Annotated in this window: 110 protein-coding genes, 2 tRNA genes, 1 pseudogene and 1 riboswitch (2 of these 114 running past the window's edge); of the genes and pseudogenes, 60 read left to right on the top strand and 53 right to left on the bottom strand. The window is 67.9% G+C overall.

The annotated features are described in order from the left end of the window. A protein-coding gene (locus JOF40_RS05845) for a carboxypeptidase-like regulatory domain-containing protein (RefSeq protein ID WP_188111694.1) crosses the window boundary here: on the bottom strand, positions 1–528 show its 5' portion. The gene continues 483 nt to the left of window position 1, outside the view; 528 of the gene's 1,011 nt are visible here — the first part of the coding sequence; the start codon lies at positions 526–528; its stop codon lies off the left edge, out of view. A 153-nt stretch (positions 529–681) separates the two neighbouring features. On the opposite strand from JOF40_RS05845, the gene JOF40_RS05850 reads away from it, so the two are divergent. Continuing rightward, positions 682–768: transfer RNA gene (locus JOF40_RS05850), tRNA-Ser, on the top strand. A gap of 558 nt (positions 769–1,326) precedes the next feature. Here the strand turns inward: JOF40_RS05850 and JOF40_RS05855 are convergent. The 3 genes from JOF40_RS05855 to JOF40_RS05865 form a co-directional block, all read right to left on the bottom strand. Next, entirely contained in the window at positions 1,327–2,217 is an 891-nt protein-coding gene (locus JOF40_RS05855; protein ID WP_129180948.1) for an RES family NAD+ phosphorylase, read from the bottom strand. A 143-nt stretch (positions 2,218–2,360) separates the two neighbouring features. Beyond that, positions 2,361–3,305 carry a sce7725 family protein gene (locus JOF40_RS05860; RefSeq protein ID WP_129180950.1) on the bottom strand — a complete coding sequence of 315 codons (945 nt, stop codon included), beginning with the start codon at positions 3,303–3,305 and terminating at the stop codon, positions 2,361–2,363. 2 nt (positions 3,306–3,307) lie between these two features. Next, positions 3,308–4,177, bottom strand: a complete 870-nt coding sequence (locus JOF40_RS05865; protein ID WP_129180952.1) for a sce7726 family protein — start codon at positions 4,175–4,177, stop codon at positions 3,308–3,310. Between the two features lie 280 nt (positions 4,178–4,457). On the opposite strand from JOF40_RS05865, the gene JOF40_RS05870 reads away from it, so the two are divergent. Continuing rightward, positions 4,458–5,450, top strand: coding sequence for a sensor domain-containing diguanylate cyclase (locus JOF40_RS05870; RefSeq protein WP_129180954.1), 993 nt, complete (start codon positions 4,458–4,460; stop codon positions 5,448–5,450). On the opposite strand, the gene JOF40_RS05875 is transcribed toward JOF40_RS05870, so the two are convergent. Beyond that, complete coding sequence (locus tag JOF40_RS05875; protein WP_129180956.1) at positions 5,412–5,861, bottom strand: VanZ family protein; 450 nt, start codon at positions 5,859–5,861, stop codon at positions 5,412–5,414. The genes JOF40_RS05870 and JOF40_RS05875 overlap by 39 nt on opposite strands. Before the next feature lie 101 nt (positions 5,862–5,962). Here JOF40_RS05875 and JOF40_RS05880 point away from each other — a divergent pair, with 101 nt between their 5' ends. Next, complete coding sequence (locus JOF40_RS05880; RefSeq protein ID WP_129180958.1) at positions 5,963–6,880, top strand: WD40/YVTN/BNR-like repeat-containing protein; 918 nt, start codon at positions 5,963–5,965, stop codon at positions 6,878–6,880. Positions 6,881–6,932: 52 nt separating this feature from the next. Here the strand turns inward: JOF40_RS05880 and JOF40_RS05885 are convergent, their stop codons facing one another. The 7 genes from JOF40_RS05885 to JOF40_RS20335 form a co-directional block, all read right to left on the bottom strand. Then, positions 6,933–7,109 carry a hypothetical protein gene (locus JOF40_RS05885; RefSeq protein WP_188111695.1) on the bottom strand — a complete coding sequence of 59 codons (177 nt, stop codon included), beginning with the start codon at positions 7,107–7,109 and terminating at the stop codon, positions 6,933–6,935. Positions 7,110–7,217: 108 nt separating this feature from the next. Further along, positions 7,218–8,999, bottom strand: coding sequence for a DUF4012 domain-containing protein (locus JOF40_RS20185; RefSeq protein ID WP_129180960.1), 1,782 nt, complete (start codon positions 8,997–8,999; stop codon positions 7,218–7,220). A gap of 96 nt (positions 9,000–9,095) precedes the next feature. Further along, the gene (locus JOF40_RS05895; RefSeq protein ID WP_129180962.1) at positions 9,096–9,542 is read right to left on the bottom strand and encodes a hypothetical protein; all 447 of its coding nucleotides are present in this window, start codon (positions 9,540–9,542) and stop codon (positions 9,096–9,098) included. A gap of 199 nt (positions 9,543–9,741) precedes the next feature. Continuing rightward, positions 9,742–11,142: a tyrosine-protein kinase domain-containing protein gene (locus JOF40_RS05900; RefSeq protein WP_129181947.1), complete on the bottom strand. Its 1,401-nt coding sequence runs from the start codon at positions 11,140–11,142 to the stop codon at positions 9,742–9,744. A 502-nt stretch (positions 11,143–11,644) separates the two neighbouring features. Further along, positions 11,645–12,925: a lipopolysaccharide biosynthesis protein gene (locus JOF40_RS20330; protein ID WP_129180964.1), complete on the bottom strand. Its 1,281-nt coding sequence runs from the start codon at positions 12,923–12,925 to the stop codon at positions 11,645–11,647. Beyond that, the gene (locus tag JOF40_RS19930; protein ID WP_209674399.1) at positions 12,922–13,443 is read right to left on the bottom strand and encodes an LbetaH domain-containing protein; all 522 of its coding nucleotides are present in this window, start codon (positions 13,441–13,443) and stop codon (positions 12,922–12,924) included. Before JOF40_RS19930 ends, JOF40_RS20330 begins: the two co-directional genes overlap by 4 nt. A gap of 355 nt (positions 13,444–13,798) precedes the next feature. After that, on the bottom strand, positions 13,799–15,304 hold the full coding sequence (locus tag JOF40_RS20335) for an O-antigen ligase family protein (protein ID WP_129185968.1): 1,506 nt from the start codon (positions 15,302–15,304) through the stop codon (positions 13,799–13,801). A gap of 343 nt (positions 15,305–15,647) precedes the next feature. Here JOF40_RS20335 and JOF40_RS05920 point away from each other — a divergent pair, with 343 nt between their 5' ends. After that, positions 15,648–16,754, top strand: coding sequence for an acyltransferase family protein (locus JOF40_RS05920; RefSeq protein ID WP_129180968.1), 1,107 nt, complete (start codon positions 15,648–15,650; stop codon positions 16,752–16,754). 64 nt (positions 16,755–16,818) lie between these two features. On the opposite strand, the gene JOF40_RS05925 is transcribed toward JOF40_RS05920, so the two are convergent. The 6 genes from JOF40_RS05925 to JOF40_RS05950 form a co-directional block, all read right to left on the bottom strand. Further along, positions 16,819–17,829, bottom strand: coding sequence for a Coenzyme F420 hydrogenase/dehydrogenase, beta subunit C-terminal domain (locus JOF40_RS05925; RefSeq protein WP_209674401.1), 1,011 nt, complete (start codon positions 17,827–17,829; stop codon positions 16,819–16,821). A 227-nt stretch (positions 17,830–18,056) separates the two neighbouring features. Continuing rightward, positions 18,057–20,099, bottom strand: a complete 2,043-nt coding sequence (locus tag JOF40_RS05930; protein ID WP_129180973.1) for a polysaccharide pyruvyl transferase family protein — start codon at positions 20,097–20,099, stop codon at positions 18,057–18,059. Further along, a complete protein-coding gene (locus JOF40_RS05935; RefSeq protein WP_188111697.1) occupies positions 20,096–20,692 on the bottom strand; it encodes a glycosyltransferase in 597 nt (198 codons plus the stop codon). The genes JOF40_RS05930 and JOF40_RS05935 overlap by 4 nt, the downstream gene beginning before the upstream one ends. 388 nt (positions 20,693–21,080) lie before the next feature. Beyond that, positions 21,081–22,307, bottom strand: coding sequence for a glycosyltransferase family 4 protein (locus JOF40_RS05940; RefSeq protein WP_129180977.1), 1,227 nt, complete (start codon positions 22,305–22,307; stop codon positions 21,081–21,083). Further along, positions 22,304–23,566 (bottom strand): nucleotide sugar dehydrogenase, encoded by a 1,263-nt coding sequence (locus JOF40_RS05945; RefSeq protein WP_129180979.1) that lies wholly within the window; start codon positions 23,564–23,566, stop codon positions 22,304–22,306. Before JOF40_RS05945 ends, JOF40_RS05940 begins: the two co-directional genes overlap by 4 nt. Positions 23,567–23,649: 83 nt before the next feature. Next, positions 23,650–25,233, bottom strand: coding sequence for a sugar transferase (locus JOF40_RS05950; RefSeq protein ID WP_129180981.1), 1,584 nt, complete (start codon positions 25,231–25,233; stop codon positions 23,650–23,652). Positions 25,234–25,398: 165 nt separating this feature from the next. On the opposite strand from JOF40_RS05950, the gene JOF40_RS05955 reads away from it, so the two are divergent. Then, entirely contained in the window at positions 25,399–26,571 is a 1,173-nt protein-coding gene (locus JOF40_RS05955) for a nucleotide sugar dehydrogenase (RefSeq protein WP_129180983.1), read from the top strand. Between the two features lie 529 nt (positions 26,572–27,100). Here JOF40_RS05955 and JOF40_RS05960 read toward each other — a convergent pair. After that, positions 27,101–27,262 (bottom strand): hypothetical protein, encoded by a 162-nt coding sequence (locus JOF40_RS05960; protein ID WP_188111698.1) that lies wholly within the window; start codon positions 27,260–27,262, stop codon positions 27,101–27,103. Between the two features lie 319 nt (positions 27,263–27,581). On the opposite strand from JOF40_RS05960, the gene JOF40_RS19935 reads away from it, so the two are divergent. From JOF40_RS19935 to JOF40_RS05985, 6 genes are all read left to right on the top strand, one after another. Next, a complete protein-coding gene (locus JOF40_RS19935; RefSeq protein ID WP_281064697.1) occupies positions 27,582–27,716 on the top strand; it encodes a hypothetical protein in 135 nt (44 codons plus the stop codon). Beyond that, the gene (locus tag JOF40_RS05965) at positions 27,703–28,173 is read left to right on the top strand and encodes a hypothetical protein (protein ID WP_129180986.1); all 471 of its coding nucleotides are present in this window, start codon (positions 27,703–27,705) and stop codon (positions 28,171–28,173) included. Before JOF40_RS19935 ends, JOF40_RS05965 begins: the two co-directional genes overlap by 14 nt. Next, positions 28,160–30,607 carry a LuxR C-terminal-related transcriptional regulator gene (locus JOF40_RS19625; RefSeq protein ID WP_129180988.1) on the top strand — a complete coding sequence of 816 codons (2,448 nt, stop codon included), beginning with the start codon at positions 28,160–28,162 and terminating at the stop codon, positions 30,605–30,607. Before JOF40_RS05965 ends, JOF40_RS19625 begins: the two co-directional genes overlap by 14 nt. Positions 30,608–30,799: 192 nt before the next feature. Beyond that, a complete protein-coding gene (locus JOF40_RS05975; protein ID WP_129180990.1) occupies positions 30,800–35,206 on the top strand; it encodes an SdrD B-like domain-containing protein in 4,407 nt (1,468 codons plus the stop codon). 70 nt (positions 35,207–35,276) lie between these two features. Continuing rightward, positions 35,277–36,803 (top strand): sigma-70 family RNA polymerase sigma factor, encoded by a 1,527-nt coding sequence (locus JOF40_RS05980; protein ID WP_129180992.1) that lies wholly within the window; start codon positions 35,277–35,279, stop codon positions 36,801–36,803. A 50-nt stretch (positions 36,804–36,853) separates the two neighbouring features. Beyond that, positions 36,854–37,660, top strand: coding sequence for an MBL fold metallo-hydrolase (locus JOF40_RS05985; RefSeq protein ID WP_129180994.1), 807 nt, complete (start codon positions 36,854–36,856; stop codon positions 37,658–37,660). Positions 37,661–37,932: 272 nt separating this feature from the next. On the opposite strand, the pseudogene JOF40_RS20340 reads toward JOF40_RS05985, so the two are convergent. The 5 genes and pseudogenes from JOF40_RS20340 to JOF40_RS06005 form a co-directional block, all read right to left on the bottom strand. Next, positions 37,933–38,238 (bottom strand): annotated as a pseudogene (locus tag JOF40_RS20340) (DUF3800 domain-containing protein); the annotation flags it as partial. Beyond that, positions 38,201–38,584 (bottom strand): DUF3800 domain-containing protein, encoded by a 384-nt coding sequence (locus JOF40_RS05990; RefSeq protein ID WP_129180998.1) that lies wholly within the window; start codon positions 38,582–38,584, stop codon positions 38,201–38,203. The gene JOF40_RS05990 and the pseudogene JOF40_RS20340, both read right to left, overlap by 38 nt. Positions 38,585–38,789: 205 nt before the next feature. Then, a complete protein-coding gene (locus JOF40_RS05995) occupies positions 38,790–38,942 on the bottom strand; it encodes a hypothetical protein (protein WP_188111699.1) in 153 nt (50 codons plus the stop codon). A gap of 78 nt (positions 38,943–39,020) precedes the next feature. Then, positions 39,021–39,446: a type II toxin-antitoxin system VapC family toxin gene (locus tag JOF40_RS06000; RefSeq protein WP_129181000.1), complete on the bottom strand. Its 426-nt coding sequence runs from the start codon at positions 39,444–39,446 to the stop codon at positions 39,021–39,023. Next, positions 39,443–39,697 (bottom strand): type II toxin-antitoxin system Phd/YefM family antitoxin, encoded by a 255-nt coding sequence (locus tag JOF40_RS06005; protein ID WP_129181002.1) that lies wholly within the window; start codon positions 39,695–39,697, stop codon positions 39,443–39,445. The genes JOF40_RS06000 and JOF40_RS06005 overlap by 4 nt, the downstream gene beginning before the upstream one ends. A 187-nt stretch (positions 39,698–39,884) precedes the next feature. Here JOF40_RS06005 and JOF40_RS06010 point away from each other — a divergent pair, with 187 nt between their 5' ends. From JOF40_RS06010 to JOF40_RS06045, 8 genes are all read left to right on the top strand, one after another. Further along, positions 39,885–41,819, top strand: coding sequence for a CASTOR/POLLUX-related putative ion channel (locus JOF40_RS06010; protein WP_209674405.1), 1,935 nt, complete (start codon positions 39,885–39,887; stop codon positions 41,817–41,819). Positions 41,820–42,233: 414 nt separating this feature from the next. After that, positions 42,234–43,469: a sensor histidine kinase gene (locus JOF40_RS06015; protein WP_129181003.1), complete on the top strand. Its 1,236-nt coding sequence runs from the start codon at positions 42,234–42,236 to the stop codon at positions 43,467–43,469. A gap of 23 nt (positions 43,470–43,492) precedes the next feature. After that, positions 43,493–44,125, top strand: coding sequence for a LuxR C-terminal-related transcriptional regulator (locus JOF40_RS06020; protein WP_209674407.1), 633 nt, complete (start codon positions 43,493–43,495; stop codon positions 44,123–44,125). A gap of 134 nt (positions 44,126–44,259) precedes the next feature. Then, positions 44,260–44,451 (top strand): hypothetical protein, encoded by a 192-nt coding sequence (locus tag JOF40_RS06025; protein ID WP_129181007.1) that lies wholly within the window; start codon positions 44,260–44,262, stop codon positions 44,449–44,451. Positions 44,452–44,455: 4 nt separating this feature from the next. Further along, positions 44,456–44,854: a hypothetical protein gene (locus tag JOF40_RS06030; protein WP_129181009.1), complete on the top strand. Its 399-nt coding sequence runs from the start codon at positions 44,456–44,458 to the stop codon at positions 44,852–44,854. Between the two features lie 38 nt (positions 44,855–44,892). Then, the gene (locus JOF40_RS06035) at positions 44,893–45,240 is read left to right on the top strand and encodes a hypothetical protein (RefSeq protein WP_129181011.1); all 348 of its coding nucleotides are present in this window, start codon (positions 44,893–44,895) and stop codon (positions 45,238–45,240) included. A 220-nt stretch (positions 45,241–45,460) separates the two neighbouring features. Beyond that, a complete protein-coding gene (locus JOF40_RS06040; RefSeq protein ID WP_246152790.1) occupies positions 45,461–46,906 on the top strand; it encodes an MFS transporter in 1,446 nt (481 codons plus the stop codon). A gap of 19 nt (positions 46,907–46,925) precedes the next feature. Then, positions 46,926–48,341: an MFS transporter gene (locus JOF40_RS06045; protein ID WP_188111700.1), complete on the top strand. Its 1,416-nt coding sequence runs from the start codon at positions 46,926–46,928 to the stop codon at positions 48,339–48,341. A gap of 139 nt (positions 48,342–48,480) precedes the next feature. On the opposite strand, the gene JOF40_RS06050 is transcribed toward JOF40_RS06045, so the two are convergent. Then, positions 48,481–49,839 carry a CDP-glycerol glycerophosphotransferase family protein gene (locus tag JOF40_RS06050; RefSeq protein WP_129181018.1) on the bottom strand — a complete coding sequence of 453 codons (1,359 nt, stop codon included), beginning with the start codon at positions 49,837–49,839 and terminating at the stop codon, positions 48,481–48,483. Between the two features lie 105 nt (positions 49,840–49,944). On the opposite strand from JOF40_RS06050, the gene JOF40_RS06055 reads away from it, so the two are divergent. The 6 genes from JOF40_RS06055 (at position 49,945) to JOF40_RS06080 (ending at position 57,149) form a co-directional block, all read left to right on the top strand. After that, on the top strand, positions 49,945–50,964 hold the full coding sequence (locus JOF40_RS06055; protein WP_129181020.1) for an LLM class flavin-dependent oxidoreductase: 1,020 nt from the start codon (positions 49,945–49,947) through the stop codon (positions 50,962–50,964). Between the two features lie 157 nt (positions 50,965–51,121). Next, positions 51,122–53,959 (top strand): phosphoenolpyruvate carboxylase, encoded by a 2,838-nt coding sequence (gene ppc, locus JOF40_RS06060; protein WP_209674409.1) that lies wholly within the window; start codon positions 51,122–51,124, stop codon positions 53,957–53,959. Between the two features lie 83 nt (positions 53,960–54,042). Continuing rightward, positions 54,043–54,336 (top strand): hypothetical protein, encoded by a 294-nt coding sequence (locus JOF40_RS06065; protein ID WP_129181021.1) that lies wholly within the window; start codon positions 54,043–54,045, stop codon positions 54,334–54,336. Next, positions 54,333–56,012: a hypothetical protein gene (locus JOF40_RS06070; protein WP_129181023.1), complete on the top strand. Its 1,680-nt coding sequence runs from the start codon at positions 54,333–54,335 to the stop codon at positions 56,010–56,012. The genes JOF40_RS06065 and JOF40_RS06070 overlap by 4 nt, the downstream gene beginning before the upstream one ends. Before the next feature lie 62 nt (positions 56,013–56,074). Further along, positions 56,075–56,590, top strand: a complete 516-nt coding sequence (locus JOF40_RS06075) for a hypothetical protein (protein ID WP_129181025.1) — start codon at positions 56,075–56,077, stop codon at positions 56,588–56,590. 88 nt (positions 56,591–56,678) lie between these two features. Continuing rightward, positions 56,679–57,149 (top strand): hypothetical protein, encoded by a 471-nt coding sequence (locus tag JOF40_RS06080; RefSeq protein ID WP_129181027.1) that lies wholly within the window; start codon positions 56,679–56,681, stop codon positions 57,147–57,149. Between the two features lie 54 nt (positions 57,150–57,203). Here JOF40_RS06080 and JOF40_RS06085 read toward each other — a convergent pair whose 3' ends face one another. Next, a complete protein-coding gene (locus JOF40_RS06085; protein WP_129181029.1) occupies positions 57,204–58,487 on the bottom strand; it encodes a hypothetical protein in 1,284 nt (427 codons plus the stop codon). 137 nt (positions 58,488–58,624) lie between these two features. Between JOF40_RS06085 and JOF40_RS06090 the strand changes: the two genes are divergently transcribed. The 5 genes from JOF40_RS06090 (at position 58,625) to JOF40_RS06110 (ending at position 62,681) form a co-directional block, all read left to right on the top strand. Beyond that, on the top strand, positions 58,625–58,921 hold the full coding sequence (locus JOF40_RS06090; RefSeq protein WP_129181031.1) for a hypothetical protein: 297 nt from the start codon (positions 58,625–58,627) through the stop codon (positions 58,919–58,921). Then, positions 58,918–60,279: a putative T7SS-secreted protein gene (locus JOF40_RS06095; RefSeq protein WP_129181033.1), complete on the top strand. Its 1,362-nt coding sequence runs from the start codon at positions 58,918–58,920 to the stop codon at positions 60,277–60,279. The genes JOF40_RS06090 and JOF40_RS06095 overlap by 4 nt, the downstream gene beginning before the upstream one ends. A 140-nt stretch (positions 60,280–60,419) precedes the next feature. Next, complete coding sequence (locus JOF40_RS06100; RefSeq protein ID WP_129181035.1) at positions 60,420–61,499, top strand: hypothetical protein; 1,080 nt, start codon at positions 60,420–60,422, stop codon at positions 61,497–61,499. Position 61,500: 1 nt separating this feature from the next. After that, positions 61,501–62,082: a hypothetical protein gene (locus JOF40_RS06105; protein WP_129181037.1), complete on the top strand. Its 582-nt coding sequence runs from the start codon at positions 61,501–61,503 to the stop codon at positions 62,080–62,082. Continuing rightward, positions 62,079–62,681, top strand: coding sequence for a hypothetical protein (locus JOF40_RS06110; protein ID WP_129181039.1), 603 nt, complete (start codon positions 62,079–62,081; stop codon positions 62,679–62,681). Before JOF40_RS06105 ends, JOF40_RS06110 begins: the two co-directional genes overlap by 4 nt. A gap of 279 nt (positions 62,682–62,960) precedes the next feature. On the opposite strand, the gene JOF40_RS06115 is transcribed toward JOF40_RS06110, so the two are convergent. Further along, complete coding sequence (locus JOF40_RS06115; RefSeq protein ID WP_129181041.1) at positions 62,961–64,784, bottom strand: phosphoenolpyruvate carboxykinase (GTP); 1,824 nt, start codon at positions 64,782–64,784, stop codon at positions 62,961–62,963. A gap of 264 nt (positions 64,785–65,048) precedes the next feature. Here JOF40_RS06115 and JOF40_RS06120 point away from each other — a divergent pair. Further along, positions 65,049–65,121 (top strand) — tRNA-Arg (locus tag JOF40_RS06120). On the opposite strand, the gene JOF40_RS06125 is transcribed toward JOF40_RS06120, so the two are convergent. Next, positions 65,087–65,383 carry a helix-turn-helix transcriptional regulator gene (locus JOF40_RS06125; RefSeq protein WP_209674411.1) on the bottom strand — a complete coding sequence of 99 codons (297 nt, stop codon included), beginning with the start codon at positions 65,381–65,383 and terminating at the stop codon, positions 65,087–65,089. The genes JOF40_RS06120 and JOF40_RS06125 overlap by 35 nt on opposite strands. 88 nt (positions 65,384–65,471) lie before the next feature. On the opposite strand from JOF40_RS06125, the gene JOF40_RS06130 reads away from it, so the two are divergent. The 20 genes from JOF40_RS06130 to JOF40_RS06225 all read left to right on the top strand — a co-directional run bounded on the left by JOF40_RS06130 (position 65,472) and on the right by JOF40_RS06225 (position 80,293). Next, positions 65,472–65,678: a helix-turn-helix domain-containing protein gene (locus JOF40_RS06130; RefSeq protein ID WP_129181043.1), complete on the top strand. Its 207-nt coding sequence runs from the start codon at positions 65,472–65,474 to the stop codon at positions 65,676–65,678. Further along, positions 65,675–66,010, top strand: a complete 336-nt coding sequence (locus JOF40_RS06135; RefSeq protein WP_129181045.1) for a hypothetical protein — start codon at positions 65,675–65,677, stop codon at positions 66,008–66,010. Before JOF40_RS06130 ends, JOF40_RS06135 begins: the two co-directional genes overlap by 4 nt. Before the next feature lie 2 nt (positions 66,011–66,012). Further along, on the top strand, positions 66,013–66,234 hold the full coding sequence (locus JOF40_RS06140) for a hypothetical protein (RefSeq protein ID WP_129181047.1): 222 nt from the start codon (positions 66,013–66,015) through the stop codon (positions 66,232–66,234). Beyond that, positions 66,231–66,392, top strand: coding sequence for a hypothetical protein (locus JOF40_RS06145; RefSeq protein ID WP_188111701.1), 162 nt, complete (start codon positions 66,231–66,233; stop codon positions 66,390–66,392). Before JOF40_RS06140 ends, JOF40_RS06145 begins: the two co-directional genes overlap by 4 nt. A 559-nt stretch (positions 66,393–66,951) precedes the next feature. Next, positions 66,952–67,287, top strand: coding sequence for a hypothetical protein (locus JOF40_RS06150; RefSeq protein WP_129181050.1), 336 nt, complete (start codon positions 66,952–66,954; stop codon positions 67,285–67,287). Between the two features lie 417 nt (positions 67,288–67,704). Then, positions 67,705–68,061 carry a hypothetical protein gene (locus tag JOF40_RS06155; RefSeq protein ID WP_129181054.1) on the top strand — a complete coding sequence of 119 codons (357 nt, stop codon included), beginning with the start codon at positions 67,705–67,707 and terminating at the stop codon, positions 68,059–68,061. Then, positions 68,058–69,539 (top strand): hypothetical protein, encoded by a 1,482-nt coding sequence (locus tag JOF40_RS06160; RefSeq protein WP_129181056.1) that lies wholly within the window; start codon positions 68,058–68,060, stop codon positions 69,537–69,539. Before JOF40_RS06155 ends, JOF40_RS06160 begins: the two co-directional genes overlap by 4 nt. A gap of 60 nt (positions 69,540–69,599) precedes the next feature. Continuing rightward, positions 69,600–70,676, top strand: a complete 1,077-nt coding sequence (locus JOF40_RS06165; protein WP_188111702.1) for a phage portal protein — start codon at positions 69,600–69,602, stop codon at positions 70,674–70,676. A 1-nt stretch (position 70,677) separates the two neighbouring features. After that, on the top strand, positions 70,678–72,336 hold the full coding sequence (locus JOF40_RS06170) for a hypothetical protein (protein ID WP_129181060.1): 1,659 nt from the start codon (positions 70,678–70,680) through the stop codon (positions 72,334–72,336). Between the two features lies 1 nt (position 72,337). After that, the gene (locus JOF40_RS06175; protein ID WP_129181062.1) at positions 72,338–72,730 is read left to right on the top strand and encodes a hypothetical protein; all 393 of its coding nucleotides are present in this window, start codon (positions 72,338–72,340) and stop codon (positions 72,728–72,730) included. After that, positions 72,727–73,080, top strand: coding sequence for a hypothetical protein (locus JOF40_RS06180; RefSeq protein ID WP_129181063.1), 354 nt, complete (start codon positions 72,727–72,729; stop codon positions 73,078–73,080). Before JOF40_RS06175 ends, JOF40_RS06180 begins: the two co-directional genes overlap by 4 nt. 8 nt (positions 73,081–73,088) lie before the next feature. Continuing rightward, positions 73,089–73,505: a hypothetical protein gene (locus JOF40_RS06185; protein ID WP_129181065.1), complete on the top strand. Its 417-nt coding sequence runs from the start codon at positions 73,089–73,091 to the stop codon at positions 73,503–73,505. Between the two features lie 2 nt (positions 73,506–73,507). After that, entirely contained in the window at positions 73,508–73,894 is a 387-nt protein-coding gene (locus JOF40_RS06190) for an HK97 gp10 family phage protein (protein ID WP_129181067.1), read from the top strand. Next, positions 73,891–74,220, top strand: a complete 330-nt coding sequence (locus JOF40_RS06195; RefSeq protein ID WP_129181069.1) for a hypothetical protein — start codon at positions 73,891–73,893, stop codon at positions 74,218–74,220. The genes JOF40_RS06190 and JOF40_RS06195 overlap by 4 nt, the downstream gene beginning before the upstream one ends. Positions 74,221–74,325: 105 nt before the next feature. Beyond that, entirely contained in the window at positions 74,326–75,786 is a 1,461-nt protein-coding gene (locus tag JOF40_RS06200; RefSeq protein WP_129181071.1) for a phage tail tape measure protein, read from the top strand. Then, positions 75,783–77,348 carry a hypothetical protein gene (locus JOF40_RS06205; protein ID WP_129181073.1) on the top strand — a complete coding sequence of 522 codons (1,566 nt, stop codon included), beginning with the start codon at positions 75,783–75,785 and terminating at the stop codon, positions 77,346–77,348. The genes JOF40_RS06200 and JOF40_RS06205 overlap by 4 nt, the downstream gene beginning before the upstream one ends. Further along, positions 77,252–79,060 carry an SGNH/GDSL hydrolase family protein gene (locus JOF40_RS06210; RefSeq protein ID WP_129181075.1) on the top strand — a complete coding sequence of 603 codons (1,809 nt, stop codon included), beginning with the start codon at positions 77,252–77,254 and terminating at the stop codon, positions 79,058–79,060. The genes JOF40_RS06205 and JOF40_RS06210 overlap by 97 nt, the downstream gene beginning before the upstream one ends. A gap of 23 nt (positions 79,061–79,083) precedes the next feature. Then, positions 79,084–79,779 (top strand): hypothetical protein, encoded by a 696-nt coding sequence (locus JOF40_RS06215; RefSeq protein ID WP_129181077.1) that lies wholly within the window; start codon positions 79,084–79,086, stop codon positions 79,777–79,779. Continuing rightward, complete coding sequence (locus tag JOF40_RS06220; RefSeq protein ID WP_129181079.1) at positions 79,776–80,111, top strand: hypothetical protein; 336 nt, start codon at positions 79,776–79,778, stop codon at positions 80,109–80,111. Before JOF40_RS06215 ends, JOF40_RS06220 begins: the two co-directional genes overlap by 4 nt. Further along, positions 80,108–80,293 carry a hypothetical protein gene (locus JOF40_RS06225; RefSeq protein WP_129181081.1) on the top strand — a complete coding sequence of 62 codons (186 nt, stop codon included), beginning with the start codon at positions 80,108–80,110 and terminating at the stop codon, positions 80,291–80,293. Before JOF40_RS06220 ends, JOF40_RS06225 begins: the two co-directional genes overlap by 4 nt. Here JOF40_RS06225 and JOF40_RS06230 read toward each other — a convergent pair. The 14 genes from JOF40_RS06230 to JOF40_RS06295 form a co-directional block, all read right to left on the bottom strand. Beyond that, on the bottom strand, positions 80,290–80,541 hold the full coding sequence (locus JOF40_RS06230; protein WP_129181083.1) for a hypothetical protein: 252 nt from the start codon (positions 80,539–80,541) through the stop codon (positions 80,290–80,292). The two genes, JOF40_RS06225 and JOF40_RS06230, sit on opposite strands and share 4 nt — an antisense overlap. 30 nt (positions 80,542–80,571) lie before the next feature. Beyond that, complete coding sequence (locus JOF40_RS06235) at positions 80,572–81,243, bottom strand: tyrosine-type recombinase/integrase (protein WP_188111703.1); 672 nt, start codon at positions 81,241–81,243, stop codon at positions 80,572–80,574. A gap of 643 nt (positions 81,244–81,886) precedes the next feature. Continuing rightward, positions 81,887–82,657, bottom strand: a complete 771-nt coding sequence (locus JOF40_RS06240) for an ABC transporter ATP-binding protein (protein WP_129181087.1) — start codon at positions 82,655–82,657, stop codon at positions 81,887–81,889. Beyond that, positions 82,654–83,709 carry a FecCD family ABC transporter permease gene (locus JOF40_RS06245; RefSeq protein ID WP_129181089.1) on the bottom strand — a complete coding sequence of 352 codons (1,056 nt, stop codon included), beginning with the start codon at positions 83,707–83,709 and terminating at the stop codon, positions 82,654–82,656. The genes JOF40_RS06240 and JOF40_RS06245 overlap by 4 nt, the downstream gene beginning before the upstream one ends. Beyond that, on the bottom strand, positions 83,706–84,767 hold the full coding sequence (locus tag JOF40_RS06250) for an ABC transporter substrate-binding protein (RefSeq protein ID WP_129181091.1): 1,062 nt from the start codon (positions 84,765–84,767) through the stop codon (positions 83,706–83,708). Before JOF40_RS06250 ends, JOF40_RS06245 begins: the two co-directional genes overlap by 4 nt. A gap of 60 nt (positions 84,768–84,827) precedes the next feature. Continuing rightward, positions 84,828–85,010, bottom strand: a riboswitch (cobalamin riboswitch). A 127-nt stretch (positions 85,011–85,137) separates the two neighbouring features. Further along, positions 85,138–85,965 (bottom strand): ABC-2 transporter permease, encoded by an 828-nt coding sequence (locus JOF40_RS06255; RefSeq protein WP_129181093.1) that lies wholly within the window; start codon positions 85,963–85,965, stop codon positions 85,138–85,140. Beyond that, complete coding sequence (locus JOF40_RS06260; RefSeq protein ID WP_129181095.1) at positions 85,962–86,888, bottom strand: ABC transporter ATP-binding protein; 927 nt, start codon at positions 86,886–86,888, stop codon at positions 85,962–85,964. Before JOF40_RS06260 ends, JOF40_RS06255 begins: the two co-directional genes overlap by 4 nt. Positions 86,889–86,981: 93 nt before the next feature. Next, the gene (locus JOF40_RS06265; RefSeq protein ID WP_129181097.1) at positions 86,982–87,494 is read right to left on the bottom strand and encodes a hypothetical protein; all 513 of its coding nucleotides are present in this window, start codon (positions 87,492–87,494) and stop codon (positions 86,982–86,984) included. Between the two features lie 4 nt (positions 87,495–87,498). Next, positions 87,499–88,008, bottom strand: a complete 510-nt coding sequence (locus JOF40_RS06270; protein WP_129181099.1) for a hypothetical protein — start codon at positions 88,006–88,008, stop codon at positions 87,499–87,501. Further along, the gene (locus JOF40_RS06275) at positions 88,005–88,496 is read right to left on the bottom strand and encodes a hypothetical protein (protein ID WP_129181101.1); all 492 of its coding nucleotides are present in this window, start codon (positions 88,494–88,496) and stop codon (positions 88,005–88,007) included. The genes JOF40_RS06270 and JOF40_RS06275 overlap by 4 nt, the downstream gene beginning before the upstream one ends. After that, the gene (locus JOF40_RS06280; protein WP_129181103.1) at positions 88,493–90,178 is read right to left on the bottom strand and encodes a Tle-like phospholipase domain-containing protein; all 1,686 of its coding nucleotides are present in this window, start codon (positions 90,176–90,178) and stop codon (positions 88,493–88,495) included. The genes JOF40_RS06275 and JOF40_RS06280 overlap by 4 nt, the downstream gene beginning before the upstream one ends. Beyond that, entirely contained in the window at positions 90,175–90,471 is a 297-nt protein-coding gene (locus JOF40_RS06285) for a type VII secretion target (RefSeq protein ID WP_129181105.1), read from the bottom strand. The genes JOF40_RS06280 and JOF40_RS06285 overlap by 4 nt, the downstream gene beginning before the upstream one ends. A gap of 126 nt (positions 90,472–90,597) precedes the next feature. Beyond that, on the bottom strand, positions 90,598–92,433 hold the full coding sequence (locus JOF40_RS06290; RefSeq protein WP_129181107.1) for a phosphoenolpyruvate carboxykinase (GTP): 1,836 nt from the start codon (positions 92,431–92,433) through the stop codon (positions 90,598–90,600). Positions 92,434–92,591: 158 nt separating this feature from the next. After that, positions 92,592–92,996, bottom strand: a complete 405-nt coding sequence (locus JOF40_RS06295) for a cyclic nucleotide-binding domain-containing protein (RefSeq protein WP_129181109.1) — start codon at positions 92,994–92,996, stop codon at positions 92,592–92,594. 138 nt (positions 92,997–93,134) lie between these two features. On the opposite strand from JOF40_RS06295, the gene JOF40_RS06300 reads away from it, so the two are divergent. Continuing rightward, on the top strand, positions 93,135–94,667 hold the full coding sequence (locus JOF40_RS06300; RefSeq protein ID WP_246152791.1) for an adenylate/guanylate cyclase domain-containing protein: 1,533 nt from the start codon (positions 93,135–93,137) through the stop codon (positions 94,665–94,667). A gap of 67 nt (positions 94,668–94,734) precedes the next feature. Here the strand turns inward: JOF40_RS06300 and JOF40_RS06305 are convergent, their stop codons facing one another. Continuing rightward, entirely contained in the window at positions 94,735–95,331 is a 597-nt protein-coding gene (locus tag JOF40_RS06305) for a TetR family transcriptional regulator (RefSeq protein WP_129181114.1), read from the bottom strand. 106 nt (positions 95,332–95,437) lie between these two features. Between JOF40_RS06305 and JOF40_RS06310 the strand changes: the two genes are divergently transcribed. Then, positions 95,438–96,859: an MFS transporter gene (locus tag JOF40_RS06310; protein WP_245343099.1), complete on the top strand. Its 1,422-nt coding sequence runs from the start codon at positions 95,438–95,440 to the stop codon at positions 96,857–96,859. A 48-nt stretch (positions 96,860–96,907) separates the two neighbouring features. On the opposite strand, the gene JOF40_RS06315 is transcribed toward JOF40_RS06310, so the two are convergent. After that, complete coding sequence (locus tag JOF40_RS06315; RefSeq protein WP_129181117.1) at positions 96,908–97,561, bottom strand: NUDIX domain-containing protein; 654 nt, start codon at positions 97,559–97,561, stop codon at positions 96,908–96,910. An 85-nt stretch (positions 97,562–97,646) separates the two neighbouring features. On the opposite strand from JOF40_RS06315, the gene JOF40_RS06320 reads away from it, so the two are divergent. Next, complete coding sequence (locus JOF40_RS06320; RefSeq protein ID WP_129181119.1) at positions 97,647–98,444, top strand: cyclase family protein; 798 nt, start codon at positions 97,647–97,649, stop codon at positions 98,442–98,444. Between the two features lie 55 nt (positions 98,445–98,499). On the opposite strand, the gene JOF40_RS06325 is transcribed toward JOF40_RS06320, so the two are convergent. From JOF40_RS06325 to ligD, 4 genes are all read right to left on the bottom strand, one after another. Next, on the bottom strand, positions 98,500–98,832 hold the full coding sequence (locus tag JOF40_RS06325; RefSeq protein WP_129181121.1) for an STAS domain-containing protein: 333 nt from the start codon (positions 98,830–98,832) through the stop codon (positions 98,500–98,502). Further along, positions 98,829–101,117, bottom strand: coding sequence for a SpoIIE family protein phosphatase (locus JOF40_RS06330; protein ID WP_129181123.1), 2,289 nt, complete (start codon positions 101,115–101,117; stop codon positions 98,829–98,831). The genes JOF40_RS06325 and JOF40_RS06330 overlap by 4 nt, the downstream gene beginning before the upstream one ends. 188 nt (positions 101,118–101,305) lie before the next feature. Next, positions 101,306–101,824: a hypothetical protein gene (locus JOF40_RS06335; protein WP_129181125.1), complete on the bottom strand. Its 519-nt coding sequence runs from the start codon at positions 101,822–101,824 to the stop codon at positions 101,306–101,308. A gap of 52 nt (positions 101,825–101,876) precedes the next feature. Then, on the bottom strand, positions 101,877–102,833 hold the full coding sequence (gene ligD, locus JOF40_RS06340; RefSeq protein ID WP_129181127.1) for a non-homologous end-joining DNA ligase: 957 nt from the start codon (positions 102,831–102,833) through the stop codon (positions 101,877–101,879). A 233-nt stretch (positions 102,834–103,066) separates the two neighbouring features. Here ligD and JOF40_RS06345 point away from each other — a divergent pair, with 233 nt between their 5' ends. Both JOF40_RS06345 and JOF40_RS06350 read left to right on the top strand, forming a co-directional pair. Next, positions 103,067–103,846: a sigma-70 family RNA polymerase sigma factor gene (locus tag JOF40_RS06345; RefSeq protein ID WP_129181129.1), complete on the top strand. Its 780-nt coding sequence runs from the start codon at positions 103,067–103,069 to the stop codon at positions 103,844–103,846. A gap of 110 nt (positions 103,847–103,956) precedes the next feature. Beyond that, positions 103,957–104,181, top strand: coding sequence for a hypothetical protein (locus JOF40_RS06350; RefSeq protein WP_129181131.1), 225 nt, complete (start codon positions 103,957–103,959; stop codon positions 104,179–104,181). On the opposite strand, the gene JOF40_RS06355 is transcribed toward JOF40_RS06350, so the two are convergent. Then, positions 104,172–104,675: a hypothetical protein gene (locus JOF40_RS06355; RefSeq protein ID WP_129181133.1), complete on the bottom strand. Its 504-nt coding sequence runs from the start codon at positions 104,673–104,675 to the stop codon at positions 104,172–104,174. The two genes, JOF40_RS06350 and JOF40_RS06355, sit on opposite strands and share 10 nt — an antisense overlap. A gap of 161 nt (positions 104,676–104,836) precedes the next feature. Here JOF40_RS06355 and JOF40_RS06360 point away from each other — a divergent pair, with 161 nt between their 5' ends. After that, on the top strand, positions 104,837–105,586 hold the full coding sequence (locus tag JOF40_RS06360) for a GAF and ANTAR domain-containing protein (protein ID WP_209674413.1): 750 nt from the start codon (positions 104,837–104,839) through the stop codon (positions 105,584–105,586). Here JOF40_RS06360 and ku read toward each other — a convergent pair. Both ku and JOF40_RS06370 read right to left on the bottom strand, forming a co-directional pair. Continuing rightward, on the bottom strand, positions 105,579–106,505 hold the full coding sequence (ku, locus tag JOF40_RS06365; protein WP_129181137.1) for a non-homologous end joining protein Ku: 927 nt from the start codon (positions 106,503–106,505) through the stop codon (positions 105,579–105,581). The genes JOF40_RS06360 and ku overlap by 8 nt on opposite strands. Before the next feature lie 70 nt (positions 106,506–106,575). Further along, positions 106,576–107,301, bottom strand: a complete 726-nt coding sequence (locus tag JOF40_RS06370; RefSeq protein ID WP_129181139.1) for a CatB-related O-acetyltransferase — start codon at positions 107,299–107,301, stop codon at positions 106,576–106,578. 23 nt (positions 107,302–107,324) lie between these two features. On the opposite strand from JOF40_RS06370, the gene JOF40_RS06375 reads away from it, so the two are divergent. Further along, positions 107,325–107,951: a Pr6Pr family membrane protein gene (locus tag JOF40_RS06375; protein WP_129181141.1), complete on the top strand. Its 627-nt coding sequence runs from the start codon at positions 107,325–107,327 to the stop codon at positions 107,949–107,951. Positions 107,952–108,139: 188 nt separating this feature from the next. Further along, positions 108,140–109,492 (top strand): NAD-dependent succinate-semialdehyde dehydrogenase, encoded by a 1,353-nt coding sequence (locus tag JOF40_RS06380; RefSeq protein WP_129181143.1) that lies wholly within the window; start codon positions 108,140–108,142, stop codon positions 109,490–109,492. A gap of 153 nt (positions 109,493–109,645) precedes the next feature. Here JOF40_RS06380 and JOF40_RS06385 read toward each other — a convergent pair whose 3' ends face one another. Both JOF40_RS06385 and gabT read right to left on the bottom strand, forming a co-directional pair. Further along, positions 109,646–111,082, bottom strand: a complete 1,437-nt coding sequence (locus tag JOF40_RS06385) for an NAD-dependent succinate-semialdehyde dehydrogenase (protein ID WP_129181145.1) — start codon at positions 111,080–111,082, stop codon at positions 109,646–109,648. Further along, positions 111,079–112,410 (bottom strand): 4-aminobutyrate--2-oxoglutarate transaminase, encoded by a 1,332-nt coding sequence (gabT, locus tag JOF40_RS06390; protein WP_129181149.1) that lies wholly within the window; start codon positions 112,408–112,410, stop codon positions 111,079–111,081. Before gabT ends, JOF40_RS06385 begins: the two co-directional genes overlap by 4 nt. A gap of 71 nt (positions 112,411–112,481) precedes the next feature. Here gabT and JOF40_RS06395 point away from each other — a divergent pair, with 71 nt between their 5' ends. Continuing rightward, positions 112,482–113,250, top strand: partial view of a LysR family transcriptional regulator gene (locus JOF40_RS06395; protein WP_129181151.1) — the 5' portion only. Its footprint extends 119 nt past the window's final position; only the first 769 of its 888 coding nucleotides appear in the window; it begins with the start codon at positions 112,482–112,484; its stop codon lies off the right edge, out of view.

Raw genomic sequence — 113,250 nt, forward strand, 5'->3', positions numbered from 1 at the left:
CCACTGATAGACGAACGTCATGCGGTTGGGGGAGATCCACCGACCGGTGCTGTCGACCCACTCACCAGCTCCGCCTTGCGCGACCTGACCCAGCCGGTCGAACTGCCCGCCCATACCGGCACCCGGGGCGAGGCTGCGCGGCGTCTGACCGGTCAGTGCCGCGTCGGCTCCTGAGACGGTCGCGCCAGCCGTCACGGTGATCACGCGGGCGCTCGCGGCATCGCGGCCACCGAGGTAGAGGTCGTCGAAGCTCTCACGCTTCGCGAGCAACAAGACGTCGTCCGGCTGGACGTCCATCGTGTAGCGCCCCGACTCGTCGGTGTGGCTCGAGCCGCGAATGCTCTCGTCCTCGGTGGACTCGGCCAAGACCAGGACGTTCGAGACGGGATAGCCCGAACGATCGGTGATGACGCCGCTGATGGTGCCGGTCTGCGGTCCGTCGTCAGCAGTCGCAGCCGATGACATGCCGGCCATCAGCACCGCGGACGTGACACCGGCGACCATCAAGCGCATGGCACGGACGAGCATGGTTCTCCTTCGGGCGACAGCCTGTAGTGGCTGCCGAAACGGTATCGGCGCACAGGTGCGCGCCGTGGTGGATTGCCAGAAAGACCTACCGATTCGCTGCATCGTGTGCGCGGTCGCTATCCTGTTCCGGTTGCACGTTTCGGCGTGCAGCGGGGAGGTGTCGCATAGTGGCCTAGTGCGCCCGCCTGCTAAGCGGGTTGAGGTTTAAACCTCTCGCGAGTTCAAATCTCGCCACCTCCGCAGGCAGATCGATATGGGAACCCTCGACAGGTGCAATCCTGTCGAGGGTTTCTTTGTCGGCACCCTCGTCGTCGCGGTGGCGGGCGGCCTAGATTCGGCGGTTCCATCCGAGGTCAACGACGTCCAAGGCATCTGGGGATCGTGTACTCGCGCGACAGACGAAGCGGACGCGACGACACAGGCTCCGTGCGAGGTCGTCGGGCAGGATCTGGTCGAGGTGCTCGGTTGGATCCTGTAGACGAGACCGAGAGATGACAAGTTGCACTCCGGCCTGGCACAGGATGTCCAGAGTTCGGGAGCGTCTCGCGACGAGCAGCGCGCCGCTCCTCAATGCCATCCAGATCTCAGCGGACGTCGGAAACGCGGCGCTGAGGGCCTGAGCGATGGGTTCACTGCTCGCTTCGACGGGTGGGAGCGCGTGCAGCGGTGACGTCGGGGTGCCGACCGACGGCCATGTGAGGAGGTAGGGCATGTAGAGGCCGGCACGGAACCGAGCCCACTCACTCTCTGGGGTCGAGCACGATCTGGTGGGCTGATCCGCGCTGGGTCATCGTTTCGTCACGTCGTTGCCGTCCACTCCGCGGTGAGCGATGTGATCTGGTACGTGGTGGGATCGCCCATGCACTGCGCGGTGCCGGTGTCGAACAGGACGACGTTGCGTCCACCGGGATCCAGAGAGCTCGAGTACAGGACCCCGTCGAGGTCGAGCGATTTTGCCATCTCGCACAGGTACTGGGTCGGAATGTAATCGGTGGGCTGGTCGGAGCTTCGGACGGGCTTGCTCAGTTCTCCACTGAGCGCACACAGATAGCGGTAGAGCTCGACCTGGCTGATCTGATCGTCGACGGACTCCACCTCCGGGATGGAGAAGAAGTCCGGTACTGCGATGTCGGCAAGATTGAGGACCGCCACTCGCCGGGTCGGTCTGAATCTCGCCACCGCGACCCGGGAGTGGTTGGAGACGCGCGTCTCGTAGATGCACGTCTGCTCTGAGTAGCCGAGGTACAGGTAGGGGATGCCGATCGGGTTCGCACGGCCGCCAGTCGCCAGCTCGGGCGGAGGCGCACTCATGTCGTCCGATGTGAGCAGGTTCGTGCCACACGGGCGCGCCCGGTAGAGATCGATGTCCGGGTCGATGTGGAGCACCGAGTTGAGAAGAACTCGACTGAGGAGCTCCCCGTCCGGAACAGCCCGTGGAAAGTACCGGTTGTTCGAACGGATCTCGTCTGAGAACGCGGCCCAGGACTTCGCGTGATCAGCGATGACTCCGTCGGCGCGCGAGCGCAGGCGGACACGCACATCGTCGCCAAGCAGCTGATCGCCCTCGGGGAACATCGATGCCAGGAAGGCGTCGACCTGCTCAGAGCTGAGGGTGAAGATGGCCCAGTCCTCCTGGATGCGAACGGACAGCCGCTCGCCGCCCGGGTCGACCTCGTAGATGGCGAGCAACCTGGAGAACCCGTCCAGCCAGGCCGCTGTCGGCCATGTGGCCGTCGCCCACTGGTGTCCGAAGTCGCAGGCCCCCGGCGATGACTCGGGCGGCGAGGCGTTGGATACCCAGGTCGGAGCCGCGAAGCAGCTGGCGCAGGCCCTCACGGGCGCTCCAGGATCTCCGCCACCAGCTCGAGGTGGTTGAGGATGGAGAGCTTCTTGACGATGCCCAGGCCCGGATACGTGTCGGCCGCTAGGTGGCCGCGCATGATCTCAGCTGCGTTGGTGTGAATGTCCTCTGCATCGAGGAACGCCACCAGCTTGCCTGCGGCCTCGAGGAACTTGCCGCCCACGTTGGCCATGTCTCCGTTGGTCTCTGACGTGAAGTGCCGGATGCGGATGGGGCTTGCTGGATCGGGCTGATACGTCCAGTGGATGGCGACGGCACGCGGCGTGAATCCGCCAGAGGTCCACGCCTTGCCGATGGTCAGGTAGTCGCCGAAGCCGATGTGGTCGTCGTCGCCGTAGTAGAGAACGTCCTCGGTGAAGGTGCTCTCGGGCCGCTCGAGGTAGTCCGCGTTGCGCAGTTGTGGCACGAACCCGTCGTGCATGATGACCGAACCGTTCTGCGCCCGGAACGTTCGGTAGTGCCGGTCGCGCAGCTCGTCAGAGATGAGATCGAGCTGCCGGCCGAGCGCGTGGGTGCGGTCACGAAGCAGATCGAGATCGGCGGGGGTGCCGTCGTGAATCAGGGACAGCAGATTCTTTCCGTCGAACTGTGCCTCGAACGCGGCGAGGAGCGCAGCGACGTCTGTGTCCTCGCTGATGATGAGGCCCAGGTGCCATCGATGCGGCTCTGCGGCGACGAGCGATGCGATCTCGGTCGAGACCAGCGGGCCGGTGAGGTCGCCGACGGCCGGGTTCACCACGAGGATGGGGTTCACCCCGTTCGACCACAGTGCCTGGAGCGACCGTTCGAGCCCGCCCTCCGGCACCTTGACCGGCTCGATGACGGGCGTGATCTTGCCGCTCGTACCCAGTTGGGGGGCGGCCTCCTTCAGTGCGAGCAGCTCGAACTGTTTGCCTCGCAGGTACGGAAAGTACACGGTCACCCCTTGATCGAGAGCCAGGCTCTGAGGTTAGCCCCTTCCACCGACGTCGGATCGAGCTGCGCGAGCAACGCTCGCAGGGGGAACAGCGTGGGATCGCGGTGAAAGGAGACATCTCCGCGGAGCTGACGGGCCTTGATGGCTGCCCGCCATGCTGCGTGGAAGTCGGACGGCTCGAACTGCATGGCGATCTGGAGGTAGGCGTCGTACCGGCGGCCGTTCGGTACGTCGGGGACATCGGCTCCCAGACGCACAAGGGCGGCCTGGGCTTCGGCGACTCGCAGCGTGTTGAGCATCGTGCGGATGCAGAGGGCCTCGCTAGTGGCGACTGCTGTCTTGACGCCCGACAGGTGCCAGCGCTGCCCGACAGAGATGAGGCCTGCGGGGGTGCCCTCGAGCTGCTTCGCATAGCGGTCGACGGCAGTCTCGTGCACGACTACGTTGACCAGCGGGACGGCTCGGTAGTAGTCCGCCAGCTGACCGATCAACTTCTCCGGGTTGTCGAGCTCGGTCTTGATCTCGTAGACCGTCGCCTCGCCGTTGACGAACACGGCGTCGGCCACGGAGCCGCCGATCGCGAATTCGTTGAGCAGCACCGAGTTGGCGGCTCGGTGGCGGCCGACGAAGATCTTGCTGGCGATGAGGTTCTTGTAGACGTACTCGTTGCGGTACGACTGCGCCAGCACCTTGTATGCAGCATCGACGACCTCGGCGTTGCTGCAGTCTTGGGGGAGATCGAGGTCAGATCGCAGGCGGACGATGATCGTGTCGAGGGCGGGGCTAGCGCCGTGGGCGAGCAACGGCCGGAACGACCTCGTCGTGAAGACCTGTGCCGCAGATCGGGCGACGGTCGGGGCGGTCGACGCCACAGCACCCTCCGTTCATCGCGAACTGGTCGAAGTCTAGCCTCTCAGTCCGGTGCCGGGACGTGGCCACGATCGGCCGCGAGACCATGTTCCTCGCGAGGTGACGTCGGTCATCTGTGTGCGCCGATGGTCGGGCTCTGTGATTCACTCTGGTGGCAGCGGCACGTTCCGCACGCCCAGCTCAGCCGCCCCCGTGCCCACCCGGTGGATACGCTGACCGCGGGGCCACTCCAGGGAGAGCGACGTGAGTACGGTGACGAGCGGCTTGCGGAGCTTGGCCACGATGGCCCATCTGCTGACGCAGAAGCACGTGCTCAACGACCTCCTCGAGACAGCCGCTGAGCACGCCTGCGAGGCGTTGGGTGCCGCCACGGTGTCGATCAGTCGGGTCGTGCCCAGCGGGGACGTCGTGGAGACGCTCATCAACGTCGGCGACCTCGCCGATGGTGAGCAGCGGTGGCCCGATGACGAGACGTACGAGATCTGGGGCGACCGTGGCCTGATGTCGGCCGTCATCGACCGCACCACGATGGTCGAGAGCGTCGACGACGTCCAGGCGGACGATCGTGAGCGGGCCCTCCTGCGCCGGCTCGGCAAGGGCTGCTCGTTGACGTCGCCGATCGTCGTCGACGGCAACACGTGGGGCGAGGTCTACGCGACACGTCACGTGGGAGTGCCGGTGTTCGACCGTGACGCCGTGGGGTACGCGGAGGTGCTCGTCGCGATCCTGGCCGCAGCCATCGCACGGACGATCCGCGAGACCGATCTGCAGGAGCTGGCGTTCCACGACCCCCTCACGGGTCTGTTCAACCGGCGGGCGCTCGACGAGCACGCCGCAGCGCTGTTCGATCTCGGCGACGAGCCGTCACGGGCGGTCGTGGTGGTGGCGCTCGACGTCAACCGGCTCAAGCAGGTCAACGACACCGAGGGGCACGCGACGGGCGACCGGGTGCTCCGTTCGCTGGCCGCGGCACTGGCCTTCACGTTCGAGCAGATCGCGTCGAGCATCGTCGCGCGGGTCGGCGGCGACGAGTTCACGGTCGTGGCCTCGGGCGATGACGTCGTCCTGGTCGAGGACGCGGTGCGCACGCTCTGCCGCGACGTGACGGACAAGAGCGATCGCATCGGTCTGTCCGCCGGCATCGCGTCGGTCGTGCTGACTCCCGACTCCGAGATCACGATGCCCGATCTGTTCGCGGCTGCCGATCGGGCGCTCTACGTCGCCAAGCGGACGGGCTCAGTCGGCCCGGTGATCGCTGACGACCTCGTCGCCTGACCGTCGACCCATCGCGCGGGCCCCGACGACGAGCAGCCCGCCGATCAGGCCGCCCAGCGTGTTGGCCATGACGTCGTTGAGGCTCGCGAAGCGCTCGGGCCGCAGCGCCTGCTGCAGCAGCTCGATCGTGACGGTGGTCGCGAACGCCACGCCGACCGCCGCCAGCCAGCTCCAGTGACGGAACCACAGCAGCACGAGGACGCCGAGGGGCACGAACAGCACGACATTGGCCGAGGTCTCGACGAGGTCATAGGCCTGCCAGGGCTGCAGGTCGAGCAGATCTGTCATCCACCGCACCGGTGCGAAGTCGGTGACGGGCACTCCGCGGTCGACCGGCGTCTTCCACAACCCGATCAACGCCAGCGCGACGGCGTAGAGGCCCGTGGCGAGGACGAGCCGGCGGGAGCGCATCTCTCGATCGTAGTGAGCCCGTGGTTGAGCGGCATGGCCCAACGATGTCGGGTCAGACACGTCCGTCGGGCGGACGTGCCCGCACCACCTAGAATCACCAGGTGAGCAAGTCCCTGCAACGTGCCCTTCTGGCCCTGTTCGTCGTGGTCGACATCGTCCTCGTCATCGGAGCCGTCCGACACGTCAATGGCACTCCCGAGCAGAGCGATCTGCCGGCGACGTCGTCGGCATCTGCCGCCCCGTCCCCGTCGGCTGATGCGGCGGCTGATGCCTCGGCGACGCCGGCAGCCTCCGAGCAGCTCCCGTTCGACTTCACCGCTGCCGATGCGGTCTCGTTGTCGGCCGCCAACGACGGCACGGTCGTCTACGGCACCCGCGGACGGTGCAGCGACCCTGAGGCCTCGGTGCGGGTCTCGACCGATGGCGGTGCCGACTTCGGTGCCTCACCGACCGGACTGACCTCGGTGCTCGCGGTCAAGGCCGTCGACGCCGGTTCGATCTCGGTGGTCGGCACGACGGCCGACTGCAAGGTTCAGCAGGTCACCTCAGGCGATGGCGGTGCCTCGTGGACGGCCGCCGACGACGTCCCGCTGTGGTACCCCGCTCCGGACGACACCACGAAGGTCGTCACCCCCGACCGCACGTCGACTCCCCGCGAGGGCTGCGTCGTGACCTCGATCAGCCAGGTCACCGACGAGTCCGGACGCGTGACGTGCGCGGACGGCTCGGTGCTCGGCTCCGGCGACAACGGCAAGACGTGGGTCGCCTTGGGCCGGCTCGACAACGTGCGGGTCGCGACGTTCCTGACCCCGAGCGCCGGCTACGCGCTGGCACGCTTCAGCGGATGCGCCGCCAACGCGTTCACCACCACGGACGGCGGTGTCACGTGGACGCCGGGTGGATGCATCTCGGGCGAGCCGGCGCGCGCGATCGCGGCGACGTCCAGCCGCCTGGTGGCCGTCGTCGATGCCGACGTCTACGACAGCGAGAACAACGGCACCACCTGGATGCAGCCGTAACGCCCGTTGAGCCTGTCGAAACGCTAACGCCCGTTGAGCTTGTCGAAACGCCTCAGTCGACCCGCTCACTGAGCGCGTGTCGGTGCATCGGATGCACGTAGAAGACCGTGCGGCCGTCCTCGATGGTCCTGAAGTACGAGTCAGTCCTGATCGCGTCGACGTAGACGATCTGCACCGACGTGTCAGTCGCGAGAGCACTCGCGAGCAGCTGGTCGACTCTGGCAGGCATGTCCGGGCGTTCTTGTAGGAGGTCTGCGCAGTGGCTGAACGCACCGACAATCCTAGAGAACGTCGGCCCATTGCGGAGCATTTTCGCCGGTTGAGCCTGTCGAAACCCTCAGCAAGCGCTGCGAACAACCGAGCTCTCAGACCCCGGCTTGATCGACGGCGTAGCCAGCACCTGCGTCGACCCACGCTGGCCCTTGCCCGACACGACCGTGGCCTTGACGGTCACGGTCTGGCCCGGATCGAGCTGGACGGTCGTCAGGTCGACCCCGCGCCCGTCCTGCGTCAGCGGGTAGGCAGCGTCCTCGCCGTCGATCGTCAGCGCCGTGACCTTGCCGCCGTTGGGCGCGTAGAGGTAGTAGTTGAGCAGCATCGACCCGGGCTCGGCGCCGAAGCCCGGCCCGCGGATCGACTCCGGCAGCTGAGCCGAATCGGCAGGAGCGGACGACGTCAACGTCGTGGTCGTCTCATACGTCTGCACGCCGGCAGCGCTGCACTTGGTCGCCTTCGCGGCGATGTCGTAGTCGAGGTAGTACTGCATCTTCGCGCCGGTGGCGTCGTTCAGGTAGATGCCAAGCGCGGAGTCGGCGGCCTTGCCGGTGGGCAGCTTGCCGGCCACAGCGGAGTTGCCGAGCTCGTCGGTGATGCTCGTGTCCTTGGTCCACACCTGCACGCGCCGCTCGTTGGCCGCGCGGGTGAGCGCCTTCAGTAGGGCGGTCGGGTCGCCCTGACCGGCCAGCACTTTGTCGAAGATCTTCTGCGTCGCTGATGCGAAGAATGCGTCCTGCGCGCCAGGCTCCGGGTAGTTGACGTAGACGCCGTTGAGCAGCACGTCCACAGCGTTGGACGACGTCAGCGTCGACCCGTCCTCCAGCTCGATGGGTCCGATCCCCTTGAGGACGTAGGAGAGCGTCACCGGGTCGACCGACAGCACGCCGTCGACGTCGATGCCCTTCTCGCGGGCCAGTATGGCCGTGCCGATCTCGGCCGCGCGAGGAAAGTCGGGCGTGAAGTTGACGTCGCGGAAGTCGCTGACCAGCTTCGTGTCGAAGAGGTCGCTCTCTTCGGCCGAGATGGGCGTCGCCTTGTAGGGCAGGTCGCCCATGGACGCTCCCGAGCCCTGCTGGCCGAGCGAGATCTTGCCGTCGTCCACGTCGAGCACGGCATAGGCGCCGGGCAGGCCGCCAGTGGCACGGATTTCCGCGTTGTTCTGAAAGATCAACAGGTACGTGTGCTTGCCGGTCAGCATCTGGGGGACGACATCGGACGCGGTCGTCGCCCGCCGCGCGATCGTGGCGGCACGGGTCAGCTTGTCCTGCACGTCCTCGACCGGGCCGCGCAGCGAGCCAGCCAGGGTTGATGAGTCGATCGCATTGACGTCGGCGGAGGCCGTGTCGATCACCCGCGACGAGGCAGTGACGTTAGGGCCGATGGCGGCGATGGCCGCCACGTTGATCGAGCCGCCGGTGGGGTTGAAGGTCTTGCCGTTGAACTGGTCGGCGATGTCGACCAGCGGCGGCAGACCGTCGTCGGCCACGGTGCGGAGCGAGGAGGTGACGGTGCGGACGGCGTTGACATTCTTGCCGGCGACCGGCAGCTTCGCCGCCACGGAGAACAGCGCACCAGACAGGGTGGAGTCGGCGTCGCCGATGCTCTGCTGCAGTTCATCGAGCGATTTCTTGGCGGCGGCCTGGTCACCGGACTCGAGTGCTGACTGCAGGTCGGAGGCACTGGCGGTGGCGACGTCGATGTCATCGCGCGCCGATGACAGCTGCGAGTAGCCGTAGACGGCGACACTTGCGGCGACGACGAGCAGTAGGCCAAGAACGCCGAGGATGATCGTCCGCCGGCGGGGACTCTTGTTCGTCGTCGCTGCACTACGTGAGCTGCTCACGGTGACCTTCCCCTGCTGATTGGTGCCTCAAACACACAGAAGTGGGGCTGCCGAGGGCAGCCCCACTTCTGAGGTGAACGCTGGAGCGCTCGCGGTCTACTTGTTGCGAATCTTGATCTTCGACTTGCCCTTGCTCGTCTTGAAGACCGAGCCGGTGCTGGGCTTGAACGTGAACTTGATCGTCCTGGTCTGCGTGGTGCTGACCTTCGGCATCTTGAGCTTGACGTTCGCCTTGCCGTTGCGGACCTTGAACTTGTACGTCTTGCCGTTGAACTTGACGATCAGGGTGCCGCTCTTGACCTTGACGTTGCCCGCCTTGATCTTGATCGTGATCTTGACGTTCGATCCCTCGGTCACCACCTTGGTCTTCGCCGGCGGCACGGGCGTCGTGCCCGGGATGGGGGCCGGCGCGGGAGTCGGGACCGGGATCGGAACGGTGGGAACGGTGCCGGGGTAGTCAGCCGCAGAGGCACCGCTGGTGAAAGCGCCCATGCCGAGAACCAGAGCGACCGATGCGATGAACGCAATCAGAATCTTCTTCATGGTTGTCCTTGTCTTTGGCACAGGTGCCATCTGGGTGAATCTGGGGGTGAAGTCTCGTCCTAGCGTAAAGGACGTTCGCCCTGCTTGCGACGGTCCGGCGATATTTTCACGCGGTCGAAACATGGCAGCGTCGTCGCATTTGCGGGTTTGTTGATCGCCTCAGCGTGAACGGTGCATCTGAGGCGTAGAAGCAAGTGACCTAAATCACTGTGTCGGCGTTCGGGTCGTTCCGGCTGGTGGACGGTTCCGGGGCGTACCCGTAGCCGTACCCGTAGCCATAACCATCCCGACTCTTGGCCGGCGTCATGTTGAAGATGACCCCCACCGGCGCAGCCCCGACCGCTTCCAACCGCTCAACGGCGAGGGTGACCTGGTCGGTGGTCGTCTTGCCGTGCCGGACGACAAGTAGAGCACCGTCGGCCTGCGCAGCGAGCAACGCTCCGTCAGTGACGGGCAACAGCGGGGGAGCATCGATCAGCACGATGTCGTAGGCCTCTCGCAACGAGGCGATGACGGCCGCCATCGAGCTCGACTTCAGCAACTCAGCGGGGTTGGGCGGCGTGGACCCACTGGTCAGCACGGCGAGACCTTCGCTGGCGGTCGACTGGATCGCATCTTCGAGCACCAGCTTGCCGATCAGAACCGTGGTGAGACCGACCGACGACTCGAGACGCAGATATTCAGCGACCTTCGGCCGACGAAGGTCACCCTCGACCAGAACGACCTTCTCGCCGCCCTCGGCGAGCGCCAGCGCGAGGTTCGCGGCTGTCGTGGTCTTGCCTTCGCCCGGTAGGGAGCTGGTCACGACGAACACCTTGTGGTGGGCGTCAGGGTCGATGAACTGAAGGTTCGTCCTCAGGACGCGGAACGACTCAGCACGAGGGGCGTAGGTGTCGAGGCTCGTGATGAGCGGTGTGTCAACAGCTGCGGAGTCGTAGCTGATGGCACCGAGAATGGGTGCCGGCACGAGTTCCTCGAGCTGACGCGACGACTTGATCGTCGTGTCCAGCGTCTCGCGCAACACGGCCGCCCCCGCCCCCAACAGGAGTCCGAGGATGAGACCCAGCCCGATGTTGCGGACCGGCTGCGGAGAGATTGGCGAGGAGGCCTTCGACGCCGGGTCAACGACCGTTGCCTTGATGGTGGCTTCGTCCTTGCCTGGCGGTGTCTCGAGCTCGGCGACGTAGGCAACGAAGACCTTGGCGACTCCGTCGGCGAGCATCCGCGCGCGAGCCGGATCCGGGTCAGTAACGGTGATAGTCAGGATGACGGTGTCGAGCTTCGAGCTGGCCGAGATCTGGCTGGCCAAGGCGCTGGGGGACTCATCCAGTTTCAAGTCCTCGACGACTCGCCGCGCGATCTCTTGCCCAGTCAGAAGATCGGCGTACGACTTCACGCGCTGCAGCGAGAACTGACCGCCCTGGTTGGCCTGTGCGTCGTCGGTCGACCCCTGAGTCGAGACGAACATGCGGGCAGAGGACGCATACTGAGGTGTTGCTCGGACGGTGATTAAAGCTGCGATCGCAATCGTGACCAAGGCGCAAGCTGCGATCAATACCCATCGCGTGCGAAGGACTCTCAGATAGTCACGCAGGTCCACAGTCACTCCGTTCGAGGGTGGGCTCGTCGGCCACGAGCACCGAGTCTAACGGCCGCGATTTCCGCAGGGGACCGACTCGACTTCGACAGGATCGATGTCACATGTCGTTCGCACCATGTGAGACCTGGTGCACACTCCACGGAGTGGGTTTCATTCCTGCCGTCCTAAGTGGTGACATCGAGGTCCCGATCGTCTGCGTCGAACGTGAACGCGGGCTGGACGTCCAAACATCAAGCTGTGCCTCGCGCAGCACCCTCCAAGGCGACATGCGCCGAGCCATCGGCTGCCACCGGTATCAGGTGACGCGCTCTGCTCCGGCCCCCAGGGCCGAACTTCTCGAGGTGCACCGACACCAACGGTTCTGCTTCGACTCGGACCTCGCACATCCGCCTACGTAGGTCTTGTCGGTACTGATCACGGTGGACGTGGCGTGATCAAAATGTATGGGGCCAGCGATGAAGCGACCCGCCAGCGTAAAAGCCCCGCGGGCAGTGTCCCGTGTCTATCGTTCCCCGCGAACGAGTTGTCGGATTGCCTCCTTGAAGTCTCTTGGACGGGGAGCAATAGCGAGGGGTGACATTCTCAGGCTTAGTAGGAGCATCGACATGAGCACGAAGTAGCCAATCGACGACGCGGTGGCGGCCCCCTTGGCGCCCCACGCGGGACCGAGCACGAGCAGCGCACCTATCGCCACGGCAAGTGCGGTCACCTGTGACACTGTCATTCGGACGCCTTGGCCGCTGGCTGCGAGAGCCATAGAGCAAACGAAGTTGGTTACCAGCGCGACCGACCCGGCGAGGCAGATCCCAGCGACTGGAACGGCTGAAGTGAACTCTTTACCGAATACCACTGGGATTCCGACCCAGGCAATGAGTCCGAGAGGCGGGCAGGTCATCAAGCCCATCGCGATGCCAGCCCGTACGGACCTAGTCTGAAGTTCTCGCCGCTCCGTGCCTGATGCGCGCGCGATCGGGGTGAAATATGAGGCGCCCAGGGCTTGGCCGAAAGCGAGCGGGACTGAGGCGACGGTTACAGCGACAGCGTAGAGGCCTGCTCCGACAGAGCCGATCAATGGAAGCACTAGAACTTGGTCCAGCTTGTTCGACGCAATCTCCGAAACCGAGCTGCCGGCGAACTTTACGCCGCCCCGAAGTAATGAGCCGTAACTGCTCCTTTCGCCGCGAAATTTCACTCGTGTCATGAAAAGACCCGCGATACACGTCGCCGCAGTCCCAACCAGGTTGCTGGCGAGAACCGTAGCTGTGCTTGCGGTATGGGTCACCCACAACACAACTATTGCCAAGAGGTAGATCGAAGGCTGAGTTAACTGCAGAACCAGCACATTTCGGAAGCGTCCGCGAGCGACCAACACACTTAGGTCGAGAGTCCAGCTCAGCATCAAAGGGCACAGGGCGACGTTCAAGGAGGCGACCAATCGGGCGGCCTGCCCAAAGTCACTGAATAGGGACGCGTACAGCGCGACAGCCACAGCTGTCGCCGGCAAAATGGTGAGCAAGCCGAGCCTGCGCGCCGCCCGGAGCGCTGCTGTGACGTCCGTTGTGGCCGCTAGTCGGCGAAGTTCCAGAGGGACGCCCATGCCGAGGAGAACAGGGACTATGTAGGCGAGCGCAATCGTGGCCGCGGTCTCACCTCGTCCGGAAGGGCCAATCGCCCTTGCCACGATCGGAGCGCTCAGGAGTCCGAGCGCTGAAACCCCGAGGCGTCCGATGGCGATGTGTGATGGCGAATCGGCGCGAACGATCGCTCTCAGCTGCGCAATCACCTGCCTGCGCCAGCGATCTTGTCTCTAACCACCTGCGACTGCGTCGGCCCTAGGTCCCACGGCCTGAATCTGATTAGAGCCGCTGCCTCATCATCGCTGAGTCGTTGGCCTATAACTCGTGCCGGGTTGCCAACGACAATGGCGAAATCAGGCACGTCGCGAGTCACGACTGACCCAGCACCGACAACAGCGCCGACGCCGACCAACTTGCATTGGGGGAGGATAGTGACGTTCGCGCCGATCCAGGCTTCATGCCCGATTTCACAGGGTGTCCGCACCACGTCCTCCTCGCTTCCTACGAGGCCGAACTTGGGGTTGTACCAATATGGATGCATCGTCAGCGAGTCGAGGGGATGGGATGCGCCGATCCGCCTCACATTGGGGCCCACGGAAACGTATGAGCCTATTGTGGTCTGAGTGTCCGCCATACCTGGCTGAAGAAGCGAGCCGTACGAGTAGTTGCCGACATGGACGCCGTGATGTTTGGCCAGCACTTGACGAAGCGTCAGTGAGGTCATCTGACCTCCTTCGCGGCGAACGATCCGATCTAAGACTTGGCGCCGCGAAGGAACGCGAGGGTAGGCCTTGGCGAATATTTGGCCGATCGACGACTGCCGCATACGTGGCTCGAAACTCATCAGAGCCACATTCTTGCGCGGGACTCAGTTGGCTGGTTTTGCCAATTGATCAAACCGTTCCTGGCGGCGGCCCCGACTGGGGAGTCAAGCCCTCCGCTCTTCTGGCACGGCCAAACATCCGCTGGCGTGATCATGCCGACGTCCATCCAAACTCCGTATGAATTGATAGGCCGAATGCAGTCGGATCCCAATCTTAGTTCAGTGCACGGCGGGACCGGGTCATCTCTGCTCGACGTCATCTTGGTTCTGATCTCGACGAGTTCCTGGACAGAACCGATGGTTCTGCAGGAGCGCGGCCCAATTTCGTTTGCGTCCCTACTCGTGAACCTCCGAACTTTGTGGCGTGAGAACGGGATTCAACCCGCTGTCGTCCGAGAGCGGGTCGGGCTGGCCGAAGCGGATGCTCAGGTGTCTCGCCGTCCACGTGGGTTTTGGCGCTGTGGCTCAACAAGGCAAGTCCCGCGCCGCAAAGGGCCCCTACGAGTGCGCTGGTCGGTGACCCATTCGGCATCGGGGCCACAACCGAGGCAGCCATCAGTCCTGCGAGCGGAGCTGTGGCCCCAACTGTGCTTACTGCGCGCCGGCGAACCGCACCTATGGCCGGTGAGAGCAGCGTCAGGAGCAGAACACTCCCGCCCAAGAGGCCGCACTTTGTCCAAATCCACAAGTAATAGTTGTGTGCGTAGTAGACGAGATCGACCGTCGCATCTGTCTCGGTGCGCCCAGCAACTGCGGCTGGTCGGTATGGGTACCCAAATCCGTGCCCGGTCACCGGTGACTGGGCAATCGCCTCTTTCAAGTAGGGATTCTCGCCTTGAAATCGAAACTGTGCAGATCGGTCTGCCTGGATTGCGCCGGGTCGGATGCCGTCTAGTACGCGACTGTTGAACGACGAGATCTGCTGCTCAAACCAGACCGTAGCGCTCGATGCGGGGAGGAGGAAAAGTAGGAGCGTGAGAGCTGCCGCGCTTAGCGACGCTGTCGAAACGAGGCGTATTGATCGCACCACCGACTGAATCCTCGGGCTAACAAGAATCGCGAACAGTACGGCGACGCCAATTGCGAGAATGGCGTTCCTGCTGAACCCGAGAACCACGATCATGATGGATGGCAGTCCGAACCGTGTCACGCCCCCGTGGACGCTGCGGTCAACGACGAATAGGGCAACCAGCCCGCATAAGACTGCAACGGCCAAGTACAGAGGAGGGATCTGGAGCCGAACCGCCGCTGACGTGTCATTGAAGTCCAGGCTAGCCGCTCTAATTCGCCCCGCGAGATCGACTATGCCCAAGGACCCGGCAATTGCAGTGGCACAGGATATCCACAGGAATGGTGGAAGAGTGCGCGTCAGCATTGCGCCAACAGTCGGGTGGATCCACGTCCCGCCGATAAGTAGTGCTGCAACAAGAACGAAACTGCGCCTGGTATCCAAGATGACCGCGTTGATCCCATGCCCCTGGGCCACTCCCAGGATGGCCCATAGGAGAATGCCTATCGCGAAAACTGCGGCCGCAACCAGCACCTTGCGTGGCACTCGCAGCCGGGCGGCCACAATCAGAGCAGGCACTAGTGCCAACTCGAAAACGTGCAAACTAACTGGGCCAAGGGACAGGTTCGTATCGACGGTCGACGGAAACGGGAAGAAAGCCAGCACAAGTGTGCAACCGATTGGCCATACCGCCCCGCGAACAGCTGCGTACGTGAGCCACAGCATCGACGCCGTTGCCAAGAGCAGTAGCATCGTCACTTCCCGTAGTCGCCACGCGGCCGGAGCCGCTGTACTTGATACCGAGGTACGCCGATGCTACTCGATGGATCGCGAGCACCGGGGCCTGTAGCCGGTGGGTTCGGAGCGGCGGGCCTGCGGCTGTGTCGAATGAGGCGAAGACTCCTTCCAATGAGTCGCAAGTCACTTCGGAGTCCGGAGATGACCCCGAGTGTTGCCGCCATACTAATGTCGGGCAGGGCACCACCGCTTCAGCCTTACTCGATAACGTGGCTCGCTCGGCTGAATGTGACGGCACTCGGTCCTGCAGGCGGTCGTACTTAGCCCATGAACTGCTGACTTGAGGAGCGTCGACCACGTGGCTGCGAAGTTTGGAGCGGCGACCAGTTCCTCGGGGCGCTACGCCCATATTGACGCGATGCGCGCATTGTCAGTGATGATTGTGGTTGTGGCGCACGCGGGTCTGGGGCGCTTCGTACCTGGCGGAAGTGGAGTAACGGTCTTCTTCACAATATCTGGCTTCATCATCACTCATTTGGTACTCAAGGAATGGCGCATCACGGAAGGGTTTAACATCGGAGGCTTCTACCTGAGGCGTCTGCTGAAACTGGGCCCGCCGTTTGTTGTTGTCGTTGTGATTCCCACGCTTGTATACATGTTCTTTGAGAAGATTGATGTTTCTCACTTCGTGGCTCAGATATTTTTCGTTTTCAATTGGGTGAAGGTTGGCACCTCTCCAAGTCAGCTAGACGTGCTTCCTGGGAGCGGTGTGGTTTGGAGCCTCTCGATTGAAGAACAGTTCTATGTGGTCTTTGCCCTTGCAATGGTCGCCCTAGTCCGCTCAACGCATCTGATCGCGATTTTGACTGCAGCGGGGGTTGTGGCTGCGGTTGCTCCACTCATTGTGCGGTTACTTCTCGTTACTTCGGGTTCCACACACGCTCGTACCTATTACGGAAGTGACACCAGGCTCGACGCGATTGCGATCGGTGTGCTTCTCGCCGTATGGTTTTTTGTACTCGACGAGAAGCCATCAGGGGTTGTTCGACCAATCTCGGATCGTGTGTCTAGCTTCCTGGCATCACCGGCAGCACTTGCGTTGGCGATTGGGGTCTTCGCCTTCGCGCTGATCTATCGTGATCCACAGTTCAGGGAAACGTTCCGATACACGTGCCAGGGATTGTCCGCAGCCATGGTTATCGCTTATGGGTTCTTGGCGCAAAATGACTTCGTGGCTCGGGTCTTTCGAGCGATTTCAGGATGGACGGTTCTCCGAGTCATCGGCCTAGCTTCGTACTCGATCTACCTCGTTCACCTCATCATCATCATTGCCGCCAAGAGTTTCCTCGTGGATCATATCGGCGGTCAATTGGCGACTGCCGTTCTAATACTCGTAGGCGTCGGCGCAGGCGTCCTTATCTGGAAGTTCGTCGAGCAACCTGTACTGCGCCTCCGACAGCGCTGATTATCAGCAGATTCGGCCATTTATTGAACCCGTCAAACTCCGCGTCGTGCTGCAATGAGGATGGTCATGTGCCCCCCGACCTACTGCGCAGCCAAGTACCCACAGAGGCTCGCAGATTCTGGATGGGGTGTCGAAACGCATGCCCCGCGAGCCCGTAGCCGCGATACCTGGGGCCAGGCTTGCCGGACATAAGTCTTCCTGCGAGCCGGCCGCTGAGGAGTCGGCGCCGCTGAACTTGGAGGGGCTGGATGCCGGCGACCGCGTCGAGATGAATTGGATGCATCTCGATCACGCCGGCTGCCTCCGCCTCAAGAACGAGGCGAAGTCCCTTGGCAGTGCGCGCGATCATCACGGACTCGCCGGCACCTTCGCTGAAGTCGGGATAGCCATTCTGGTCGACCTTCCAGTAGTCGCCGACAGAGATGTCCGCGTCGCCGCCTGTTCCGTCGACACAGGTCTTGCATCTCCACTGAAGGCTCCGACCCAAATTGCCGCCCCACGACTCCTTGTAGCTCATCGCCTGGGTGTCGCCATCTTCGGACGAGACAGTGAAATCCCCGGGCCACCCATTCCCCCTGTACCGGAGTGAGGTTACCTCCGCTGGTGCTGCGCCGAGCTTGATGACGAGTTGGTCTGTGGCTAGCTGACTTGGTGTCCCTGCGCAGAAGAAGGAGAGTAGTGGCGGGGCGTCGTCAGCCCCTGGGAGTTGAGATAGTTTTCGAGCCGCCGATATCTCGCATGGCTTTCCGACAAGCGCCGCGTCGCTTCTCGCAGCCCAAGTAGTGACGTTTTCTACAGGTGCGTAGCGCGAGCCAGCCGCGAGTAGTATCTCCTCGACGGTCGTTGCGTCAACTGAGCGTGTCCGCGTCGGTGCCACGGGATCGGCTGTTGAGGCGGCGACTGAGGAGACATTGCTGGATGTGAGCAGCCAGCCGGATATTGCTGTCAGAACTCCTCCACTGCTTCCGCTGTGTCGGACCGTGTCGTCACGAGCCCAAGCCCGCCATGCGGCGTGGTAGCCACCGAACTCGGGATGATTCAGGGGCCGGGCGTCTCGTGGCGCGCTGAGTGACACACCAGGGCATACCTTCGAAAAGTCTCGTTCAGAGTCGAGCCGGGGACCGGCGGGCGAAACGTCCGGCCGGAGGAATCCATCCTCATCTCCGATCCTCATGGTCACGCGGGACGAGAGCAGGGCGCAGCCGCCGCAGCCGCTACAGTTCCCGCGCTGAACGACGCGGTGTACGCGCTTAGCGAATTCGTCCGCCGGACGAGGGCCAGCGCGGAGGCTGCTGAGATACTTCATCCTTGGACCTCCAAGATGACCCCAGCCTCGCGAAGACGGCTGGCGAGAATTGCGGTGTACGAACCGAGAATCGGGTTTGCGATATCTGGGACGGACTCGGCCAAGGACGTGAGGTCAGCGAGCTGGCTATTGATCAGATTGACCGTGTCGTCGCCCGGAGAGGAGGCCGATCTGAGGTCGATCACATGCGGCCAGTTGATCGACGCCATCAGTGGTTCGAACTTCCGTGAGTAGGCCCAAGCGATAGCAGGCACGCCCTGTGAAAGAGCGTTGAGGCAGGCATGCATCCTAGCTCCGACCACAATGGTGGCACTTCGAAGGAGCCGCCTTGCCTCATCTAGAGTCTCAGGCACGACTACCTCGAGGTCCATCGATGATGGCAGCCTTGATCGCAGATCCCGGATCGCATCCACGTCGTCGAACCCGTTTCGACTATGAACCACGTGTGCGAGCAGACTGACGTCTCGCCCCTGGTTGACGAGCTCATGTATGAGATGAATGGTCTCGCGTCGATAGACCTCATGGTTGACATGCGCATCCCCAAACCAGAGAAGGCCGGAGACATTCAGTACAACGTCCCGTTTCTGTCGCCGCGGTGTGGTCGATAGGCCGAAGACGAGGTCGGTTGTGAGTATGTCCACCTCTCGTCCGAATGTGGACTTGCAGTACGCGGCGCTGCTTTCGTCACGTGTGGCAATGAGGATCGCGTTACGAACGATGGGCTTGGCAAGCGCTCTGCCCCACCTCGAGGTAAACGGTCCGATAGTTTGTGGCCCGAGCACTACAGGAATACCAAGCCGCCGAGCGCGCCACTGTGTATACGCCATGAAACTCAGACGCTTCATCCCGTAGATGTCGGTGAAGCTGTCGCCAGCGCCGGAGTCCAGTATGACGTCGTAGCTGGCGAGCTTCGTCTTGATCGGGCCCCGCCTTGAGATGAGGTCGCGCACGATCGCCCTAGTGCCAAACGAGGCCTCTGAGTCTCCCGGCCCAAAATCCTGACAATCGACGTGTGCTTCTTGAGGACTGACCGCTTTCTCGAGCGTTTGAGCGTTCCCCTGTGCCAAGACGCGAACGCCAAGGTTTGCGGCAGAGTTGTCCGCCCAGAGCACGAGCGCTCGAAGTGGCGCGCTTTCCGATGAGCCGCGAGAGTCACCGAGCTCTAGGCGGGGCGGCTCGGCTCGGGCGGCCCATCGCCGTACCAGAGGACCGAGCTTCAAGTTGGCCGCGCTCTGCCGTTTGGCAAACTTGAGAATCGCCAAATCGCCAATCGCAATAGCCGTGCCAATGTGTCCGTACCGGCGACGAGCTATACGCACATATCCGTCGGCCTTGGCCTCAGTAACAAGCGGCCCTGCGGATTTGGCACTAACGCCACCTTCGTGCGTGATTTCAACGTGGGGAAGGTACGTAATTTCGACGCCCATGACGCGTGCGCGATCGGATAAATCTCTGTCCTCGGCGTACAGGAAGAAGTTGTCGTCAAACGGGCTGCCCAGTCTCCGAGCGAGAGCGGTCTCCATGCCGAGAAACGTTCCCGGCGCTTTCGCGAACTTCGGGAGCGGCCCTTCTGGAAGGTCGGCCATGGCGCGCCGACATCTCCAGTGGGACCACTTTCGTCCAGGAGTGAACGTCCAATTCTCGTAGGCCTCGAACGCAAAGGCCCCCTCTGTATCGATGAGCCGAGGGACCAGAATGCCGCATCCAGGCACCAGGCGTTTGAGGATGGCTTCGATCGCCTCCTCACTCGGGTGGCAATCCGGATTCGCCAGTACGCAGAACGCTGCATGGGAGGAGCGAAGTCCGAGCGCGACACCCCGAGCGAAGCCGACGTTTCCGTGCCCGACGTGCGTGCGAACATTCGACCAGCCGGCCAGCGGCGAATCGCCATCATTGGACACGAGCTGGACGGTGCCGCGCACCCCTAGGTTTTTCGCTGCAGCCAGGAATGTCTCGACCAAGTGGGCAATCTCGGAGGGAGGGTTTTGAAAGGTTACGACGACAAGATCGATCGTCGGCTGTGGTTTCAGGTTAGTCACGGCAGAATCCGCCGGCCGGACGCGCGCCCATTGGATCGCTTATTGATTGAATCGACGGCTGACGAGATTTGCTGCTGCTGCTCGGCAATCCGATGGTGCCGAAGGTCCAGCATTCGACGTCGCCATGCATCGCCGTTTCGGATGAGTTCATCAATTTGCGCGACTATTTCGCCGGGCACCGGTGCCGAGTAAGCGGCGGCAGATCCAAAGTAGTTCTTAAGGACTCGTGTCGGCGACGTGAGGAGTGGAGTGCCGGTTGCGAGGGCCTCGAAGCCAGCCGACTGCATCGTCCCCTCTTGCGTCGTCAGTGCGCAAATAACATCCGCGCTGAGTTGGGCCGTTGTGTAGTCGGCGTCGGTCAAGTATCCGGTGAACTCGACATTGTCAGGCGCTGCGGCGCTCAAACCTTCCGGTGCCTTCCCAGTCAGGAGCCAACGCAAATCAGGACGAGCCTCAGCGGCACCCAGTATCTGTTCAACAGGCTCGTCAAACGCATAGGTGAGTGGCACCAAGACAGTCGCTCGACCGGTCGCCGTGCCCCTATTTGGCGAGTCAAGTGCCCTGATGGCGGCCGGAACAACGATGGTGTCCATGTCTCTTATGCGGCATAGGTCGGCGACTTCCTCGTTTGGCACTATCGCTAGGCCCCTTCGTCTGATCACGCAGGCGACGGCTGGTACTGCCCATCTCCAGCGGCGGTCCGTGAAGGTTCCGCTATGCAGATCGCCGACGAGTACCGCATGTCGAGCGTGTACGGCGACGCACAGAAGCGAGAGAACTGGTGGCTGCATGACGACTACGACAGTCGGTCGAGTTGACCGCAAAACGCGCCGCGTCTCCAGCCACTGTCGTAAGTAGCGGAGTAGCAGCGGGCCATCCGAATGAATGAAGTGAGCGTCGGCGCCGAGTGCATGTGCGAGTTCGCGAGACCGCCGATGGGACCGGTACCAGCTGATGTGAATCTGTCGCCCGTCGCCTGACCTAGTCATGTATCTCCAGAACGGTTTGGTAGGCCTCGACGAGCAACGGCACCTGGGCTTCCCAGCACAGCTCACCAGTGAAGCGCCGATGGCCGGCGCGCCCCATCTTTTCAGCTAGACCGGGGTCGCGAAGCACGATGGAGATCTGGTCTGCAAACGAGCGAGAGTCGTTCGCGTCGGCGTAGAGGGATGCGTCACCCGCCGAGAACCGGCCCTCTCGGACATCGAATTGAACTATTGGTCGGCTAAGCGCCATGTACTCAAGAATCTTGTTCATGGTTGACAAGTCGTTGAGTTCGTTGACTTCATCCGGGTTTACGCAAACGTCTGAGTTGGCGAGGATGCTTCTGAGTTCCTCATCGGGGAGTCGTCCATGAAACTCGGTTCGGTCACTCACCCCGAGGCGATCAGCGTTCGATTTTAGGCGCTCCACATCCGGGCCTGATCCTACGAGCGCAAGGTGAACATCGAGGCCTTGTTCGACGAGGTGGCGGACAGATTCAAGTAGATAGTCGATTCCTTCCTGGCGCCCCATGACACCGACGTATGCCACAAGGAACCTTCGGTTACGGTGCCAGTCAAGTGTGGGTGGAACGTCTTGGATCCATGACCGCTGTGGTCCCGACCGCACAATCGTCACTTGATCCGGCCGCTTCTTACCGCGTGAGGTTGCAACCGATTTGTAGGACTGATTAGTCGCAATGACGTGGTCCGCCAAACGGTAGGTGATCATCTCAAGCGCCATGGCGATGGCCACGAAAAGCCAACTCAGCGGCATTCGTTTGGCTCGCACCAGTTCTGGGCCCAGGTCGTGCTGGTCGAAGATGAGTGGCGGTCGCTTTGACTTGCGAACATCGGTAACAGCAAGAAAGAGCATGTCTGGCGGATTGCAAATATGAATTGCATCGAACTCAGCGGAGGACCGCTCCTTGCGTACGACCTTCCGTATCCTGCGAATGGACTGCCAATACTCGCGAACGTACCCGACCGGCGTGTTGGCCTCAGCGACAGCGCGGTATCGAATCACAGTTACCTTGTCGATTACGAACCGCCCCTCTGGGTGCCGATCGTCGGCGGGACAGACGACCGTAACCCCGGCACCCGAGTCTCGAAGCGCCAGCGCCTCTTGCCACACTCGTCGATCGAACGGGACGGGCAGATTTTGGACGACTAGCAAGAGCCTCCGCCCTCGAAGTACTCCGCTCGGAGGCGCTGAGGGAGAAGTCATGGGATTGTGTCCAGCGACACAATGGCTTTACCGCTCAGATTGAGCCCATCACCGGCGGCAGTGCAACGGACAACGAGGTCGTACTCGAGGTCTTCGGCTGTGGACTTGTCCACCAGCAGCGTCGGTATCTCAGGCAGACGGGCGAATGCGTATCCGAAGTTCTGGCCGACGAGCTTTGCTGGGTCGAGTTCGGGGTCATAGATGCTGAGTTGGTACCCCGCTTCCACAAGTCCCATGGCGAGGTCCAGATGCGGACTTTCACGCAAGTCGTCAGTACCGGCTTTGAAGGACAGCCCGAGCATGAGCACGGTGGACCCTTTTCTGAGTTCCGCCTTGACGCGACTCAGCTGGAACTCTTTGTGGCTCTTGTTTGACGGCATGAGGGCGCTGATGAGTGGCACCGAGGTGTCACTCAGAGACGCAATGTGATCCAGAGCTCGTACGTCTTTCGGAAGACACGAACCGCCAAACGGACCGCCCGGGCGAAGGTAGTAGGCGGAGATGTTCAGCTTGGTGTCGGCCACGAAAACTTCGTGGATGGACTTCGCCGACACTTCGTTTTGAGCGCAGATCCGACCGATCTCGTTTGCGAACGCGACCTTGGTTGCGTGCCAAGTGTTGTCGACGAACTTTGTCATCTCTGACTCTCGGAAGGGGAGTTCAAAGATCGGGGCTTCAATCCCCTCGTGGAGATCTACCATGCGCTGCGAACGCTGGTTGTTTAGGGTGCCGATGACCACTTTGGGAGGGTGGTGGAAGTCCCAGATTGCCGTCGACTCGCGCAGGAACTCCGGGTTGTACACCAGCTCGACACGAGATTCCATGTCCTCGCCGAGAACGGACCTGAAGATGCTGGTAACGAGCCCATCCATCGTTCCAGGTCTGAATGTCGAACGAAAGGTGATTGTTAACGGGGACGATCGATCGCCGCGGAGTGCCTGCGCGATCTGACGGGCGGAGTCCGCGACGTACGACATGTTGTGGGAGCCGTCCGCAGTGCTTGGGGTACCCACACACACCATTGCTATGTCGAACTCGCTTAGGTCTGGCATCGTCGTGGCTGCGGTCAGTTGACCGGATTCGACCGCAGTGGTGATGAGTTCTTGAATACCCGGCTCGGAGATAGGGCTGAGGCCTTTCTTGAGGGTCTCAACCTTCTGCTCATTGACGTCAACCCCGCATACAACGTGACCTTGTGAAGCGAGACAGGCTGCGGCTGTCACGCCCACATAGCCCATGCCTACGACGGCAATCTTCATGATTTGGCTTCCCTTATCTGTTGACTTTGTTGAGTTGCGACTAGATTGCTCGGTCTTCGGATGTTGGTCAGATGGTGCATGGGTTAGTAGGCCCCTTCCGTCTTGGCGACAGCTTGGACAGTGCGCCAGATGATCTGGAGATCACGCATCATTGACCAGTTCTCGACGTAGTCGAGATCGAGGCGAACGGTCTCTTCCCAAGTGAGGTCCGAGCGTCCACTCACTTGCCATAGCCCCGTGATGCCCTGCTTCACCAGCAACCGTCGCTGTGCGGGACGTGTGTACTGCTCCACCTCGCGGCGCAGAGGCGGGCGGGGTCCGACGACGCTCATGTCGCCACGGAGTACGTTGATGAATTGCGGGAACTCGTCGAGGGAGTAGCGGCGGAGGAATCGGCCCACACGGGTGACTCGGGGGTCTTCCCTCATCTTGAAGAGTGGGCCGGCACCCTCGTTGCTGCTCGACAGGTGGTCGACGTGGCGATCCGCGCCATCCGTCATCGAGCGGAACTTCAGCATGAAGAATGGCTTGCCGCCGACGCCGATGCGCTCGCTGCGATAGAGGATCGGGCCGCGGCTGTCCAGCTTGACCGCGATCGCGATGGCGAGCAGGAGAGGCAGCATCGACATGAGGAAGAGCAGCGCGAACGCCTTGTCGAAGGCCGACTTGGCGAACTTCGCAGCACCTGCGTAAGTGGGGCGCTCGAGGTGGATGAAGGGCATGTTGGAGACCCCCCGCACGTGAATGCGGGGGCCGGCCACGTCGAACACGTTGGGCGAGACCATGAGGTCGATCGAGGCACCTTCGAGCTGCCACGCCAGATCCTTGAGACCGTCGTGGCCTAGATGTTCGGTGTCGGTGACGATGACGGTGTCGGCTTCGGAGATCGAGAGGGCACCGACGAGCGATCGCTGCGTGCCCATGACAGGGATGAAGGCAGTGGGGATGTCGAGCCATTCGTTGCGGGTGCCTTTGCGGTCGGGCACCCAGACGCCCGTGACGCGATAGCCGCCGGCGCCGCCGGCGATGAAGCCCTCTGCGATGCGTTTGGCCGATCGGACGCCGCCCACGACGAGAACTCGGGAGTGCGCGCGTCCGCGGGTGCGCTCGCGCCCCAGCCAGTTGCGCCACATCTTGCGCGAAACGATCAGGCCGATCAGGCCCATCGGGAAGGCGATGGCGAGGTAGCCGCGAGAAGCGTCCCACTTGAACAGGAGGGAGAAGATCGCGATGGCACCGAACGCCATGACGGTCGTCTTGGCCACCCGCGCGTACTCGTCGGCACCGTGGCCGACGATGCGGTGGTCGCGAGTGCCCGAGACGCTCAGCGCCACCCACCAGAGGGCGGCGATCACCACGCCCAGCACGAGGTATGACGTGGTGTAATGACCGATGTTGACGGTGTTGGATGCGTCGTCGCCGAAGCGCAGCACCCCAGCAGTGGCGGTCGCGACAATCAGGACAGCGGCGTCAGTTAGTCGCAGACGGTGGGCGTAGCCGGTCTGCCACGCACCCCGGCGGGGGTTGAGCTCGCTGGCTGACACAGGCACCTCCGGACCGTCGGGGATCGCCGCAACGGTCAGATAGGTCTCGTTGGGCGTCAGGCTTCGAAGAGTTTTGAGACCGCGTGACAACTCAGCCATACGCTCCCTCGCATCCTGATTCACCCTGGGTTTCACCCACTCCCAAGGGTCACCTTATGCGCACCGCGGGGTTGGGTAGGGCGAGTTCACGAGATGGTTACGCGAGCGACGGGTGACGCGCGTCTCGTTTGAGGTTGCGGATGAGCGTATCCGGCGCTACTGCTCGGGGGCAGGCCATAGGCTTACCGCGTGAGTACCAAGGTTGCAGTTGTCGGGCTCGGCTACGTCGGGCTGTCCATCGCCGTGCTGCTGTCGCAGCACAACGAGGTCATTGGCCTCGAGATCGACGAGGGCAAGCTGAGTCTGCTCGAGCAGCGAAAGAGCCCCATCCACGACGCTGAGATCGAGCAGTTCCTCGCCCGTGACGACCTGCACCTGGCGTTCACGAACGACCCTGCGACGGCTTACGCCGACGCCGAGTACGTCGTCATCGCGACGCCGACTGACTACGACGAACAGACCAACTACTTCAACACCCGCACCGTCGAGAGCGTCATCGCCGACGTCACCAAGCTCGCCCCTGACGCGACGATGGTCATCAAGTCGACCATCCCCGTCGGGTTCGTGCTCGACGCCCGCCAGCGGCTCGGCACAGAGAACGTCCTGTTTTCGCCCGAGTTCCTCCGCGAGGGCAAGGCGCTCTACGACAACCTGCACCCGTCGCGCATCGTGGTCGGCGAGCAGAGCGATCGTGCGCAGCGGTTCGCCGACCTGCTGATGGAGGGTGCGGCCGAGAAGGGCTGCCCCGTGCTGCTCACGGAGCCGACCGAGGCCGAGGCGATCAAGCTGTTCGCCAACACCTACCTGGCGATGCGGGTGGCCTACTTCAACGAGCTCGACTCATTCTCGATCAGCCACGGGTTGTCGTCGCGCCAGATCATCGACGGCGTCGGCCTCGACCCCCGCATCGGCACCCACTACAACAACCCGTCCTTCGGTTACGGCGGCTACTGCCTGCCCAAGGACACCAAGCAGCTGCTGGCCAACTACCAGGACGTCCCGCAGACGCTGATCAGCGCGATCGTCGACGCCAACAGCACCCGCAAGGACTTCATCGCGACCGACATCCTCAGCCGCAACCCGCGGGTCGTCGGCATCCACCGGCTCATCATGAAGTCGGGATCCGACAACTTCCGCGCCAGCAGCGTGCAGGGCATCATGAAGCGGCTCAAGGCCAAGGGCATCGAGGTCGTGCTCTACGAGCCCGAGCTGGATGAGGACGAATTCTTCCATTCCCGGGTCATTCGCGACCTCGACGAGTTCAAGAAGATGTCCGACGTCATCGTCGCGAACCGTCGCGTCGACGAGCTCGAGGACGTCCGCGACCGCGTCTACACGCGCGACCTGTTCGGCTCTGACTGAGACCGATGCAGGTCGGGGTCCGAGCAGTCCGTCAGTCAGTCCGTCCGTACGAGGGACGTCCGCGTCCCGGTCGTGCCTGACGTCGCTGTTGGGCATGTCGCTGTTACCAACATTTGCGTTACTAACATCGCTGTTACTAACAGAGTTGTTGGTAACGATCTCATCGTTGTGCGGAGCCGCCCCGAGCGTCGGGGCATACCGATCTGTTTGGGTCTGACAACCCACGTCACCTTCGCGGCGGCACGTCGTTAGCGCTGCATGGACCTCGTGGCGTGTGTGTCAGCGGTGATCGCGGGAGTGAACGCGGTGCTGCTCGCGGGCCTCGTGGTGCGCTACCGACGCGAGCAGCAGGGTTCGCAGCCATACGGCCAACTCGAGCAGATCGGCCGGCTCTGGGAAGCGCGGGCTGACGGCGTCGGTGCCGACCGACGGGCGTCAGCCGCTTAGGCCCGACGATCACCGGTGCTTGGGGCGGTGCGGGCACGCGGTGCCGTACTTGATCTTGCACCGCAGCCGGCGCTGCAGGCGCCTAAGCGAGTGCGCCATCGACATGTCCGCGAGCCTCCGCACGTGTGTGAGAGGTGGCGTGCTGCGAACGACGGTGGCTGCGCTCGTCGAGCGCGAACAGGATCGCGACGGCGGCACCACTGATGCCCCAGACGGCTGCGATGACGGTGAACACCTGACTCATATCCGAGAACATACCGCGCGTATGTGTCACTCGGGTGAAGTTCTCACATCGAGGGAGGCAACTCCGAGGGGTGGTCCGGCGGAGTGTGGGGCACTGATTCGGACGGGCGTGACTCGGGGCGTCCTGCCTTGAAGCCGTGATCTGACGAGCCCATGCGCAGAGCGGCTAGCAGGACCAGAAAGCAGACGACTGCCGTGACCGAGAGGCACACGACCAGGAGCGTCACTCCCAGAGCCTACCGAGCCCTCGGGTCAGCCCGTCCCCGCTCGAGTCCACCCACCGGCACGCAGCAGGAGAAAAGTTCTCGGGACCGGGCGTCATGGATCCGACACTCGAGCGTCCTGGCCTTGTGTCGATCTGGATCTGCGTCGCCGTCGCCGTGCTGACGGTCAACATCGCCCTCGCTGCCGGCCTGCTGGCCCACTACCTGCAGGAGCAACATGGGTGCAGATGACCTGAGCCGTCACGTCGCCCAGCTGGACGCGCTGGCGCACGACCTGGCCGTCCTCGGGCTTCACGCCGAGGTGGAGATCCAGTCGGGTCGACGGGGCCGCTGGCTGGTCACTCCCGGCGAGGGGGTGCGGACGATCTCGTCGGTGCACCGGTGGTGGCAGCACAACCTCGACAACATGCACATGGTGCGTCTGGGCTGTGACGTGCTGCACCTGACGACGTCCGATCTGCAGTCGGTCGTCGTGGCGGCCGCCGACCTCGCGGTGCACGGACGCTGGGTGCTCGACGTCAGCGGCGGCGTAGCCGGGGAGTTCTGCCTGACGCCCGAGCGTCCGATCCTCATGCGGCACCCGACATTGCCAGGCCTGTGGTGGTTCGCGCCGGACGGTGAGCTGGCCGCACTCGGCCGGCTCGAGTCGGCCACCGGGCGCGCAGGGACGGTCGATGCAAGGCGCTGACCCGGCCGCGAGCGAGGGACACCTGGCCCGGATGGGCGACGTGATCGTCCGGCAGCGCATCACCGAGCTGTTCGCGCTGGACCGTCCGCTCACGGTGGTGCGCGGGCCGAGCGGCTCCGGCAAGACGGTCGCGGTGCTGCAGTGGGCGCACCAGCTCGCCGACGACGGCATCACCGTCCGGCTGTTCGACGGACAGTGCAGCACGGTCGACGACCTGCAGGTGGCACTCGACCGGCTGAAGGGCGATGACGCCGCAGCTCGGGTCGTCATCGTGCTCGACCACGTCGAGTCGTGGGACGACTGGCCAGAGGCCGAGATCGTCAGGGCGCTGCGCCACCACCCCGAGCTGACCATGGTGGTGTGCTCGCGCAAGCACCTGCCGTGGTTCACGGCCGCCGAGCTCGAGCTCGACGTGGCCCGCATCGGGATGGCCGAGCTGCGGCTCACTGTGGACGAGGTCACCGCGATCGCCGACCGGGCCGGACTCGACTTGTCGCGCGGTGCTGCCGCGGCCATCCACACGTCCATCGCCGGGATGCCCGCCCTGGCCCGGATCGGACTCGTCACGGGCAGCGCAGGCGGCACACCCACGTGGTGGTCTGAGGGCCGGGTGCGGCGATTCGTGGCCCGGCACCTGATGTCCGAGGTCGTCGACCCCGCGGAACGGGTCGACCTGCGCCGGGCGGCCTTCATCGAGCACCTCAGTGCCGACTCCCTCGGTGCTGCGGACCCCGGGGGATCGCCCCACAGGATGCTCGCGAGCCTCGAGAGCATCGGCGTGATCGACCAGTGGGTGGACGGCCGTGAGCCGATCTACTGGATGTCGGCCCTCATCCGCGAGACGCTCAAGCACGACCTCGACCGCGTCGACGTCGGTGACCTCGACGTGCTGCACGACGCGGTGATGGCGACGCTCCGCGAGCTGGGGCTGCCCCACCGGGCTCTCGCACAAGCCGTGGCCGGCGAACGCTGGAGCAGTGTGGAGGCGATCCTCGACGCGAGCGGATGGACGCTGCTCACGTCGCACGAGTCGTCGTTGCGCGCAGCCCTGCGTGAGCTGCCCGAACACATGCGATCCGGCTCGGCCATCGCACGCGCTCTGGACGATGCGATTGCCCATCGGCCCCCGCGTGACCGCGACGAGCACACCGGCGCGTGGACCCACCCACCGTCCGACGTCGAGGCCCGACTGCACCTCGAGACGATCGGGGTCGTCGCCGGTCGCCGCGCCGGCATGGCCAGGGAGATCTTCGCCTCCAGCTCGTCGGCCGTCGAGCTGGCGGCGCAGGCCCTGGACGCGTCGGGGCCCGAGCACCTCGCGGCCGCCCAGCTCGAGCTCGAGCTCGGCATCACGGCGTATGCGGCCGGTGACGTCGTCGCGGCCGAGCGGCGCCTGCGCCGGGTCCTGCGGTCGTCCGCCGGCGCGCACGCGGTGGGGGTCAGGCACGAGGCGGCCAGCATCCTCGCCCTGGTCAGCACGGTGGTGGGCGACCTGGGCGCGGCCGATCGCTGGCGCGAGGAGTCCCACGAGCTGCGCACCAGCACGGCCGCGTTCCGCTTCCCGACCGTCACGATGGACCTCGTCGACACCCTGATGTCGTTGGAGTCCGCCGCGCTACCGGTGCGTCAGGCTGGTCGCGACGACTACTCGGAGGCACCTGAGGTGATCCGCACGTGGGCGACATACGCCGAGACCCGCCAAGCCCTCGCCTGGGGCGGACGGCTCCAGGCGTTGCACCGGCTGCGGGCGTCCCGCCTGGTCGACCCGGCCCGTCTGCCGGAGACGGCCGGCCTGCTCAACGTCTTCGAGGCAGACCTCCTGCTGTCGTTGGGTCGCGGCACCGAGGCCAGCCGACTGCTGGAGACGGTGCCGACGGGCAACCTCTTCGGTGCTGTGAGCCGCGCCCGGCTCGCCCACCTGACCGGTCAACACGATCGGACAATCGACATCCTCGCGTCCCTGACCGGTGGCGTGCACCCGTTCGAGCGACTGCGTGTCGAGGCCCAGCTGCTGGCAGCGCTCTCGTACGAGCGCATCGGCGAGGCTGAGGTCAGCGGCGCACTTCTCAGACGTGCGGTGGACGTGTCGGCGTCCCTCGGGCTGGTGTCGCCGTTCTCGACGGTGCCCGAGGAGTTCCTGCGCTCCCACGAAGACCGCGTCCCATCGCTCCGCGAGATGCTCGGCGACCTGCGGGCGCTCGGGATCCGCCATCCGTACCCGGACTCGATTGGTCTCGTGCGGCTCACGCCCCGTGAGCGCGAGGTGCTGGTGGCGCTCGCCCATGGCAGCTCGGTGGACGAGATCGCGTCGCGACTCTTCGTCTCGCGCAACACCGTCAAGACGCAGGCCCGCGGGCTGTACCGCAAGCTCGAGGTCTCCAGCCGTTCGGAGGCGGTGGCCGCAGGTCACGTGCTCGGGCTGCTGCACGACTGACTGCCTCACCCCGCTTCTCACCCCCGAAGCCATCCACGTTTCACCCTCATGTCGGCTCATGGCGGGGTGCTGGCTGCGTCTCATAGGAGTCAACCACTCCTTCCGTCGCGGCTCCTGAGGTCGCGCACTCAGATTCGAGGACGAATCGTGGCATCTGGACTCCACAAGCATCCGCGCAATCACCGCCCGACCATGAGGCTGGGTGTATCGACGCTCCTCGCGTTGATGCTCGCCTCGTCGGGACTGGTGGCCTCCTCGTCGGTCGCAGCCGACGACACCTCCGACTCGCCGGCGGCATCCGCCAGCCCGACCGAGCCCACTCCGACCGACGCTCCGGCGACGGACGAGCCCGAGCTCGACGTCACGAGCCCGACCGAGGCTCCCGCGGGCGGCGGCGCCGACACCACGTCGGACACCAAGTCCGACACCAAGGCAGAGCCCAAGGTCAAGGACGAGCCGAAGGCGGACGTCCCCTCGGAGCCGACGCCGCAGGACAAGCCGAGCGTGGCCGAGCGGGTGCGTGGCATCGTCGCCCAGGCCGTTGGCGACGGAACGCTCTCGGTCGACCTGACGCAGACCACCGGCACGGGGCCGTTCGACGGCGACGACGCCGCCGGCCACGACTCGAGCGCGACCAACAACATCATCCGCACCAACGACACGATCACGTACAAGGTCGGCATTCGCTACGAGGGTGAGGACCAGACCACCCCGAAGATCACGTTCTCGTTGCCGAAGGGCCAGGAGCTCGTCTCGCTCCCGCCGTTCTGCCTGGACGGTTCCTCGGTGACGCCGGCGAGCCTGCCGGCACCCACCGTGCCGCTGACGGCCACGTCCTACCAGTCGCTGCCGACACAGACGGTCGTGTGCGTCGTCGCCAACCAGGCCCAGGGCACCGCCCTCAACTACGACTTCTTGGCCAAGCTGCGCCCCGAGGTGCCCAACGGCACCACGATGGGCCCATTCGCCGCAACCGCCACGAGCGACCAAGTCACCACCCCCGCCTCGTCGTCCAGTGTTAGCCAGACCGTCTCGGCCAAGGCCCGCTTCGACGTCTCGAAACGCGGATCGTCGTCGAACGAGGAGACAGGCCCGCTGTATGCCCGCGGCGCTCCGTGCACCTTCGACTCGACGAGGGCGTGCCAGATTTATCAGTACCCGCTGACGATCACCGCTCCTGCAGGCGGCAAGGGCACCAGCCCGCTCGTCTCGCCCATCACCCTGACCGACGACATCAGCCCCGCCACCTACTATGGCCCGACCGTGTGGGCGGCTGCGGTCGCGGCTGCGGGTTCGGAGGCGGCGGCGATCGAGAAGTACGCCCCCCGCTACAAATGTGGAGCAACCCAGGATCTCTGGGGCAGCATTCCGTGGAGCTTGATCGACGCAGGTAACACGTCGACCAACTCGGTGCGCGACTCCGGGGACATCTCGTGCACGCAGCCCGGTGGAACCGGTACCAAGGTCGACATCACCATCACCAACGCTGACACCTCTGCATACACCGTCCCGACCAAGTCCGGCAATGGTTCGACGCTGCCCGCAGATACCGGCTACGTGATCAGCCGCCAGGTCAATCTCGAGATCCCGATCGATGCGGCCCTGGATCTTGGAACGAAGGGGGCGGACGGGCACTCGTGGACGCTAGCGACTGAAAACACGTACACCGACATCGTCATGACCGACATCAGCGGCAAGGCCAACAGCGGTGAGGTGCTGGCCAACAACAACCGCAAGGCTCAGTTGGCGGTACAGACGGGGGAGGGTTTCAACAAGTACTTCTCCGGCGTCTGGGGTCGACCGGGCAACCTACCGGCCGGTGACTTCTCGCCGGGCAACGGTCTCTACCAGGGCCCTCCCGGTTCGAGCCAGCTCCGTGACGGCAACACCGTCGTCGTGCCGGGGCAGGTTGTGCAGAGCAATATCTACTTCTCCGCGCAAGGAATTCCGAACACAGGAACGGCACAATCACGCAGTTACGTGGGATGCGATCTGTGGGACGAGTCGAAGTTGGCTCTGACCGCCGTCTCATCGTCGGCCAGTGGCGACGGACAGAATTCTTCTCGTGCCTCTGGTGGAAACCCCGTATGGCTGTCGTTCTTCCAGCAGGACGGTTCGAACAATCATCCGACGTCGGACCTCAAGAATTTCAAGATCCAGTACTCGACTGGGCCGGCCGGCCCAGGTGCATCCTCGGACTGCACGACCGGCACGTGGTCGGACACGCCACTCGGCGTGAGCGGTGCCAGCGTCGACGCCAACGGCGTCTTCACCGGAATCAACCGTATCCGCTTCTCATTCACCCCATCGTTCGACAATTCCGCTGACCTCGTTCAGCTGTCTCTGGCCATGGGTATGACGGTCAAGAGCGGCAGCCCAGTGGGCACCAAGCTCCCGAACTGGGGCTCGTTCAAGGCTGTTGACGGGGTCAAGGACATGGACGGTGTCATTGCTGATCCCGGCAGCTACACCCAGTCCAACTACGTTCCTGCCACCCACGTCGGCGCCTGGGGTGACCGTCTGACTCTCGGCGGTGTCACGGCGCGCATCAAGAAGTACGTCAAGAACCCGACCTCGGGTCAGTTCAGTGATTCGGCGGTTCCGCAGTACAGCAGTGGCGCGAAGGTCGACTACCGGTTGAATCCGACGATCACGGCTGATGTGAGTGCGGGGACGAAGGCGCCGGTGATCGTCGAGGACTGCCTGCCGAAGTACCAGCAGTTCGTCTCGTCCAAGCGTGTGGGCTCGGGTGATCCGATCACTCCGGTGCTGGTGCAGACGGGTTCGCCTGCGGGTGCAGAGCTGCAGTGCGCCACGGGTGAGACCTACGTGAAGTGGGATCTCGGCGACAACACGGTCAACGAGACGGTCGATCCGATCGTCTACACCGTCGAGATCCTGGGCACGGTCCGCAACGGGCTCTACACCAACAATGCGCTGGTCAGCTCTGAGCAGGACCCGTCGACCATCGGGGGCCGTCGTGCTCAGGCGCAGATCCAGATCGTGACGCCGACCGGCATCAAGATCGCCAAGTCGACCCCGCAGAGCATCGTCGAGGTCAACCCCGACAGCGTGGCCACGCCGCGCACGCTCAAGTGGACCGTCGACTTCGCGAACGTCGACGCCCCGCAGAACGTGTCGGACGTCGACATCATCGACGTCCTGCCGGCCGACGGCGTCGGTGACACCGACTTCACCGGAAGCCTGGCGTTCACGTCGGCGACGGTCGCGGCCGGAACCGGCATCGACATCCAGTACACCTCCAGCCCCGCCGCGGGTCTGAAGGTCGACCCGAACGACGCGACCAACGGAGCGACGGGCGCCACGGTGTGGTGCTCGGCGATCAGCGGCACCCCGGTGTCCGGCGTCGGCACGGCGGCTGACTGCCCCACGACGGCCTCGGCCGTCACGGGTCTGCGGTTCAAGCGTGCAGGAGCGTTCGCGCCCGGCGACGACATGACGGTCAACATCGTCATGACGCCGTCCAAGAACGCCGGAGGCGATGTGTACGACAACATCACCTCGGGCCGCGCCAACGGCGTCTCGCAGCCGGTCGGTCCGGCATCGCGCGAGATCGCGGTCATCGAGTCGGCCATCGGCGACTTCGTGTGGGAGGACGTCAACAAGAACGGCGTGCAGGACGCTGGTGAGCCCGGTGTCGCCGGCTTCCCGGTGAAGCTGGTCGGCAAGGACCTCGACGGCAACCCCGTGTCGCTGTCGACGACGACGAACGCCAACGGCAAGTACTCGTTCAAGGGTCTGGCGTCGGGCACCTACAAGGTGATCTTCGACCCGAACGCGTTGACGTCGAACACGACGTTCACGACCCGCGACGCGGGCAGTGACGACGCGCTCGACTCCGATGCGGACACCGCGACGGGTGAGACGGCCGAGATCACTCTCGCGCCGGACTCGCAGGATCCGTCGTGGGACGCCGGCCTGGTCATCGACCGCAACGTCAAGATCGTCGTCGACAAGAAGGTCGAATCGCAGAGCGTCCTCGACGCGAAGCGCGACGGAACGGTGACGTACTCGCTCACGGTCGCCAACTCCGGCACGGCCGAGGGCACGTACAGCCTCAACGACCAGCTGACCTTCGGTGGTGACGTCAAGGTGCTGTCGGCCACGGCGACCACGACCGCGAGCGGCGTGACGGTCAACCCGTCCTACGACGGTCTGACGAGCCCCGTGATCGTCACGGACCAGAAGATCGCCGGCGGTGCCACGCACGTCTACACCGTCACGGTGGGCGTCCACGTGGACACCAAGATCGCCAAGACCGAGCAGGACTGCAAGGTCAAGAACACCGAGACCGGCACCGGCTTCCTCAACACGGCCAAGCTCGTCATCGACGACGTGACCTACACCGACAAGGCGTGTGTTCCGGTCACGCCTCCGACGGACAACCCTCCGAAGGACAAGGGCCACGATGGAGACGTCAAGGGTGGCGGCGATTCCAACGAACCGAACGAGAGCGGCCTGCTGCCCTCGACTGGAGGTCCGGCACTCGGGCTGCTCCTCGGTGGCCTGGCCCTGGTCGCCGGTGGCGCACTGCTCGTGCGTCGTCGCCGTGACGAGACCACGCCGGGTGATGCGTGACTGACAGCTCGACCGATCTGGCCCCCGGACGTGTGACCATCACACGTCCGGGGGCCGCGGGCCTGCCGGCATGACGGTCTACGACCTCGGCGAGGTCACCGACGCGGGGCTCATCGAGGCCGTCCGCCGGGGCCAGACCGCCGCCGAGGGCGAGCTGTTCGTCCGGCACCAGGACGCGGCCGTGCGGTACGCGCGGCGACTCGCCGGCACGTCGGACGCCGAGGACCTCGTCGCGGACGCCTTCGTGAAGGTGTTCGAGGTCATCCGGGACGCTCGCGGGCCCGAGGTCGCCTTCCGTCCCTATCTCATGACGGCCGTGCGCAACCGGCACGTCGACCACGTCCGCAAGGACAGCCGGCACGTGTGGATCAGTGACGAGGGCGTGCTGGACGCCGTCTCGGTGCCCGGCGACGAGCGCGACCTGAGGGACGAGTCCGAGGTGCTGGCAGCGGCCTTTCACTCGTTGCCGGAGCGCCACCAGCTGGTGCTCTGGCACGCGCTGGTGGAGAAGGACCCGCACAGCGTCACCGCCCAGCTGCTGGGCATGTCGGCCAACGGCGTCGCAGCCCTGACCTACCGTGCCAAGGAGAGCCTGCGCGAGGCGTATCTCGCACGCCACGTCGTGCCGACGACCGACAAGGGATGTGGTCCGACTCGCGAGCTGCTCTCAGCCCATCGCCGAGGTCGTCTGCCACGCAAGCTGCAGGCCCAAGTCGACCAGCACCTCGAGGGCTGCCCGGCCTGCGCCGACGCCTTCGGCGAGCTCGCGATGCTCGACTCACGACTCGCAGCGATGCTGCCGGCGGCACTGCTGTTCGTGCCGGTGGCAGCTTCGATCGTCGGCGGAGTGACGGTTGCCCCGGACGCTGCGCCCAGGATGCGGCGGCCAGCGGTGCAGGCCGTCCTGGCCGGGACCGCCGCGGTCACCGCGGTCATCGTCGCGATCTGGTGGGCCGGGGCGGGCGAAGACCGTCGGACGGTCGCTGCGACCCCAGCGGTGCCCGCGGTGTCGGTGCCACCCCCGACATCATCCCCGTCGGTGATGCCGAGCGCGACCATCGAGCCCACGGTCGTCGCGGGGCCGTCGGCCGTCGCGCCGGTCGTCCCCGTGCCGACGCCTGCGCCGGTGCCGACCACGACCCGGCCGTCGCCGCGTGTGCCTCCTGAGTCCACCGGCGGCCGCCGGTCCGTCGCGCCGGTCGCACCCGTCCCTGTGACGCCGCAGCGGGTTGATCTGGCGGTCAGGTCGTTGACGGCGTACTCCGCCGGATCTGGGCGCTACGTCGTGGAGGCCGACGTCGTCGCCGCCTCCTCAGCGCCGCGCCTCACCTTCGCGGTGGTCGGCATGACGGCGTTCGAGGTGAAGACCAGCGACACCGGTCGTTCCCCCTCGTGCAGCTCGACGCCGAGTGCGTCCCCCGACCTGATGACGGTGCTGTGCGTGTTCGACGGTCCGGCGGACGGTCGCACGACGCTCGCCGTCGAGCTGGCCGGGCACACCCTGGACGCCCGCGTCGCGCTGGACGATGCGAGCGCGGACGACCCCCGTCCGGGCAACAACACCGCCCGTGTCCTCATCGACGAGCTCGCGGGCTGACCGCCGTCCCGATCACCCGCCTCGGGGGCCGGATGCGGCAGGATGCCAGCATGCGCGTCCATCACCTCAGCTGCGGATCGTTCTGCCCACCACTCGTCGGCGACATGGTCTGCCACGTGCTGCTGTGCGAGTCGGACGACGGGCTCGTGCTCATCGACACCGGCCTCGGCCTGGCCGACTACGCGGACCCGCGGGGCCGGATGGGGCCGACCCGGCACCTGCTCAATCTTGCCTCGACCCCGGCCGACACCGCGGTGCTGCAGCTGCAGGCTCGGGGGTTCGACGCCGCCGACGTGTCGCACATCGTGCTGACGCACCTCGACTTCGACCACATCGGCGGGCTGTCGGACTTCGCGCACGCGACCGTCCACACCACGGCGGACGAGCACGCGGCCGCCGTCACGTCCCCGGACATGCTCGACCGCAAGCGCTACCGGCCGGCCCAGTGGGCACACGGCCCGGCGTGGCAGATCCACGCCGGCCGGGGTGACCAGTGGCGGGACGGCCTCACTGGCCACGAGGTGCTGCCCGGCATCACGCTCGTCCCCATGCCGGGGCACTCGCGCGGCCACGCAGCGGTGGCCGTGGACGCGGGTGAGCGCGGGCTCGTCGTGCACGCGGGCGACGCGGTCTTCGACGCATCCTCGTACGCCGACGCGACGCCGTCAGGTCAGCGGCTCGATCGGGTGCGTGCGCTGCGAGCGTTCGAGCAGGTGGTGGGGCGTGACCGCGCGGCGATCGCCCGCAACCACGTGACGCTGCGGCGGCTCAACGACAGCGAGGGCGTGACGGTCGTCCCGGCCCACGACAAGCGGGTGTTCGACGACGTGGTGGGGCTGGGCGTTTCTACAGGTTGAGGCGTTGACTGCTGGTCGGTCTCGATTGGCTTGCCCGCTCGGGTCCGTCGACGGGTGCGCTTCTCTGAGCCCGAAGGCGGTGCCGGTGCTGCCGACTTCACGGCCTCGGCCTCGAACCGAGCCCCACATGGCTCGCAATCACACGATCCTGCGCCATAGGACGGCGTGAAATGCACACATCCATGCAGGACGCCGTCCACGTGGTGAAACCTGGGGTAGATCGTTGCGAAGCTCGGCTCAGCCTCACCGCCGGGGGCGTAGCGCCTGTACAGCGAGTAGGAAACAAGGTCGGCCAGCTGGAGCAGCCGTGAAGCACGAGAATCCGCAAACAACGGCACATCGGCAAGGTTTCGCAGCTGACCGATGTTCCCGGCCGACTTGCGCCACTGGGTAGTCCAGGTCTGAATGTCCCGCTCGACCACGACGCGGCGATCGTGGATGACGAGGCCTCGATTCGGCAGGCTGTCCTTCACGCGAACAGACTTGAGCAGCATGTCGAACTTGTGGAGCAGCACCTCATAGGCGTGTTGCTCACGTGACTCAGGCGTGGACGCCTGGTGGAAGCGGGAGTCCACCACGACGCCCAAAGATCGTCAGCGGCAGCCGGGGGTCTGAGGGCTTGAAACTGGCGATGAGATCGTAGGCAGCCGCGAGGATCTTGTGGCGGGTAGCGCGATCCACCGAGGCCCACATGCTCGTCTTCTTGGCAGTAGGGCTCGCTGGCTTTTTTGCGTTGCGCATCTCGCTCGCATGCAGCTCGTACTCGTCGAGGTTCGGTGGAATGCGGTCCAAGTGCTGCGAGACGATCTTGTCGAGTGCTGTTTGCAGGATCTGAGCATCATCCTCATGGATGGCCACTCCTCCGAGCACGAACGAATGGCTGCTCCCATGAGTGCCCGATTCATCCACGAACAGCAAATACATCGGGCAACAATAAACGAAGTCCCGGTCGCTATGACCGGGACTTCGAAAAGTTGACGCCGACTCAGTGATGCAAGCACCGCGTTGGCAGTCTCGCCCTACTGAACCGACCGCGTTGGCAGTCGTTATCGGCCTATCTAGGATGAAGCGTACGGGCGTCCGCTGTCAACCAAGGTTGATGTGCGTCTCTGGTCACAGACAACGGGCGTCAGTGGCGGCCGGCGGTGCGGGGCTGCTGCTGCGCTGCGGTCTTGGACTCAAGCGACTTGTCGTTCGTCTTGAGGCCCCAGTCGGCCCGGATGGTCGCCACGACGGTCTCGAACTCCTGGATGAGTCGAGTCTTCTCTGCTTCGTACGACATGGGGTTCCCTCCGATGTGCCTGAGTCCACGGTAGTTCATGGATGGTGCGGCGGCGTACGGGCCAAGGTCCCGAGGGGCTCAGCGCGATACGTCGACGGTCGAGAGGCCGAGATGCTGCCAAGCGTCGACGAGTCGCCGATCGCCTGTCGCGGCCACCATGTCGCGGTCGGCGATCGCGAGCGCACTGGCGCAGTGGACGGCGTCGTACCCGCGGAGAGCCTGCGTGTCAGCCAGGGTCGCGGCGTGGCCGACGAGGTCGTCGTCGACCGGGACGACCGTCATGTCTGACCACAGATCGTCCAACACCTTCAGGCCCGTGCGGTGAGCCGCTGTGCCGATCCGTCCGATCCGGTGTGCTTGGGCCAGGGCCGCGGCCGCCTCGACGTAGGCGAGCTGGCTGGTCACCATGTCTTCGGCGGACTCCCACAGGGCGCGGCACGTCTGGGTCGATCTCTCGCTGACGGTCAGCGGAACGATCGCTGACGTGTCGAAGTAGACCGTCACCGTCGCTGTTCGGCCACGAGATCGGAGACGGTGCCTTCGGCTCGGGCCGGTTCGGGTAGCGGCTGCCGTTGACGGGTGGGTTCGCGGACGAGCCCCGCAGCCCGGAGCTGCTCGAGCTTCGTCGGGCGGCCGACCGGGACAAGCCGTGCGATGGGCTTGCCGTGGGACGTGATCGTGACGGTGTGACCGTCCTGGACGGCTGCGAGCTGCTCACTCAAGGTCCGGCGAAGCTGCCGAATGCCGATGCTCATGCCGTCTCCTTGTGTACACATTTGACGAGTCAAGTGTACCGACATTTGCCCATGCGGGATCGGTCGTTTCCACACGTCCGACCCCCCGCATCCGCGAGGATGGCGTGTCGACCTTTCGACAGGCTCAAGGGGCGGTGAGCTTCAAGTTCAGCTCAAGGGGCATGCAGTGGGACAGACCGGGCGACAGATGCGCGCACGCACCGCCAAGAAGATGCAGCAGGGCAACCAGAAGCAGGGCAAGGCGCGCGTGGAGCCGACCGGCGGCGCGAAGCTGCGCTACTGGTTCGACGGGACGATGGCCCGCGGGACGTCCGCGCTCGTGGCGTGGCTCGCCGTGGTCACGGTCGCGCTGATCCTCGTCTTCGCGGTGTTCGTCTCGCTCACGGGGCTCGAGCCCGGGCAGGGCAACGTCAAGGGCGGGTTCCTTGGCCGCGTGCTCACGACCTTCTTCCACACCCTCGACCCCGGCACGGTCGCCGGCGACTCCGGCACCTGGCGGTACATCGCCACCATGCTGGTGCTGACCGTCGCCGGCCTGTTCATCGTCAGCGCCCTGATCGGCGTCATCGCCACGGGCATCGACGACAAGCTGGCCGAGCTGCGCCGCGGACGTTCGCTCGTCATCGAGAAGGACCACACCGTCATCCTCGGCTGGTCCGACTCGGTGTTCGCGATCGTCCGCGAGCTGTCGATCGCCAACGAGAGCCGCAAGCGTCCGGCCGTCGTGATCCTGGCCGAGCAGGACAAGGTCGAGATGGAGGAGGCGATCCGCGAGAAGGTCGGCGACCTCAAGGGGACGCGCGTCGTGTGCCGCACGGGGTCGGCGCTCGACCTCGGCGACCTGGCCCTCACCAACCACGGCCTCGCCCGCTCGATCATCGTCCTGTCGCCGGGCGGTGACGAGCCCGACAGCGAGGTCATCAAGACCCTGCTCGCCCTGACCCACGACGGGGCAGGGCCGCACATCGTCGCCGAGATCCAGGACCCGCAGAACCTCGAGGCCGCCCGGCTCGTCGGCGGCGACCGCACCGTCATCGTCGACAAGCGCGAGACGATCGCCCGGCTGATCGTGCAGACGTCGCGCCAGTCGGGTGCCGCCGCGGTCTACACCGAGCTGTTCGACTTCGACGGCGACGAGATCTACTTCCACTCCGATGCGTCCCTGGCGGGCAGCACGTTCGCCGAGGCGATCACGGCGTACGAGACGGCATCCGTCATCGGCCTCGTGTCGCCCGACGGCTACGTCGAGCTCAACCCCGCGATGGACACCGTCGTCGGTGGCAGCGAGCTCGTCGTCGTCGCCGAGGACGACTCGGTGCTCGCGAGCGCCGCGCGCAGCACCGCGTCCGTCGACGAGTCGCGCATCAACACCGCTGCCGTCGCGCCCGAGGCCACCTCGAAGGTGCTGATGCTCGGCTGGAACGAGCGGGCCGCAACGGTCGTGCGCGAGCTCGATGAGTACGCGCAGGCCGGGTCGACGCTGGAGATCCTCACCGAGCTCGGCACCCCGGACGTCCCGGACCTCACCAACCTCACGGCGACCGTCACGCGCGGACGCACGTCCGACCGGGCGACCCTCGACCGCTTCGACGTCAAGGAGTACGACCAGATCATCGTGCTCTGCTACTCCGACGAGCTGCCCGTGCAGCGCGCCGACGCCCGCACGCTGGTGACGCTGCTGCACCTGCGCGAGATCGTCGGCGACCGCACCAAGGGCGAACGTCCGTCGGTGGTCAGCGAGATGCTCGACGACCGCAACCGCGCCCTGGCCCAGGTCGCGCACGTCGACGACGTCATCGTCAGCGACGAGATCCTGAGCCTGATCCTGTCGCAGCTGTCGGAGAACGACCGGCTCGAGGCGGTCTTCCAGGACCTGCTCGATGCCGACGGTGCCGAGATCTACCTGCGTCCCGTGCGCGACTACGTGCTCGAGGGCGAGCCCGTCACGTACGCGACCGTCGTCGCCTCGGCCGTGCGCCGCGGCGAGACGGCGCTCGGCTACCGGGTGTCGGCGGAGTCGGACGATGCGGACGCCAACCACGGCGTCTACGTCAACCCGGCCAAGTCGGCGATGTTCGGCGTCCTGCCGGCCGACCGGGTCGTGGTGCTGGCGGAGAGCTGAGCGGCTCCGCCCCTCGCCCCTCGAGCCTGTCGAAAGGGGTTTCGACAAGCTGGCCCCGCGGGTTTTGGCAAGCCCAACCCGTGGGAGGCGCGGAGCGCTAGATTGATCGCTGCGATGGGTGCCGGCTGCTGGGCCCCCCGGCGGCGAGTGTGTTGCCGTCTCCCCGGCGACACGACGGCACCGCCGCAGGCGTACGCAGGGAGGGAGTCCCAACTGCGCCAGCGCTCCCGGAGCCCCTGCTCCGGGAGCGTCCTGCGCCTGGCGGCCGACGTCTTCTCTCGGCGCTCGCGGACAGGCCGAGGGGACGTCCAAGGGGCTGGCGGCTCAGGGGCTCGAGCGAAACCCCCGTGGACGACACGCCCCGTCGATAGTCTGCGTCCACCATCACGTGAAGAACCGGCCCCGAGGACTGTCATGGCGCTCGATCAGCAAGCGGGTGCCTCGCGGCACCCTGTCAGGGCCGCCATCGAGTCGTGGCGGGTGGGTTCGGGAGCCGTGCCGACCACGCGGGCCGGCGCCGAGATCGCCGTGATGATCACGATCGTCGGCTGGCGTGTCGGGACGTTGGCGCAGGTCGTCCCCGCCATCGGCCGGGGCACGGGAGACTCGCCGCGGCCTGCTCTGTACGTGGTGGTCGTGTCCGTCGTCCTCATCGAGTCGGCAGCCCTGTGCTGGTTCGCGATCAGGACCCGGGGGTTCCGCAGCCAGCGGTGGGCGGCGATCGACGTGACGATCGCCGGTGCCGCGTTGCTGCTCGAACCGCTCTACGTCGCACAGGGTGATCTCATCGGGACCTGGAGCGCGTGGGCGCCGGGCCTCGCGATCAATGCTGCCGTGGTGGCGGCTCTCGGCGTGCGTCGGCGACGGGAGGTGGCCTTCGGCGCGCTCGTGCTCGCGGCGTGCTACCTCGCCGTCAGCCTGCCGGCGGTCGAGACGGGGACACAGGGAACGACGGTCCGCAGCAACGCGCTGTCGTACGTCGTGTTCGCAGTGATGGCGCGCGCGATGGGGGGCTTCGTCCGACGATTCGGTGCCGCGGCCGATGACGCCCGGGCAGAGGCTGTCGAGGCCGCTCGGGTCGCGGAGCTGGAACGGCATCGTCGAATGCTGCACGACCAGGCGGGACTGATGCATCTGCTGTCCGACCCGGCCATCGACCCCGCACTGGCCGCGCCGTTGCGTCAACGGGCCCGGGCGGAGTCCAATCGCCTGCGGACCTTTCTCGACGTCGACCCCGGCACGACGACCTCTGAGGTGGCGAGCCCGCGGTTGGTCGACGTCGTCGGCGCGGCGGCGGCCGAGTTCGACGACCTGCCGATCGACCTGATGCTCGACCTGGGCGCGGAGGTGATCCTCCCGGAGCGGGTGGTCGAACCCGTTCGCTCCGCCGTTGCCACGCTGCTGGCCAACGTGCGAATCCACGCCGGTGGGGTCGCCTCGGTCGTCATCCACACCGGCACGACCGCGGCGGGCGACCACTGGGAGGTGTCCGTCCGTGACGACGGGTGCGGCTTCGACCCTCGTGAGACGCCGCCGGGCTACGGCTTGAGTCATGTGGTGGAGCAGGGCCTCAGCGAGGTCGAGGTCGAGTCGACCGTCACGTCAGCGCCCGGCCATGGGACGGTCGCACTCCTCCGGGGCGCGCTCTGATGAGCGGCGGCGGGTCACGTCGGTTGCGTGTCGCGTCCGTCGACGACGACACGGTGGTGCGGGCCGGACTCCCGCTGCTCCTGCCCATGTTCGACTTCGAGGCCCAGCTCGACTCGGTCGAGGCGCTCCTGGCCGAGCGGGTGGACGTCGACGTCGTGCTGCTCGACCTCGAGCTCGACACGTCGACGACCGCGAGGTCTCAAGGCGGTGCTGCCGTGCGCGCCGTCAGCGACGCGGGCTACAACGTGCTGATCTACACCAACGAGAGACGACGTGAGGTTCTCGCGGGCTGCCTGTCGAAGGGCGCGCGCGGAGTGGTCGGCAAGACGGCACCGATCGAGGTGCTCGAGCGTGCGGTCATCGCTGTCGGCGCCGGTGAGGTCGTCATGACCCAGACGATGGTCGGTCTCGTCGAGCTCGCAGACCATCGCGGTCTGATCGGCGGGCTGACGACACGGCAGCGCGAGGTGCTGTCGGCGCGGGCGCGCGGCGAGTCGTTCGCGAGCATCGGCGAGCGCCTCTTCATCAGTGCGCGCACCGCCGAGGACCACTGGGCGAACGTCGCCAACACGTTCGCCGACTACCTGGCGACCCACTCGGCGGCCGATCTGGAGAGGCACCTGGGGCTGGGCCCGGGCGACCTGCTCGACGACTGAGCCTCGCCGCCCCCGTGAACCCGTGGTTTCCCGGTGTCGCCGGGGGACCTTGGGACGCCACGCTGGGGCACGCCGCAGACGAGTCGTACGACTGACGTCCAGGCCCCTGCCCGAGCCAGTGAGAGAGAGCCATGATGAGCAGAGAAAGTGCCGGCATCCTGCTGGCCGTGATCGGCGGGATCGCGTTGGCGGTCGCGGGCGTGAAGTTCTTCGTGATCGGCTTCTACCCCGAAGAGCTCGTCCCGTTCGCCGTCATCGGCGTCGTCGGTGCTGCGCTGTGCTGGACCGGCAGCAAGCTCTACCAGGCCGCGAAGCAGGCGGGATAGGGCCATGGCGAAGATCGACGACAAGTTCGCTGCCACCCTCTTCACCGTCGGGACGAACCTCTCCTTCGAGCAGGTGCTCGCCGCGGCCGATGACGTCGCGGAGCGCTCGGCGGGCCTGATCACGAAGATCCACCGGGACGAGACCGACGCGGAGGAGGGCTTCATCGCCTTCCACGTGAAGAAGGGCGGATTCGCCAAGGTCGGAGCCTTCGCGGTCACCTACGCCCCTCCGGACGACACCACCGACACCGGCACCGTGACGTTCTTGCCCGGCACGTACCTGACGTCTCGTGCGACCGTCCTGCTCATCCCGATCGGCCCGGCCGACAGCGCCGCACTCAAGCCGTTCCAGACGTTCTCGCGGCTGTTGAAGCAGTCGGTGTCGGATGAGGCAGCGGCATGACGGGCCAGCGCACGACCTCATCTCGAGTGGGTCGCCGGGTGGCAGCAGCATCGCTGCTGTGCTCGATCGTCGCGCTGACGTCCGCCGGGTGCGCCGACGCCGCGCCGAGCATCGTGGGCGTGTGGTCGGCCTCGGACGGCAGCGTCACCAAGACCATCACCGAGGACGGCCAGTGCTCCGGCATGTACTACAACGGCACCGAGCCGCTCGACATCGGCGGCGGGATGAGCTGCACCTTGTCCGATGCCGAGACGGATGGCCGCTACACCTTGGTGGTGCGTCAACCGCCCAACCAGGCCAGCTACCAGGTCGCCTTCGACAGTGACGACCAGATGACCGTCTACACGTCCGGGGGCACCGAGATCGTGACGCTGACCAGGCAGTAGCGGCCTGCGCACGCCGCATGAGATGTGGGCAGGTTCTGCTGGTTTCGGCGGCACGGACCGACAGGAAGTGCCCACATCGTGTGGCAGGGACGTCGCGGCGGAGCGTGAGCCCGCGCACGTTCCGTGGGATCGGGAACAAGCGGGCCCTTAACATGGTTGCAGCAAGCAATCGCTTCACGCGATGCCGTCGCCTGCCCCCATGAACTCGAAAGTCTTTTCTGTGCCCACGCAAAACCGTCGCACCCACTACTGGGTGACCTTCGCCGTCCTGTCCGTCTCCGTCGCGTCGTACACGCTGATGCAGTCGCTGACCATCCCCGTCCTGTCCGAGCTCGAGACCGAGTTCAACACCGACCAGAACACCGTCACGTGGCTGCTGACCGGCTACCTGCTGTCGGCATCGGTCTTCACCCCCATCATGGGACGACTCGGCGACGCCTACGGCAAGCAGCGCCTGCTCGTCATCTCGCTCGCGGCCCTCGCGATCGGCTCGCTCGCCGCCGCGCTGGCCCCGACGATCGGCCTGCTGATCGTCGCGCGGGTCATCCAGGGCGTCGGCGGCGGCGTGCTGCCGCTCGCTTTCGGCATCATCCGCGACGAGTTCCCGCGCGAGAAGATCGGCGGCGCGGTCAGCGTCGTCTCGTCGCTGCTGGCCGTCGGCTTCGGTGCCGGCATCGTGCTCGCCGGACCCATCACGTCCAGCCTCGGATTCCGCTGGCTGTTCTGGCTGCCGTTCATCGTGACGGCCACGGCCGCCGTCGTGGCCGCGGTCGTCGTGCCCGAGTCGCCCGTCCGCACTCCCGGACGCATCGCGATCCTGCCCGCCGTCCTGCTGTCGGCGTGGCTCGTGGCCCTCCTCCTCGGCCTGAGCCAGGCACCCAAGTGGGGCTGGGGTGACCCGCGCACGGTCGGCCTGATCGTCGTCGCGATCGTGCTGCTGGTGGCGTGGATCCGCGTCGAGCTGACGGTCGACGTCCCGCTCATCGACATGAAGATGATGCGCCTGCCCGGCGTGTGGACGACCAACCTTGTCGCGCTGCTGCTCGGTGTCGGCATGTACGCCTCGTTCGGCTTCATCCCGCAGTTCAACCAGACGCCCGCCGCCAACGGCTACGGCTTCGGCTCGACGGTCACCGAGTCGGGACTGATCCTGCTGCCGTCGGCGATTATGACCTTCCTGACCGGCCTCGTCGCGGCTCCCATCGCCCGTCGTATCGGCCCCAAGACCGTGGTCGTCGTCGGATCGGTGATCGGCGCGATCGGCATGTTCATGATGGCTGGCTGGCACGACGAGCCCTGGAAGGTCGCCGTCTCGAACGCGGTCATCGGCACCGGCATCGGCCTGGCGTTCGCGTGCCTCGCCGGCCTGATCGTCGCCGCCGTCACCCCCGCCCAGACGGGTGTGGCCAGTGGCATGAACGCCAACATCCGCACGATCGGCGGATCGATCGGCACCGCGGTCATGGCCAGCATCGTCACGGCGCACTTCCTGCCCAGCGGCTTTCCGAAGGAGATCGGCTACACCGCCGGCTTCGTCGTCCTGGGCGGCGCGCTGCTGGCCGCAGCCTTCGCCGGGCTCATGATCCCGTCGATCTCCGAGAAGGGCATCGAGGACAAGCTCGAGCAGGAGCGTCTCGACCGCGAGCTCGCGGTCATGAGCGCCTGACCCGATCGTGCGTCGACCTGTGGGACCCCGCCTGACCGTGGCGGTGCTGGCTCTCGGCACCGCCGCGTTCGGGCTCCTGCAGTCGCTGATCGTCCCCGTCCTCTCCGAGGTGCAGCGCCGGTTCGACACCGACCAGTCGACCGTCACGTGGGTGCTGACCGCCTACCTGCTCTCGGCGGCCGTCGCGACGCCGCTGATCGGGCGCATCGGCGACGCGGTCGGCAAGCAGCGGATGCTCGTCGTCACGCTGGTCATGCTCGCGATCGGCTCGGCCATGGCAGCGGTTGCGCCCTCGATCGAGTGGATGCTCGTCGCCCGCGTCGTGCAGGGCTTCGGCGGTGGTGTGCTGCCGCTCGCGTTCGGCATCGTCCGCGACGAGGTGTCGCCGGAGCGGTCGGGCACCGCCGTCGGCCTGCTCGCCTCGCTCGTGTCGGCGGCCTTCGGCATCGGCATCGTGCTCGCCGGACCCATCGTCGACGGGCTCGGCTACCCGTGGCTGTTCTGGCTGCCGGCGATCGCCACGACCCTGGCCGCGGTCGGTGCGGTCCTGTTCGTCCCGGCGTCGCCCGTCACGGCCAGCGGACGCATCAGCGTCCTGCCCGCGGTGCTGCTGTCGGGGTGGCTCGTCTGTCTGCTGCTCGCGGTCAGCGAGGGCAACGACCGTGGCTGGACATCGTCGACGATCCTCGGCCTGCTCGTGGCGGCCGCCGTGTTGATGGCCGGCTGGATCGCGTCCGAGCGGCGCGCGGCCGTCCCCTTGATCGACCTCGACCTGATGCGCGAGCGCGGTGTGTGGACGTCCAACGCCGTCGCGTTCGTCGCCGGGTTCGGGACGTTCGCGTCGCTGGGCTTCCTGCCCCAGCTGCTGCAGACCCCCGTCGCGTCGGGCTACGGCTTCGGCGACTCGATCTCGCAGTCGGGGTGGGTGCTGCTGCCATCGTCGATGGCGGCGTTCGTGATGGGCTTCGTCGCGCCCCGGCTCGTGCGACGACTGACCGCCCGGCGCGTCATCAGCATCGGAGCCGCCGCCAACGTGCTGGCCTTCTCCGGGGTCGCCCTCCTGCACGACGAGTCGTGGCACATCAGCGCCCTGATGGTGCTGCAGGGCATCGGCATCGGCTGCGTCGTCTCGAGCCTCGCGGGGGTCGTGCTGGCCTCGGTGCCGCGTCACCAGACGGGCGTCGCCAGCGGCATGAACGCCAACATCCGGCTCATCGGCGGATCGATCGGCACCGCGATGATGGGCGGCGTCATCACGGCCCGCACGGGTGCCGGCGGCTTCCCGCTCGAGGCCGGCTACCGCGACGGCTTCCTGGTGCTGGCGGCCGTCGCCGTCGTCGCGGTGGGGGTGGCGCTGCTGATCCCACGGACCCCGGGACGTCTTGACGTCCGCGCCGGGCCAGCTGCGGACGCCGCACTGGCCCGCACCGCCTGACGTCCGCTCCCGGCGGGGACGTCATCCCGTTTGCGGCAACTCAGGTACTGAGGTGATGACGTCCGCGGTCCCGCGGCGGGACGTCATCCCCGTCGCGCTAACGCAGGTACTGAGGTGATGACGTCCGCGCTGCCGCGACCTACCGGCCGAGCTCCTCCAGCAGGTCGATGAACCGCCGGGCGGGCTCGGCGCGGTCGGTGCCGAGGTAGTGGTCGGCGCGCTCCCGGCGTGCCGCGGCGAGCGGGTCCTTGCCGAGCGCCGCGTCGAGCGCACTGTCGAGCTGCGTCAGGTGGCGGTCGACGACGTACGCGGCCTGCGCCGTCGGGTGCGCGGCGCGGAAAGCGTCGGGGTCGTCTGCCTGCGCGGCGTACATGACCAGCGGCTTGAGGCTCGCCATGAAGTCGACGACGATGCCGGAGATGTCCGAGACCATCGCGTCGACGGAGTTGAACGCCTCGATCAGCGGCTCGTCCATCGCGGCCGTGCCGAAGCGGTGAGGACGTCCGGTGGCCTCGGCGTCGGCCGCGAGCATCCGGTTGACCCGGACGATCATCGCCTCGGCGTCGACGTGGTTCTGGCCGGCGAAGTGGCGGCGGAACACGACGGTGCACCCGCGGTCGAGCAGCGCCTGCACGATGCGCTCGGCCACCGCCAGCGACGACACGTTGAGGGTGTCGTCGGCGTGCCGCCAGGTGGGCGCGTACAGCACCGTCGGGCGCTTCGGCATCCGCTGCGCGCCCGTCGTGATGCCCTCGGTCTGCGGACGTCCGATCACGCGGATCTTCTCGGCCGGCACCTCGAGGCCGGCCGCCGCGAACCGGTCGATCGCGGCCTGTCCGGCGACTGCGACGACGTCGTAGTGCAGCACCCGCTCGGAGGCGCTGAGCGGCTTGTCGCTGTCGCCGTGTCCGAGGAACACGTGGGTCGCGCCGGGGGACGCCTCGATGAACTCGGTGTTGGTCGTCGCCCCGTGCGGGTAGAGCGCACCCGTCACCGTGGCCGGGATGCGTCCCTGCACGATCGGCGTCTCGGGATACATCGCCGCGAGCTGCTCGAACAGTGCCGGCGTGCGGGCCACGACGACCCACGGGATGCCGGTGCGGTCGATCCACGGAGACCACATGCCGATGTGGTGCCCGGCCTTGCCGGCGTAGGGCATCGCGAGCCGTGGCGCGTAGGCCTCGACGGCGGCGCGCACCTCCTCGCACCCGCTGCGGTAACGCCGGAAGATCGCCGTGATGACGCCGAGGATCCCGAGGCCGAAGAAGGCGGCGGCCACCTGGAAGGCCGGCTGGACGGCGATCGCCACGGCCGTCAGCAGCACCGATAACGCCGCCGCGATCGCCCACACGCGGAAGCGGAACGGCGGGGTCGGGCGCACCCAGACGGGCTGGCCCGGCACGTGCGCGGCCAGCGGGGGACGGGCGACGGCCCCGGAGCGGGCCAGCGGTGCGGTCGCCAGTCCGAGGGCCAGGACCACGAGGGCGACGACGATCACGAGTCGACTCTAGGGTGCGGTGACGATCGACGGTCGCCGACCGGGCGGCCACCCGTCTCGACGGGTGCCGGGAACATGTCCCGCCGGCGGGTGGTTGAATCTTGCATGACCAGTGTCGGATTCCTGTCCTTCGGCCACTATCAGGCCGTCCCCGGCTCGCAGACGCGCACCGCGAGCGACGTGCTGCTGCAGTCGATCGACCTCGCGGTCGCGAGCGAAGAGCTCGGCCTCGACGGCGCGTACTTCCGGGTGCACCACTTCGCCCGCCAGCTCGCCTCGCCGTTCCCGCTGCTCGCCGCCGTCGGCGCGCGCACGAGCCGCATCGAGATCGGCACGGGCGTCATCGACATGCGCTACGAGAACCCCCTCTACATGGCCGAGGACGCTGCCGCGGCCGACCTCATCAGCGAGGGCAGGCTGCAGCTCGGCATCAGCCGCGGATCACCGGAGACGGCGCTGAAGGGCTACGAGTCGTTCGGCCACGTGCCGGCCGAGGGGACGTCCGATGCCGACATGGCGCGTGCCCACACCGAGCTGTTCCGCGCCGCGATCGCCGGTGCGGGGGTCGTCGACTCCGACCCCCGCATGACCGGACGCTCGGTGCGCCTGCCCGTCATGCCGCAGGCACCCGGCCTGTCCGACCGCATCTGGTGGGGTGCCGGCACGCGCGCCACGGGTGAGTGGGCGGCGCAGCAGGGCATGAACCTGATGAGCTCGACGCTGCTGACCGAGGACACCGGCGTCCCGTTCGACGAGCTGCAGCTCGAGCAGATCCAGCGCTACAAGGCCGCCTGGACCGCCGCCGGCTGGGAGCGCGAGCCCCGCGTCTCGGTGAGCCGCAGCGTCATCCCGCTGCTCGACGCCCAGGACCGGGCCTACTTCGGCGAGCGCTCCGGCGACGACCAGCTGGGTCACCTCGACGGCGGCATCGCCCGCTTCGGCAAGTCGTACGTCGGCGAGCCCGACGCCCTCGCCGAGGAGCTGGCCAAGGACGTCGCCGTCCGCGAGGCCGACTCGCTGCTCCTGACGGTGCCCAACCAGCTGGGCGTCGCCTACAACGTCCGGCTGCTGTCGGCCCTGGCCGAGCACGTCCTGCCCGCGATCGGCTGGAAGCCCCGGGTCTGACCCGTCTCCCGCCGGGCGGTGGTTCCTCCACCGTCTGAGCGTGTTTGCGCGCTGAGACGGTGGAGATTCCACCGCTCCGGGCTTTCGGTGGAGCATCCACCTCCCCGGGGTGGCCGCTGGTCACGTGGGTGACACATCGACCCGGCAGACTGGGGACGTGACCTCTCCGAGCCGCACCACCGAGCAGATCCTCGCGTCCGACCGCCGCCAGCCCGATGCGGCGTCCTTCGGCGGAGGCCTCTCGTCCGATGCCGAGCACGCGGCGCTGCGAGCGTCCGTCCGTCAGCTCACGACCCTGCTGGGCGAGGCGCTGACCCGCCACGAGGGGGCCGAGCTGCTCGAGCTCGTCGAGAAGGTGCGCCGCCTGGCCCGTCAGCCCGAGGACGCCGCGCTGCGCGAGACCCTCGACGCGATCGAGCCGGGCACCGCGGTGGTGCTGGCCCGGGCGTTCACCGCCTACTTCCAGCTCGTCAACACGACCGAGCAGCTGCACCGCTGGCAGGAGGTCTCCGCCGGCGACGAGGGCCCGTTGTCCGCAACCGTCGGCCGCATCGCGGACGCTCTCGCCGACGGCAGCCTGTCGCGCGACCTGCTCGAGGAGGTGCTCGGACGGCTCGAGTACCGCCCCGTCTTCACCGCTCATCCCACCGAGGCCAGCAGGCGCAGCGTCCTGCGACTGCTGCGCAAGGTCGCCGAGACCGTCCGGGCGATGGAGGACCCCCGCCGTCCCGCCGCCCAGGTGCGGGCCGACGAGCGACGCCTCGCCGAGCTGGTCGACCTCGTGTGGCAGACCGACGAGCTGCGGGTCGTCCGCCCCGAGCCGTCCGACGAGGCCCGCACGGCCGTCTACTACCTGCGCTCGATCGCTGCCGAGGTCGTCCCCGACCTGCTCGACGAGCTCGACCGCCAGCTCGGCCGGGTCGACGTCACGCTGCCCGCGACCGCCCGCCCCCTGCGCTTCGGCACGTGGGCTGGTGGCGACCGCGACGGCAACCCCAACGTCACGCCCGCCGTGACGCTCGAGATCCTGCACCTGCAGCACACGTCGGGCCTCGCCGAGCTCATCACGATGGTCGAGGAGGTGCTGACCGAGATGACCGCCTCGACCCGCATCGTGGAGGCCACCGAGGAGCTGCGCGAGAGCCTCGAGGCCGATGCCCGTGCGCTGCCCATCACGTGGGAGTCGATCCGCCGCCTCAACGCCGACGAGCCCTACCGGCTCAAGCTCAGCTTCGTGCGGGTGCGCCTCATGCGGGCCCGCGACCGGCTCGTCAACGGCACCCCGCACGAGCCGGGCCGCGACTACCTGACCGTCGCCGAGCTGGTGCACGACCTGACGCTGGTGCGCGACTCGATGCTGGCCGCGGGCGACCACCTCACCGGCGACGGCGCGATCCTGCGCCTCATCCGCACCGCCGTCACGTTCGGGGCCGGGCTGGCCACGATGGACGTCCGCGAGCACAGCGAGAAGCACCACGCGGCCCTCGCCGAGCTGTACTCCCGGCTCGGCGACGACACCTACGGGACGCTCGACCGTCCCGAGCGCATCCGGGTGCTATCACACGAGATGGCGTCGCCGCGTCCCCTCACGGGCGTCGGCGCCGGTGGTCTGGGCGAGGCGGCCACGGCGTCGCTCGACCTGCTGGGGGTCATCCGCGAGGCCCTCGACACGTACGGCCCCGAGGTCGTCGAGACCTACATCGTCTCGATGACCCACGACGTCGACGACCTGTTCGCGGTCGTCGTCCTCGCCCGCGAGGTGGGGCTCGTCGACCTCACGGGGGCGCAGTCCGACACCGGCAAGGACGTCGCCCGCATCGGCTTCGCGCCCCTGTTCGAGACCGTCGCCGAGCTCGAGAACGCCGGGCCGCTGCTCGAGGCGCTGCTGAGTGACCCGACCTACCGCCGCGTCGTCGCGGCCCGGGGCGACGTGCAGGAGATCATGCTCGGCTACTCCGACTCGTCCAAGGACGCCGGCATCGCGGCCTCTCAGTGGCAGGTGCACCGCGCCCAGCGCCAGCTGCGCGACGTCGCCCGTCAGCACGGGGTCGTGCTGCGGCTGTTCCACGGTCGCGGCGGGTCGACCGGACGCGGCGGCGGTCCCACGGCCGAGGCGATCATGTCGCAGCCCTACGGCAGCCTCGACGGGCCCATCAAGATCACCGAGCAGGGCGAGGTCATCTCCGACAAGTACGCGCTGCCCGGCCTCGGCCGGCAGAACCTCGAGAGCGCGCTGGCCGCGGTGCTCGAGGCGTCCGTGCTGCACCGCACCTCGCTGCTGCCCGCCGACCTGCTCGAGGGCTGGAACGGCACGATGGACCTCGTCGCCGAGCAGGGCAAGCAGGCCTACCGGGCTCTCGTCGCCGACGACCAGCTGGTGCCGTTCTTCGTCTCGGCCACGCCGGTCGACGAGCTGGGCAAGATGAACATCGGGTCGCGGCCCGCCAAGCGTCCCGGCGGCATGGGCGGGCTCGAAGACCTCCGCGCGATCCCGTGGGTGTTCGGCTGGACGCAGTCGCGCATCATCCTGCCCGGCTGGTTCGGCGTCGGGTCAGGGCTCAAGGCCGCCTTCGACGACGGCCGCGGCCAGACACTGCAGGAGATGTACGGCTCGTGGGCGTTCTTCCGCACCTTCGTGTCGAACGTGCAGATGACGCTGACCAAGACCGATCTCGACATCGCCTCGCAGTACGTCCAGGCCCTCGTGCCCGAGGCGTCGCGGGGGCTGTTCGACGTCATCCGGCGCGAGCACGAGCTGACGGTCGAGCAGGTGCTGCGGGTCACCGGCGACGAGACGCTGCTGGAGTCGGCACCCGTCCTGCAGCGCACGCTCGAGCTACGCGACTTCTACCTCGCGCCACTGCACGCGCTCCAGGTGTCGCTGCTGCGATCGGTGCGCGACGTGCCCGACGGCGACGAGCCCGATCCCGACCTGCAGCGGGCGCTGCTGCTGACGATCAACGGCATCTCGGCGGGGCTGCGCAACACCGGATAGAGCCCGCCCGCCACCTTGCTCCCTGGGGCGAGTGACGCGACAATCAGTCACGAGACGCAATCGAGGGACGGGGGGACGTACCGATGGCCGATGTCACCTACTCGGCTCCCACGCTGACGCAGCTGGGACGTGACATGACCGATCTGTCGGCGACCGTGCGCGACGAGCCCGAGATGTCCGACGTCGACGAGACGCACGTCGCGCGTCCCGAGATCGTGAGCGCACTTCAGGAGTTCGAGGCCGACTGGACCCTGCAGCGCAGCGCCCTGGCGTCGCGGCTCCAGGCCAGCGGCGAGCTCGCTGCCGGCGCGTCCACCTCGTTCGCCGAGGCCGACCGGCAGCTCGCCGAGTCGGCTCTCGCGGAGGACACGCCATGACGCGCCGGGCGCTGCGCTGGGACCTCGTGGGCCTCGACACCGATCCCGTCCCCGCCGACGAGAGCGACGTCGACGCCGTCGCGCTCGGCTACACGCGTCGCGGCGAGGCGCTGGCGCAGACCCGTGATGCGCTCCAGCGGCTGGCCGGAGCCGAGGGCTGGACCGGGCAGGCGGCCCTGACGTTCGTCGATGACGCGCGCCAGACGCTGTCGGCCGTCGGCCGGGCCGAGGAGGAGTGCCGGCGGGTCGCCAGCGTGCTGACCGAGTACGGCGGCGACGTCGCGGCGGCACGCACCAGCACGGCCCGCGCCGTCGACGACGCCGAGGAGGCGGAGTCGCGCCGACTCCAGGCGGAGGCAGCGCTGCAGGCGCCCGATCGGCAGCTGACCCCGACGATCGAGATGCCGCCCCTGGCCCCCGACTTCTCGACGGTCGTCGACCGGGCAAAGCTGGACCAGGCGGAGCAGGACCTCACCGACGCGCGGGCAGCCGTGACTGCGGCCGTCGCGACGCTCACCGCCGCCGCGCAGTCCGCCGCGACCCGCATCCGGTCGACCGTCACCCTCACCGACGCCGAGCTGTTCGCCCCGCAGCCGCTGTCCACACCGTCCGCCGAGCTCGAGCGCCTGGTCGAGCTGGCCCGCAGCCTCGGCAAGGACCCGACGGAGTACGCCGACCTGCTGCAGCAGATGTACGTCGCCCGCGCGGCCGAGAAGGCCGGCATCGACCTCAGCACGTGGGACGTCAGCAAGGGTGCCGAGGCGGTCAGCGATCACTACGAGAAGACGTACGACTACTACGCGCAGCTCTATCTCAACAACCCGAACTTCCGGTGGGCCGGCATGGCGGCCATGATCGGGCCGTCGTTCGCGGCGGGGTTCGAGGACCTCGAGCTGTTCCAGGACATCGCCAAGGCCATGAAGGACACGCTCGGTCCGATTCCCGACTCGGCCCTGCCGTTCCCCGTCAGCCAGCTCGACGAGATCGCCGGGATGAGCGAAGAAGAGCTGAAGTTCTACCAGACCACGTTCCTGCAGATGCAGAAGGACATCTTCTACGACGCATCGATGATGCACGAGGCCTATCTTGACGGCGGGTTGGAGAGCATCGAGGAGCTGCGTGCAGCAGGGTTGCTGGGAGACGACGAGCGGCAGGTGAACCAGGCCATGGAGGCGTGGAAGGCGGTCGACGAGGGCATCCGCACGGGGGACACCGACATGCTGAACCTCGGCAACCAAGAACTTCTCCGGCGCGAGCAGTACTACACGATCGCCGATCAGTACCAGGACATGAAGAACCACCCAGTGACAGGCGAGGCCATGACCTACATCATGGGCGTGGTCGGGCAGCCGTCCATCCCGGGCACCCAGACGTTGGGCCAGGTCGACGACCCCATCCATGTGCGGGTCGACACCATGCCGCTGATGCCCGGCACGCAGGGGGCCGACGTCACGATCAACATCCCGCGGTCCAACATCGCCGACTTCGACACCCGATGGGGGCTGATCGAGGACGACACGTTGCCGGTCTACCTCGACCTGGTCGAGAACGACCCCGAGCAAGTCGAGCAGATCCTCAACAGCTCGGTGAGAGGACGGATCGACGACCTACGGCTGATCGACCGCCTGCCGACGATCATCGACGGCCTGGTCGATACCAAGGTGCGGGCGTGGTGAGCCGCCGGCTCGCCGTCGCGAGCGCCGTTCTCATCGTGCTGTCCGCCTGTGGAGGAGTGACCGTGACCAGTGACAAGGACCGTCCAGACGAGCCGATCGAGGCGACCGCGTACTCGAAGGTCGACGGGGTCGAGACCTGGGACCTGACCGGCACGCCCAGCGACGAGGCCTTCGGTATCGAGAAGGACTCGTCGTCCGCGATCTACGAGACGCCGGGCAAGCCTCGCCGGGTGCGGATCGCGCTACCGGGACGGACAGTGGAGACCGACGCCGTGCTGGTCGACTTCTACCGAGGAGCCACGGGCAACTACTCGTTCGGCGTCCGCACGGCGCAGCTGAAGCCGGACCCGCTGACCGAGGCCTTCCGCAATGTCCTTCGCCAGCTGCAGGTGGACGAGACGCCGGCCGACACCTTCGCCCAGAAGGTGGCTGCGGCACCCAGCGACCAGTCCGAGCGGATCAACGTGGGTGCGACGTCCGTGGTGCTCGGCCAGTGGTCGGTCGGTCCTGCCGCGGGCATCGCTCCTCTGGCGGGGTCGGGGCGGGTCATCTTCTCCGGCACCTGGCCTCCCGTCTGACGTCGTGAACGGTGCGGGTGTGGTGAGCCGCCGGCTCGCCGTCGCGAGCGCCGTTCTCATCGTGCTGTCCGCCTGTGGAGGAGCGAACGTGACCAGTGACGACGGTCGCCCCGGCGCGCCGACTGCCCACTCCACGTCCGACGGCACCGAGACGTGGGACCTGACCGGGCAGCCCAGCGACGAGGCCTTCGGCATCGACGCCGGCACGTCGACCGCGATCTACGCGACGCCGGAGCCGCGCCGCGTGCGCTTCGTGCTGCCGGGACGGACCATCGAGACCGAGACCGACCTGGTCGACTTCCGCCGGGACGGTAGCGGAGGCGACTGCTCGTTCAGGGTGAGCACCCCGCAGACGTCCGCCGGCGAGGTGACCACGACGTTCCGTGACGTCCTGGGTCAGCTCGGCCTCGACGACGCCACCGCCGCGGCGTTCGACCGGGACGTCTCGGCGGCACCGGCAGACCAGTCCGAGGTGATCAACGTCGGGGTGGGGGAGGACGTCGCCGTCCTCGGCGACTGGTCGGTCGCCCCGTCGGCGAGGTTCACGCCCCTGGCATAGCTGGGTCGTGTCGTCCTGGCCGGGATGCACTCGTCGACGTGACGACACCGCCGGTCATCGTGTGCCCACCGCCCGCAAGCGACGCTCCCACCAGCGCAGGCCGATCGTGGTCGCCAAGGACAGCACGAGGACGACCACGCCGACCGCGGTCGTGAGGACGTCGGTCGACTCGAATCCGTAGCGGAATGGGAGCCCGAGTCCCGCGAAGATCAGGACGGCACCGACGATGCCGGTCACGATGCCGGTCACGAGCATCGGGGAGCCCCAGTCGCCGAGCGGCAGGCTGTAGAGCATCGCCTGCCCCGACCGGTGGATGGCCGGGTCGTACTCGGCGGCGACCGACGGGGGCAGGGTGGCGTCGGGGCGGTGCTCGACGTTGATGCCGACCTCGGTGCACGCCTGTCGCAGGGCGGTGTCGTCGGTGCCGACCCACATCGCGGCCGGGACGGCCAAGAGCTCCACGCCGTGTCGATCGAGGAACAGGACGGCGTCCCAGCCGATGACGCAGGTGACCACTCCGCCGTGCGCCGGGCCGGGCACCCAGAACTCGAACGCGTACTCCTTGAGCACCACGTCGTCAGCGCCGATCTGCAGCTGCGCCTCCACGATCCACGTGGGCAACGAGGCGTCGGCCACGTTGGGCACGTCCGTTCGGGTCGAGGAGCGAGGCACGCGCGGTTGAGCGACGAATCGGCGCGAGCCGAGGAAGGACGTCACGGAGAGCCAGATGGCCGGAACGGCGGCGAAGAGGGTCAGGACGCTCATCCACAATGGATCGCCGCGATGCTCCTCAGCGTTCGCCGCCAGCACGGTCAGACCGACGATGACCCACACGGTCAGCAGCGCGTGCAGGCGTCGTTGCCGCACGATGCGGTCGCTGAGCGGGCCCTCGGTGATCACGCCGCGCGACGCGTTGACGAGCGCCACATCTGCCTCGGTCGCCGGCTCGAGGGTCACCCCGAGGGTCAGCGCGAAGTCGGCGATGCCGGACGTGGCGCGATGGAGCCGGGAGTCTGCGCCGCCTCCGAACAGCCGCCCCTGGTGGACAGCGTGCACCAACACAGCGACCAGCACGCGCTCGTCGCCCAGCAGAGCCATCACGTCGCTGGTGCGGCTGAAAGGACGAGGCGCGAAGCGATTGGCGGCTCGTCGGGAGACGTCTGCCGCGGGGACCAGCACGGCGCGAGCCACCTCACCCGGCTGGGCCACGACGTCCTCGGTGCCGTCGACACCGGTCACGACGACGGCTCCGTCGCCGCGCGAGCTGATGCGCCAGTGGCGTGCCTCGAGGTGCCGGAGGCCGCTACGAACGCCGGGGTGCAGAGCAGTTCGTGTCATGTCGGATCGTCCCCGCGCTTCCCCTGGATCGGCCTGTCCACGTTGGTTGCTGAGCCGAGGCTACTGTCCGCCGAGCGCGCAATTCCGCGGACGCCCGTCGACTGATAGATTTCGGCCGACTTCACAGGGGGTGTGATGTGGCAGACCTGACCTACTCCGTCGACGCGCTGGCCTCGCTCGGACGCTCCATGAAGCGCCTGGCTCACGACATCCGTGACGATGGCGATGTCGCGCATGTTGACATCGCGCACCTGTCCCACCCGCGCGTCGTCATGGCGCTGATCGACTTCGGGGACGACTGGGACGACAAGCGCGACTCGTTGGCCAAGCACCTCGACTCTGTCGGTGGGCTGGCGGCGGAGTCCGCCGACACCTTCTCGGAGGTCGACCGCAGGCTCGCCGATGAGGCGCTCGAGAAGCTGAAGACGACATGACGCGCCGCGACCGTCGATGGGAGCTCGTGGGCCTCGAGTCCGATCCCGTGCCCGGCGACGAGCGGGACGTCCTCGCTGTCGAGTCGACCTACCGCAAGCGCGGTCAGGCGCTGGAGACGACGCGCTCGGCGCTGTCGAAGCTGAGCGACCTGGACGGCTGGTCCGGCAAGGCGGCCGTGAAGTTCGCCGACCAGGCCGACGACATCCTCGAGGAGGTCGGCAAGGCCGAGCGCAAGTACGAGCGCGCCGCCTCTGCGCTGCGCGACTACGCCGACGCCGTGGCTACCGCCCGCACCCGCACCGAGATGGCCGTGTCGGACGCGGAGGACGCGGAGCGCCGCCGAGCCACCAACGCCGAGAACCCGCTGGCCGGTGTCGACGATCTCAGCGACGAGCAGAAGGACGCCGACGACGATCGCAGACGTCGGCTCGACCGCGCCGACGGAGACCTTGCCGCCGCCCGTGCCGCGATGAGTCGGGCCCTTGACGATCTCGACGCCGCCGCAAATCGGGCGGCGAGCCGGATCGACTCGGCGTCGAAGTCGTACAAGGACAGTCACCTCGACAACTTCAAGGGTGAGATCCGCAAGCACGCTGGCCTGCTCAACAAGATCGTCGACGTGCTGGAGAAGATCGCGATCGCCGTCGCGGTCATCGTCGTGGTGGCGCTGGTCGTGGTGGCCGTCGTCGCCACGGGTGGTGCGGCGGCCGTCATCTTCGGTGCGGTGGCGACCTATGCCGGCTACGCCGCGGTCGCCTCGTCGGCGCTGCTGCTGGCCGGTCATTCGGCGCAGATGATGGGTGAGACGTCGGACGCCTCGTGGGGCGACATCGGGATGGACATCGTCGGTCTCGCCACCTTCGGTGCCGGCGGCGCGCTGCTCAAGGGTGCGCAGAAGTCGCTCAAGATGGCCAAGGCAGCTCAGCTGTCACGGATGACGAGGGCGGCCAAGCTGACCCTCCCGAAGAAGGCCATCACCTCGCTGCGTCCGGGAGCGCGCTACAACAAGTGGGCCAACCGTCTTCTCGACGAGGCACGCGGCCCGGGCGACCAGGCCCTGAAAGGCCTCGGTGGCGCCACGGCGGACAAGCCCACCAGGCTGCTCCACCTCAACAACGGGCTGTCCGACACCTTGGCCCAGCTCGACGTGGTGCGGAAGGTGGCTCCTGAGGGTGCCGCGCTTGAGAACTTCCGCCGGGCCGAGAGCCAGATCCACCGAGCTGTCGTAGCGAACACCATGGGCAACGTCAGCAACCTCGACCAAGTCAGCAATGCGGAGGTCGGCAAGAACTCGATCGACTTCGTGGTCAAAGGTGGCCATTCGGTCGGACATCATCTCAGCACCACGGGCCCGTGACCGCGGTCGTGAAGTCGGGGCCGCTGGGCGGTCTCGCAGTTCCTCGTGCCCGATCGTTCGAGATCGCGGTCGTCGAGGGCGCAGTGCTGCGCACCGAGCCGGGGCGAGCCCCACGGACGGTGGCGACAGCAGACGAAACCATGTCGATCCTCCACGTGGAGCACGAGCAGCTGCCGAAGCGTTGGCGCGTGCCGTCGGAGAGCCCATACGTTCTGTTCGTCGTCGGTGACCAGGTCCGTCTGGCGGTGCCCTACCTCGACGTCGCGCCCCGGTTCGCTGACAGTCACCGAGAGTCGCGCGACGTCTCGACACTGACCGCTGTATCCCGCGAGCTCGGCATCCCGATCGAGCCGATGCCCTCTTCTCGGGTCGAGTCCCTGGCGGCCGCCACGCCGCGGTCAGCCATCGTTCGCTTCGACCGGCGGTGGTCGAGCCCGGGCACACTGGCCCTCACCGTGCCGGTCATCGCCGCCTTCCTGGCCGTCCTCTTCGTGCTGCCGCAACTCGATCTGGTGGCCCACATCGATGTGCTCACCCGGGCGGTCGGCGTCCTGGTGCTACCCGTCGCCGCCTGGGTGCTCTGGCTGCGCCTGCGGTCTTTGTGGCTCGTGACCAGGTCGCCGCGTCCGTCGGGCCGCACCGTCGTGGCCGCCTCGTTCGGTCCGTCCGCTCCACTGGCGCTGAGGCGGGCCGAGCTGCAGGTGGGGGACGACGCCGTGATGTTTCGCTCGGGCGGCCGCGAGGTCTGGGTCGCCGGACCTCGACGCGGCGGCATCAGCTCCGCTGTCGTCGGCAACGAGGCCATCCATCTGCTCGATGGGGACGGTGTCATTCGTCTCGTGCTCACGACGCAAGGGTGGCGGGACGGGGACGGCAGCACCACCGGTCTCGAGCAGGCGCTCAGTCGTCACGCGATCAGCGTCGAGACCACACCGGTGCCTCTCGACACCCAGCACGCCTCCGACGATCTGGCGTGGGCGTCGGGCAGCCCTTGGATCTCGGCGGCCGACCAGGGTGCGGTGTTCCCTGGCTTCACCGTGCTGCTGATCTTCACCGGCATCACGGGTGCAAGTGGTCTGACAGAGTGGATTGCCGAGGCGGGCGATGCAGCGAGCTTCATCGCAGCGGTCGTGTCGGTGATGTTGATCGCCGGTCTCGCGCTGAGTGCGTCGGCAGCCTTCGCGTGGAGCAGGATGCAACCTCGAGCCGGAAGGTCGTGACATGGACGAGATCACCGTGGAGGGGCACGCGCGGTGGCTGGCGCTCGACCTCGAGGCGGATGCCGACGAGCTGATCGCGGCCATCGTGGCGGAGTACGAGGCGAGCACCCCGAACGGCAACGTCGAGGCGATCGCTGAGGTGCTCGCCTCGATCGCGCAGCGCACCGCGCAGGACAACCCGACGGGGGACGATGCCTTCGTCCTCGGGCTGTGGGCCTACCTCGAGACAGGACTCCAGCTCGATCCGGCCGGCACCGCGACGCTGCGTGCCATCCGTGCCACGCCGGACACCACGGCGCGCCAGGTCATCGACGAGCTGCTCGTCGGCACCGAGCCGTACGGCACCGGCGAGAGCATGGAGATCGACACGGCGTCCGGCCCGGCCCTTGCCGCGCGGGTCCGCTACGTCGACCCGGACGATGCCGATCGCGAGGTTCGCGAGACGTCCCTCGTCGTGTGGGTGCGCCCCGAGGCCGAGCTGCCGATGTCGTTCCTGCTCGCGTGCAGCAGCATCGACCTGGTCGAGGCTGCCCCTGTCTGGCCGGCGCTGCGCGAGCTCGCCGCGGGAGTCGCCGGGCTGTGAACGACGAGATCCGTCAGCTCGGCGCTGGCGAGTGGCAGCTGCTGATCCCGCCGGGCTGGGCGACCCTCCCGACGGCCGCCGAGCGTCGCAAGGCGGCCGTGACCCGCGCGATGGACCGGATGCTGGCTGGTCGGCACCGCGACGAGCTGATCACCCTGCGGATCGAGGTGGAGTCGCAGCTCCTTGCGATGCTCGCCGAGGCAGCGCAGAACGGCGTCCTTCGCGTCCACGCACTGACGGAACCCATCCGAGGAGTGCCGGTGTCCGGTGCCCTCGTTGTCAGCGAGCTGGTGCTGGCCTCGGACGACGACCTGTTCGCGGCGGTGGCGAAGGCGTTCTCCGGTGACGAGGGGGTCGTCGAGGTCGACCGCTTCATGCTCGCCGGTTGCGAGACCGTCCGCCGACGCCGGCACGTGCTGGCACCCGTCGTAGAGGGGAGCGAACCGGTCTGGACGACGTCCGTGGAGTACCTCGTCGGCACGGGGCCGCTCGAGATCCTGGCGCTGGCCTTCACGACCTCGACGGAGCCCGTGGCCGACGAGATGGTCGCGCTGTTCGACTCGATCGCCGAGAGCCTGCACCGTCGCGCACCTCGCTGATCCGCTCGGCCAAGACCCTGTCGGGGAGATCGCCGTGGTCAAGCGTCCACATCTGCACAGGCCGGGACAGCAGCCGCGTCGACCGCCGGTCGACGAAGTGCAGGGCGTCTGTCGAGGAGGCACATGACGACACCGCCGCGGGAAGGACCAGGCGGCCACGTCTCCGTGCCGTGCTCGTCGAGGACGACACCGTCCGGGCTGATGTGGACTGGCAGGCAGCGTGTAGCGCGACAGTGCCCCGGACCAGGAGGTCCGGGGCACTGTCGATGACGTGACGGCTCAGAGGCCCAGGCGCGCCTTCAGGCCGTCGAGCTCGGTCCAGAGCACCGCCGGCAGGGTGTCGCCGAACTTCTCGAACCACTCGTTGATCTGCGGCAGCTCGGCAGCCCACTCGTCGGCGTCGACGCGCAGGGCCTCGGCCAACTGCTCGTCGGTGACGTCGAGCCCGTCGGTGTCGATCGACGACGTCGGCGGCACGAGGCCGATCGGCGTCTCGTGCGCCTCGACCTTGCCCTCGACGCGGTCGATGACGTACTTCAGGATGCGGCTGTTCTCGCCGAAGCCCGGCCACAGGAAGCCGCCGTCCTCGTCGCGACGGAACCAGTTGACGTAGAAGATCTTCGGGAACTTCGACTCGTCGTTGTTCTTGGCCATGTTGATCCAGTGACCGAAATAGTCACCCGCGTCGTAGCCGATGAACGGCAGCATCGCCATGGGATCGCGGCGCACGACGCCGACGGCTCCGGTGGCAGCGGCGGTGGTCTCGGACGACAGCGTCGCACCCATGAACGTGCCGTGGGTCCAGTCGCGGGCCTCGGTCACGAGGGGGATCGTCGTCTTGCGGCGGCCGCCGAACAAGATGGCGTCGAGCGGGACGCCGTTGGGGTCGTCGTACTCCGGCGCGAGCGTAGGGCACTGCTTGATCGGCGTGCAGAAGCGACTGTTGGCGTGGCTCGACAGCTGGTCGCTGTCAGGCGTCCAGTCGTTGCCCTTCCAGTCGGTCAGGTGGGCCGGCGGCTCGTCCGTCATGCCCTCCCACCACACGTCGCCGTCATCGGTGAGGGCGACGTTGGTGAACACCGAGTTGCCCTGCGCGATCGTGCGCATCGCGTTGGAGTTGGTGTCCCAGCCGGTGCCGGGCGCGACGCCGAACAGGCCGAACTCGGGGTTGACGGCGTACAGACGTCCGTCGGCACCGACGCGGATCCACGCGATGTCGTCGCCGATCGTCTCGACCTTCCAGCCGGGGATCGTCGGCTCGACCATCGCGAGGTTGGTCTTGCCGCACGCGCTCGGGAAGCCCGCGGCGATGTACTTGACGACGCCCTCGGGGTTGGTGAGCTTGAGGATGAGCATGTGCTCGGCCATCCAGCCCTCGTCGCGGCCCATGACCGAGGCGATGCGCAGCGCGTAGCACTTCTTGCCGAGCAGGGCGTTGCCGCCGTAGCTCGACCCGTACGACCAGATCGTCCGCTCCTCGGGGAACTGGACGATGTACTTGGTGTCGTTGCACGGCCACGGCACGTCGGCCTGGCCGTCCGCCAGGGGCGCGCCGAACGAGTGGAGTGCCGGGACGTAGTCGGCCTCGGTCGACTCGATCTTGTCGAGGACGTCCTTGCCGATGCGGGCCATGACGGTCATCGAGGCGACGACATAGGCCGAGTCGGTGATCTCGACGCCGAACATCGGGTGGTCGGACTCGAGGTGACCCATCACGAACGGGATGACGTACATCGTGCGGCCCTGCATGCATCCGTCGTAGAGCCCACGCATGAGCTCCTTCATGTCGTCGGGTGCCATCCAGTTGTTGGTGGGGCCGGCATCCTTCTCGTCCACCGAGCAGATGAACGTGCGGTCCTCGACGCGGGCGACGTCGGTCGGGTCGGAGGCGCAGTAGAAGGAGTTGGGCTTCTTCTCGTCGTTGAGACGCGTGAAGGTGCCGTTCTCGACGAGCGTGTCGGTGATGCGGACCCACTCTTCGGGGGTTCCCTCGCACCAGTGGATCTCGGCCGGCCGGGTGAGGGCGGCTACTTCTCCGACCCAGCTCTGGAGCTTGGCGTAGGTCGAAAGGTAGTTGGACTGGACGGTGGTGACTGCGGACATGTAGATATCTTTCTCGCGCATCGCGGGTCAAGCGCATTGACTCGCACTCCCGGGGGATCGGTGCCTCGGGTAGCTGATGTGGGACGAAAATCGTCACCGACGGGCGATGACGATTCCAGCGACTTTACGGGTCATCTCGCCGGCGGGGATACCGAGCGACGGGTGCAATAGGTCACATGAGTAGAGGTTTGTCCGGTGGGTAGGGACACCCGATTTCGACCCACGCGCCGGGCGCGGTAAGGTTGGCGAGGCCCTTCGGGGTGTGCGCCCGTAGCTCAACGGATAGAGCATCTGACTACGGATCAGAAGGTTAGGGGTTCGAATCCCTTCGGGCGCGCAGATGAGTCGCCTCCACCGTCATCGGTGGGGGCGATTCCTGTTTCCAGCCACTTCGCTGACACGCCCGTCGCCATGGCCCATGCCGCCAGCAGCGGGCGCTTCGTCTCGGCTGCTCCGGTCTCTGCTCGGCGCACTGTGCTGCGGCTGACCTCGATGACCTTTGCCAGCTCGTCCTGGGTGAAGCCGGCCCCGCGCCGCGCGAGCTCGAGCCGGAGCGGCTTCGTCGACAGGACTGCGCCCGCGTCTATCTGAATCGTCATGCGAGAAACGTATCTCCAAATGTGCTCGTGATGAAGTAAATGGTTCGACACGCCGCGTAAGAAACGTCACTCACGAACCATTTGGCTCATGATGAATCCCATGGACCGGGTGCCCGAGCTGCTGACGACCGCGGAAGCGGCCGAGTTCCTTGGGCTGTCTGTTCCATCGGTGCACCGCCTCGCGGTCGCTGGCGTCATCAAGACGCACTTCCAGCACCCCGGGCCGCGTGGCCCGCGGGTCTTCCACCGCGACGAGCTCTCGCGCGTCGCAGCCGAAAGGAACCTCGCATCATGACCGAGACCGCACCCGAGCCCCAGCCGACCAACCCGGACGGCACGCTCATCCCCACCCCCGAGACCGACGAGGTTGACCGCCTCGCCGAGGGCATCGCCAAGGGCGTGACCGCCGGCCTCAGGGCCAAGCCCGGCCCCGTCGAAACCGTCGAGGTCGAGAAGCCTGTCGAGTGGAAGGCCGGCGACAAGGTCCGCTCGATCCAGGGGCACCAGCTCGTCGTGATCAGCCAGGGCGCGCCCGGCTCGGCCGTCCACTGCGAGTCGGCCGAGAAGGACGCCAAGCCGTACATCAACACGTACTTCGCGGCCGACACGCTCAAGAAGGCCCGCTGACCATGATCGCCCTGACTTCCGGCGACGCAGCCGTCGATCTGCGTGAACTCGCGCAGGACGTCCGCGACAACGGGTGGGATCACTACGACCGCGAGCACGTCGCGCGCCTTCTTGAGGGTGCCGCGACGTGCTGGGAACTCGGTGAGCCCGTCCTTGTCACTGGCGGCAGCCCGTCCGCCCCTGCCCGGCTCATGCTGGTCAGGGGCGGTGGCGATCTCTCATGAGTTGGCGCACGGGCAAGGGCGGCGTGCAGGAGTGGGTCGGCGAGCCGATCCCCGAGCCCGACGCGATCGACCTGCACCTGAACTACGGCATGTCGTCCGTGGCCCTCAGCGAGAAGGAACGCAAGCGCCTCGCCCAGCTGCAAGAGGCCGACGCATGAGCCGCGACTGCCCCACGGGCTGCGGCCGGAAGGCCCAGGCCGGGCACTACATGTGCCGATCATGCTGGTCCCGCGTCCCCAGAGACCTACAGCAGCGCGTCTACGCAACATGGCGCGCCTGGCGCAAGGACCTGGGCGACCCCGACCTCATGAGGGCCTATCGGGCTGCCACGGACGCAGCAGAGGCGGCGATCGCCTGACCCTGACCCAGCAGTGCCGGTGTAGCAGGAAAGCGTGACCGGCAGCCCTCGCGAGGGGGCGTACAACTCACGGACCTGAACCGGGAACCCATGGCGAGAAGTTGGATTCGGAGACTCGACCCCCGAGGGAAATGCGAGCCGCAAACAGGTGCGGCACACACCGTCGCAACAGCTGATCACTAGACGCCGGTGGCGCGTGCAGCGACGTGTCCAAGAGGACACGGCGCTATCAGTCGTGCACGCGGCAAGGCCTGGAACGGCTCACGGGGGGACTCCGGGGGGATCCCCCCTGCCCAGCGCAGGTTCCCTGTCCGGCCCCGACCACGTACCCACCCCATGAGATAACCCGAGGAGGAGAGATGGACCGCACCACGTCACTCAAGGTCTGGTCAGCACGCCAGGACGAGGAGCCGCTCGAGGCACGCCTCGCACGTCTGGCCGCAGCTGCACCAGCACCACCCGTCGAGGGCCAGGCACAGACCATCCCCGGCCTCGACCCGCAGGTGGACATCGCCACGCTCACCAAGCCCGAGCTGCACGACCTGGTCTACGCCGCGGCCTCGACCTACCTCCAGTCCCTCAGCTCGATGACCAAGACCAAGGCCCACCTACACGCCGAGCGCATCGCACACCAGGCTCTCGCAATCACAGCCGGCCAGGACTACATGAGTCGTGGGGCTGATCCTCGTGGGTAGCCCGGGGTGGAGCGGGCGACGCGTGCGCGTGCTGGTCGACGCGTGCCTCGCGCTCAAGGGCAGGACGTGTCACCTGTGCGGGCTGCCCGGTGCTGACTCAGCAGACCACGAGCCACCACGCTCGACGCTGCTCGAGGCAGGCGTGCTCAACCCTGACGACCTGAGGTTCCTGTTCCCCTCGCATCGTCTGCCGTGCAACGTGAGCCGTGGCAAGCGACCGATCACGGCCGAGCTGCGCGTCGAGCTGCGTGCCAAGCGTGAGGCGATGATCGCTCGTCATGCGGCGCGAGCGAACCTGTCGCCCCGATTCGCGGCGCGTCGCCCATCTTCTTTGAGAGCCGGGGGCCATGGAAGCCCCGCGACCCCTTCCTTTTTATCTACTGGGACTCCAGAAAAAAACGACGAAAGCGAGCGGCCATGAACGAGAGCCAGGAGCCGGGCAGTACGCCGGCGCAGGACGGCTGGGCGCTGCCGGGGATGGAGGACGTGACTGGGCGACCGGTCACCGCGCTCGAGGTGGCCGTGCGTCGCACGATCGCGCGTCTTCAGCAGCTCGGCTACGTCGAGGAGATGCACGCGGCCCACACCGCCGCCGCGGTCGAGCTCGCGCAGGTCATCAGCATGAAGCACAGCACCGGCAAGGCCTCGACGATCGGCAACGACATGCGAGCCATGATCGACCTGCTCGACCGCCTGGTGCCCGAGCGCGACGACAGCGCCGACCTCGTCATCAAGAAGGCCATGGAGCAGTGGGAGCAGCAGGTCGAGCTGTGAGCCTGCCGATCCTCGAGTACCGAGCGCAGCTGCACGAGCAGCTGCCCTCGCTCATGCCACCGCCGAAGTTCGCGACCGATCCCGACCTCAGCCGGCTCTCGCTCGGCCGCAGGCAGGACCGGTTCAGTCAGGTGTGGCTCGGCAAGTCGTTCATGCCGCACCAGAAGCTTATCTCGGACGTCGCCGGCGAGCTGGTCGAGGACCCCGAAAGCGGGCTGCTCGTGCCGGCCTACGCGCTCGTGCTCATCACGCTCCAGCGCCAGGCTGGCAAGAGCCACCTCGACATGGCCCAGAACGCCGAGCGGTGCTTCACCAACTCGAGGTATCGCAGCTGGTACACCGCCCAGACCGGCAGCGACGCCCGCGACCAGTTCCTCAAGTTCCAAGACGACGTCGTTGACAAGACCCCGCTCGATGCCGTCGTGCGGACGCTGCGCGGGTCGGGCCGCGAGATGATGATCTTCCCGAACAAGTCGACCATCCGGCCCTACGCGCCGACCGACGAGGGACTGCACGGCAAGCAGTCCGACCGCAACACGATCGACGAGGGCTGGGCGTTCTCCAAGGAGCGCGGCAAGATTCTGCTGCAAGGCTCCGGCCCGACCGAGCTCACCCGCCCCAACGCGCAGACCTTCATCCTGTCGGCCGGCGGCACCGCCGAGTCGACGTGGCTGGCCGACCTGGTGTCTCGAGGCCGAGCGGGCGAACCGGGCATGGCGTTCTTCGAGTTCGGCGTGCCCGACGACATGATCATCGAGGGCGACCTGACCGACGATGTCTACGCCGAGATCGCCCGCCACCACCCGGCCGTCGGCCACACCATCACCGTCGCCGCGCTCAAGAAGCTGCGGACGAAGCTGCCCGACGACGCCGAGTTCGCTCGAGCCGCCGGCAACCGGTGGACCGAGATCATCGGCGGCTCGATCAGCAAGGGACTCTGGGAGTCCGTGCGCCACGGCGACGCGATCCCCGCCGGCGTGCCCGTCGGCTACGGCGCAGCTCGAGCAGCCGACGGCAGCGAGGTCGTCATCGCCGCAGCTGCCGACCTCGGCGAGTTCGTCGTCGTCGAAATCCTCGACGTCCTGCGCCCGTTCAACGCCGCAGCTGCCGTCAACGACTGGACATCAGACGGCGAACTCGCCGTCGATCGAGTCGGCCCATCGTCGTCTCTCGCCGACGGCCTCGACACGCTCGGCCGCAAGCTCATGTCCCTGACCACCCGCGACGTGTCGGCCGGCGTCGCCAACATCCTCGACGGACTCAAGCCCCGCGCGATCCGCTTCCGCCAGCACCCGGCCCTCGACGACGCCGTGAAGGTCGCCGGCACCAGGCCGTCCGGCGACGGCGGCAAGCTCTGGGCACGCGTCGCCGCCGGCGCGTCCATCGCCGCACTCGAGGCAGCCACCCTCGCAGTGTGGGCCGTCGGCCACCGACCACCCCCCACCGCCGCGCCAACGATGCGCCTCCCCGGCGAATAGCAACACGACACGCCGCGAGCGTTGTGGCTCTTTAGGAACCAAATGGTTCATGCTGCGTGTGTGAGTGTTCCGAGTCAGTCGCAGCGACGCGCGATCGAGGTCACCGACGTGACGGCCTCGATCGCGTCGATCGCGGTCTACAACGCCGCGTCCATCCCGATCGGCTCGCCGTGGGCAGACAGCAACCTCCAGCGCGTCATGTTCGAGGACATGTTCGGCGCTGGCGTGCAGCAGCCCGTCACCCGCACGGTCGCCATGTCCGTCCCCCCGCACGCTCGAGGACGCAACCGCCTGGTCTCCACCATCCAGGACTTCCCCCTGGTCGAGCTCGACGAAGCCACCGAGTCCGGCGTGCAGCCGCTCTGGGCGCAGTCGACGTCCGGCACCACGTCGCCGCAGCACCGCATGTGCTGGACCGTTGACGACCTGATCCACTACGGCGCTTCCCTGTGGATCAGGTTCAACGACCCGATCAGCGGCTACCCGCTCGCGATGGACCGCGTCAACCGCGAGCGGTGGGCACTCGACGCGAAGGGCCTCATCCTGCTCGACGGCCACCCCGTCAACGCCAACGACGTCGTCTACATCCCCGGATTCCACGAGGGCGTGTTGCAGTTCGGTGCCGACGCGATCCGCGACATGAAGCAGCTCTACCGGATTGTGCGCCAGCGCATCAAGAACCCCGCCCCGAACGTCGTGCTCAAGCAGACCGGCGGCACCCCGCTCACCGAGACCGAGATCGACGCACTGATCCTGCGCAACGCCAAGGCCCGCGAGGGCGAGAACGGCGGCGTCGGCTACGCGTCCGAGCACATCGACTACCAGGAGAAGGGCGCGTCGGCGGACTCGCAGCTCATGGTCGAGGGCCGCAACGCCGGCGCAGTCGACATCGCCCGCAACATCGGCGTCTCGGCGTCCCTGGTCGACGCGACCGCCCCGAAGGCGTCGCTCAACTACGAGACGTCCGAGGGCAAGAACCTCGAGTTCGTGGACGAAGACCTCCGGCTCTACATGGGGCCGATCACCGCCCGCCTGTCGATGGACGACGTCACCCCGTCCGGCCGGCGCATCGCGTTCGACCTGACCGACTACACCGCCAAGGCCCCGTCACCGACCGGCCCGGCCACCGAGGACTGACATGACCATCGACCTGTGCCGCATCACTGCCGGCGACGAGACGACCGAGCTGACTGTCTACGCCGGCCGTCTCACGTCGTCGACCACGTCACGCACCCTGACCGGCCCCGTCGTTCGCTACGGCGTCCCCGGCCGCACCTCGCGCGGCCTGCTGACGATCGACGGCCCCGAGGTGCTGACGTGGCCCGAGGACATCCGCCAGGTCAAGCTCACCAAGGAGCACGACCGCGCGAGCTCGCGCGGCTTCATGTCAGACCTGGTGTTCATCCCCGAGGGCATCGACGCCGCCATGACAGTCGACGACGGCCCCGAGGGTGACGCCGCCCTGCGCGAGGCCGACCCGTCCAAGCCGATCCGTGACGGTTTCAGCTACGACATCGTCGACGCCGTCATCCGCGGCTCCAAGATCGTCGGCGGTCGCGTCGTCGCGATCGGCCAGGTCGGCATCCCCGCACACGACGGCTTCCGCATCAGCGTCGCCGCCTCCCAGACCCCCGCAGCACCCAACCCCACAGGAGACAAGATGACCCCCGAACAGGCTGCGCGGCTCGCTGCGCTCCGAGGCCAGCAGACCCGAACCGCCGCCGAGGAGGCCGAGCTCGCGCAGCTCGCAGCCCTCGAGACACCGGCAGCGCCCGCCGCGCCTGCCGCCCCGGCCGCACCCGTCGCGCAGCCCGCAGCACCCAACGCACCGCCGCAGGCGCAGATCGCGCCGGTCACCCCCGGCCCGGCGGCTGCCCCCGCCGGCGTGCCGGTGCAGGCGTCCGCGACCGAGGTCCGCGAGACCGGTCTCGCCGCGTTCGCCGCCCTCGTCGCCGCACGCCTCAATCCCGGCGGCATCGGCGACCAGGACGTCACCGCCGCGCTCGCCGACGTCACCCACGCCCAGCACACCGACACCGTGTCGCCCGAGTCGTGGTCCGGTGAGCTGTGGTCCGGCCTCGAGTACCAGCCGCAGTTCCTCGACCTGTTCGTGCAGGGCTCGCTCACGTCGTGGTCGGGCAAGGGCTGGCGGTGGGGCGTGAAGCCTCAGGTCGGCGCGTACGCCGGCAACAAGGCCGACATCCCGAGCAACGTCCCGACGACGGTCCCCTCGAGCTACGAGGCGTTCCGCATCGCCGGCGGATGGGACTTCGATCGCAAGTTCTTCGACTTCCCCGACGCCGCGTTCATCGCGTCGTTCCTCGCCGCGGTGCGCGAGCACTACGTGATGACGCTGGACTTCAAGGTCCGCGACTACATCCTCGCCGAGGCCGTCGCGTCCGGGTTCGCCTCGCAGACCAACCTGCTCAAGGCGATCCGCCTGGCAACCAAGAAGGTCAAGCGCAACACGAAGGGTGCGCCGGCGTCGTTCGTGCTGGTCAACGACGACGACATCGACTCGCTGTTCGACATCAACGAGAACGAGGTGTCGGCGTTCCTCGCCCTGCTCGGCGTCAAGCCCGACGACATCAAGTCGACCGAGGACATCCCCGCCGGCTTCGTCTACGCCGGCGTCAAGCAGGCCGCGACGGTCCGCCAGCTGCCCGGCGCTTCGCCCATCCGTGTCGAGGTGCAGAACGTGACCAAGGCCGGCATCGACGACGCGTTCTTCGGCTACGGCGCGATCGAGGAGCACCACACGTCGGGCATCGTCAAGCAGGCATTCGCGGCCGCCTGACATGCCCATCACCATCGCGACCCTGGTGGCCGGCCTCCCCGCGGGGCCGGCCACCGAGGCCGGTGTGCGCAAGCAGCTGCACATCGCGACCGACGACACCCTCGACGACGCCGCGCTCGAGGCGGCGATCAACGGCGTCAACGACACCGTCATCGACTTCCCGTTCGTGCACGACTTCGTCAAGAGCATCGACCCGGCCGCAAGCGACAACGTGTGGCGTCCCCGGATCGTCACCGGCGCGAACCTGCTGGCAGCGCGCGTGTTCGCCCGCCGCAACTCCCCGGAGGGCGTCGCCATGATGGGCACCGACGGTGCGGTCTACGTCCAGCGCAACGACCCCGACGTCGCCATGATGCTCCAGCTCGGCAGTCACGCTAAGCCGGCTATCGGATGACCAGCCTCGTCGCCGCCGTCGACTTCATGATCGCCGACCTCAAGGAACTCGAGTACGACGGGCAGCCGCTACGCGTCACGCCCCGTCTCGAGGACGTCCAGCCGCCGTGCGTGTGGGTCGCGCTCGAGTCGATCGACCACCTGTCGGCCGTCGGCGAGATGACGCTCCGACTGTTCCTGATCGCGCCTGCCATGGACGAGTACCGGGCACTCAAGGTGCTCGGCCCGCTGCTCGACCAGGTGCTCACCGTCGTCTCACCCACCGAGGCCACCACGGTCGTCGGCATCAGCCCCACCAACCAGCTGCGCGACCTCGCCGCGCTGCGCGTCACCACCACCGTCGTCACCTAGGAGACAGCATGGCAATCAAGAGCTACATCGTCGGCCCCGGCTCGCTCATCTTCGGCTCGCCCGGCGCGCCCGACGAGATGGCCGCGCAGATCACCAGCTGCACCGCGACCCCGTCCGTCGACATCGGCGACGTCATCCCCGTGCTGTCCGGTGAGGAGCTGCCCGGCGACCGCGAGGTCACCTGGGTGCTCGAGGGCAACTTCCTGCAGGACATCACCGAGACCGGGATCACGACCTACACGCTCGAGAACTCCGGCCAGCAGAAGCCCTTCGTCTACATCCCCAACAACATCGAGGGCCGCTCGCTGTCGGGCAACGTCGTCATCGACCCCACCGCGATCGGCGGCGACGTCAAGGCCCGCGCAACGGCCGACTTCGAGTTCAGCATCATCGGTGAGCCCGCGCTCGGCGACGTCGCACCGTAGCCATGGCGACAACGGCGATCACCCGTGTGGTCGGCGCGGACAAGCTCCGCGCCGGCCTCAAGGCCACGGGCGACGACCTCGAGGACGCCAAGGAAGTCCACCTCGCGATCGCCAAGGTCGTCGCCGACGCCGCAGACCTGCCAGTCGGCGAGACCGGCCGCACCGCCGCCAGCCTGCGCCCAGGAGCCACCAAACGGGCCTCCATCGTCCGCGCCGGCAAGGCGTCCCTCCCCGGCGTCCAGCCCGACCACTACGGCTGGCCCGCACGAAACATCCGAGAAAACCCCTGGCTGGTCCTAGCCGGCCAGGGCAGCGAGTCCACCTGGTACCCGCTGTACGAACGCTACGTCGAGCGGTCGCTCGACAAGATCAAAGGAGCCACAGGATGACGAACCCCAATGCACCGAAGCTGACCCGCATGACGATGGGCTACCAGCTCGAGGGCCAGGAGCCCGAGACCTGCGAGGTCCACAACCGCTCGCTGATCGCCTGGGACGAGACCCGCGGCGTCCGCAAGTGGCCGTCGTCGACCGACGCGCCCTTCCTGTGGATGACGTTCATCGTCTGGCACCACCTCAACCGCCGCGGCCTCTACGCCGGCGACTTCCTCAAGTTCAAGGAGGAGTGCGAGACCGTCGAGTCGCTCGATGACGACGCCCCGGTGGACCCTACCCAGCCGGCAGCCACGCCCGACTTGTCATCGCACTCGGAATAGCCGCCGGCCCCACCTCAGGCCGCGGCATCCCGTGGTCAGAGGAGAGCGACGAAGCGATCGCCACAGCCCTAGAAATCCTGCACGAACAAGCCGAAGGAGAGTGAGATGGGACGTCCCAAGGTCCTCGCGATCAATGTCGTCACAGACTCACGCCGCGGCGTCAAGGGACTGCAGGAGACCGAGAGCGCCGCGGCCCGCATGGGCCGCGGCGTCCAGAAGGCCGGCAAGCTCGCCGGCGGTGCCCTGCTCGTGCTGGGTGCCGCCGGCATCAAGGCCGCGAAGGGCGCAGCTGAGGACGAGGCCGCGCAGGTTCGCCTGGCCGGCCAGCTGCGCCGCAACGCCAGCGCGACCCGAGCGTCGATCGCCGCCACGGAGAAGTGGATCGACCGCCAGGCCCGCGCCAAGGGCATCGCCGACGACGAGCTGCGCCCCGCGCTCGGCAAGCTCGTCACCGCGACCGGGTCGGTCGAGCAGTCTCAGAAGGCCCTCAGACTGGCGATGGACATCAGTGCCGCGTCGGGCAAGCCGCTCGAGGCCGTCTCAGCTGCGCTCGCGAAGGGCTACGGCGGCAACACTGCTGCGCTCGGCAAGCTGGTGCCTGGCATCGACAAGGCGATCCTCAAGTCGGGCGACATGGCCAAGGTCACCGATGCGCTGTCCAAGAAGGTCGGCGGCACCGCGGTCGAGGCCGCGCAGACCAACGAGGGCAAGATGCGTCGCGCGGCCGTCGCCGCCGGCGAGTTCCAGGAGACGCTGGGCGGGCTGCTGCTGCCCGCCATGGAGAAGATCATCGCCGTGCTCGCCAGGGCGACCACGTACCTCGAGGCCAACCAGCAGACCGTCACCCGCGTCATCGTCGCCGTCGCCGCGCTCGCCGCCGGCATCCTGGTCATCAACGGCGTCATGAAGGTCTACCAGGCCACCATGCTCGTGATCACCGCCGCCACGAAGGCGTGGGCGATCGCCACCCGCATCCTCAACGCCGTCATGAAGGCCAACCCCATCGGTCTGCTGATCACCGCGATCGGCCTCGTCGTCGCCGGCTTCGTGCTGGCCTACAAGAAGTCCGACACCTTCCGCGGCATCGTGCAGACCGTCGGCAAGGCCGGCCAGACGGCCCTCAACTGGATCGTGGAGAAGGCCCAGGCCGTCGCCGACAAGATCGGCAAGCTCGGCCCCGCTGCCCAGAAGGGCAAGGACATCTTCGTCAAGGCGATCGACCTCTACACCAAGCCCTTCCAGGTGCTGTTCGACCTCGTCATGAAGGTCGTCGACGCGATCGGCAAGATCAAGGTCCCCAACATCGGCAAGGCGCTCAGCAAGCTCCCCGGTGTCGGTGGCCCCTCAGCTCCCCCCGTGGCCCCCGGTGGCTCCGTGGCGCGTGGGGGCAAGGGCGGCCCCGGCGGTGGCGGCGCGACCGTCCCCGCCGGCGGCGGTCGCTACGGCGGCGTCACCGTCGTCGTCAACTTCAACGGCCTGGTCACAGACAAGGAAGGCACCGCCCGCGCGATCCGCGACCTACTGCGCGGCTCGGACATCCGCAACAACCGCGTGGTGACGGTATGAGCACCCTCGAGCGGCCCGCCTACCGGGTGTCGATCGAGAACGTCGACCAGGGGTGGACCCACACCATCGAGCACCGCGAGGCACCGCCGGCGTGGGAGGACGTCACGGCACTGCTGATCGACGACTTCACGATGGGATGGGGCCTCGCCGGCCCCCCGCCGTCCCAGATGGCCAGCGACACCGTCTCCTTCAAGTTCTACGCCCGCTTCGCCGAGCACGTCCCCGTCCTCGAGGTCGGCGACCTGCTCGAGGTGAACCTCGACCGCCCCGGCCCCGACGGCACCCTGATCCCCTACATGCACTTCGTGGGCCGCACAACGGACCCTCAGGCCCTCGCAGTCCCCGGCCGGGGCATCACCCTCACCGTCGGCGCGGTCGGCATCCTGCTCGACCTCGTCGGCGAGCTCGACCGCACCGACGCGACCGCGGTCGGCGGGTTCGACGTCGAGTACGACCTCATGACCCGCGTGCTGCACTACCACGCCGGCCTCGCGATCGCCGAGCACTACCCGCGCCAGTTCACCCGCCTCACGGCCTACCAGGGCCGGTTCTCGCTCCAGGAGTACGTCACCCGCGCCCTCAACGGTGCCGTCGGCCCGAACGGCGCATACGCCGCAGTCCTGCGCTACGCCCGCAACTGGGTGGACACCACGGGGAATTGGGCGACGTTCCCGACCGACTACGGCACCCTCGTCCACTACTACATGCAGAAGTGGCTCCTCAAGATGCCGCCCCCGCTCAACTTCGTCTCATACGGGCGCCGCGTGGCGCTCGGCCCGAACGCAGAGACCGTCGACCAGATCACCACCCTGTCCTCGTCCTACATCGACGCACCGACCGACTGGACTAAGAGCCGCGACGACCTGGTCAACATCGTCAACATCACCTACACGGCCGCGCTGTCGGGCGATCCCATCACCGGCCCCGAGGAGATCGGCGACAAGGTTGCCAGCGTCCAGGACAACGCCAGTCGCAACCGCTACGGCCCAGCTCAGATCGACGTCGCCACTCTCGTCATTGCCGCCGACGTCAACGACGTCGCCCAGGCCTACCTCAACGGCTCGCCCGGCTCGCTCGCCTGGTCCGTCCCGCAGCTGGTCGTCCACACCAAGCTCATGGACGACGACGAGCTAGACCAGCTGGCCCCGACGTTCTTCCCCCACCCCTTGCCGCGCGAGGACACAGCCGGACGGTTCTTCATCGTGACCGAGATCGACGAGCTCACCGCGATCGCTGGCACCGCCGCAGCCATGCAGCTTGTCGGCGCGACGTTCTCCATCAGCCGCGGCGACCTGACGATCACCTGCAACATGCGCCCGATGCCGACCCCGTCGTTCGCGACGTCCATCACGTACGACGACATCGCGGGCACCAACATCGCCCCGACGTTTTGGCAGTACCCGACCGTCTGGGGCGACCTCGAGCCGCTCTCGCTGACGTACGACGACGTGCCCACTGACGCCGTGTGGACGTCGCCCAGCCCCACGGTCAACTGGCTCGCCCTCGACCAGTTCTACATCGACCCAGCGCTGGACTGGGACGAGCTCACGTACACCGATTAGGAGTCACCATGCCCACCACAGAAGGCGGTCTGCCGTACCCGGCGTCGACCGATCCAATCCGTCTCGGCGCTCAGCGCATCCGTGAGCTCGCGGTCGCGGTCGACAGCAAGCTCGTCGAGACGAACGCCCAGCTGGCGTCGTCGCTGGCGCAGATCGCCGACGACATCGAGTCGATCCCCAAGGGCGAGAAGGGCGATCCCGGCGGCGCTTCGCCGACCGACGTCGCGATCGCGCTCGAGGACTCCGACGGGCCCGCCGGGGTGATCCTCGACGAAAGGATTCTTGAGCTCTCGGTCTCGATTCCGCCCACCCGTGTGGCGGTCGCCCCGCTGTCTGCGCCGAACACCGTTACGACGCTCGGCGGTGCGCTCGACAACACCTTCCGCACGATCATGAAGCTTCCGTTTGACACCGCACGGTGGCGGCTCAAGTTCCGCAACCGCAACCTTCTGGACAACACAGTCCCAGTCGGCGCGGCAACGATCACCAGCGTCTATCAGGGCACGCCGTCGCGACCCACCACCACCACCAGCGGGCAGCGGTGGGTTGGCACCTGCACAGCAGCCCTGACGCTTCTGCAGGATGCCGACGTCGCCGTCCCCAACACAGGCGCATGGGCGTACTCGGAATGGTTCGACGACGGCCCCGAGCAGTTCGCAGCCAACTCCGAGAAGGTGATCTCGATTGGAGTCACCGCAGCCAGCGGACAGGTGCTCGCCAAGGGCAACGGCTACCAGTGGGCTCGTGGCTCTCTCGCCGCCAACGCCGGTTCGGCAGCCCTCACCACCGGCACCGCCGGTGTCGGCCTGGACTATCTCGACGTGTGCGTCGAGTACGAGTTCGCGGCGGCCGTCAAGGTGCTGCTCGCGGTGGGGGACTCCAATACCCTCAGCTACGTCCCCGACGCCCCGCCTCTGATCCCCACCGCAGCTGCGGGTCTCCTGCCGTTCGAGTCATGGCCCGCGATCGCCGGCGCAATGGGTGGCTTCGCCGTGATCAACCTCGGTGTCGGCTCGGCGCAGACGCCGAACTTCGACCCGACCAGCGTGTCTTACATTCCTGCGCTGTGGGATCGGCTGCCGGCCGGCGTCGAGATCGACGCTGTGATCAACAGTCTCGGCACGAACGACCTCGGCTCGTCCCTGACGACGTTCATCGGCCAGATGCGGGCGATCAACGCCTACGAGCGCGACACTCTCGGCATCCCCGCAGCATGGTGGACCACCATCACCCAGCGGTGCTTCCCCGACCTCTCCTACGGTCCCGGCGTGGACGCCGGCGCAATCAAGGCGGGGTACCTCCAGGCCAACATCGCGGCCGGAGCTACGTCGTTCTCATCGTCCACAGCGCCCCCGACCGGGTCTCTGCTGCTCGGCACCGGAGCAAACGCCGAAGACGTCACGGTGTCCTCAGTCACAGGCGCTGGCCCGTACACGGTGAATGTCAGCGCGACCGTAAACGCCCACTACGCCGGCGAGCGGTGGGGCGTGGCAGCTGAACGGCTCCGCACCTACAAGAACAACTTCCTGCGTCAGATCCCCGACGGGATTCTCGGGTGCTTCGACTTCGAGAGAGGCGTCGAGTCGACTCCTGGCTCGGCGCAGATCGATCCACGCTATGCCGCCTCGGACTGGCTCCACTTCCAGCGCGGCGTGTCAGCAACCAAGGCTGGCCTCGTCGTAGGCACTGGCATCGCTCCGCTGTTCGGCTGACCAACTCAACGAAAGGCATCACCATGGCAAGAACGATCTACGCCCCCGGCCTCAACGCCGGCGGCACCCGACCCCGCGCACTCGCCTGGGTCGGCCGCAGATTCTCCCCCGGCTGGTGCCTCTACTGGTGCCTCACCCAGGTGTTCAAGGTCCCCGGCCTCGGCGACTACGACCACGACGGATCAGCCGACGCAGAGGACTACTGGAAAGCCGCCGTCGCACGCGGCAAGGCCGTCAAGTCGACCAACTGGCGCAAGTTCCCGCCCGGCGTCCTGCTCATGTGGACCGGCGGCAGGAACGACCACGGCCACGCCGCCTACTGCCTCGGCAACGGCGAGATGGTCTCGACCGACCTGCCCACCTACGGCACGGTCGGACGATGCTCGATCGACCTGCCACGTCGCCAGTGGGGTCTCACGCTCGTCGGCTACGTCCTGGTCGACGGCAACGGCTTCACCCTCACCCGCGAGACCGACGACGTCGACCAGGAGCAGGACGACAAGACCGTCAAGCTCCCCAAGCCCGTCAAGTACACCGTGACGAAGCCAGGAGGCCTCAAGGGCCGGGCCGGGCCGTCGGACAAGGGCAAGGTCGTCTGGACCGTCAAGGAGGGCCACACCGTCGTGGCCGTGGCGATCGTGACCGGCTCGAGCCGCAAGTGGGCCGTCAACAAGAACGGAACCCACTACCCGCTCGAGCACCTGGTCGAGAAGCCGTGAGGTCGGTCCTGGCGGCGCTGGTCCACGGCGTCGACCCGATCTACCGCGACGTCGTCACGACGGGCGGGCTGATCGTCGTCGCCCTGATCGGCCTCGTCGGGACGCTCGCCGGCCTCGGCTATGTACGCCTCGGCCGCAAGCTCGACACCGCGGTCGTGCAGACGCAGCCCACCGGCAACGGCTTCGCTCAGGAGATGCGCGAGTCCCTGCGCCAGGTGCATCGCCGGCTCGACGCCCAGAACGAGCACACCGCGAAGCGCGACGACCACATCGACGCCGTGTTCATCAAGTTCGACGACCGACTCACCCACATCGAGGAGAACCTGCCATGACCATCCCCCCGCTCCGCACCTTCCGCAAGGCGATCGCCGGCGGGCTCGCCACCGCTGCCGCGGCGATCGGCACCAGCTGCACCGACGGCAACCTGACCGGCCCCGAGCTTGTCGCCGGCGTCGGTCTCGGCTTGGTCGCCGGCGCGACCGTCTACCTCACCCCACGAAACGCCAGCAGCTAGGCCCGACGGAACAGCGGGTAAGCCTCGGCCCGCCCCTTGGTGTCCATGCCGACAGTCCAGTGCGCCAGCGTCCAGCCGGCCCCTTCGATCCCGTCGATCATCAGACCCCAATCGGCGATGTCACCAGACAGGCCGTGCTGCGAGGCGGGTGTGTTCAGCTTCGGCGTGAACACGCCTCGCCCCGCCGCCGCAGCCTTCTCGGCCTCCTGCACGATCGAGCCGACTTTTGCGTCCTTGAAGATTCCCATGACGTCGGAACCTACCGGGTCGGTCGGTTCCTAGGCGGCAGCCGCTTCTACTGTCGCCCGTAGCTTGCTCTGCTTCGGCTTGAGGTAGCTGCGCGTCGTCGCTGGGGAGGCGTGCCCCAGCAAGTCCTGCACGACCGCCAGATCGCCGCAGACGTCGTGCCACTCCGACGCTGCCGTGTGCCGCAGTTTGTGCATCGTCCAGACCCCGGGCAGGACCGCGGCGACGAGCTTGCCGACGTACGCCGGCGTCAAGTGGCCTGACTGGTGACGGCTCGGAAAGAAGTACCCCGGCCCCAGCTCGAGCAGCTCGGCCGCGAAGTCGGCCGGCAACGGCACCTCGCGAACCTTCCCGCCCTTGCCGACCACGCGCATGCTCCACCCCACCAGGTCCTCGACGATCCACCTCGAGTGCGACGTCGCGACCTCAGTCCGCCGCATCCCCAGTTCCTTCGCCATGCGCGCCATGAGCCGCACCCGCGGCGTCGCCTCGAGCACGGCTGCGCTGTAGACCCGCACCGGGACGGGCTGAGGGTTCGGTGCCGACGCGGACACGCGAGGCAGCTGCGCCGCGGGATTCTCGTCGACGTGCCTGGCGAGTACACCCCACCCGTAGAAGCTCACGAACGACGCGCGCCGGCCCCGCCGTGTCTCCTGCGCCCAGTCGTGCGCCCCGCAGAACGCCTCAAGCTCGACCAGAGTCATTTCCCAGGGCTCGAGGCTCACGCCGGCCGCAAGGTGGGTCAGATGGTTTCGCCGCGTCGTCCGGGTCGCCTGGGTATGACCGGCGGCTCGAGCGTGCTGCAAGTAGGAGTCGATGGCGTGTGTCCAGTCCGTAGTGATCATCTGTCACTGTCACCCAAACCTGTACGCGCGTCCAATGAGTGATCCACACGCATCGCAGCCAGCTCGGCGTCGAGGCTGGCCAGCACGCACTGAGCGCAGACCATGGGGCCCTCGTCGAGCAGCTGTTGCGTGGCGGTGCTGTAGGGCTCCCAGTGACCAGCGCGCCGCGCCTCGACCCGAGTGCCCTCGCGTGTCCGTCCGCACTCGCAACAGATGATCATGCGACGCTCGCAAGGTGGCTCTGATCTGAGGTTTCGCTGGAACAGAAGGTTAGGGGTTCGAATCCCTTCGGGCGCGCAGGACGAAGCCCCCCGCCTGTCACAGGCGGGGGGCTTTTCTGTCATCGCGGCCCTCGTGGGCGCCGTCGCCGCAGTTGCGCCGAGTGGCGCAATCCGGTGCCCGAGTGGCGCAGTTCCGCGGGACTCGCCGTCTCGAAATCGCGAACCTGCGCCACTCGGGGAGCCACATCGCGAACTTGCGCCACTCGCGGACCCGGACGGGATCAGGGTGGGCCGGGCTCGAAGCGCACCGACGGGACGCCGCCGGGTCCGAGGTCGGCGACGACGGCCCGCACGCGGTAGACCTCCGCGATCAGCTCGGGCGTCAGCACGTCGGTCGGGGTGCCCGTCGCGACCACGGCCCCGTCCTTCAGCACGACGAGCCGGTCGCAGAACATCGCCGCCAGGTTGAGGTCGTGCAGCGCGACCACCGATGTCATCCGCAGGCGACGCACCAGCCCCAGCAGGTCGAGCTGGTGGTGCACGTCGAGGTGGTTGGTGGGTTCGTCGAGCAGCAGCTCCTGGGGCTGCTGGGCCAGCGCGCGGGCGATGTGGACGCGCTGCCGCTCGCCGCCCGAGAGCGTGTGCCACGACCGCCCGGCCAGGGCCGTGAGCTCGACCCGTTCGAGAGCCTCGGAGACGGCCGACCGGTCGGCGTCGCTCTCGGCCGACCAGGTGCCGCGGTGCGGGATGCGTCCGAGTCGGACGACGTCCGACACGACGAGGTCGAGCTCGGTCTGGGCGTGCTGCTCGACCACGGCGATGCGACGGGCGACGTCACGTCGCCGCACCCGCCGGAGGTCGTCGCCGTCGAGGAGCACCTGTCCGCTGGTGGGGGTGCGGGTGCCGGCGAGCAGGCGCAGCAGGGACGACTTGCCGGACCCGTTGGGCCCGAGCAGTCCGACGACGGTCCCCGGCGTGACGTCGAGGGTGACGCCGTCGACGACGCGCCGACCCCCGACGTCCCACGAGACCTCCCGCGTCGCGAGACTCATGCGGGCCTCCGTCGGCGGTAGAGGATCACGGCGAACGCCGGCACGCCGACCAGCGCGGTGACGACGCCGACCGGCAGCTCCTGCGGGCTGAACACCGTGCGCGCCACGGTGTCGACCCACACCAGGAAGATCGCGCCGATCAGTGCCGTCGCCGGCAGCAGGAGCCGGTGGCCGGGCCCGACCACGGCGCGCGCGGCGTGCGGCAGCACCAGGCCGACGAAGCCGATGGCTCCGGCGGCGCTGACGAGGGTCGCGGTGATCAGCGCCGTGACGACCAGCAGCACGAGGCGCACCGTCCGCACCGAGATGCCGAGGGACGACGCGGCGTCCTCGCCGAACGCGAAGGCGTCGAGCGCCGGGGCCAGGGCAATGCAGATGACGAGCCCGACGACGCACACCGTCCCGCACGTGACGACGTCACGCCAGTCGGCCCCGCTGAGTGAGCCGAGCAGCCAGAACAAGACGCTCCGGGTCTGCTCGGCATCGGCCGACGACGTCACGATGAATGACGTCAGGGCCGAGAACAGCTGGGTCGCGGCGACGCCGGCCAGCACGACCCGGTCGGGGGTGCCTCCAGCGCCGGCGGCGAGCAGCAGCACCATCGCGAAGGCGACCGTCGCGCCGATGAAGGCCCCGGTCGACAGCGTGATGATGCCGCCGCCGACGCCCAGCACGACGACGACCACGGCTCCCGTCGACGCCCCCGACGAGATGCCGAGCACGAACGGATCGGCGAGCGGGTTGCGCAGCAGCGACTGCATGATGGCCCCGCAGATCGCGAGCCCGGCCCCGCACACCGCCGCCAGCAGCGTCCGGGGCAGCCGGAGCTCCCACACGATGCCGTCGCGGATGCGGGAGACGTCGGCGTCCCCCAGCCCCAGGTGCTGCCCGACGACCGCGAACACCTCGCCGACCGACAGGTCGGCGGGCCCGATCGTGATGGCGACGGCGATCGACAGGGCCAGCACCACCAGGCCGACGACCCACAGCACGGTGCGGGCGCCCCGTGCCGCGGCGGTGCGGTCGGCTCCGGGGAGCGACCCCGCGCTCAACCCGCCAGCCCGAGGTCGGTCAGCGTCTTGACCAGCTTCTCGGTGCCGTCGACGGTGCGGATCGACGGGTTCATGTCGGCGCCGTTGAGCACGACGTAGCGCTTCTCGCGCACCGCCGTGAGCTGCTTGGTGACGGGATTGGTCTCGAGGAACCTGATCTTGTCGGCCAGCCGGTCGCCGGTCTCCTGGTCGCGGCGCAGGTCGCCCAGCGCGATGACGTCGGGATCGCGGTCGAGGACGCTCTCCCAGCTGATCTGCGGCCACTCGACGTCGGTGTCGGCGAAGACGTTGTCGAGGCCGAGGGTGCGCGACATGACTCCCGGCGACCCGTTGGCACCGGCCATGTACGGCAGCTCGGTGTTGGCGAACCAGTAGGCGATCGAGACGTCGTCCTCGGGCTTCGCCGCAGCCGCCGCGGCCATGCGCTGCTTCAGCTCGGCGACCAGTGCCTTGCCACGTGACGGGACGTCGAAGATCTCGGCCAGCTGCGTGATCTCGCGGTAGATCGTCGGCATCTCGAGCGGGTGCGAGCGGGGTCCGTCGCCGCTCTCGTCGGTGCGGCCGTCGCAGTGGGACGGCGCGAGGTACGTCGGCACCCCGAGCTTGGCGTACTGGGCTCGACGGTCGGGGTCCTCCCCGTTGAGCGAGTAGCCGAACGACGCCGTGACCAGGTCGGGCTCGGCCTTCAGCACCCGCTCGTACGAGACGGTGTTGTCGGCCAGCCGTGGCACGGTCTCATTGGCCTTGGCCAGGTTGGGACGGATCGCGTCGGTCCAGGTGGCGGTGCCGACCATGCGGTCGGCGAGGCCCAGCGACAGCAGGATCTCGGTGGAGCCCTGGTTGACCGAGACGGCGCGCTCGGGGGCCTTCTCGATCGTGACGTCCATGCCGCAGTTGTCCGTGATGGTCAGCGGGTACGAGGTCTTGCCCTCGGTGCCGGCGATCGTCCGGCCGGCCGCCACGTCGGACGAGCTCGATCCGCAGGCGGCGAGGAGGGTGGCGGTGAGGGCGAGACCTGCGAGCAGGCCGGTCGAGCGTGCTGGGATGCGACGAGGCATGGGATGCGTCCTTGGGATCTGAGGCTCGTGCGCGGAGCCTGACGAGTGATCCGGCCGACAGGTGTCGGCCGCAAACCAGCAGGTCTTCGGACTCGGGTTCGTCCGGGCGGTGGCGCCTTCCCAGATCTCGCGATCCAGTGGCCGATGCCACCCCCGTCCCCCTCACCGCTGCGCGTCAGCTCCGGATTCTCACCGGATTCCCTGACCCAACGAATGGGCACGACTGGTTCGTTCGCAGCCTAGCCGACGTCCTGTCACGCGCCCCCCGCGCCAGCGCGCGAGTGGTGCGTCCTGGACGAAGTGGGACGGCGCGTCTGACCACACCGCACCACTCGAGGACAGGAACGCACCACTCGCGGACGTCCGCGGGCTACTTCACCTCGGAGCGCATCAGTGCCCACAGTCCGACGGTCATCGGCACGACGAGCCACACGACGGTCGTGACCGCGAGGTGGGCCCACTGCGCCGAGGTCAGGCTGCCGTTGAAGAGGGCCGCCTGGGCGTAGTTGACGTCGACCCAGGGACGCAGGTCGCTGAACCACTGCTGCGTCTGGGCCAGCAGCTCGGTGAGCCCCGACAGGACGAAGGAGTAGACGAAGTACGCCACGATCGCCCCGGCGGAGTGCCGGATGACGGCGGCCAGCATGAAGCCGATCAGCATCCCGAGGGTCTGCGCCAGGCCGATGTTGACGATGTCGCCGGCGGTCATGTCCCACACCTGGTCGACGCCGGCGATCGCCGAGCCGAGCACCGTCCCGACCGCGCCGATCGCAAAGGCCAGCACCGTCGAGACGACGGCGATGCCGATCGTGACAGCGGCCTTGGCCCCGATGACGCGAGGTCGGTTCGGCACGAGCGTGAACGTCGTCAAGCCGCTGCGCTGGGTCCATTCGCCGGTCACCAGCAGGATCGCGATCATCGGCAGCAGCACCGTCATCGGGAAGCCGACCGCCCCGGAGAACGTCGAGTACGTCAGCTGGGAGTCAGGCGACCACAGCAGCACCGCGACCGTGGCGAGCAGGCCGATGATGCCGACCGAGGCAAGGAGCCAGAAGCCCGCCCGGGTGTCGAAGCACTTGCGCAGCTCGACCGACACGAGTCGCGAGAACGGGATGGGCTCGGGGACGGGCCGCGGTGCGCGCTGCGCGACCGCGGACGACGTGGGGGCGGCGACGGGGCTGGTGACGGTCGTGCTCATGCTGCTGCTCCTTGGTTGACGATGGTCTCGCGCTGGTCGTCGGCGGTGAGCTCGAGGAACATCTCCTCCAGGCCCGCCCCCTCGGCGGCGCGCAGCTCGAGGAGGGGGATGCGGGCGTCGAGGGCGACCGATCCGACGAGCTCGGCGTCGGCCTCGACGCGCAGGGCGTCCGTGCCGCCGGCTGCCCCGCTCGGGCTGCAGGCGATGCCAGCGGCGGTCAGGGCGGACGACAGGCCTGGGACGTCACGGGTGCGCACGAGCGTGCCGGCCGAGGCGAGCAGCTCGGACTTCGTGCCCTGCGCGACGATGCGTCCGTTGCCGATCACGACGAGGTCGTCGGCGACCACCTCGATCTCGTGCAGCAGGTGCGACGACAGCAGCACCGTCGCCCCCTGGTCGGCGTAGCCGCGCAAGAGGTCGCGCATCCAGCGGATGCCTGCGGGGTCGAGGCCGTTCGCCGGCTCGTCGAGGATCAGCACCTCGGGGTCACCCAGGAGGGCGGTCGCGATGCCGAGGCGCTGCCGCATGCCGAGCGAGTAGTTGCGCACCCGGCGGTCGGCCTCGGACGACGTCAGGCTGACCTGGGCGATCATCTCGTCCACGCGGCTCGCGGGCAGGCCCATCGTCCGCTGGGCGATCGTCAGGATCTCCCGGCCGGTCCGTCCCGCGTGCTGGGCCGAGGCGTCGAGCAGCACGCCGACCTCGCGGCCGGGGTTGGGCAGGTCGGCGAAGCGGCGACCACACACGGTGGCCGTGCCCGAGGTAGGCGGCGTGAGGCCGACCATGACGCGCATCGAGGTCGACTTGCCGGCGCCGTTGGGGCCGAGGAAGCCGGTGACCCGACCGGGTCGAGCGGTGAACGAGACGTCATCGACGGCCCTGAAGGCCCCGTACGTCTTGGTGAGTGATTCGACGGTGATCATGCGACGACTGTGTCGCCAACGGGTCGGTCACCACATCGGGGACGACGCTGGTCGCACCCCTGACACGACCCTGAGCGGCTCGGGGTTCGGGCGTCAGCGTGAGTTGGGGTTGACGCACCCGAAGAGGTCGTAGGCCACGTCGGAGTCGTCGATGCCGTCGGCCCACGCGGTCCATCCCGGATCGGCTGGGGGTTGGATGTCGAAGAACGGCTGGGAGAACGTCCCCAGTGGCGCGAGCGGCTTGCCATCGGCGTCGAGCACGACGTAGACGGGTCCTTGGACACCCTGCAGCTTGGTGGGGACGTCGGCGTCCTGGATGTAGACGGAGACGAGCAGCACCATGAGCTCGGCCGCGCCGTACTTGCGCTTCGACTCGGGGATGGGCCGGGTGGCGGCCTTCACGAACTCGATGTGGTCGGTGACGCTGTCGCCGTCCTTGAAGTTGGTGCGGGCCGTCGACATGATGTCGCTGACGACGGCCTTGTCGGCGTCGTTGCAGATGCCCCCCTCCCTGCCCCGGGACGCCGATGTTCCGCAGGCGGACAGGGCGGCGACGGCCAGGGCCAGGGCGACGATGCCGCCGGACGACCGGGGGTGGGCGGTCACGTCGTCAGCTGGGCTTGACGCACCCGAAGAGGTCCAGGGCGACGTCGGAGTCGTCGATGCCGTCGGCCCACGCGGTCCAGCCCGGGTCGGCAGGTGGCTGGATGTCGAAGTAGGGCTGCGAGAACGTCCCGAGGGGGGCGAGAGGCTGGCCGTCGGCGTCGAGGACGACGTAGACGGGCCCCTGGACGCCTTGGAGCTCGCTCGGGACGTCGGCGTCCTGGACGAAGACGGAGACGAGCAGCACCATGAGCTCGGCAGCACCGTACTTGCGCTCGGACTCGGGGATGGGGGCCGTCGCCGCCTTCACGAGCTCGAAGCGGTCGGTGATGCTGTCGCCCTGCTTGAAGTCGGTGTTGGCCTTCGCCATGATGTCGGCGACCACGGCCTTGTCGGCGGTGTCGCACGTGAGGTCGTCGTCGCTCCCCGGGCCCGATGACGACCCGCAAGCCGACAGCACGAGGGCCGCCGCGACGAGGGGAACGACGGACGTGCGGCGGTGGCGGTGCAGTGTCATGTCTCGTCCCAGGTCAGGTTGGCAGCGGCGAGGTCGAAGTCCTCGACCTCGAGCGGCTCGAAGGTGTGATCGAATGCCATGCATCGCACGACGAGGATACGTCCGGTCTCCGGGTGGGCCACGCCGTAGGTCACGACGTCCTGCTCGGAGCCCTCCTTGGCACGTCGGTCTCGCACCACGGTGTAGCCCTTGCCGTTCGGCACGGTCTCGCCGTCCAGCCCCAGACGGGTGCGGACCCCCGCTGCCGAGGCGTCACCGTGCGACTCGCCCGGCGGCCAGATGAAGACGATCGCCGCCGCGCTGCTCGACTGGACCCGCAGGAGGAGCGTCTTCGCGCCGGCGGCCCGCAGGGAGTCCAGCCATGCGTCAGCCTCACGACCGCCATCAGGCAGCATGTCGGACAGGGCGGACACGGCGGCCGGGTCGTCGAGCTCGGCCTTGAGCCACCTGCCGGGCAGGGCGAACCGGACGGAGGGGATCGGGCTCACTGCACGCCCACCTCGTCGAAGTCGAACCTGTCGAGGGAGTGCCCCCCGTAGAAGGATCCCTCCGTGGTGCCCACCGTCAGGTGGGCACCGCTGGCCGGCCGGACGTCGGCAGCGTATTGGCCGATCGTCAGGGGGTCGGTGTCGGTGTAGAAGTTCACGATCTGCTCCTCGGACTTGCCCTTGCCGCCGGCATCGAGAGCCGCGTTGTAGTTGCCCTCGCCGACGCCGGCCGCGTTGAAGGTCGTGGCGGGATAGCCGGTCGCGATGCTCGCGGTGCTGGCGAGCGATCCGCCGAGGGAGTGCCCCGTGAAGCTGAGGTCGTAGTCGTTGGGGTGGTCGGCGGCGATGCGGCGGGCCAGGTCGATGGCCTGCCTGCCCTGCGAGTTCGCCAGGTCGAGTGCGTTGAGGGCGTCCTCGCGGATGTCGTCGAGCTCCTCGGGGTTGGTCCCGCGGTAGGAGACGACGATCTCCTTGGTCTTGGTGTTCGTGAACACCGTGGCCGAGAACCCGTCGGTGCCCGGGTACTCGACGGCTTTCCAGCCCGGGGGGATGGTCTTGCCGTCCACGCCGTAGGCGAGGTTCGCCAGCGCGAGGCGCTCCTTCACGTACGACGGGTAGGCCTCGTCGTACGTCCACCGCCGGAAGGCAGCCCGGTCGAGGGCCCGGTCGTCCTCGACCCGTCGGTCGACCGGGCCGCCGTACTTGGCGCGCAGGACGATCGCGATGGCCGCGATGGCGGTGACGCCGACGTCGATCAGGAAGTCGATCACCTCGGCCACGGTCTTGCCGATCGAGATCAGGAAGTCGACCGTCGCGTCCCACGCGTCGGCCACGGCGTCGAAGACGATCTGGGCCGCGTCGGCGACGAGGTCTGCGACCGAGCTGGCGATGTCACGACCCAGGTCGAGCAGCGCGTTGACGGCGTCTCCCGCCGCGCGCAGTGCGTCGGAGATGGCCTCGGCGAGGGCGTCGCCGACGGCCTTGAGCGCGTCGACGGCCCACTGGATGGCACCGCCGACGAAGTCGATCACCTTGTCGATGCCGTCGAGGAGACGATCGATGCCCCACTCCGCGGCGTCGCCGATGGCGCTGGCGACGCTCTGGGCGGTCGCGACCACGAGGTCGTCGTCGAGGACGGGCTTGTAGACCGGCGTGGGAGTGCTCGGATTCCAGTCGAGGAGGCGCTCGATGAGCTCTTCGGCCAGCCAGCCCAGCCCGTCGGTGGCAGCTCCCGTCACCTTGCTGGCGAGGCCGCCGATCACCGGGATGTCCTCGACCTTGTCGTCCATCGACTCGATCGCGGAGCGGATCTCCGAGGCCAGGGTCTGTGCGCGGGACTTGCCGTCGCTCTTGTAGGTGTCGAAGGCGCCGTCGATGTCACGGTGCGCGCGCTTGGAGATCTGCTCGGCGGCGTCCCACTCGTCGCAGTAGCGGCCGATCAGTCCGGCTGCCTTGCGATGCGTGGCGGAGATGCCGTGGAGGGCCGTCCGTGCTGCGCCGACCCGGGCGTCGAAGGCCTCGGCCGTGACACCTTGCCAGTCAGCCGCCATCTGCTGGGCGATGCGGTCGAGCTCGGTCGACTCGGCGAGGACCTGGGTGGCCCGCACGTCGAGGTCGCGCTCGGCCTCGAGCATCGTCGCCCGGTCGCCCCCGGGCACCGGGACCTCCGGCCAGTCGCTCACGGCGTCTCCGGGACGGAGTCGGCCAGGGCGATATCGGTCTGGTCGATCGCGTCGGCGGCCATCGTGACCTCGCTGGCGAACGCACCCAGGTTGGTGGCGATCTGGGGGTGCGTGCGCTTGAGGGTCGTCAGCAGCTCGGCAAGCGCCGTCTCGAGGGCTGGTTGGCCGATGTCGTCCGCGGCAGCGCGCAGGCTCGACTCGGCAGAGCTGAAGGTGGACACGAGACGGTCGGCCATGGTCTGGACCTGCTTGCCGCCCCCGCGTACCACGTCAGTATCGACGCGCAGATTCATGGGGCGAGGTTAGCACCGAAAGGCTGTCTGCGCGGGGTGTGTCGAAAGGCCCCCTCCCGAGGACGGGAGGGGGCCTTTCGACAGGCTCAAGGAGCGCGAGAGCGGCTCAAGGAGCCGAGGGGCGACTCAGGCGTCGGCCTCGAGATCGGCCTTGACGCGGCGGTGCGCCTCCCAGATCTCCTCCGGGAGGTCGTGGAACGCCGCGAGGTGGACGTCGCGGTTGGCGATCTCCTGCTGCCAGCGCGCATTGTCGATCGTCAAGATCGTGTCGAGGTCGTCGGAGTCGATCTCGAGGCCCTCGAGGTTGAGCTCCTCGCGCGTCGGGATGATGCCGACCGGCGTCTGGCGTCCGGAGACCTCGCCGGCCTTGAGCTGCATCAGCCACAGCAGCGGGCGCAGGTTCTCGCGGTAGCCGGGCCACAGGAAGCGGCCGTCGTCGCCGCGCTGGAACCAGTTGACGTGCGCGAACATCGGCACCTCGGTGGCCTGGCCGATGATCTTGAGCCACTGCGCGGCGTAGGCGCCCTCGGGGTACGACATGAACGGACGCATCGACATGGGGTCGTAGCGCAGCTGACCGTCGACGCCCTCGGCCGCGAACGTGGCCTCGGCACCCAGGGTCAGGCCGTCGTAGACGCCCTCGGCGAGGTCGGTGATCGCGCGGATCAGCGGCTCGCGGTCACGCGTGCGTCCGCCGAAGATGATGGCGTCGATCGGGACGCCCTGTGGGCTGTTGTAGTCGGGTGCCACGTTCGGGACGTTGTCGAGCGTCGTGGTGAACCGGCTGTTGGGGTGCGCCCACGGCGAGTCGTCGCCCTCGGCACGCTCCGAGATCTTCTCGCCCTTCCAGTCCTCCCAGCCCGTGACGTCCTCGGGCGGGTTGGGCGTCTTGCCCTCCCACCAGACCTCCTGGGTGTCGGGGTTGTAGGCGATGTTGGTGAAGATCGCGCCGGTGCCCGCGTCGACCGAGTGCAGCGCACCGGGGTTGGTGGCCTCGTTGGTGTCCTTGGCCACGCCGAAGACGCCGAACTCGGGGTTCATGCCGTAGAGCTTGCCGTCGTTCTCGTCGACCCAGAGCCACGCGATGTCGTCGCCGTAGAAGTCGACGTAGTAGCGGTCGCCCAGGGCGTCGGGGGCCAGCGTCATGGCCAGGTTGGTCTTGCCCGACGCGCTCGGGAAGCCGCCGCAGATGTGGTACTTCTTGCCGGTCTGCTTGTCGGTGATGCCGAGCAGCATGAACTGCTCCGACAGGAACTTGCCCGACGCCCAGCCGTCGTACGCCGCCTGGCGCAGGCCGTGGGCGATCTTGCCGAGCAGCGCGTTGCCGCCGTAGGACGAGCCGAAGTGCAGGATCGTGCGCTCGTCTGCGACCGTCACGAAGTAGCGGGCGTCGTCGGCGGTGCCGTGACCCAGGTTCTCGAGGTCGCCCGTCACGTGGACGGCGCGCACGAAGCTGTTGGGGTCGGCCAGGTCGTTGATGTAGTCGATGCCGACGCGGGCCATGCGGATCATGTGCATGACGACGGTGCGGGAGTCGGTCAGCTCGACACCGGCGGCGAACGCCTCGAGCGGCGAGCCGGGAGGTGCCATCAGGTAGGGGACGACGTACATCGTCTTGCCGGCCGACGCGCCGCGCATCTTGCCCTCGAGCAGCGGCTTCATCTCCGACGACGGGCGCCAGTTGTTGTAGACGCCGGCGTCGCTCGGGTTGCTCGTCGCGACGATCGTCCGCTCCTCGGAGCGAGCCGTGTCCTTGTGGTAGCTGCGCGAGTAGTAGAGACCCTCGCCCGCGGGCTGCAGCTCACCGGCGGCGAGCGCCTCCTCGGCCAGCCGTGCGTCGTCGGATGCGCTGACGACCTCGACCCGCTCGGCCCCCGTCAGGTCGGCCCAGTAGGCGACGTACTCCCGCACGTGGGGGTTCGTCAGTCCGGCCTTGTCCAGTGCTGCCTCAACGTCTGCCATCGCCTGCATGCCTCTCGTGTGGTGAACGCGTCCGTGAACGACGCATTTCACCAGAGAGTACGCGGGCGTCGCGGCGCGACGGCACCGCCCAGATTGTGCTACGCGGACAACAAATTGACCGCCCGGGGACGCGGCAACTGGGCGGGCCGCGGCCAGTTCTACTGGATGCGGCTGGTCGCGTAGGCGCGGAGCGTGTCGGCGAAGGCCTTGTCGTGCTCGAGCAACGACGCGATCGCGTCCTCACCGAGACGCAGCACCCGGATCTGGGCCGCCGCGACCGCCGACGCGTTGCGCAGGCTGTGGTTGACCAGCGCGATCTCGCCGAAGACGTCGCCAGCTCCCAGCTCGGCGATCGTCGTGCCGGCCTTGCGGATCTCGACGGTGCCCGACAGGACGATGTAGGCCGAGTCGGCCGGGGTCGTCTCCATGATGACCGACCAGCCCTCGGGGATGTTGACGGCGGTGCCGACCGTGGCGAGCTGCTTGACCAGCGACTTGTCGAACGAGGTGTGCTCGGCGAGCGCCTTGACGACCTCCGGATCGGCCTTCTGCTTGGGTGCCATGTCGACGTCCTTTCGAGGGGGAGTGGTGGCCGCGACGCGGGCCGTCAGGTGTCGTCGCTCACACCGTAGCGGCTCGCGTCACTATATTGGCGGTGCAGCAGGGGCCGTGGACCTTCCACGACGAGAGACGGAGTCATCGTGGCGAGAGCTCGCAGGCTGGGCAGTGACCTGCTGCTCGGCTCACCCGACCAGCCGAGCGGACGGTTGCGCATCCGCATCCAGGTCGTCCTGACGGTGCTCCTGGTGGCGACCAACGTCATCGGCGCGGTCATCGTCGTCGGCATCACGCTGCTCGTGACGCCGGGCGGCGGTCCCAACTCCGGCTACCTCACCGCGATGGCCATCGCGGTGCCCGTCTACGTCGGGGTCGCGGTGCTGATCGGTGCCGTCGTGGTGACAGCCAGCGCGTTGCGGGCACTGCGCTGGTCGATCGAGGACCAGGAGCCCACGGTCGATGAGCGACGCACCGCGCTGCGGCTGCCGTGGCGGCTGACGCTGATCCAGCTGGTGCTGTGGATGGGCGGTGTCACGACGTTCACGATCCTCGCGATCATCCTGCAGCCCGAGGCCGTGCTGGGCGTCGTGTTCGCGGTCGGCATCGCGGGGCTCGTGGTGTGCGCGATCGCCTACCTGTTCACCGAGTTCGCGCTGCGACCCATCGCCGCCCGGGCCCTGCAGGGGCGGGCGTCGGCCGACGAGATGGGCGTCGGCGTGCAGCGCCGCATGCTGGTGTTCTGGGGGCTCGGCACCGCCGCGCCGATCCTCGGCCTCGTCGTCGCGGCGCTCGCGGCGATCTCGCGCGACGACACCAGCATCGTCCGGCTCGCCTCGACGGCGCTCGGGCTGGCCGGGATCGTGCTGATGTTCGGCCTGCTCGTGACGGTGCTCAACGCGCGGGCCGTCGTGTCGCCGATCATCGCGGTGCAGGAGGCGCTCGAGCGGGTCAAGGAGGGCGACTTCGACGTCGAGGTGCGGGTCGACGACGGCACCGAGCTGGGGCTGCTGCAGTCGGGCTTCAACGAGATGGCGCAGGGCCTGCGGGAGCGCGAGCAGATCCGTGACCTGTTCGGCCGGCACGTCGGGCAGGCGGTCGCGAAGGCCGCCACCGACGGCAACATCGAGCTCGGCGGCGAGACCCGCACGGTATCGGTGCTGATGATCGACCTGATCGGGTCGACGACGTACGCGACGACGCGCTCGCCGGCCGAGGTCGTGGCGATGCTCAACCGGTTCTTCGCGGTCATCGTCGAGGAGGTCGACGGGCACCGAGGGCTCGTCAACAAGTTCATGGGCGACGCCGTGCTGGCGATCTTCGGCGCGCCCAACGAGCTCGACGACCACGCCGGGGCGGCGTTGTCCACGGCGCGCCGGATCGCGGAACGACTGGCCGAGGAGGTGCCCGAGATCGGTGCCGGCATCGGCGTCTCGACGGGTCAGGCCGTGGCCGGCAACGTCGGGCACCGCTCGCGGTTCGAGTACACCGTCATCGGCGACGCGGTCAACGCCGCGGCGCGCCTCACCGAGCTGGCCAAGGAGGTCGAGGGCCAGGTGCTCGTGGCCACCGCGAGCGTCGAGGCCGCCACAGAGGACGAGCGACGCCACTGGACGCCCGACGCCTCCCCGGTGCTCCGCGGCCGGTCGGAGCCGACCCCCACGTCCCGCCTCGCCTGACCCCGAGATGTCGGCACTTATCGACCTCGTCGATCCGTTCTGAGGTCGATGAGTGCCGACATCTCGCTCACTGGAGCGGGTTCACGGCCCCCATCGCCTCGTCCAGCAGGGCGGCCAGGGACGTCTCTGGGTGGGTCGCCCAGGTGGTCTGGGCGACCTCGAGGCAGGCGATGGCGCTGCTGGTGACCGCCGCGGCCCGGAGGTCGGAACCGGACGACGCGTGCTGCCGAGGCAGTCGCTCGGCCACGAGGGGCGCGAGCAGCTCGAGCCACAGCCGTCGCCGGGCCTCGACCGTCGTGCGGAGCGCCGGCTCGTCGCGCAGCATGACCTGCAGCCGGCGCGACATGTCCTCGTGCTGTTCCTGCAGCGAGACCGTCTGGTCGAAGGCTGCGCGGAGGGCCGGCCATGCCGCCTCGTCGGCCGGACGGTCGCGCAGCGCGTCGGCGACGAGGCGGCCTGAGGCCACGATGCGGTCGAGCACGAGCTCGTCCTTGCCCGCGAAGTATCGGAAGAACGTGCGGCGCGACATGCCGGCGGCCTCGGCGATCTGGTCGACCGTCGTGGCCTCGAAGCCCTGCCGGGCGAACAGCGCCCAGGCCTGCTTCGACACCTCGTCGCGGACGGCTTCGCGGGCGTGGTCGCGCAGCGTCATCTCGGTGGGCATGGCGCGAGTCTAGCCCCGGTGGCACGCAGAGACGAGATTGGCACTCAGTGACAGAATGGCTTATCGTTGCGCCGTCCTACCATCTGTCCGGAAGAAGAAGCTCGCCATGACCGCACCGTCCGCCTCCGTCGCGGCACACACCTCGTCCCGCAGGGCGACCCTCGAGCTGTTCGTCGTCGGGCTGGGCGCACTCGTCGTGGCGCTGGCCCAGACGGTGCTGATCCCCGTGCTGTCGATCCTGCCGGCCGATCTCGACACCTCCGCCAGCAACGTCAACTGGCTCCTGACATCGACCCTGCTCGTGGCGGCAGTCTCCGTCCCCATCCTCGGACGCCTCGGCGACATGTTCGGCAAGCGTCGGATGCTGCTCGTCGCGCTCGGCGCCCTGATCGTCGGATCGCTGATCACGTCGTTCAGCGACCACATCGGCGTGCTGATCGTCGGTCGCGCCATCCAGGGTGCGTCGGCCGCCGCGATCCCGCTCGGCATCAGCCTGCTCGCGACCGTCATGCCGCGCGAGCGCGTCGGGTCGAGCATCGCCCTGATCAGCGCGATGCTCGGCGTGGGCGGTTCGCTGGGCTTGCCGCTGGCCGGTTTCGTGGCCGAGCACGCCGACTTCCACGTGCTGTTCTGGATCACCAGCGCAGCCGGCATCGTGGCCTTCCTCGGCATCCTGCTGATCGTCCCCGAGGCGCCGGGCCGTAGTGGCGGCCGCGTCGACCTCGTCGGTGCGGCGCTGCTCGCTGCCGGCCTCGTCTGCCTGTTGCTCCCGCTCGCCCAGAGCTCGTCGTGGGGCTGGGACGACGTGCGGGTGTGGGGTCTGCTGGCCGCCGCGGCGGGGCTCATCGCCGTGTTCGGATGGAGCCAGACCCGCATCGACGACCCCTTGGTCGACCTCCGGGCGCTGCGTCGTCCGCCGATCGTCCTGACCAATGCCGCCTCGATCCTGTTCGGCTTCGCCCTGTTCGCCTCGTTCATCGGCACCGCGTCGTACGTCGAGGCCCCCGAGTCGAGCGGCTACGGCTTCGGCTCGAGCCTGCTGGTCGGCGGCCTGGCGATGCTGCCCGGTGGCCTCATGATGCTGCTGTTCGCACCTGTCGCCGCCAGGCTCATCGGCACCCGCGGGGCACCGCAGACCCTCGCCCTCGGCGCGCTGGTCGTGGCCGTCGGATTCGCCGCCCGCATCTTCGTGCACGAGTCGCTGTGGCAGGTCATCGTGGGATCGACCATCGTCGGCGTGGGCACGGGCATCGGGTACGCCGCGATGCCGTCGCTGATCAACACGCACACGCCTCCCGACGAGACGGGTGCCGCCAACGGCCTCAACACCCTGTTCCGCAGTCTCGGCAGCTCGCTGGCCAGCGCGATCGGCGGCAGCATCCTGGCGGGCTCGACCGTCATCGTCGGCACCTTCGCGGTGCCCTCGCTCGACGCGTACCGGCTGATCTTCGCGCTCTGCGGCGCAGCGGCGGTGCTGGCGGCGGCCTTGGTCATGCTGATCCCGCACCGACCGGCGGCTGCTGCCTGAGCTGGTGCCCTGTCGACAGGCTCAAGGGGCGGCGGCCTTTCGACAGGCTCAGGGGGCGAAGGGGCCGCTCAGGACGGCCCACTGCAGCAGCATGATGGTCTTGGCGTCGACCACGGTCGTGCCGATGCCGGCGAGCGCCTCGTCGACCGTCAGCTCGACCAGCTCGATGTCCTCGCCCTCGGCCTCGATGCCGTGGTGGGTACCGTCGACGTCGTCGCGCACGTAGGGGGCGGCGTAGAAGTGGATCTTCTCGGTCACCGAGCCGGGGCTCATGAAGACGTCGAAGACGTGCTCGACCTCGCCGACGGCGACCCCGGTCTCCTCGGCGGCCTCGCGGCGAATCGCGGTCTCCGGATCGTCCTCGTCGAGCAGGCCCGCGGGTGTCTCGAGCAGCATTCCGTCGGGGTGCCCGTTGACGTAGACGGGGTAGCGGAACTGGCGGGTCAGTAGCACCGTGCGCCGTGAGATGTCGTGCAGCAGGATCGTCGCGCCGTTGCCCCGGTCGTACGTCTCGCGGCGCTCGGTGCGCCACGTGCCGTCGGATCCGCGGATGTCGAGGGTCGTCGCACGCACGACGTACCAGTCGCTCGCGAGCAGCTCGACGTCCTTGACGACGACATCGGGGTTGCGGTCGAGACCCAGCCCCGTGAGGTGCAGGCCCGTGCGGCCGCGGCGATCGGGCTGGTCCACTCCGGCAGTCATGCGACAACCCTGACACGCGGTCGGTGCGGCGGGCGCACCTGCTCGACCCGTGCGAGTGTGGAGGCCCGACCGATGGGAGCACGCCATGGCCGCGTCACTCGAGAACGCCGATCGTCACCCCCTGTGGGCCCTGCAGCGGCACCTCGTCGAGCGCCACGTCTGGACCGACCTGACGCACGCGTTCCACCCCGGGCAGCCGCACTTCCCGGCGTTCCCCGACGAGGAGCGCACCCAGGTCTTCGACGTCGCCGCCGACGGCTTCGCGGTGCACCGGCACACGATCGTCGGTCAGTGGGGCACGCACGTCGACCCGCCGTCGCACTTCGTCGACGGCGCGCGGACGCTCGACGCCATCCCCGTCGACCAGATGATCCTTCCGCTCGTGGTGCTCGACATCTCGCACCGCGTCGCCTCCGACCCCGACGCCGTGCCGACCCTGGCCGACCTCGCCGGATGGGAGCAGCGCAACGGGACCGTGCCGGCCGGGTCGTTCGTCGCGCTGCGCACCGACTGGTGGAAGCGCTGGCCCGATGCGGCGGCGATGGAGAACCGCGACGCCGACGGTGTCAGCCACGCACCCGGTTGGTCGCGTGAGGTGCTGGAACGGCTCGTCGACGCGGGTGTCACGGCGGTGGGGCACGAGCAGACCGACACCGATGCCGGCAGCTCCACGTCGGCCGGCGACTACGGGCTCGAGCTGTTCTGGCTCCAGAACGACCGGTGGCAGATCGAGCTCATGGCCCGGCTCGACGAGGTGCCCGAGGCCGGTGCGCTCGTCGTCGCGTCATGGCCCAAGCCGCGAGAGGGCTCCGGGTTCCCGGCACGCGTCTTCGCGATCCATCCCGCCGCTGCCGAGCCGTCCGACCCACCGCGCTGGGCCTGACGTTCCCGCAGACACGCCGCCGGCGTGTCTGCACGAACGTCAGGCCCAGCGGGGATCAGGCGGACGCGGCCTCCTCGACCGTCGGGTACAGCGTGAAGACCTCTTCCATGCCCGTGATCGACAGGACGCGCCGGACGATCGAGCTGGCCCCCGCGATGCGGAACTGGCCCTCGTCGCGGGTCAGCTGCCACCCGCTCACGAGGGCGCCGAGGCCCGAAGAATCCATGAAGTCGACCCCCGACAGGTCGATGATGATGCGTGCCGCCGGGTCGTCCACGCGGTCGACGATGTGCGATCGCAGGGTGCGGGCGGTCTCGACGTCGATGTCGCCGGTCAGCTCGATGACGTGGAAGTCGCCGCTCGCGCGGTCGGCGATGGTCAGGCTCATGCGGATCCCTCGGTGTGGTCAGGTCGTGCGGCGGACCGGCGCAGGGCGACGATCGTGAGGTCGTCGTCGAGCGTGCCCGGGACGGCGGTGAGCAGGTCGTCGATCCAGTCGTCGAGGGTCGCCGACCGGTCGGATCCGGCGGCGGCAGCCGCCAGCCGGTCGATCGAGACGTCGATCTCGATGCCGCGGCGCTCGACCAGCCCATCGGTGTAGGCCAGCAGGATGTCGCCCGCCGCCAGCGTGAGCCGGTCGGTGCGGGCCGCGCCGTGGGCGACGCCCAGCAGGGGACGCCCGGCCTGCTGGAGCGGGCGGCACACGCCGTCGCTCAGCACGAGGGGCGGCGGGTGGCCGGCGTTGGCGAGCTCGACCTCGCCCGTGCGCGGGTCGAGGGCGATCACGACGACCGTCGCGGTCTGCCCGGGCAGCATCGACTGCACCAGCACGTCGAGACGATCGACGCAGTCGGCGGGCGAGTGCCCGTCGATCATGTAGGCACGCAGCGCGGTGCGCACCTGCGACATCGCCGTCGCGGCCGTGACGCCGTGGCCCGCGACGTCGCCGACGCTGATGGCCAGGCGACCGTCGGGGAGCGAGAAGGCGTCCCACCAGTCACCGCCCAGCTGGCTGCCCTTGGCCGGCCGGTAGCGTGCGAGGACGTCGTGGCCCTCGACCGCGGGCGCCTCGTCGAGGACGACGGTGCGCTGCAGCGACTCGGCGATCGCGGTGTGCTCGTGCGTGCGGCGCAGCAGCTCGCTCGACAGGTGCTCGCGCAGGCTCTCGGCGACGGCGACCTGCCAGCTGGTCCACGGGGCACTGCGACCGCGCACGACCTGGCGCCACTTGGCGAACGACTTGCGGGGGCTGAGCCGGACGTTGGGGTCCTCGGCCAGGGCCAGTGCCTTGTTGGTCGGGTCGCCGCCCCAGTCGACCGTCCGCTCGATCTCGGGACGTAGCCACAGCATCCACCGGTCGGGTCCGTTGCCGATGTGCAGCGCCCCGGCCGCGACGTCGGCGACACGGGCCAGCTCGGGTGCGAGCGACGACAGGCGGTGGGTCGAGGTGGCACGCCCGGACGCTCCGCCCAGCTGACGCGCGATGACGTGCAGATCGGCCTCGGGGGGCACCTCCCCCCGGGTCAGCAGGCGACCGTCGACGTGCAGCGCGACGCCCTGCGCGTCGACGAGCGAGAGCAGACGAGGGTCGTCGATCAGGGCGTCGTAGACGGGGCGGGTGTCGGCCGCGAGCGCGGCGGTGAGGCGTGCCAGCGCGACGCTGGCCCGCAGCTCGTCGACGTGACCGTCGGCCTTCTCGCGGTCGTCGATCAGCTGCGACGCCGTCTGCCCGAGGAACTCCGCGGCGGACCGGGCGTCGTAGGGCACCCGCAGGGGGCCGGAGTAGTGGTGGCACGCGACGAGCCCCCACAGCAGCCCGTCCTTGACCATCGAGACCGACATCGACGCGTCGACGCCCATGTTGGACAGGTACTCGATGTGGATCGGCGACACGCTGCGCAGCACCGAGTGCGACAGGTCGAGCGGGGCACCGGTGCCGGGGTCGACAACGGGCTCGAGCGCGACCGGGACGTAGTGGATGTCGGCGATGAGCCGGGTCCAGTTGACGGTGTAGAGCCGCCGGGCCTGGGCCGGGATGTCGGTCGCGGGATAGTGCAGGCCGAGGAACGGGTTGAGGTCGTCGCGGCGGTCCTCGGCGACGACCTCGCCGTTCCACTCCTCGTCGAAGCGGTAGACCATGACGCGGTCGAAGTCGGTCAGCAGCCGGATCTCCGACGCGAGCTGCTGGCAGAGCTCGGCGGTGGTGGAGGTCTGCGTCAGCCGGGTGACGGCGGCCCGGGCCGACCGGTACGACACGGTCTGGGTCGGCACCGGCACCGAGACGGGCTCCACCTCGACGACGACGCGGCTGCCGGACCGGTGGACGATCAGGTCGACCTCGCTGCCCGCGAGGCCCCCGGCACCCGGCGGCATCGTGGTGCGCAGCGGCGTGCCCATGTCGTCGGCCTCGACGGCCCGCGCGACGAGCTGGTCCGGGCCGGGACCCAGCACGTCGCGAAGGTGCTGGTCGACGGGTCCCTGCCCCGCCGGGCCCAGCAGCCGCGCGCAGTTGGCCGATGCCATGACGACGACGTGGTCGGCGTCGAGAGCGAGCAGCAGACCGTGCGGCTGGATCGCCCCCGGGACGTGGATCGGCTCGCGATCGCACGTCGTCAGGTCGGGCGACGAGTAGGCCGGCGTGTGGCTGGCGGTGGTGTGCGGAGCAGGGGTCACGGGCGTCTCTCTCCCAAGGAGCACCGCCTGCTGGCTCAACCGGTTCCCGGCCACGGTATCGGTAGTGGCCTCCGCCCGCGTGTCAGGCCACGCAGGACCTGCACGGCGTCCTGCAGCAGCTCGGCGGGCGGGCAGGGAAAGGATGCTCCCTGATACCCCGCCCGCCGGGTGCTCGACCCTCGTGGTTGCTACTTCTTGTGCTCGCCGTCGACCGGCTCACCGACGACGTCGGTCGGTGCCGGCGGGGGCGTGGTGGCGGCCGGACGCGGCGCGGGGGCCACATAGGGCGCAGGAGCGTCGCCGCGGCGCTTCAGGATCGCGAAGGCCGCTGCCCCGGCACCCGTCAGGATGCCCACGGCCGCGACGCGACGCAGACGCTTGCGCGGCGGCTTGACCTTCTCGGGCAGACGATCCTGCACGGGCTCGGGCAGCCGGTTGAAGAGGTCGTCGCGCAGGTCGAGCAGCTGGTGCCTGTCGGGCAGGTGCGCGGCGATCTGGTCACGGACGGCGGGTGCGCGGTCGGCGACCTGCTTGCGCAGGTCGTCGGAGTGCTTGCGCAGCTCGCCGGTCTGCTCGAGGATCTGGTCGCGGACGACCGGTGCGCGGTCGGCCACCTGCTTGCGCAGGTCGTCGGTCTGGGAGGCCAGATCGCTGAGCTGAGCCTCCAGCTTGTCGCGCAATGTCTTCTTCTTGAACGGCCTGGTCATGTCGTGCTCCCTTGTTCATCTCGTGGTTCAACGGTGGTCTGGGTCGTCCCGGTCACGACGACGGTGACGTCTCGACACTGTCATCTCTCGCCCCGTCGTGCTCGATGGTGTCAGATCGTGGGTTGCCTGAACCCAGCTCGGCGAGTGGGTCCTTGCGGCGCTTCATGCGCGTGACGACCTCGTCGAGGGTCAGCTGACGCAGGTCTGGGCCGAGCTCTCGCCACGTGCGGGGCACCGCGACCTGCGGGGTCGTCGTGCCGCGCAGCGAGTAGGGCGCGACTGTCGTCTTGTTGCCGTTGTTCTGGCTCCAGTCGACCAGCACCCGTCCGACCCGCTCGCTCTTGCGCATCGAGCTCACGACCAGGTCGGGCAGCTCCGACTCGAGGGTCTGGGCGACCTGGTGGGCGAAGGCGTTGACGTAGTCGGAGTCGTGCGTGCCGTCGAGGCGCGCGTACAGGTGGATGCCCTTGCTGCCGCTCGTCACGGGCAGCGCGCTGAGGCCGATGTCGCTCAGCAGCCGCTTGGCGCGCCGGGCGACGTCCACGCACTCGGGCAGGCCCGTACCGGGCCCGGGGTCGAGGTCGAGCACGAGCCGGTCGGGGTGACGGCGGGCGTCGCCGCGTCCGACCCGCCACTGCGGCACGTGCAGCTCGAGCGCCCCGACCTGCCCCGCCCAGGCGAGCGCCGCCGCGTCGTCGAAGACGGGATAGGCGTTGGTGTGGTCGCTGTGCTCGATCGTGACGCGGCGGATCCACGACGGTGCCGACTCCGGCAGGTTCTTCTCGAAGAACACCTCGCCGGGACGTCCGGCGGTGCCGACGCCGTCGACCCAGCGCTTGCGGGTGACGATGCGATCGGCGACGTAGGGGAGCAGGTGCGGGGCGATCGCGACGTAGTAGGCGATGACGTCCGCCTTGGTCGTCCCCGTGGCGGGGTAGACGACCTTGTCGGGGTGGGTCAGGCGCAGCCGGTGACCGCCGATCGAGACGTTCTCGACGCTGCTGGCCATCGGATGTCCCCTCGCAGTCGGCAGGTCGGCACGTGTCTCAGCGAATCCTTACCCCGGGCCCGGCCGACGAAACCCCTCCGGCCGGAGCAGTTCTGCCCGATGTGGTCCGATCGGACCACCTGACGTAGTTATTTCCTACTGAACAAGTCTTGCGCAACCTTGCCGATCAGTGCGATGGTGGCAGAGCTGGTTGAGCAGATGCCCGCACTGGATCAAGACCCAGGAGGGTTTCCGTGCATTCTGCTCCCGCACACACATCGATCCACACCGACGACGCCGACGTCACGTCGCTGCTCGAGGCCGCCGCAGCCGCGGAGCCCGCCGAGCGCACGCGCCTCGAGGACGAGATCGTCCGCCGTCACCTCGGACTCGCCCGTCACCTCGCAGGCCGCTACGCGGGTCGAGGCGTCGACCGCGACGACCTCGTCCAGGTCGCCAACTTCGCGCTCGTCAAGGCCATCCGTGGCTTCCACCACGACCGCGGCGAGTTCGTGCCGTTCGCGACCGTCACGATCCTCGGCGAGATCAAGAAGCACTTCCGCGACCACTGCTGGAGCGTGCGCCCGCCGCGCCGCATCCAGCAGCTGCAGGCTGACATCACGGCAGCGTCCGAGCGTCGGCTGCAGAGCGACTCGCGCACCCCGCTGGTCGCCGACATCGCGAACGACGTCGACGCCTCGGAGGCCGACGTCCGCGAGGCCATGGCAGCTCGTGGATGCTTCTCGCCGACGTCGCTCGACCAGCCGATCCGCGAGGGCGGCCAGCCGCTCGGCGAGACGCTGAGCTGGGAGGAGACCAGCTACGCGTTCATCGACGACTGGGTCACGGTCGGCCCGCTGTGCCAGGACCTCAGCGACGACGAGCGTGAGCTGCTGCGGCTGCGGTTTGTCGAGGAGCGCACGCAGCAGGAGATCGCCGACCTGGTCGGCGTCAGCCAGATGCAGGTGTCGCGCCGCCTCACCAAGCTGCTCGAGCAGCTGCGGTCGCGCGCCGCCGTGGACGACGCGGCCTGATCGTCCCGGGGGGTCGGTCTCGCCGGGCACGATCGGCTGGCGCTTGGTAGCGTCTTCTTGCCGGTTCAGCAGCAGCCGTTGGCTTCGTGCTGTCCTGAAAGGCTCGTCGTTTGACCCGCATCACCCTGAGATTCGCGCTCAGCGGACCTGAAGCGCAAGCAGATCTGTTGCGCGAGTTCGCCATGCACGACGGGGTCGAGATCAGGCCAGCTGTGCAGGCGGGAGCGCCCGTCATCGAGGTCGAGACCTTCGACACCGTCACGACCGCGTGGGACGTGCGCGCGACGGTCGGGATGTTCGACGACGCCGCCGTCGAGCTGGACGGTCAGGAGTGACCGCGGTGCCGCCCGGGCGCGTAGGTCTGCGTCGAGAAGGAGGGCGCGGACGTCCACGCCTCCTGGTGCCCGATCTCGTCGGCGATGGCCGAGGCCAGGTCGGTCGGCCGGATCATCGGCACGGCGTCGCCGTCGCCCGTCCGCAGCCCGAGGGGGGAGTGCCAGATCATCGACACGTCGTGGTGGTCTCCGCAGCGGCGGCACAGCTCGTCGAACCGGGCGCGCAGGTTGTCGTCGTCCGACGTCGCGGACACGACGACGACGTGCGTCGGTGCCACGTCGCGGGAGGCGAGGTCGGCCATCGCGTGCTCGCCGGGCACGGTGTCGATGCGGACGATCGCGTTGGTCACCGAGGTCAGCCAGCCCGTGCGGGTCGTCACGGCGTGGGTGCTGCAGCCGCGTCGCCCGAGCTCGTCGCTCAGAGCGGCGTCGAGCAGGTCGCGCACGCCGAACAGCGTCACCGTCGGGCCCGAGAGGTGAAGGTCGGTGGTCAAGAGAGCCATCCCTTCGTCGGAGTCGCGATGACCGGTGCCATCTGTCCGGACGACCTCATATGCTTGGGTCGGCGGCGCTCCGGGTCAGAAGTACCCTTGACCTCGGCGCACAAACCATGGTCGACGATGCCGGTCGGTCGCCCCGCCGGGCCGAGGTCGTCATGACCAGGCGCATAGACCTCCGAAAGGCCTCCGCGATGGACACCTCGACGTTCTTCTCCGAGATGGCGCTCGACCTGCACGACGCGCCGAATGCCGAGAGCACGATCGAGCGCATCGCGGAATACGCCAAGATCGCGACGAGCTGCGACGAGGCCGGCATCATGCTGGTCCACGCGCGCAACCAGATCGAGACGGCCGCCGCGACGTCGAAGCGGGTCGGCGAGTCGCACAACCTGCAGATCGTCCACGACGAGGGCCCGTGCCTCGACGCGATCGAGGGTCAGGACCACTACATGTCCGACGACGTCAGCGTCGACCCCCGGTGGGAGAAGTGGGGGCCCGCGGTCGCCGAGCTCGGCATGCGCAGCGTGCTCAGCCTGCGCCTGGCCACCAAGTCCCGACGCTACGGCTCGCTCAACCTCTACGCCGAGAAGGTCGGTGCCTTCGACGATGATGACCTCGCGGTCGCGACGATCTTCGTGCGGCACGCGTCGATCGCGATCGCCAACGCCCACAACGAGGAGGGCCTGCAGGTCGCGATCGACGCGCGCAAGCTCATCGGCCAGGCGCAGGGCATCCTCATGGAGCGGTTCAGCATCGATGCCGACCGGGCCTTCGAGTTCCTGCGCCGGCAGTCGCAGACCCACAACGTCAAGCTGCGCTACGTCGCAGAGTGGGTCGTCGACCACCGCAACTCGCCCGATGCGACATTCTCGGTGCCCGACGACCAGAGCCAGCCCGTCAGCTAGCCCGCTTCTTGGCCGGAGCCTTCTTGGCGGCGGACTTCTTCGCGGCCTTCTTGGCCGGCGTCTTCTTCGCGGCAGCCTTCTTGGCAGGGGTCTTCGGGGTCTTCGTCGCCGCGGCCGATGACGTCTTCTTCGCGGTCTTCTTGCGATCGATGCTGCGCTTGAGGGCCTCCATCAGGTCGACGACGTCCGCATCGTCCGCATCGTCGTCCTGCTCGCCGAACGTCGCATCGGTGTCGAGCGCGGCACCCTGCTCGAGCTTGGCCTCGACGAGGGTGCGCAGCTGCTCCTGGTACTCGTCGGTGAAGGCGGCGCTGTCGAAGTCGCCGGTCAGCGAGTCGACCAGCTGGGCGGCCATGTCGCGCTCCTTCTGGCTGATGCGGGGGGTCTCGCCCAGCACGTCGAAGGCAGGGGAGCGCACCTCGTCGTCCCACAGCAGGGTCTGCAGCAGCAGGACGTCGCCCCGCACGCGCAGCGCGGCGAGCCGGGTCTTCTGCCGGAGCGCGAACCGCACGATCGCGGTGCGGTCGGAGTCCTCCAGGGCGCGCCGCAGCAACGTGTACTGCTTGAGGGTCTTGGCCTCCGGCTCGAGGTAGTAGCTCTTGTCGAGGCGGAGCAGGTCGACCTGCTCCGCCGGCACGAACTCGACGACCTCGATCTCGTGGTTGCGCTCGGCCGGCAGCGACTTGAGATCGGCATCGGTGAGGATGACGGTCTGCTGGCCGTCGTCGTAGGCCTTGTCGATGTCGCTGTACTCGACGACCTCGCCGCACACCTCGCAGCGCCGCTGGTAGCGGATGCGGCCACCGTCCTTGGCGTGCACCTGGTGCAGGGGCACGTCGTGGTTCTCGGTGGCGCTGTAGACCTTGACCGGGACGCTCACCAGCCCGAAGCTGATCGCGCCCTTCCAGATGGATCGCATCCTCCAGTCAATCGCGACCCCGCGCGGTGCGCAACGCAGGCGCGACGAGGACGTCCGGGCGAGCTGCGAGTCAGCGGGAGAAGAAGCGTCGCCGGGGGGCCTCCGGCGGAGGGATCTCGACGAAGCCGGGGTCGTAGGGCTCGAGACCGCGCTCGATGCGTGGTCGCAGAGCAGTGACGGCGGCAGCCGGGTCGTCGAACGGGATGCCCGCGAGCTGGTTGGGCGAGTGCCGCCACCACTGCAGGGCGATGAGCTCGTCACGCAGCTCGTCGGGGAGGCGCTTCTTGATGACCTTGGCCGGGAGGCCTCCGCAGATCGTGTACGGCGGCAGGTCCTTCGTGACGACGGCATTGGCCGCGACGATGCAGCCGTCGCCGATCGTGACGCCGCGCAGCACGACGACGCCGGCACCGAGCCACACGTCGTTGCCGATCGATGCGCGGTCGGGTCCGACGCTGCGGAACGACTGGCGTCCGTCCTTCTCCGGGTCGATGACCTCGGACTCGGCGGCGGCCGGGTGCCAGCCCCACGTCGCCTGCTTGTACTGGAACGCCGAGACGCCCATCCAGGTCAGCGGGTGACCCGTGGCACCGACCGTCGAGTTGTTGCCGATCTCGCTGTACCGGCCGATGTCGGCGGCCTGCACCTCGACGTGCTGGCCGAACTCCGTGAAGCACCCGACGCGCGTGTCGGACCGCAGCAGCAGGTCTCCGAGCACCCGCACGGGGGGCTCGACGAGCAGTCGGGACGACCCGACTCGACGGACGTGATGCTCTCCACGGATGTGCTCGGACACTCCCGGAGACTATCGTCAGCCCGATGACACGGACCTGGCACGCTCTCGTCGCGGCCCTGACCGCGGTCGCCCTCGTCGGGCAGACGGTCATCACGATCGACGAGGGCCGGTCGTTGGCCAACTTCCTCAGCTACTTCACGATCGAGTCGAACATCCTCGTGCTGGTGACCTCGCTGCTGCTGGTGCAGCGACCCGATCGCGGCGGCACGGCGTTCGGCGTCCTGCGGCTCGCGAGCCTGACCGCGATCACCGTGACGGGCCTGGTCTACGCCACGGTGCTCGCCGGCAACGGCAGCTTCGAGGGCGCCGAGTGGTGGTACGACAAGATCTTCCACTACGTCGTACCGGCCATGTCGGTCATCGGCTTCGTCGCGCTGACGCCGCGCACCCGGCTCGACCGGACGGCGATGTGGGCGCTGGCCTTCCCGGTGGCCTGGCTGGCCTACACCTTGGTGCGGGCCGAGGTCGCCGAGCCGGTCTTCGTCCTGACGCCCACCACGACGGCCCCCGTCCCCTACGGCTTCCTCGACGTCGCCGATCTCGGAGGCGTGACGGTCACCGTCATCTGCCTCGCACTGACCGCGGTGGCCGTCGCGATCTCGACCGGATACGTCTGGCTGAGTCGCGGCGTTGGCGCTCGAAGGCGCTGAATCAGTAGGTGGAATCGCTCCTGAGGACCTGATCCGTCGTGGCTGTTCGGCTCGACCACGAAATCGATTGACCCGGTAGGTGCGCCCCCATACGGTTGACATGTCGCGTCACCGCGGCGGCCGCACCTGTCTCCAGTGGGGGCAGTGCCGCCGAGAGTTCTGCACCACACCACATGAGGAGCTGCCGCATGACCAGTCCCAGCTACCAGGTTCTCGACCCGTCGACGGGTGACGTCGTCGAGTCGTTCGACCACGCGTCCGACGCCGACATCGAGGCGGCGCTGACGTCGTCGGCCGCGGCCTACCGCTCGTGGCGGGACGTGCCGATCGCCGAGCGTGCGGTCGTCGTCAAGCGCGTCGCTGCGCTGTTCGCCGAGCGCGCCGACGAGCTCGCCGCGATCGCGACCACCGAGATGGGCAAGCCCGTCCCGGAGGGCGTCGAGGAGGCCGAGTTCTGCCAGGCGATCTTCGACTACTTCGCCGACGAGGGCCCGACCCTGGCCGCCGACACGGAGATCAAGGGCATCAACGGCGGCAAGGCCATCGTGCAGAGGCTGCCCGTGGGCCCGCTGCTGGGCGTCATGCCGTGGAACTTCCCGTTCTACCAGATCGCCCGGTTTGCGGCCCCCAACCTGATGCTGGGCAACACGATCATCCTCAAGCACGCCGAGTCGGTGCCACGCTCGGCGCTGGCGGTCGAGCAGATCATGAAGGACGCCGGTCTGCCAGACGGCGCCTACGTCAACGTCTTCGCGACGTTCGACCAGGTCGAGACGATCATCGCCGACCCGCGGGTGGCCGGTGTGTCGCTGACGGGTTCGGAGCGGGCCGGCTCGGTCGTCGCGGCGATCGCGGGCAAGAACCTCAAGAAGTGCGTGCTCGAGCTGGGCGGCTCCGACCCCATGGTCGTCCTCGACACCGACGACCTCGACGCGGTCGCCGACGCCGCGTGGGACTACCGCATGTACAACACGGGGCAGGCGTGCAACTCCAACAAGCGCATGATCGTCATGGACGACCTGTTCGACGACTTCGTGGGCAAGCTGACCGAGAAGGCACTCGCGCTCGACTCGTTCAGCCCGCTGTCGTCGCGCAAGGCCGCCGAGACGCTGGCCGAGCAGGTGCAGGACGCCGTCGACAAGGGTGCGACACTGCACGCCGGCGGTGTGCTGAGCGAGGGCCCCGACGCGCACTACTCGCCGGCTGTGCTGACCGGTATCACCAAGGACATGCGGGCGTACTCCGAGGAGCTCTTCGGGCCCGTCGCGGTCGTCTACTCGGTCGGCTCGGACGACGAGGCGCTCGAGCTGGCCAACGACACGGCCTACGGGCTCGGCGGATCGGTCTTCGCGGTCGACGAGAAGCGGGCGCGCTCACTGGCCGAGCGCCTCGAGGTCGGCATGGCCAACGTCAACACGACAGCCGGTGAGGGTGCCGAGATCCCGTTCGGCGGCGTCAAGCGCTCCGGCTTCGGCCGCGAGCTCGGCCCCCTCGGCATGGACGAGTTCGTCAACAAGCGCATGTTCTACGTCGCCGACTGAGCGGTGACGGTTACCACGGTCCCGTGGTAAACCGTCACTTTCCCAGGGACACCGTCACCCACCCAGGAGCGTGATCACCCACCGAGGGTTGCAACCCTCGGTGGGTGATCTTTTCCCACGGGACCGTGGTAAACCGCGCGTCCGGAGGGGTGATCAGGCGTCGGGCCAGGCGACGCTGAGGTACTGGGTCTCCTGGAACTCCTCGAGGCCCATGCGGCCGCCCTCGCGGCCGATGCCGCTCTGCTTCATGCCACCGAACGGGGCAGCGGGGTCGGACACGAGTCCGCGGTTGACGCCGACCATCCCGGCCTCGATCGCCTCGCCGAGGCGGATGCCCCGCTGCAGGTCGCCGGTGAACACGTAGGCCGCCAGGCCCATCTCGGTGTCGTTGGCGTAGCCGATGACCTCCTCGTCGGTCGTCCACGTGACGATCGGCGCGATGGGGCCGAAGATCTCCTCGTGGACGATCTCGGCGTCGGCCGGCACGTCGACGAGCACCGTCGGAGCGAACCAGAAGCCCTCGCCCTCCTGCGGCACGGACGCCTCGTGCGTGACCCGGGCACCCGCCTCCAGCGCGCCGGCGAGCAGCTTCTGGGTCTTGTCGACCGCCTTGGCGTTGATGAGGGGCCCGATGTCGGAGCCCTCGGACGCCGGACCGACCTTGAGCGACGCGACCTTCGCGCCGAGCTTGGCGGCGAACTCCTCGACGACGTCGGCGTGGACGTACAGCCGGTTGGCCGCGGTGCACGCCTGACCGCCGCCACGGAACTTGGCGATCATGGTGCCCTCGACGGCGGCGTCGAGATCAGCGTCGTCGGCGACGATGAGCGGGGCGTTGCCACCCAGCTCCATCGACGAGTTGACGATGCGATCGGCGGCCTGCTTGAGCAGCACCGAGCCGATGCCGGTGGAGCCGGTGAACGAGATCTTGCGGACGCGCGCGTCCTCCATCCACGTGGTGACGACCTTGCCGGCCGTCGACGACGGGACGATGTTGACGACGCCCTCGGGCAGACCCGCCTCGACCATGAGGCGCGCGATCGCGAAGGCCGTCAGCGGTGTCTCGGCGGCGGGCTTGAGGACGACCGTGCACCCTGCCGCGAGGGCTGGTGCGATCTTGCGGGTCGCCATCGCGGCGGGGAAGTTCCACGGCGTGACCAACGCGGCGACGCCCACGGGGTGGTGCGTCACGAGCGTGCGCGTGCCACCGGCGGGTGAGACTCCGTAGTCGCCGCCCATGCGGACGCCCTCCTCGGCGAACCAGCGGAAGAACTCGGCCGCGTAGGTGACCTCGCCCTTGGCATCGGTCAGCGACTTGCCGTTCTCGGCGGCTATCAGCTCGCCCAGCTCGTCACGGTCGCGGATCATGAGCTCCCACGTGCGGCGCAGGATCTCGCCCCGCTCGCGAGGCGCGACCCGGCGCCAGGTCTTCAGCGCCGTCGCGGCCGCGTCGACCGCGGCCGTGGCGTCGGCCTCGCTCGCATCGGACACGGCGCGGATCGACTCGCCCGTCGCCGGGTCGACGACGTCGAACGTCCCGTTCGCGCCGGGGAGCCACTGGTTGTCGATGAACAGGTCGGTCGCGGTCATTTCGTCTCCTCGAAGGCGTCGGTGAGGATCTGCAGACCCTCGGTGAGCAGCTCGTCGCTGATCGACAGCGGCGGCAGGAAGCGCAGCACGTTGCCGAACGTGCCGCACGTCAAGACGATCACGCCGGCCTGGTGGGCGCTCGCGGCGACGACCTTGGCCAGCTCGGCATCGGGCTCGTCGGTGCCGGACCTGACCAGCTCGACCGCGATCATCGCGCCGCGACCGCGGACGTCGCCGAGGCGGTCGTCGTCGGCCTGCAGGCGGTGCAGGGTCGTCAGCATGAGGCGCTCGATCTCGGCCGCACGGGCCACCAGGCCGTCCTGCTCGATCGTCTCGATCGTGGCCAGCGCCGCGGCGCAGGCCAGCGGGTTGCCGCCGTAGGTGCCGCCGAGGCCGCCCACGTGCGAGGCGTCCATGATGTCGGCGCGTCCCGTGACCGCCGACAGGGGCAGGCCGCCGGCGATGCCCTTGGCGGTCACGATGACATCGGGCACGACGCCCTCGTGGTCGCACGCGAACATCTCGCCGGTGCGCGCGAAGCCGGTCTGCACCTCGTCGGCGATGAACACGACGCCGTTGTCGGTGCACCACTGCGCGAGCGCGGGCAGGAAGCCGTCGGCCGGGACGATGAAGCCGCCCTCGCCCTGGATCGGCTCGATCACGACGGCAGCGAGGTTGTCGGCGCCGACCTGCTTCTCGATGACGCTGATGGCGCGCTGCGCCGCGAGCGTGCCGTCGACGGCCTTGTCGTCGCGGTAGGGGTACGACAGCGGTGCGCGGTAGACCTCGGACGCGAACGGGCCGAAGCCGCTCTTGTAGGGCATCGACTTGGCCGTCATGGCCATCGTCAGGTTGGTGCGTCCGTGGTACGCGTGGTCGAACACCACGACGGCCTGGCGCTTGGTGTGCGCGCGGGCGATCTTGATGGCGTTCTCGACGGCCTCGGCGCCGGAGTTGAACAGTGCGGACCGCTTCTCGTGGTCGCCGGGGGTGAGCCGGTTGAGTGCCTCGGCCACCGAGACGTAGCCCTCGTACGGCGTGACCATGAAGCAGGTGTGGGTGAAGGCCTCGACCTGCTCGCGGACGGCCTCGACGACGCGCGGGGCGCTGTTGCCGACGGTCGTGACGGCGATGCCTGATCCGAGGTCGATGAACGAGTTGCCGTCGACGTCCTTGACGATGCCGCCTCCCGCCTCGACGGCGAAGACCGGCATCGTGGTGCCGATGCCGGAGGCGACGGCGGCGTTCTTGCGGGCCATGAGCTCGATGGACCGGGGTCCGGGGACGGCGGTGACGAGCTGGCGGCGTTGTTCCAAGGAGGCAGACATGCCTCCATTGTCGTCCGCCTCGACTCATGCCGTCCAATACTCAGAACTGATCGAATGTATGCTCACCAGGCATGGAGCTGCGCACGCTGGGATACTTCGTCGCGGTCGCCGATGCGGGGTCGGTCAGTGCCGCGGCCGAAGCCGTGCACGTCACGCAGCCTGCCGTGTCGCGACAGCTGCGGCAGCTCGAGCACGACCTGGGCGTCGACCTGTTCGTCAGGAGCGCCGGACGTCTCAGGCTCAGCGCTGCGGGCCGCGAGTTCCTGCCCCACGCCCGCGACGTGCTGCGCCGCGCAGACGGGGCCAGGGCCGCGGCGCGGTCGTACGCCGCAGGACGGCTCGAGCGCCTGACGATCGCGGCCCCGACGACGACACTGACCGACGTCATCGCCCCGTTCCTGGCGACGCTCGACCCCGGCGACCCCATGCCGACGGTGCTGGAGTCGGGGCCGCGTGCCGCCGACGACGCGCTGCGCAACGGAGCCGACCTCGCGATCATGACGGGGCCACCCCGGACGTCCCTGGCGAGCACGCCCATCGCGGTGCTGCCCGTGTGGGCCTACGCGACGGCCGACCACGTCCCGCCGGGCTCGTCCGTGCGCCTGGCCGATCTGCTCGACGAGACGCTGCTGGTGCTGACCCCGGGGTTCAAGCCACGGCAGATCCTCGACGCCGCGATCGACCGAGCGGGCCTGGTCGCCGGCGACCTCGTCGAGTGCAGCAATCCGCAGGTAGCCCAGGCCCTCGCGGCGGCCGGGCGGGGAGTCGCCGTCGTGACCGACGACCCGCGCTTCGACCTGCGGGGCGTCGAGATCATGGGACGGGATGGGCCGCTGCGCA

Origin of the sequence: Aeromicrobium fastidiosum (assembly GCF_017876595.1) — a bacterium.
In the GTDB taxonomy this organism is placed as follows: Bacteria; Actinomycetota; Actinomycetes; order Propionibacteriales; family Nocardioidaceae; genus Aeromicrobium; species Aeromicrobium fastidiosum.

Excerpts from the sequence above, each read along its gene's own strand:
- JOF40_RS05960 (WP_188111698.1), bottom strand. The coding sequence starts at position 27,262 with ATGAGTCAGGTGTTCACCGTCATCGCAGCCGTCTGGGGCATCAGTGGT.
- JOF40_RS05875 (WP_129180956.1), bottom strand. The coding sequence starts at position 5,861 with ATGCGCTCCCGCCGGCTCGTCCTCGCCACGGGCCTCTACGCCGTCGCG.
- JOF40_RS06065 (WP_129181021.1), top strand. The coding sequence starts at position 54,043 with ATGGCCGATGTCACCTACTCGGCTCCCACGCTGACGCAGCTGGGACGT.
- JOF40_RS05980 (WP_129180992.1), top strand. The coding sequence starts at position 35,277 with ATGACGGTCTACGACCTCGGCGAGGTCACCGACGCGGGGCTCATCGAG.
- JOF40_RS19625 (WP_129180988.1), top strand. The coding sequence starts at position 28,160 with ATGCAAGGCGCTGACCCGGCCGCGAGCGAGGGACACCTGGCCCGGATG.
- JOF40_RS06025 (WP_129181007.1), top strand. The coding sequence starts at position 44,260 with ATGAGCAGAGAAAGTGCCGGCATCCTGCTGGCCGTGATCGGCGGGATC.
- JOF40_RS05945 (WP_129180979.1), bottom strand. The coding sequence starts at position 23,566 with ATGAAGATTGCCGTCGTAGGCATGGGCTATGTGGGCGTGACAGCCGCA.
- JOF40_RS06140 (WP_129181047.1), top strand. The coding sequence starts at position 66,013 with ATGATCGCCCTGACTTCCGGCGACGCAGCCGTCGATCTGCGTGAACTC.
- JOF40_RS05965 (WP_129180986.1), top strand. The coding sequence starts at position 27,703 with ATGGGTGCAGATGACCTGAGCCGTCACGTCGCCCAGCTGGACGCGCTG.
- JOF40_RS06175 (WP_129181062.1), top strand. The coding sequence starts at position 72,338 with ATGCCCATCACCATCGCGACCCTGGTGGCCGGCCTCCCCGCGGGGCCG.
- JOF40_RS06270 (WP_129181099.1), bottom strand. The coding sequence starts at position 88,008 with ATGACACTGCACCGCCACCGCCGCACGTCCGTCGTTCCCCTCGTCGCG.
- JOF40_RS05985 (WP_129180994.1), top strand. The coding sequence starts at position 36,854 with ATGCGCGTCCATCACCTCAGCTGCGGATCGTTCTGCCCACCACTCGTC.
- JOF40_RS19935 (WP_281064697.1), top strand. The coding sequence starts at position 27,582 with ATGGATCCGACACTCGAGCGTCCTGGCCTTGTGTCGATCTGGATCTGC.
- JOF40_RS06085 (WP_129181029.1), bottom strand. The coding sequence starts at position 58,487 with ATGACACGAACTGCTCTGCACCCCGGCGTTCGTAGCGGCCTCCGGCAC.
- JOF40_RS06380 (WP_129181143.1), top strand. The coding sequence starts at position 108,140 with ATGACCAGTCCCAGCTACCAGGTTCTCGACCCGTCGACGGGTGACGTC.
- JOF40_RS06180 (WP_129181063.1), top strand. The coding sequence starts at position 72,727 with ATGACCAGCCTCGTCGCCGCCGTCGACTTCATGATCGCCGACCTCAAG.
- JOF40_RS06155 (WP_129181054.1), top strand. The coding sequence starts at position 67,705 with ATGAACGAGAGCCAGGAGCCGGGCAGTACGCCGGCGCAGGACGGCTGG.
- JOF40_RS06070 (WP_129181023.1), top strand. The coding sequence starts at position 54,333 with ATGACGCGCCGGGCGCTGCGCTGGGACCTCGTGGGCCTCGACACCGAT.
- JOF40_RS06055 (WP_129181020.1), top strand. The coding sequence starts at position 49,945 with ATGACCAGTGTCGGATTCCTGTCCTTCGGCCACTATCAGGCCGTCCCC.
- JOF40_RS06145 (WP_188111701.1), top strand. The coding sequence starts at position 66,231 with ATGAGTTGGCGCACGGGCAAGGGCGGCGTGCAGGAGTGGGTCGGCGAG.
- JOF40_RS20335 (WP_129185968.1), bottom strand. The coding sequence starts at position 15,304 with ATGCTACTGCTCTTGGCAACGGCGTCGATGCTGTGGCTCACGTACGCA.
- ligD (WP_129181127.1), bottom strand. The coding sequence starts at position 102,833 with ATGGCCAGCAGCGTCGAGAACGTCTCGATCGGCGGTCACCGGCTGCGC.
- JOF40_RS05895 (WP_129180962.1), bottom strand. The coding sequence starts at position 9,542 with ATGAAGAAGATTCTGATTGCGTTCATCGCATCGGTCGCTCTGGTTCTC.
- JOF40_RS06170 (WP_129181060.1), top strand. The coding sequence starts at position 70,678 with ATGACCATCGACCTGTGCCGCATCACTGCCGGCGACGAGACGACCGAG.
- JOF40_RS06285 (WP_129181105.1), bottom strand. The coding sequence starts at position 90,471 with ATGAATCTGCGCGTCGATACTGACGTGGTACGCGGGGGCGGCAAGCAG.
- JOF40_RS06315 (WP_129181117.1), bottom strand. The coding sequence starts at position 97,561 with ATGACTGCCGGAGTGGACCAGCCCGATCGCCGCGGCCGCACGGGCCTG.
- JOF40_RS06030 (WP_129181009.1), top strand. The coding sequence starts at position 44,456 with ATGGCGAAGATCGACGACAAGTTCGCTGCCACCCTCTTCACCGTCGGG.
- JOF40_RS06235 (WP_188111703.1), bottom strand. The coding sequence starts at position 81,243 with ATGACTCTGGTCGAGCTTGAGGCGTTCTGCGGGGCGCACGACTGGGCG.
- JOF40_RS06230 (WP_129181083.1), bottom strand. The coding sequence starts at position 80,541 with ATGGGAATCTTCAAGGACGCAAAAGTCGGCTCGATCGTGCAGGAGGCC.
- JOF40_RS19930 (WP_209674399.1), bottom strand. The coding sequence starts at position 13,443 with ATGACCTCACTGACGCTTCGTCAAGTGCTGGCCAAACATCACGGCGTC.
- JOF40_RS06360 (WP_209674413.1), top strand. The coding sequence starts at position 104,837 with ATGACCAGGCGCATAGACCTCCGAAAGGCCTCCGCGATGGACACCTCG.
- JOF40_RS06240 (WP_129181087.1), bottom strand. The coding sequence starts at position 82,657 with ATGAGTCTCGCGACGCGGGAGGTCTCGTGGGACGTCGGGGGTCGGCGC.
- gabT (WP_129181149.1), bottom strand. The coding sequence starts at position 112,410 with ATGTCTGCCTCCTTGGAACAACGCCGCCAGCTCGTCACCGCCGTCCCC.
- JOF40_RS06185 (WP_129181065.1), top strand. The coding sequence starts at position 73,089 with ATGGCAATCAAGAGCTACATCGTCGGCCCCGGCTCGCTCATCTTCGGC.
- JOF40_RS06135 (WP_129181045.1), top strand. The coding sequence starts at position 65,675 with ATGACCGAGACCGCACCCGAGCCCCAGCCGACCAACCCGGACGGCACG.
- JOF40_RS06190 (WP_129181067.1), top strand. The coding sequence starts at position 73,508 with ATGGCGACAACGGCGATCACCCGTGTGGTCGGCGCGGACAAGCTCCGC.
- JOF40_RS05975 (WP_129180990.1), top strand. The coding sequence starts at position 30,800 with ATGAGGCTGGGTGTATCGACGCTCCTCGCGTTGATGCTCGCCTCGTCG.
- ku (WP_129181137.1), bottom strand. The coding sequence starts at position 106,505 with ATGCGATCCATCTGGAAGGGCGCGATCAGCTTCGGGCTGGTGAGCGTC.
- JOF40_RS06215 (WP_129181077.1), top strand. The coding sequence starts at position 79,084 with ATGGCAAGAACGATCTACGCCCCCGGCCTCAACGCCGGCGGCACCCGA.
- JOF40_RS06095 (WP_129181033.1), top strand. The coding sequence starts at position 58,918 with ATGACGCGCCGCGACCGTCGATGGGAGCTCGTGGGCCTCGAGTCCGAT.
- JOF40_RS06105 (WP_129181037.1), top strand. The coding sequence starts at position 61,501 with ATGGACGAGATCACCGTGGAGGGGCACGCGCGGTGGCTGGCGCTCGAC.
- JOF40_RS06375 (WP_129181141.1), top strand. The coding sequence starts at position 107,325 with ATGACACGGACCTGGCACGCTCTCGTCGCGGCCCTGACCGCGGTCGCC.
- JOF40_RS06100 (WP_129181035.1), top strand. The coding sequence starts at position 60,420 with ATGTCGATCCTCCACGTGGAGCACGAGCAGCTGCCGAAGCGTTGGCGC.
- JOF40_RS06200 (WP_129181071.1), top strand. The coding sequence starts at position 74,326 with ATGGGACGTCCCAAGGTCCTCGCGATCAATGTCGTCACAGACTCACGC.
- JOF40_RS06295 (WP_129181109.1), bottom strand. The coding sequence starts at position 92,996 with ATGGCACCCAAGCAGAAGGCCGATCCGGAGGTCGTCAAGGCGCTCGCC.
- JOF40_RS06005 (WP_129181002.1), bottom strand. The coding sequence starts at position 39,697 with ATGAGCATCGGCATTCGGCAGCTTCGCCGGACCTTGAGTGAGCAGCTC.
- JOF40_RS05870 (WP_129180954.1), top strand. The coding sequence starts at position 4,458 with ATGGCCCATCTGCTGACGCAGAAGCACGTGCTCAACGACCTCCTCGAG.
- JOF40_RS06015 (WP_129181003.1), top strand. The coding sequence starts at position 42,234 with ATGGCGCTCGATCAGCAAGCGGGTGCCTCGCGGCACCCTGTCAGGGCC.
- JOF40_RS06335 (WP_129181125.1), bottom strand. The coding sequence starts at position 101,824 with ATGACCAGGCCGTTCAAGAAGAAGACATTGCGCGACAAGCTGGAGGCT.
- JOF40_RS06290 (WP_129181107.1), bottom strand. The coding sequence starts at position 92,433 with ATGGCAGACGTTGAGGCAGCACTGGACAAGGCCGGACTGACGAACCCC.
- JOF40_RS06325 (WP_129181121.1), bottom strand. The coding sequence starts at position 98,832 with ATGAGCCTGACCATCGCCGACCGCGCGAGCGGCGACTTCCACGTCATC.
- JOF40_RS06010 (WP_209674405.1), top strand. The coding sequence starts at position 39,885 with ATGCGCGCACGCACCGCCAAGAAGATGCAGCAGGGCAACCAGAAGCAG.
- JOF40_RS06250 (WP_129181091.1), bottom strand. The coding sequence starts at position 84,767 with ATGCCTCGTCGCATCCCAGCACGCTCGACCGGCCTGCTCGCAGGTCTC.
- JOF40_RS05885 (WP_188111695.1), bottom strand. The coding sequence starts at position 7,109 with ATGCCTGCCAGAGTCGACCAGCTGCTCGCGAGTGCTCTCGCGACTGAC.
- JOF40_RS06125 (WP_209674411.1), bottom strand. The coding sequence starts at position 65,383 with ATGACGATTCAGATAGACGCGGGCGCAGTCCTGTCGACGAAGCCGCTC.
- JOF40_RS06260 (WP_129181095.1), bottom strand. The coding sequence starts at position 86,888 with ATGATCACCGTCGAATCACTCACCAAGACGTACGGGGCCTTCAGGGCC.
- JOF40_RS05935 (WP_188111697.1), bottom strand. The coding sequence starts at position 20,692 with ATGGACACCATCGTTGTTCCGGCCGCCATCAGGGCACTTGACTCGCCA.
- JOF40_RS06310 (WP_245343099.1), top strand. The coding sequence starts at position 95,438 with ATGACCGCACCGTCCGCCTCCGTCGCGGCACACACCTCGTCCCGCAGG.
- JOF40_RS05940 (WP_129180977.1), bottom strand. The coding sequence starts at position 22,307 with ATGACTTCTCCCTCAGCGCCTCCGAGCGGAGTACTTCGAGGGCGGAGG.
- JOF40_RS05995 (WP_188111699.1), bottom strand. The coding sequence starts at position 38,942 with ATGTCGTACGAAGCAGAGAAGACTCGACTCATCCAGGAGTTCGAGACC.
- JOF40_RS06385 (WP_129181145.1), bottom strand. The coding sequence starts at position 111,082 with ATGACCGCGACCGACCTGTTCATCGACAACCAGTGGCTCCCCGGCGCG.
- JOF40_RS06225 (WP_129181081.1), top strand. The coding sequence starts at position 80,108 with ATGACCATCCCCCCGCTCCGCACCTTCCGCAAGGCGATCGCCGGCGGG.
- JOF40_RS06320 (WP_129181119.1), top strand. The coding sequence starts at position 97,647 with ATGGCCGCGTCACTCGAGAACGCCGATCGTCACCCCCTGTGGGCCCTG.
- JOF40_RS06150 (WP_129181050.1), top strand. The coding sequence starts at position 66,952 with ATGGACCGCACCACGTCACTCAAGGTCTGGTCAGCACGCCAGGACGAG.
- JOF40_RS06205 (WP_129181073.1), top strand. The coding sequence starts at position 75,783 with ATGAGCACCCTCGAGCGGCCCGCCTACCGGGTGTCGATCGAGAACGTC.
- JOF40_RS06115 (WP_129181041.1), bottom strand. The coding sequence starts at position 64,784 with ATGTCCGCAGTCACCACCGTCCAGTCCAACTACCTTTCGACCTACGCC.
- JOF40_RS06195 (WP_129181069.1), top strand. The coding sequence starts at position 73,891 with ATGACGAACCCCAATGCACCGAAGCTGACCCGCATGACGATGGGCTAC.
- JOF40_RS06255 (WP_129181093.1), bottom strand. The coding sequence starts at position 85,965 with ATGAGCACGACCGTCACCAGCCCCGTCGCCGCCCCCACGTCGTCCGCG.
- JOF40_RS06130 (WP_129181043.1), top strand. The coding sequence starts at position 65,472 with ATGATGAATCCCATGGACCGGGTGCCCGAGCTGCTGACGACCGCGGAA.
- JOF40_RS05990 (WP_129180998.1), bottom strand. The coding sequence starts at position 38,584 with ATGTATTTGCTGTTCGTGGATGAATCGGGCACTCATGGGAGCAGCCAT.
- JOF40_RS06305 (WP_129181114.1), bottom strand. The coding sequence starts at position 95,331 with ATGCCCACCGAGATGACGCTGCGCGACCACGCCCGCGAAGCCGTCCGC.